The sequence below is a fragment of the Nannocystis exedens genome, assembly GCF_002343915.1.
GTDB classification, from domain to species: Bacteria; Myxococcota_A; Polyangia; order Nannocystales; family Nannocystaceae; genus Nannocystis; species Nannocystis exedens.
Genome location: NZ_NETK01000001.1, coordinates 4,371,497 through 4,486,839, shown reverse-complemented (window position 1 = coordinate 4,486,839; position 115,343 = coordinate 4,371,497). Strand labels below are relative to the sequence as shown.

Sequence of the window (115,343 nt, the reverse complement as noted above, 5' to 3'; positions counted from 1 at the left end):
ATGTCGCGAGCGACCGAGCGGCAGGCGCTCGCGTCGCTCGCGGTGCGCGATCAGAGCGCGGCGCTGCCGGCGAAGGTCGGCTGGTCGCTGGTCTCGCGGTGCAGCCATTCGATCGCCTGGGCCTCGTCGGTGAACATCAGCACCGGCAGCGGGCCGGGGTTCATCGACATGTAGTAGCGGCCGAACTGGTGGCCGCCCGGCGTGGCGACCAGGAGGGCGACGGCGGAGCACCACTTGGCGAGCTCGGGGTCGGCGTAGTGCTCGCGGACGCCGGCCTGGAGGGCGCGGATGATGCGGATGTCGATCAGGACGCGACGCGGGTGACCGCCGGCGATCCTCACGAACGCGGAGGTGTTCTCCCGCGCGTCGGTGATGGTCTGGGTGCGGGTGGTCAGCAGCCGCTGGACGATCACGCCGTCGGCGCGCTCCTCGTAGCGCGAAGTGCTGGTCGTGATAGACCGAAGAATGGCGGCCATGTTCATCGTTCTGTCTCGGTTGGGGGGCATAATCCACAATGCCGTGGTGACCGGCAACCGCGGAGCGCGTGCGCCTGCCTCTCCGCTCGGTGACCGGACTCGCATGCGCGATGGCGGCGAGAGCGCGAGGGCGCGCGCGTTGACTCGCCCGGGGCTTCGGCAACACACTGCGCGCCCATGAAGCTCGGCATCGAAACGCTGCGCGACCCGACCCGCGTCCTCGACATGTGGAAGAGCCTGTCCGCAAAGACATTCGGCAAGCAGCTGTTCGCGCGCGCCATCTCGCTGGCGGTCCCGTACACCGGCAGCATCTCGCCGCTGGTGCTGGAGCTCGAGGCCGGCCGCGCCAAGGTGCAGATGCGCGACCGCTGGGGCGTGCGCAACCACCTTCGCTGCGTCCACGCGGTCGCCCTGATGAACCTCGGCGAGGCCGTGACCGGGCTGGCCGTCATGAGCCTGCTCCCGCCCGGCGCGCGGGGGATCGTCCGCGAGCTGGCGATGGAGTACGTGAAGAAGGCCCGCGGCACGATCACCGGCGACGCGCAGGTCCAGATCCCGGAAGGCCCCGGGACGCACGAATTCGAGGTCACCGGCGAGCTCCGCAACAGCATCGGCGAGGTCGTGGCCCGCGTGCGGGCCCGCTGGCGCATCGACGTCCCCGAAGCCGGTGTCGCCAATGCCGAGACCGGCGCCGCAGCCGCGTCCTGAGGCGCGGCGAACCGCGGCACGAGATCCCAGAGCCGTGCCCTCGTGAAGGTGCGGCTCGAGCTCACGGAGCCGACGCACGAATTTTTAAGAAATGAGGCCGTCGCGGCGGTGATGCGGTGAAGCACACGAGCGAGGCGGCGAGGCGATCTCGCAGGGGCAGGTCGCCTCACGCCGCGTCCGCGCGAGCGACCTCGACGGCTCGCGGCCGTCGAAATGAGGCCGTCGCGGCGGTGATGCGGTGAAGCACACGAGCGAGGCGGCGAGGCGATCTCGCAGGGGCAGGTCGCCTCACGCCGCGTCCGCGCGAGCGACCTCGACGGCTCGCGGCCGTCGTGCGGCGGATCGGAGGACATGTCCTCGGGGACATGTCCTTGCGCTCGCGTGCGGTCGGGGTGGGCGGGCGACCGCGACCGCGACGGCGGCGCAGCAGAGGACATGTCCTCGGGGACATGAAGGCGCAGCGGGCGGGTGAAGGCCTGCCCGGTCGCGCTCGGGTCGGCGGTGACGGGTCGCCAGACGGGCGAGAGCACGCTGGTCTGGCGGCGGTTCACGCCGCCTGCGACGACAACGGGGCGTCGAGGCACGAGGGCTCGCATCAGGGGAATCGGTGGGGTCGCTCGTGCTCGCGGTGCCGGAGTCGGTGGCGCCGGTGGTCGGGCTGACCTCGTTCGGGTCGATGCCCATCGAGCAGGGCTCGTACTCTTCCGGGGTCAGGACGATGTCGACGCGATCATGACAGTCCCCGCCGGCGGGCGGGGAGGGGCCGGACGTCGTCGCCGAGGCCGTGCCGTCGGTCGGCGCGCAGCCTGCCACCAGCGCCGAGCGGGCTGCGCCACGGTGCGCGGGGGAGTGCGTGAGCGTAGGCCGCGACGCCCCGCAACAGCGGCGACCGGGTTCAAGCTGCCGTCCGGCGGGCGGGTGCGCGGAAGCGCGTGGGCGCCGACCTCGATCGCCCGGCGGCAGCGCCGGCCGGCAGGCGCAGTCGCGCGCGCACCCCGGCCGCGCGGGCCTGGTAGGCTCGGCGCGCATGACCGCGAGCGCCTCGACCTTCCCCCCGCTGCTCGTCACGCCGCCGGCCGGCGGCTTCGATCGCGCCGCCGCGCGCGACCTGGTCAAAGAGTCAGGTCTGGCGACCGCCTTGCACAAGCTGGTGCGCGCGCCGTTCGGGCACACGGTGCTGAGCCTGCGGGCGCTCGACGCGGCGATCGAGGCGGCCGACCTGGCGCTGCAGGCCGGCGAGGCGCTGCACGCGGCGCTGCTCGAGGACATCGCCCGCGCCGGGTCGCTGGCGCTGCCGGAGCCGACCCGCGACCAGCGGATGTTCGTCGGCGCGTTCACGCTGACGGTCCTGGGCGACGCGACGGCGCCGCGGCTGGCCCTGGTCGCGCCGACCCCGGAGGTCCACGGCGAGCTCGAGTCGGATGGCCTCGAGGACCTGCTCGTTCGGCCAGCCAGGGAGGCGGTCAAGAGCGCGCTGGCGATGGCCGGCAAGTACCTCGAGGTCCAGGCCCAGCGGCAGCCGGGGGCGACGTCGCCGCGGCTCGACGAGCGCGAGGTGTGGGCGGTGACGACGCTGCACGCGTTCGTGCTGCAGCTCGCGGGGGCGCTGCGGCGGCTGACCCACGCCGGGCGCCTGCGGCCGTTCGGCGTGGCCCTGGCCCAGCGCAAGGTGGTGGTCGGCGAGCTGCGCTACGAGGGCTTTCAGGCCCGCGGCGCCGAGGGCCCGGCCAGCGACCTCAAGCCGGTCAAGCTGCAGGACATCGTCGGCAACCAGGAGTACCTGCAGGCCGGGCTCAAGCTGGCGCGCGACGTCGCCGCGTATGACCTCAAGGCCAGGCGCGGGCCCAAGCAGCTCAACCCGGTGCTGTTCGGCCTCGGCCGGCCCGGCTGCGGCAAGACGATCACCGCCCACGCGATCGGCAACTACTTCCTCGACTTCTGCGAGCAGCGCGACGTCCCGGCCCGCTTCAAGGTCATCCGCCGCACCGACTGGGCCTCGTCGTACCAGAACGCCAGCGCGGCGACGCTGGTGAAGATCTTCAAGGAGGAGGTCTACGGGTTCGAGGGCGTGTGCGGGGTCTACTGGCCCGACATCGACACCGCGTTCGCCTCGCGCGGGTCGGGCGACCTGCGCTCGGAGGAGAAGAACAACCTCGGCGCGGTGTTCGGGATCTTCGACGGCACGCTGATCCCGAAGGACGGCAAGTGGTTCATGATCTGCGACGCCAACTACATGCAGATGGACGAGGCGACGCGCTCGCGGATCGCCCAGAACCCGTTCACCGTGCGCGGGCCGACCACCGAAGGCGACTACGTCCACCTGCTGCGCGACGTGCTGCTCGGCGACCTGCGCCCGTTCGTCGCCCACGGCGAGGATGCAGGCTGGGCCGAGGTCGGCGCCGACCTGGTCAAGGCCGACCTCAGCGGCCGCTCGGTCGAGAGCGTCGCCAACAACATCCGCGCCTACGTCCAGGACTTCGAGTACCCCGACGAGTACTTCCGCGCCGACTACGACCGCAGGAAGCAGCTCATCCACCAGCTGTCGCGCCGCGTCGACATCGCGGGGGTGCGGCGGGAGATCGCCGACTACGTCCGCTTCCACCGCGAGGCCGAGGAGCGCGAGGCCAAGGAGCGGTTCGAGCGCGAGGTCGAGGCGATGGTCCAGCAGCTCAACGCCGGGCGGGCCGCGACCGCCCGGGCGGCCGCGGCCGCGGCGCGGGAGATCGTCGGCGAGTGAGCGTGGTCTTGGAGACATTGTCGAAGGGGCATGTTCTGGAGGGCATGTCCCTGGGAGCATGCCCCGAGGTGTGGGTGATCGACGCGACGGCGCTGCTGTTCCGCGCGTACTACGGGATGCCGGCGCGGCTGTCGCCGGCGGGCGAGCACGTGGGGGCGGTGCTGGGGCTCGGGCACCTGCTGCGCGGGCTGCTGCGGCGGGCGCCGGAGCGGGTGGTGCTGGTGTTCGACGCCGGGCGGCTCACGTTCCGCAACCGCATCGACCCGCGCTACAAGGCCAACCGCGGCGAGCCGCCGCCCGACCTGGCGCCGCAGTTCGAGCTCGCGCGGCGATTCGGGGCGGCTGCCGGGTTCGTGTCGCTGAGCGTGCCCGACTACGAGGCCGACGACCTGATGGCCACGCTCGCCCGCAGCGCGGCGGCCGCGGGTCTGCGCACGCGGCTGCTGAGCGTCGACAAGGACCTGTGTCAGCTCGTGCGCGACGAGCCGCCGGGGGTGGTGCTCGAGGACCCGCGCACGCAGGCGACCTGCGACGCGGCCGGGGTGCTGCAGCGGATGGGCGTGCGGCCGTCGCAGGTGGTCGACTACCTGGCGCTGGTCGGCGATACCAGCGACAACGTGCCCGGGGTCCCGGGGGTCGGGCCGAAGGCGGCGCAGGCCCTCATCGCCGCGTTCGGCGACCTCGACGCGCTCTACGACTCGCTCGGGCGGGTCGCCGCGCTGCCGCTGCGCGGGGCCAAGGGACTGGCGGCCAAGCTCGAGGCGGGGCGCGAGGCGGCCTTCCTCGCGCGCGCGCTGGTGCGGCTGCACGACGCCGTCCCGCTCGGCGCGCTCGACCTACACGCGCACACGCGCTGGTGCGGGCCGCGGGACGACGCCGACGAATTCTTCGCCGCGCTCGGCAGCCCGGGCGCGCTCCGCGGGCTGCGATCGATCGCGGCGCAGGCGGGTGCGTGAGGGACAAGCGCGCGCCGACGCGGTAGGCTCGCGCGGCCCTCGATGACGACCGCCGCCGCACTCGCGTCACCGCCCGAAGCGCCGCCGTCGGGCCACGCGCGCGCGCTGGCGACGGTGTGGTTCACGCTGTTCCTCGACCTGGTGTCGTTCGGGATCGTCATCCCGGTGCTGCCCTTCTACGCCAAGAGCACGGGGGCGTCGGAGGGCCTGATCGCGTTGTTGGCGACGGCGTACTCGGCGGCCCAGTTCGTGATGTCGCCGGTGCTCGGCCGCCTCAGCGACCGCCACGGCCGCCGCCCGGTGATGCTGATCTCGATCGCCGGCAGCACGATGGCGATGCTGACCCTCGGGTTCGCGCAGTCGCTGTGGATGCTGTTCCTGTCGCGCACGATCAGCGGGGTGTGCAACGCCAACGTCTCGACCGCGCACGCGTACGTGGCCGACCGCGTGCCGCCGCACCAGCGCGCCCGCTACATGGGGATGATGGGCACCGCCGTCGGCCTCGGCTTCATCGTCGGCCCGTCGCTCGGCGGCCTGCTGGCGCGCGCCGACTGGCCGCAGTTCCCGTTCATCGTCGGCGCGGCGCTCAGCCTGCTCAACTTCCTGATGGCGCTGCTGTGGCTGCCGGAGAGCCACCGCCCGCGCGCGGCGGCGGCCGCCGGACCGCCGCCGCCGCGCCCGTCGCTGCTGGCGGTGGCCCGCGACCGGGCGTTCTGGCGCAGCCAGATCGGGGTGATGGTCGCGGTCTACTTCAGCTTCTTCTGCGCCTTCGCGGCGATGGAGGCGACCTTCGCCCTGTTCGCCGAGGCGAGCTTCGGCTGGGGCGAGCGGGAGAACGGCCGCTACTTCGCGTTCATCGGCACGGTCATCGTCCTGTTCCAGGGCTTCATCGTCGGCCGCGCGGTGGCGACGATCGGCGAGCGCCGCTCGCTGGCCCTCGGCCTGACGCTGAGCACCACCGGCTTCCTGCTGCTGTGCGTGTCGCCGTCGTGGCTGTTCGTGGTCCTCGGCGGGTTCTTCATCGCCGGCGGCAACGGCCTCATCATGCCGAGCATGTCGGCGCTGGTGTCGCGCAACAGCACCAGCGAAAATCAGGGCATCAACGCCGGCTTCGCCCAGTCGGCCGGCGCGCTCGGGCGGATCGCCGGCCCCGTGATCGCCGGCGTGCTGTTCGAGGTGGTCGGGCCGCGCGCGCCGATGGGGTCGTCGGCGACGCTGGTGGTGCTGGTGTGCCTCATGGTGCTGGCGCGGGTCCATGAGTCGCGCCCCGAGGCCGGGCGCTGAGGCGCCTGATCGCCACCTGGTCCTTCGGTCAGCTCGAACGAAACACCGCGCCGAGGTCGAGGTCGCGCTCAGCGATCGCGCTGCGGGCGGCCGTCGGGGTCCCAGCGGAGGGTGCGATAGGCGAGGAGACCGCTGCTCGACTGCGCGTGGTCGGGCTGGACGGCGCGCACGTGGACGTGCTGCGACGGACCCCAGCCGAAGCCGAGCGAGACCCTGCCGATCGTCAGCGCCTCGGCGGCGGCGCCGTGGAGCCGCAGCCGCGCGTCGCCGCGGCTGACGCCGGCGAAGTAGCCCTCCTGGGCCTGGAGCACCGTGTGGACCAGGTGCGCCGGAGCGTCACCGCGCCGGCGGGCGCGCGTCCACGCGAGCTCGGCGAGCTCGTCGAGCCGGTCGTAGCGGACGACCGCGTAGGAGGCGACGCGGCAGACGAAGGTGTCGTCGCCGGCGAACACCACCTCGGCCTCGACCTCGACGGGCACGCGCACGCCGTCGGGGCCGACCACGAATTCGTCGCCGCGCGTCGATTCACGCCGCAGCTCGGCGCCGGCCGAGAAGTCGGAGGGTCCCACGGGGGTGACGATCGTCGGCCAGTCGCGCAGATCCGCGCCCCAGCGGTCGAGGTGATGGTGCGCCACGAAGCGCTCGTGGTCGAAACTGCCGACGTCGCCGAGGCGGACGTCGGCGAAGAACGGCGGCCACGCCCCGAAGCCCAGCTCCATGACGCGGCTCGTGTGACGATTCCAGGCGCTGATCAGACTCATCGATCCCTCGAACGAGGCATAGCAATCGCCAGCTTCGTCGATTGTATCGCTCGAGTTTTTTTTCGCGGCGTTTACCCTCGGTATACATGACCGACCTCGTCGAACTCGCGGCTCGCGCCGCCGCCGCCGTGCGCTCGGCGGACGCCCTCATGATCTGCGCAGGCGCCGGCATGGGCGTCGATTCCGGCCTGCCCGACTTCCGCGGGCCCGAAGGCTTTTGGCGCGCATATCCGGCGGCCCGTCGGCTCGGGCTCCAGTTCCACGACCTCGCCGATCCGCGGTGGTTCTTCAGCGACCCGCCGCTCGCCTGGGGTTTTTACGGGCATCGCCTCAACCTCTATCGCGCGACCGCGCCGCACGCCGGATTCGCGCTGCTCCAGCGCTGGGCCGCGCGCACGCCCGCGGGCGCGTTCGTGTTCACGTCGAACGTGGACGGCCAGTTCCAGCGCGCGGGTGTTCCTGAAGCGCGCGTGGAGGAGTGCCACGGATCGATCTTGCACCTGCAATGTCTGAACGGCTGCGACCTGCCGCCGTGGTCGGCGGCGGAGACGGCGGTGTCGGTCGATGTCGAGACGCTGCGCGCCGCCCAGCCGCTGCCGGCGTGCCCGCGCTGCGGCAAACTGGCCCGGCCCAACATCCTGATGTTCGGCGATTTCGCTTGGGACTCGAGCCGCGCCAACGAGCAACGCGATCGCCTGGCAGCGTGGCTGCAGGAGCTCGAGCAGCGCCGCGCCCGCGTGGTCGTGTTCTGCCTCGGCGCCGGTACGGCCATCCCTTCGGTGCGCCTCCACGCCGAGCGCACCGCGCGTCGCCTCGGCGGGACGCTGATCCGCATCAACCCGCGCGACTCGTGGGTGCCGGACGGGCAGATCTGCCTGCCGACCGGGGCGCTCGCGGGTCTGGCGGCGATCGACGCCGCGCTCGCGCAGGCGTGAGGGTCGATCGTTGGACATGTCCTACGGGACATGTGCTTGGCGCCGGCGGGGATGTGCCGGAGGAACATGTCCCGATGGACATGTAATCGAACTATCATGGATGCCGGCGTCGAGGTGGTGCGATGGACGCCTCTCGGCGGCAGGGCGGAGCCGCGGATGGGGATGAACATGACCTGGAGGACAGGTTCGTTCACGCTGCGCCGGCGCGGCGGTTCGGGGCGAACGCGGTGACGAAGGCCGGGTGGCGGGCGATGAGGTCGAGGGCGCGGGCGAGGAGGGTGCGGCCGGGTTCGACGCGGTGCCAGGTCGAGGCGCCGCTCGGGTGCGGCAGGCAGATCGCGTCGGCCTCGACGCCGTGCCAGCGGATCCGGCGGGCCTCGCCGATCACCTCGACCAGCGGACCTTTGTGCCCGAGGACCTGCTCGATCGCCACGCCGCCGACCGGGATCACCAGGCGCGGCTGCAGGATGTCGACCTCGCCGGCCAGGAATTGTTGGCAGCGCGCCATCTCGTCGCGGTCGGGCTTGCGGTCGCCGCCGCCGCCCGCCTTGCCCGGGAAGCAGCGGGCCACCGCCGACATGTACACGCTGTCGCGGAATTCCTGCTCGCTCACGCCGGCCGCGGCCTCGAACCAGCGGAACAGGGTCTTGCCGGCCGTCCACGCGAACGGCTTGCCGAACCCGCCCTCGCGCGGCCCGGGCGCCTGACCGACGAGCAGCACGGGGGTGACGATCGGCGGGCCGTGGACGACGGGGCCGATCATCGACGGACAGGCCTTGCACGCCTCGAGGCGCCGGTGCAGCACGGTCAGTCGCGTTCGCGGGTCCATCGTGGAGCGCTCTCGCGGCAGTCTGCGCGACGGGGCGCGGATGCGCCAGCGCAGGGCGCGAGGACTCACGCGCGAGCGGGGCCGCCGCCGCGAACGACGAGGGCGAGGGCGGCCGAAGTCGGGAGGCGACGAGGTCGTCGGCTGGCGAGGGCTTGTCGGTGGCGTCGAGAGGCGGGCTGCGAGAGCGACCTCCGAGGTTGCGATGAGCGCCGCACGTCGGTGAAAACGCGATCTACGAGGTCGGCGCGAGAGGAGGAGGGATGCCCGCAGGCGTATCGAGGGGGGCTGCAGGGGCGAGTTCCGAGGTTGGTGCGAGAGGAGGAGGGATGCCCGCAGTCGTGTCGCGCTGCGGGACCTCCGAGGGTGGTCGCGAGAGCAGGGGCGATGCCTGCCCGAGGAGGGTTGCGGGGCGAGCTCCGAGGTTGTCGCGCGTGCGACGCGGGAGGGCTCGCGGGTGATGTCGAGGAGGGCCGCGATGGCCGCCGTCGAAGTGTCATGATTCGGCGAGGTCCGCGGGAGACATCTCCCGCGATCTCAATCGCTTCATGGAAGTCACACCGGAATAGCGACAGCTACCCGGGGCCGCTTGAGTTGAGCCAGTCCTTTTCGTGACGGGATTGTCGGGCCGGACGCGACCTGGCGGCGCGCCGGCGGAGCGATGCTCGCAAAGTTGCGAGCGCTCGAAAATGCCGACAGGAGCGATCACTCGGGCGCGAACGGCCACCACGGGTCCGCCACGAACAGCCGGCCCGGGGCGCGCTGGAACAGCCAGGCGCCGTAGAGCTGGACGGCGGCGGAGACGAGCACGAGGGGCATGAACCACCGGCTGCGCGCGCCGCCGCCGGCGACCAGCAGGACCAGCAAGAACGGTAAAAAATCGAGGGCGAAGCGGTAGGAGAACTGGACCTGGCCGCTGTTTTGATAGAGGAGCGCGGGCGCGGCGACGGCGAGCGCGGCGAGCACGAGGCCGCGGCGCTGCGGCAGCGGATCGCGGGCGCCCAGCAGGCACAGCAGCCACGGCGAGGCGAGCAGCAGGCCCATGCCGTGGATCGACCAGCGCACCTGCAGCGGCGAGAGCTGCACCTGCGGCCACAGCCACAGCATGCACTCGAGGTTGCGCCACAAGTAGTGCAGGCCGAACATCCCGTGGGTCTGGATCCGCTCTTGCCAGCGGATCTCGAGGTAGCGGTGGCCGAACTCGAAGATGTCGTCGAAGCGGACCCAGTTGAACAGCGCCAGCGCGGCGCCGATCAGCGCCAGCGGGGCGACGAATCGCAGGAGCGCGGCGGGCCGGCGATCGTCGCGCCACCACTCGAGCAGAAAGAACGGGGCCGCGAACGCGATCTGCGGGCGACAGGCGGTGGCCAGCCCGAGCCACAGGCCGGCGCCGACCGGTCGGGCCGCGTTCCAGGCGGCGCCGATGTGCAGCACGAGGAACAGGTCGGCGAGGACCTGCGCGGTGAACCACACGCTGCCGTGGGCGGCGACGAAGCAGGCGGGGCTGGCGAACGCCCAGGCGACGCAGGCCAGCAGGTGCTCGCGCGGGCGGCCGGGGCGGACGCGCTCGAACAGGGGCAGCAGCAGGGCGGGGATCAGCGCGCCGACGAGGACGGTGAGCAGGATGTCGGGGAAGCCGAGGCCCCACAGCGCGACGCCCGGGAGCATGACCAGCGCCGGGCCCGGCGGAAAGGTGACGTACCAGGCGCCGCCGCGGGCGGCGACCTGCGCGAGCGGGACGTCGTGGACGCGGCCGTCGGTGGCGCGGAAGGTCTCGACGCGCTCGCGCCGGCGCCTGTCGACGCAGGCCTGGGTGCGGCAGGGGAAGCCGCGCAGGACGGTGCCGTCCTTGAGGGTGAGGGTGTGGACGCGGCCCCAGTCGTCGTGCGCGCGCGGGTAGCCGGGCGGGTCGCCCGGGAGCGCGAGCCGGCCCTCGAGCCAGCCCTGGGCCATGTGCGAGAAGTGATTGTTGGCGCTCGGCTGCAGCAGGTCCTTGCCGGCGAGCACCGCGAGCGCCGCGAAGACGACGGCGAAGACGGCGATGGCGCGGAGCCGGGTCACGGGCGCGCGGAGCATAGCAAGCCGCGGCCCCGCCGGGTGCGCGGTCGTCGTCTCAGCGGCCCGGGTTCACGGTCACGGATTCGGCGGCAGGGTTGACGGGCGCCGGCACCGGTGCGTCTTGCGAGCGACTGAGCTTGCACGCGCCGCCGAGCAGCGCCCCGATCATCGTGGCCGCGACGGCGCAGCGGAGGTACGCGGCGCGGAGGTGCCCGCGCTCGGCGAACACCTCGGCGATGAGGCCGTGCTGGATCCGCTTCAGCTCGGTGAGGAACCGCTGCGCCGGCCGCGGGCCGCGGACGGTGCGGTCGCGGACGAAGCTCTCGGGCCGGCCGCGGACCATCGCGCGGAGGATGACCAGCATCAGCTCGTCGCGCCAGAACGGCTCGCGGATGCTCTTGCAGCGGTTGCCGTAGTTGTCGCGCCGCGACAGGCTGACGCGGTCGAGGCGGCATGGTTGGTCCTGCAACGACCCGACCAGGTGGCTGAGCGCGTCGACCTGATCGTGGCGGCCGGTGAGGATGTAATAAAAGATCGCGCCGAGGGCGTAGACGTCGTGGGCCTCGCCGAGCGGGCGCACGATCTCGAGGTGCCGGCCGTGGGTGTGCGGCTGCATGCCGTTGTACGTGGCGTAGCGGTGGCCGGGCTGGCCGTCGATCTTGACGATGACGATGTCGCGCTCGTGGAGGTAATCGTGGGGGTCGGCGATCAGGTCCTGCTCGTGGATCGAGGCGGCCGATTGCTCGAGGCTGTCGGGCACGCGGAAGCGGCTCTGCGGGGCGTCGAAGTCGAGCTGGCAGCCGATCGCCTGCCGGCGGTGGCGGGCCTCGGGCGACAGATAGGGCAGCTTGGTGGTCGCCATGCTGGTGTCGGCGTCCTCGTACCACGAGCGCGTCAGGGTCTCCTTGTCGGACAGGCCGAAATCGATGACGCAGATCTCGGTGCAGAGGTTGGCGGCCAGGTCGAGCTGACGCGTCACCGGCTCGTCGGCGAAGGCGGCGTTGCGCTGGTCGCAGGGGGCGTGGCGGATCATGATGTTGTCGGGCGCGAGGTCCTTGTGGACGACCTTCTTCTCGCCGTGCAGCCAGGCGACGGCCTCGGCGATCTGGACCATCAAATGGACCTTCTCGAGCAGGCGCACCTTCTGCTCGATCATCCGCTGGCGCGAGCGCGGCGGCAGCAGGCCGAAGTAGTGCAGCGCCCGCTCGCCGGCGTTCAGCGGGGCCCCGCGCTGCTTCTCGCGGTAGGCCGCGTAGTCGCCGAGGCTCACCTCGAGCGACTCCATCACCATCGCCTCGCGCAGGACGAAGTTGACGATCGTGCCGACGCTGGCGCAGGCGTCGTCGTCGTTGGTGCAGCACGGCTTGGCCCGCGGGCCGTGGAGCTCGTGCCCGCGCTGGTGGACGAACTCGGCGCTGAGCTCGTACTCGCAGCGGCTGCAGCGGAGCGACGGGAACTCGCGGGTGGGCGGGTCGAAGCGCTGCAGCGGCAGGCCGCAGCCCCGCGGGCAGCGCGGGTGGTAGAGCGTGCCGCAGCCGCACATCACCAGGGGACCCAGGTGGATGACGTCGAGGATCGGGGCGACCCCCTGCAGCGGGCCGCTGGCGAACTCGCGGTTGAGCGCGACCTCCTGGCTGAAGAGCAGCTCGGCCCGGCGGTCGGCGTGGTCGTGCAGCACCTTGATGGCGACGCTGCGCGACTCTCGGCCGACGATCGTCTGCTGGGCGGCGAACACCTTGGCGAAGCGGCCGGAGCCGAGCAGGCTGGGCCGATGACCGGCGCCGCTGCCCGGCGGGACGCGCACCAGATCGTAGGCGACCTGCGACGGGAGGGTGAGGCGAGATCGCTGGAGCGTGATGACGGGGCTGACGGCTGGCTGGTTCATGAGGACCTCGGTGCTCCCGAGCCGGAGGGTCGGGGCGCCGAATGCACGGAGGATGGATCGGGGCGACGAACGGGCAATCGCTCACCGCGGACCACGTTCGATGCAGATGCACTCGAGGTGGTACGCGCGCGTCATTTCGTGATGCGCGACCAGGACGACGAGCATGTGCGCGTCACGCGGGGCGAGCACGGTGAGCGCGGGGCGGGAGATCTGGGCGACCCATCGATCGCCCTGGCGGCGGCCGACGACCGGCTCGACGCGCTGGACTTGATAGCGCCGGTGACCGACGTCGAAGGGGTGCGGCAGCGAGCCGTCGTCGATGAGCACTCGCTCGAGCCGCGAGCTCGGTTGACGCGCGTCGACGTAGAGCGAGGCGCGCGTCGACGGATCGACGGCCCCCTCGCAATGAATGCAGAGAGCGCCGCCTGCGCAAGTCGCGAGCAGCGGCGCCGGCAGCAGGCCCTCGATCGTCGACAGCGCGAGCCGACGCGGGCCGCGGCCGGTCGCGGGCATCATGGTGGTGCGCAGCGTCCATCGCTCGCCCGTCGCCAGCGCTCGCTCGAGCTCGAGCGTGTGCGCGAGGTCGATGCGCGTGGGCTCGGAGGTGGCGACGGCGGCCGTCCGCGGGGGCGGCGGCGGGACGGCGCGCGGGCGCAGGTCGTCGCTCGGGCGCACCGGCGGCGGGGCGAGCGAGACGCCGCGCTCGTGGAAGTGACGCGCGACGGCCTCGGGGCCGCCGCAGCCGTGGCTGCGCGCGTAGGTCCACAGCGCCTCGCCGAGCGCGTCGATCGAGCGCGGGCGCGACTGCGGGTCGAGCGACAGGCAGACGCCGACGAGGTCGCCGAGCGCGGGCGGGGCCTCGGGGCACAGGCCGCGCAGCGGCGGCACGCTGGCGCGCCACTGTTCGCGGCGGAAGGGGTGGGTGCCGGTCGCCAATTCGAACAGGATCAGGGCGGCGGCGTAGACGTCGACGGTGCGGTCGAGCTCCTGGCCCGCGAGCTGCTCGGGGGCCATGTAGGCGATGTTGCCGCGGACGATCGCGGGGTCGGTGGCGACGCGGCGGACGTTGGCGCGGGCGATCCCGAAGTCGATGACGCGGACCCGGCCGCGCTCGTCGAGCATCAGGTTGGACAGCGAGACGTCGCGGTGGATCAGGTGGAGCGGGCGGCCGTCGCGCTGCAGCTCGTGGGCGGCGTGCAGGCCGTCGCAGGCCTGGGCCACCATCGCCGCCGCGACCGCCAGCGGCAGCCGGCGCGTGCCCGCGCGCTTGAGCAGGGTGGCGAGGTTGATGCCGTGGATCCGCTCGAGCGCGACGAACAGCCGGCCGTCGTGCTCGCCGACCTCGTACACGGTGACGACATTGGGGTGATTGACGAGCGCGGTCAGCTGCGCCTCGTCGAGCAGCATCAGCCGCAGCTCCTCGTCGAGCGGCTCCTCGACGCGGATCACCTTGAGCGCGACCTCGCGGCGGAAGCCGCCGGGGCCGGTCTGCTGGGCGAGATAGACCGAGCCCATGCCCCCCTGGCCGAGCAGGCCCGAAAGCTGGTACCGACCGAAAAACTGCGGCTCGTAAGCATCCGCCATGATCGCACAATATGCGGCGTATCGCCCCGGAGAGAAAGTTTGCACCGTTCGCAACGGTGTCCATCGAGGTTCGCGGCAGGGCCGCGACAATGGCGTCAGAAGCGACCGGACACGGTGAGGCCGGCGAAGCCGGGGGCGATGCGCAAATGCGGCGCTTCGGACTCGCCGGCCCGGGACCGCTTGTGATCGCGGGCACCGGCGACGGTCAGCGGGATGCCGATCGCCAGGCCCGCGAGGCCGCCGACGAGGCCGACGGCGAGCATCGCTTCGGCGCCGTCCCGCCGCTCGGCGAGCGCCGCCGAATAGGCAGGGTCGGTGGCGGGGTCGGCGGCCTGCGCGGCGTCGACCCGCGCGGCGAGGGCGGCCCCCGAGGCGATCAAGGCCACACCGGCGAGGCCCAGCCCGAGGAAGGCGCTGCCGGCGGCGAGCTCGGCGCGGCCGCGACGTTGCAGCTGCAATCGTTCGCGACGCTGTTCCGCGTGACGCCCGAGCTGGTCGGCGAGGTCGACGAGGCGGGGCACGGCGTCCGCGGGCAAAAGCGCCTGCTCGGGGGCCAGGGCCGCCTTCCGGGCTCTGTCCGCGAGGGCGACGGCGGCGTCGATGTGGCGGATTCTGGCCCGGCCGTCGGCGAGCTGGAGGTCGGCGGCGGCGAGGTAGAGGACGGGGTCGCCGAGCGCCTCGGCGGCGCCGCGCACCATCTCGGCGGCGTCGGTGGTGCGGCCGGCGGCGACCATCGAGGCGCTGACCGTCAACAGTTGATCGCGGCGGGCCGCGGCCTCGACGAGGCGCGGATCGATCGGCGGATTGCGCTTGCCCCGGGACGGACGCCTGTCACAGCGGCCTTTCTTGTCCGCGCACCGCCGTTTGGGGCGGGGATGCGCGGCCGCGGGGGCCGGGTCGGCCGGGGTGGCGGTCTCCACCGCGGCCGGGGCGGCGGATGGCGGGGCCGAGCGCGACGGAGGGCGCGGCCAGTCGTCGGAGCCGGCGGGGGCGAGGCAGAGGAGCAGCGAGAGCAGGACGGACATGACTGGTTCTCCTGTGGTGGAAGGACGGGGGCCGACCGATCACCCGGGATCGACGTTGTCGGGGCACTCGCGGGTGCTGCCGAGGTTGAGGAGGCAGGCCGCGGCGGCGAAGCCGTTCTCGAAGGCGTCGCGGCGGACGGTGCTGCGGTCGAGGCCGACGAAACCGTCGAGGCGGCTCAGGTTCTTGAGCAGCTCGGCCTCGGTGATGCCGAACTCGGCGGCGGCGCGGCGGAGGTCGACGTCGAGCTCGAAGGCGATGTGGGCGGCCATGACGGGCTCGTAGCCGCCGACCCGCCCGGCCGAGCCGGTCTGCGCCAGGCTGGCGGCGAAGGTCTCGATGTCGCGCTGCTGCTCCCGATCGAAGTCCTCCTGCGGGGCGTAGAGCTTGGCGACCTGCTCCTGGGCGAGGTCGTCGAACAGGGTGTTCTTCTCGACGTAGCCGCGGACCTCGTCGGTGGCGCGCCGCATGCCCTCGCTGTGGCAGCTCATGCAGGATAGGCCGTTGATGACCTCGGGCTCTTGCGGGACCTCGCTGTCCTGGACGATGGCGATCGGGGCGCGGTCGATGCGGTCGCCCGCGCCGTCGACGATCATGTAGCCCTGCAGTCCGTTGGGCAGGGTGAAGATGATCTCGCCGCCGTCCTCGACGAAGTCGAGCGGGCGGTTGAGGATGTCCTTGTCGCCCTCGTTGTCGGCGAAGTCGTAGCTGAGCCAATAGGCGCGGTAATCGGCGGTCGGGATCTGGTGGCGCTCGATCACCCGGTTGGCCTTCGAGACCTTCGAGTCGCGGAAGCCGGCGCGCAGCACCTCGTCGCGGTCCTGGACGATCTCGGCGGCGATGTTGGCGTCGACATCGACGCCGAGTTCGAGCTCGAGCTCGGCGCGAGTGCCGGGGATGCCGAGGACGGTGTGGTAGAGCGGCGGCTGCGAGGCGGCCTCGATGAACCAGTCGCCCTTGACCGAGAACAGCTCGACCTGGGCGGCCTGCTGGATCTTGCGGGCATCGTCGGAGCGGAAGCCGATGGCGTAGGGGTCGGCGGCGGTGATGGCGGCCCAGGTGTCGCTGGACCAGCCGTAGTCGACGAGGTCGATGCGGTAGATCGTGCGCGCGTCGTCGATCGCCTCGGGCACGTGGATCGCCGGGGCCAGCGAGAGATGGTTGATGAGCTTGGCGAAGGCGTGGCGATAACCCTCGAGCTGCTCCTCGCAGAAGCCGGCGCTGTGGAGGTGGGCGAAGGTGACGTAGCGAGTGGTCTGCTGGCGCACCGAGTCGAGCAGCGAGAGGTCGCGGAGGATCGCGGCGAGCACGTCGTCGTGGTCGACGAACGCGTTATCGAGGCAGCCGGGCCGCCGCGTGAGGTCGACGTCTTCGGCGGCCTCCTCGGCGACGGTGCAGACGTCGATCCAGCGCTCGATGGTGGCCTGCTCGTCGTCCGGCAAGGGGGCGCCGCCGGCCGGCATCTCGCCGCTGGCGATCCGCTGGAACAGCAGCGAGTCGGCCGCGGCGCCGCGCACGACGTAGCCGCCGGCGATCAGGCCGTCGAGGTCGCTGACGCCGCCGAACTTGCCCCGGGTCTCGCCGTTGTCGTGACAGGCGGCGCACTTGGCCCGCAGGATGCCCTCGGTGGCGGCGCGGGTCTCGATGCACTCGGGGGTGACGGGGCCGGGGTCGGCGGTGCCCGCGGTGTCGCCTCCGCCGGCGGCGGGCGGCGGCGGCAGGCTGCAGGCGGCGACGAGGAGCAGCAGCGAAGAGGCGGGGGCGATCGGGCGGAACATGGAAAACTCCTTCGGGACAGGAATGAAGGGACAGGTCATGGCGCGGCCAGCGAGCTGTCCTGCGCAGGAAAGAAGGACAAGCCAGGCGGGGGTGGAGCCGTCAGCAGGCGTTCGGGACAGGAAAGAAAGGACAGGTTGCGGTGGGGGGAGCGGTCGGCAGGCGTTCGGGACAGGCGAGGGCGGGGAGGTGGAGCCAGGATGGCCTTCTCAACATGAATGAAAAGACATGTCAGGAGGCCGGGGCGGGGTGAGCGGCCAGCCACTCGTCGATGACGCGGACGCGGGCCGGGTGGCCGCGGCGGTCGTCGAGGGCGCGCCGGCGGGCCTCGAGGGCGCTGGCGCGGGCGGCCGCGGGATCGCGCGGCCAGCGGGCGCGGGCGAGGAGGAAGTGGCCGCGCACGAGCAGGGCGGCCGGGGCGGGCATCGAGGCGACGACGGCGAGGGCGTCGACGAAGCTGCGCTCGGCGGCGTCGCGCTGGCCGAGCAGGAGGTGGGCCTCGCCGCGGGCCATCAGCACCAGCGCGAGCCCGGGCCCGGCCTCGCCGCTGCAGCGCTCGAAGATCAGCAGCGCCCGCTCGAGGTGGGCCAGCGCCTCGGCGGCCCGCCGCTGCCGCAGCAGCACCGAGCCGTGGCTGGTGAGGGTGGTGGCGACGCTGGCGTGGGCCCAGCCGAGGACGCGGACCTTGATCGCCAGGGCGCCGACGAAGCAGCTCTCCGCCTCCTGCAGCTGACCGCGGCGGCGGGCGATGAAGCCGAGGTTGTGCAGCAGGGTCGCGTCCTCGACGCCGAGGCTCGGCCGCAGCGCGCGCGCGAGCTCGAGGCCGAGCTCGAACAGGGCCTTGGCGTGGTCGAGATCGCCGCGGTAGACGGCGACCACGCCGAGCCGCCCGAAGGCCTGCGGCAGGCCGAGGCGGGCCACGCCGCCGCAGCGCTGGCGCAGCTGCAGGGCGCGGCGGAAGTGCTGCTCGGCGGCGACGAGGTCGCGGTTGCCGAGGGCGACCTGACCGCGCCGCTCCTCGGCCGCGAGGTCGTCGGCGTCACGCTCGTCGACCGGCGACTCGGGGCCGGCCACGGGCGCGGAGACGGGGGAGAAGAAGAGGGTCGGAGAGGCGTCGTCGGCGGCGTCCTCGGCGTAGAAGTGGAGCATCGGTTCCTCGCGCCCATCCCAGGGAGCAATCGATGCGCCGCGGACTCATCTCATTGAAAATCAACGGGTTGCCGGCGGCGTGGGGCCCGGGTTCCGGGGACTTCAGGCCGCTTTGCGGACTGCAGGGCGCGCAAGGCGGGGTGTTTGACAGCTCGCGGCGGGCCGTGCGATCGGTGCGAAAATGGAGGAGGACGACACCCCGACTCGTGCGGTCGCCCGCGGCGGCGGCGGCTACGAGCGCCTGGGCCGCATCAGCCTCAAGGTGGTCCGCGGGCCGGCCGCGGGCCGGGTGGTGCAGGTCCCGATCAGCCGGGGGCAGCCGATCCGCGGCGGCCGCAGCGAGACCTGCGACGTGGTCCTGCGCGACGACGACCAGATCAGCGGGGTCCACTTCTCGCTGCACTTCGAGCCGGCCGGGGCGGTGCTGCGCGACCTCGGCAGCACCAACGGGGTGTACGTCCACGAGGTGCGCGTCCGCGAGGCGATCATCGAGCTCGACACGGTGTTCCGCGTCGGTGAGACGGAGCTGCAGCTGACGGCCGCCGAGCGGGTGGTGGTGCCGCTGTCGGCGAAGGACCACTTCGGCGAGCTGTACGGCTGGTGCCCGGAGATGCGCGAGCTGTTCGACGAGCTCGAGCGCGTGGCGGCGATGCCGTCGAGCGCGCTGCGGGTGCTGATCACCGGGGAGACGGGCACCGGCAAGGAGCTGGTCGCCCGCGGGCTGCACGACCGTTCGGAGCGGGCGCAGCAGCCGTTCGTGGTGCTCGACTGCAGCACGGTGCCGCGCGAGCTGGCGGAGGCGATCGTGCTCGGCTACGGCCGCGGGGCGTTCACCCACGCGGCGCCGGAGCAGCCGGGGGTGTTCGAGCAGGCGCACCGCGGCACGCTGTTCCTCGACGAGCTCGGCGAGCTGCCGCTCGACCTGCAGCCGAAGCTGCTGCGGGTGCTCGAGCGCGGCGAGGTGACGCGCTTCAACGAGCGCAACAAGGTGCGCAAGGTCGACGTGCGGGTGATCTGCGCGACCAACCGCGACCTGCAGCAGATGGTCAGCGACGGCCGGTTCCGCAGCGACCTCTACTTCCGCGTGTACGGCAAGCACATCGCGCTGCCGAGCCTGCGCGAACGCGGCGACGACGTGGTGCTGCTGGCGGACCGGTTCCTGCGGGCGATGGGCCAGTCGCTCGGGGTGCCGCCGAAGCAATTGACGGCCGCGGCGCGCGACGCCCTGCGCGCGGCGCAGTGGCCGGGCAACGTCCGCCAGCTCAAGCTGGTGATCGAGTGCGCGGCCCAGCTGACGCCGGGGCCGACGATCGACGTGCGCGACCTCCACCTCGGCCCGAGCGAGGCGGCCCGGCGCGACCGCCTCGACGCCTCGCCGCTGCTGTCGCTGCGCTGGGACGAGGCGCAGGTCGGGTTCCAGCGCGAGTACTTCAAGGCGCTGATGCAGCGGGTCGGGACCCGGCGCGGGTGGATCAACCGCGCGGCCGAGCTCGCGGGCATGGACCGCAGCGGGTTCGTCAAGGCGCTGAAGCGCCTGGGCCTCTATCGCAATGCGATGGAGGACGCGGCCGACGATGCTTGAACACGGGGCGCGTCCGCGCGGGCCGGCGGGCGCGATTCGTGCGTCGCGTACTGTTGACAATCGCGGCGAGTCGTTCTATACCTCTTTTCACCATGCAGGCGACCCGACAGCTCGACCCCCGCCCGCGGCCCCGCGCCGCGCGCCAGGTGGCGATGGCGCTGTCCCTGCTCCCGGCGCTGTTTATGTAGCCAGGTCGGATCCGGGCCCCGGAGCCGCCCTGGCGTGCGCTCCGGCCTGTCCCCGGCTCGTTCCCGCCTGCCGGCGGCCGCGAGCCGTGCAGGCCGTCGCAGCGGTGCGTATCAGCGCCCAGAAAGCTAACCGGGTGGAAGCACTCCGCTGAAGACGGAGAGGGGTTGGTTCGAGTCCAACTCTGGGCATTGGCTTGCGAATGCACATTGTGCCGCCGCGAACGCGGCCGAGAGTATGTGCATTCGTGAACGCGGCGCGGAGGGTCCGCGCCGCCGGGCAGTCACGTCTCATGGGCTGACGTGGCCCGCGTCGCCGGCCAGGAGCGACGCGAGCCACGTGGTCAGCGGCACACCGGCGACCTCCGTCGCATAGAAATCGGGGCTGGAGAGGATCGTGTGGGCGGTGCCGGGGACGAAGTAGCTGCCCCACACGGGGCCCTCGCCGAGGATCTCGTCGCGCAGCTCGTAGAGGCCGGCCTCGAAGGCCTCGCCGGTGTAGCTGCCGCCGCCGCAGTCCTCGAGGCCGTAGCCGAAGAAGGTGCGGATGACGCCGTCGCGCTCGCTCGAGAACAGGGCGAGGCGCTGGTCGCTCCACTTCTCGCCGAGGTAGGTGGCGAGGTTGGAGATCCCTCCGCCCTCGTCGCCGAAGCAGTCGGCGCAGTCGGCCGGCAAGGTGGCGTCGAAGTTGAAAAGGTCGCGCCAGAGCTGCTGCAGACACACCGGCATGTACTGGTCGGACATCGGCGGGCCGGAGTCGTCGAGCAGGGTGACGGCGCTGTCCGGGAAGGCGCCGGCGATCCGGTCGTAGTTGAGCGCGGCCCCGAAGCCGCCGGCGCTGCTGCCGGTGACGAGCACGTGGCCGGCGTCGGCGAAGGTCGGGACGATCCGCTCGAGGTAGGCGGCGACGTTGCGGTAGCCGACGAACTGCTGGGCCCCGAGCACGCCGTCGATGCCGACGTCCTCGCGAGCGCCGGCGTGGACGTCACCGGTGCAGTAGGGGACGTAGATGAAGCTCCAGTCGCGCACCGGGTTCTGCGGGTCGTCGTCGAAGATGCCGGCCTTTCCGATGCCCAGCGCCCACGCGTCGAACTTGAACTCGCCGAAATTTTTCCACAGCTCGTTGAGGGCGCAGGTGTCGGAGTTGAAGCAGGCGCCGCCGCCCTCGAAGTAGATGACGAGGTCGTCGCCGACCCCGTAGCGCACGCCGATGCCGGTGGTCGAACCGTCGCGGCACATCGAGTCGGGGAAGGGAACCCAGGACCAACTTCCCGGCGGCTCGAGCGGCAAGGGCTCGCCGTCCCACGGCGAGGGCTCGTCGCCGGTGGTGCCGGTGGTCTCGGAATCCGCGCCCGTGGTGTCGAGGGAGCCCGAGGTCGAGGGGGTGCCCGCGGTCGAGGTGGCGCCCGCGGTCGGGTCGCCGGTGGCGGACTCGCTGCCCGCCGAGGTGGTGGGCTCCGTCGTCGGTTCGTTGGCTCCAGTCGTGCCCGTGGGTTCGGCGGTGCTGCTGACCTCGCTCGCGGAGGTCACCGGGTCACCGGGATCCCCGCAGGCTGCGATCAGCAAAAAGATGGCGATCGTGGGCGGATGAGTGCGCAACATCGCCCAGGACTGTACCTGGGTCCAAGAGGTGCGAGAGGAGCCGGGGCTTGTGACCTAGATCTGCCGACTTCCGCATCGGGGTGAGGATGAGAGGGCGAGCGCCGTGCCGGAGACGTGGCCGCGAGCGGCAAGGCGGCCGCGGGTTCAGGCGAGCGCCGCCGTGATGCCGAGCCGGAGAAGTTGCCGCATTCGGCATTGCGGTCGCGCGTTCAGGAGCGAGCGTTGCCGGGCGGGGAACTCGAGGGGGGCAGCCGCAATCGGCGAGGCGGCCGCGGCTCAGGGACGGGCGATGCCGCGCAGGAAGGCTTCGGCGCTCTTATCGAATCGGTCGGGCTCGGTGATCGGGGTCGAGCAGGCGGTGTCGGTGCAGAGGTAGGCGGCCGGCTTTTTCAGGTCGGGGTAACGGGTGCCGGGGGCGCTGAGGCTGATGTTGCGCGCGGCTCGTCGTAGGCGAGGGCGGCTCGCAGGAGCGCCTGCGCGGCCGGGTCGTCGGGGCGGCCGACCACGGTGATGTCGATCGGGGTGGCGGTGAGCTCGGCGAGCGCGAGCAGGTAGTCGCCGACCTGGCGCATCTGCGCCTTCACGGCCTCGGGCTGGGAGATCGCCCGGATCGCCAGCTCCGCGGCCCTGGCGTAGGGGAGGTCGTCGGCGTCGTGGTCGAGGCCGCGGTGCAGCTCGAGGAGGAAGCGGGCCATCCGCGCGTTGTCGTCGAACGGCTTGCGCCGCTCGGCGAAGGCGCCGGTGGCCGCGGGGTCGACGGTGTGGGCGTAAAAACCTCCGGCCGGGTCGGCGAGCTCGCGCAGGGCGAAGTCGGCGACGCCACGCGCGAGCTGCTGCCACTTCGGGTCGCCGGTGCTGCGCCAGAGCGCGAGCAGGCCGCGGCCGACCTCGACCTGGTCGCCGAGGTGCAGCAGGCCGCGGTCGTCGGCGGCGTGGCGGAAGCCGCCGCGGTCGTCGCGGTGGGTCCGGACCAGCCGCTCGCCGGCCTGCAGCGCGGCGGCCCGCACGGCCTCGTCGGGGGCGACGGCGTCGAGCGAGAGGAGGCCGCGGATGATCGCGCCGTTGCGGTCGGCGTAGACGTGGGTGTCGATGACGGGGATGCCGAGAGCCCGGCGGGCGGCGTCGTCCCTGGCGTAGTACTCGTCCCCGAGGACAGGTTCTTTGCGACCTGTCGGATGGCGCAGGTCGGCGTCCTGGCTGGTGTAGAAGCCGCCGTCGGGGTCGCGCCAGAATTGTAAAAGATAGCGGGCGATGTCGCCGGCGGCGGCCCGCCACTTGGGGTCGCGGGTGCGGCGGTAGGCGAGGGCGTAGCTCTCGAGCGCGCCGGCCTGGATCGGGGCGATCTTCTCGAAGTGCGGGTCGGTCCACACGCCGTGGACGCTGTACTGGTACATGCCGCCCCACACGGGGTCGATGAGGTTCAACTGGCGGTCGAGGACGAGGAGCCCGCGCTCCTGCCAGGCTGTCTCTTGGTACAGGTAGGCGCGCAGCAGGCTGTACTCGTTGTTGGCGGCCAGCGGGTACTTCTGCTTGCGACCCCAGCCGGCCTGGGCGTCGTCCCAGGTGCGGTCGAGCTGGTCGCTGGCGATCTTCCGCAGGTCGACGAGGTCGCCGCCGCGCGGCGGAGGGGCGGGCAGCGAGACGCGACCGGTCAGCTTGCCGGCCTTCTGATCGGCGACCAGCCGGCGCAGCAGGGCGGCGAACTCGCGCGGGTCCTGATAGCCGCGCAGCTCGAGCACGGGGCGGGCGTCGCTGGTGAGGATCGCGGTCGCGGGCCAGCCCCAGTCGGCGTAGCGCTCGGCGACGTCGGGGCGGGCGTCGCTGTCGACGCGGATGGCGACGAAGTGCTCGGCCAGCAGCGCGGCGACCTCGGGGTCGGCGTAGGTCTCCTCGTCCATGACGTGACACCAGTGACACCAGCTGGCGATCACGTCGACGAGGATGATCTTTTGCTCGGCCCGGGCGGCGGCGAAGGAGGCCGGCTCCCAGCCGCGCCAGGCGGTCTCGGCGTGGGCGGCCGGCCCGGCGGTCGGCGGGGCGGCGGGCTTCTTGTCGCAAGATGTCCCGAAGGACAGGAGGCTGACGGCGAGCGCGACGGCGAGGCGAGCGGGCACGGGCGACGTTACGCGGGGCACGTGGGGGCGGATCAACGCCGCCAGGATCGGCGAATCGCGGGCGCGGCGCGAGAGGGCGGGGGCGTCGTGGCTCGCAGGTTCGAGCCGATGGTGGAGGGGGAGCGCAGGCGCGCGGGCCGGCGAGCGCAGAGGCGCGAGCCGGACGCGTGCCGCCGCTCGGGCTCAGGCGGGGGGCGGGACCGGCAGGTTCTCGCCCGGGGGCGGGACGGGGGAGGTCTCGGTCGGCGTGGTGGCGGGCGGCGGCGCGGCCGGGGGCGAATTTTCGGGCGTGGGGGTCTCGACGGGCGTCGGCGGGGGCGTGGCGGGCTGCGGCGGGGTCTCGGGCGGGGCCTGGACCGGCGCGGCGGGGGCCGGCGGGGGGCTGGCGTTCGGGCCAGGTTGCGCCGGCGCCGGATAGGACGAGGCGGGCGGCGGGTTGTACTGCGCCGGCGGCGAGGGCTGCGACGGCTGGGCCTGGCGGCGGCCGCCGAGGCCGAACACGAGGCCGGCGCGGAAGCCCCAGGTGAAGCTGCAGGCGTAGTCGGTGATCGGGTCGAGGTAGTTGTAGGCGTCCTGGCAGCGGTCCTTGGTGAAGCGCATGCCGAGGCCGAGGCCGAGGTCGAGCCACAGCGAGCCGCCGGCGCGGATCATGACGCCCGGGCCGACGGTCCACTGGCCCAGCACGCCGCGCTGCTTGTTGAGGAACACGGGACCGACGCCGAAGGAGAGGTACGGGGCGGCCCGCTCGCCGCGGTAGATGACCCACAAGAGGCTGGGCGTGAGGCTGAACTCGTTGGTGGGGATCTTGGCGAAGATGTCGGGGCCGACCTGCTCCTTGAAATACTGCGAGTAAAAGGTGGTGACGTTGCGCAGGTGCAGGCCGACGGCGAAACCACCGGCGACGAAGTAGCTGGCGCCGGCGCCGACGAGCAAGGAGCCGCCGTAGTTGCGCGAGAAGGAGCCGCCGAGGGAGAAGCTCGGCAAGATGGTGCCGCGGCGGAAGGGGCGATCGTCGTCGTCGGCCCGGGCGGCCTGGACCGGCATGGCGAGGGCGACGAGGGCGGTGAGGACGACGGTTCGGCGCACGGAACCTCCGGCGAGGACGCTTGGAGATGGTCGCGTAAACCGCGGCGCGACGCAAAGGCCGACCTCGCGGCCCGAGAAGGCTATCACCCGCTGCACGCGAGGCCAGCCCGCCTCGCAGGGACGCGGCCGGCCGGCCCGCGGCCGGGCCCGGCACGATCGCGCACGCCCGCTCTCACGCGCGGCGCAGCGGCAGCTCGAGGCGGCCATACGGGCGAGCACCCGGCGGTCACCCCTGCGAGACGCGCGGGGGACCGCGGCGCTCCAGTTCGCAGGAGCCAGGCGGTCGGGGCCGGCAGCAGGTTCTGGAGGAGGACGAGAAGGACCTGTCCTTCAGGCCAGGCGGGAGGCTGTGGCCCCGATCACGCGGTCGGGGCGTGAGGTCGCGGAGCGCGACAACGGGGCGGGCGAACGCAGGCGCGCAGGGCCCCGGCCGGAGCGAGGGTTGGAACAGGGGCTCGCCGAGACGGGCCTGCCGTCGTCGCGCGCTCGGCGGTGACGACGGTGATTCGTATGGCTATACAAACATGTTCGAAAGGGCAGGTGGTGATGGAGCCCGAGCGGCTCTCCGCTCATTCGCCGCGGTGCGTCACTTGCCGACCCCGAGCAGCGCGGCGACGGTGTACTCCACGGCGTCGAACGGCTCGGGGCGGACCTGCTCGGGCGGCTGAGCGGTGAGCACCACGAGGTAGCCCTCGGGCTGCCAGCGGAGCACGGTGAGGGTCTGCTGGTCGGGGTCGGCGATCCAGTAGTGGGGGACGCCGGCGCGGTGGTAGAGCCGGAGCTTGCGGACCGTGTCGCGCGACGGGTTCGAGGGCGAGACGATCTCGCAGATCCAGTCCGGACGGATCTTCACCGGGAAGCCCTCCGGGGGCTCGGGGACGTGATCGATGCGCCAGCCGACGATGTCGGGGACGACGACGTCGGGCGCGAGCTCGACGTGGACTTCGGTGCCGATCCACCAGCCGCCGGGCTCGCCTTCGGCGGCGTCGTCTCCGAAGTGGTCGATGAGTCGCCCGGCGAGACGAGGCTGCAGCCGTCCATGGCGGAAGAGAGGGGCGAACTTGCGAACCAGCTCGCCGTCGAGCAGCTCGTAATAGGGCTTCTCGTCGGCGACGGCGAGCAGGTCGGCGAGCGTGGCGCCGTGGGCGACGGGCCGCATGATCGCAGCTTAGCGGAAGTCGGCGGGGTGCGCGAGGCCGAGCGGAGCGACGGGCGCGCAGGGGCCCCGCGGCGTGGAGGCTACCGGCTTGCTCGTTCTCAGCCCGCCGCGCGCGTCGCTCGAGGCTACTGCATTGCTGACCTCGCGCTCGTGGCCTCGACTCGCTTGCTGGCCCTCATACTTTTGCTCGACCGGGGGCCGTGCTCGACGCGACACCTTCTCAGGGTTCGGTGAGGGCGATGTCGAAGCCGAACCTCGGCGGGGCTTCGCCGGACGGGGTGATCCGGACGGCGAGGTCGGCGGCGCGCTGCATGTCCTCGGGGACAGGAATTCGCGGGCGCTGGCGGTCGGGGCGGTGGGCGGCCGTGAAGTCGGCGAGCGGCGTCCAGGCGGCGCTGCCGGGGGCCCGTGCGTCGATCTGGACGCGGTAGGAGCCGCGGCGGCGCTGCTTCGCGTCGTCGTCGTCGAGCGCGAACCAGGCGTCGAGCGCGGGGCCCGGGGCGACATCTTCAAGGATGACCTCCGAGGGGCGGCGCGGGTCGGCGAGGACGGCCGGGAAGATCAGCATGTCGGTCTTGAGCGGACCGCTGCGCGCGTGCGTGCCGGCGGCGCGGCCGTCGGCGAGGCGGGCGCTGGCCAGCGGGCGCTCGCGCTCGGCGGCGGCGCGCCAGCGCAGGCCGGCGAACAGGACGGCGGCGGCGGCGACGGCGACGAGCACGACCGGGTGGGCGAGGCGGCGGGCCAGCGGGCGCAGGCGGTCGACGAGGCGCGGCGACCTGACCAAAGAGACACACGCGAGCAGGGCGGCGAGGCTGGCCAGCAGGCCGGCGGCGTCGAACCAGCGCCAGCGGGCGTAGCGGAGCTCGAACACGCCGTCGCGCGCGGGCGCGGCGATCAGCGTCGGCTCGCTGCCGTCGTCGCCGAGCGCCTTGCCGCCGCGCAGCTCGCCGCGCAGGCGCTGCTCCGGCGTGGCGCTCGGGCCGTCGCCGACCACGGGGACCTCGATCCACGGCACGGTCTCGGCGGGCGCGCCATCACCTGCCCGGAAGGACAGGTCCCAGCGCGGATAGCCGGCGACGTGGAACACCAGGCGCGAGTCGGGCGCCGTGCCGGCGACGCGGACGCGGACGCGGCCGGCCTGCAGGTCGGCGGCCTCGACGAGCAGCTCGCCCGGGCCGTCGATGCGGGCGATGCCGGCGGCGTTCGGCCGCTCGAACACGCGGAGCGGGCCGAAGCTGGCCACCTGCGCGCTGCCGCTGCCACCCTGGGTGAGGAGGTAGCGGGCCTGGGCGAGGTCGAGGACGCGGGCGGACCCGGACTCGGGCTTGTGGACGAAGTTGTCGCCGGGGGTGAAGCCGATCTTGTAGATCGGCGTGCCGGTGTAGACCGGGCTGTCCATGAACCAGTGGGCGTTGCGGTCGGTGCGGACCGCGATCCGCCAGTCCGCGGGCCGGCCGTGGCGGGCGCCGGCGGCCCACTGCAGGAACTGCTCGTAGGCCGCGGCGAAGGCCGGGTCGCCGGGTACGCGCTCGACCTGGACGAGGCCGACGCCGTGGCGCCGGGCGAGGTTCGTCGCGTCGCGGGCGAGCCAGACGAGCAGGGCGGCGGCGCTCGCGGCTGTCACGAGGGCCATGGCCTTTGCAGCAGGTCGCTTGGACCATGTCCTGAGGGTCAGGACGGCCAGGCCGCCGACGACGGCGCCGGCCAGCAGGAACAGGCCCGGCTTGGCGGCCGTCAGGAAGCGCTGGTACTGGATGTGCGAGAAGCCGCCGCTGAGGCGGTCGAGGCGCAGGGTCCAGAACACGTCGGTGCTGGCGAGCAGCCAGTGGACCAGCGCGAGCAGGGCGAGGAAGCGGAGGAAGCCGGAGCCGCGGACCGCGGCGAAGAGGAGCCCGAGCAGGGCGGTGAAGCCGGCCGCGGGCGCCATGAGCTGGGTCCACTGGCCCGCCTGCAGCATGCGCAGCATGGCGTCGAGCGGCGCGTACAGCCAGCCGTAGCTCGCCATGTAGCCGCGGTGGGCGGTCATCGGCCACAGCCACCAGGCCGCGAGGCCGAGGCCGAGGGCGAGCGCGAGCGCGAGGTCGAGCGCGGCGCCAGCGAGCCGCTCGCGGCGAGCGAGGGGGCAGGGCGGCGGGAGCTCCGCGCGGGCAGAGCCGCCGGCGCCCGTGAGGGCGGGGGAGGTGTCCGCGGGGACAGGTGAGAGGGCGGGCGGAGGGATGTCCGCGGGGACAGGTTGTGAGGCGCCGGCGGTCGCGGACGCGGAGGCGACCGCTGCGGCCGGCAGGCCGAGCGGTGTGGCGGCTCGCGGGGTGTCCAGGAGGACAGGTTGTTCGGCGTCGGCGGCCGCGCCAGGAGGAACCGACGGACCGGCGTCGTCGGCACCGAGGGGCGCGGAGGTGTCCCCGGAGACAGGTTGAGCCGTGCCGGCGGCCGGGGGGGCGACCCGCGGTGCCGCCTGGCCGGTGACCGGGGCAGGAGCGGCGGAGTTGCCGGGGGCCCGCGGCGCGGTCGAGCCGGCGGCCGGGTTGGCGGACGCAGCCCCCGGCCCGGCGCCGCGCAGACCGACGGTGATCAGCCACAGCGGGGCGGCCAGCGCCAGCATCGGCAGGCTCATCGGGTGGGCCAGCAGCGCGGCGGCGGCGGCCAGGGCGGCGAGGGCGAGGTGACGATGATGTGTCCCCGGGGACATGCCCTCGCGGACACGTGCGGCCAGCGCCAGCTCGGCGAGGGCCCAGTAGGCGAGGCTGGTCGACAGCGCCTGCGGCCACACGCCATAGGTGACGGTGTAGATCCACCCGCCCTCGCGGTAGGCGCCGGCGTCGAGCAGGGCCAGCGCGGCCGCGACCACCCCGGCGAGCGGGCCGAGGCCGAGGGCCCGGCCGCAGCGCAGCAGCGCCCAGCCCTGCAGCAGGAACACGAGGGTGAACGCCAGCGCGTAGGCCTGGGCCCAGTCGAGCAGGCCGAGCGTGAGCACGCGGACGGCGAGGACCAGCAGGTCGCCGAGCGGCGGATAGAGCTCGCCGAGCGGGAAGCCGAAGAACCAGAACGGGCTCCAGCCGACCAGGTGGCCGCTCGCCAGTTGCTGGCCGTAGAGCCAGGCGCGCGCGAGGTGGACGGTGTGGTCGGCCGACAGCGGCATCACGCCCGCGGGCACCGGCCACAGCAGCCACAGGCCGAGGGCGGTGACCAACGCGAAGGGCCATGTCCGAACGGCCAGGCGCACCAGCGGGCTGCGCGGGCGCGCGGCGGTCATGGCGACCCCTCGGCGGCGGCTGGGTCCGGCGGCGGAGCGGCCGCTCCTGTCCTCGAGGTCAGGTCGATCGTGCGCGCGGGTCGTGGCTCGGCTCGGCTCGCCGGGCCGCGCCGTCCATGCTCAGCGCGGCTCACCGAGGATCACCGTCCAGGGCAGGGGCCGGCGCACCTCGACCACGCGCAGGCGGGTCTCGGCCAGGCGCAGCAAAGCCCGCCGCGAGAAGTGCTGGATGTGCCCGGGGGTGTTGCCGAGCGTGCGCACGTAGCGGCCGCGGGCGAGGTTGAGGAGGCGCCACACGGGCTCCCACGGGGTGCTGATCAGCACGGCGCGGCGGGCGACGCGGGCCAGCTCGCGCAGGCCGGCGGCGGGGTCCTCGAGGTGCTCCAGGACCTCGCAGGCGAGCACGAGGTCGACGCTGCGGTCGGCGTGCGGGAGCTGGTAGATCGAGGCTGTCTGAAAGGTCAGGTCGGGGTGAAGGTCGGGCGCGAGCCGCGAGAGGTCGACGTCGCAGGCCTCGAAGCGGGCCGGGCGGCGCAGGCGGATCAGGCTGTCGGCCAGGAGGCCCTCGCCGCAGCCGACCTCGAGCACGCTCTCGGGACATGTTCGCAGGTACAGGTCGCCGACGGCCCGCTTGAAGCCGGCGACCAGGCGGCGAGCGATCGGGTTCGGGTGGTCGTACTTCGCCTCGGCGTTGCCGACGACGTTGCCGACGTCGACCTTCATGCCCGCTCCTCCGGCCGCCACGGCGCGGCGGCGGTGCGGCGGTGGCCGGCGATCGTCGGCGCGGCCTGCTGGGCGGCGAGCGCCGCCGACAGGCCGCGCACCTGCGCCAGCACCTGCTCGGTCAGCCGCCGGTTGGCCGCGCTGAGGTCGCCGAGGAAGGCCATCAGCGCGACCAGAAAGGCCAGCACCACCGCGCCGACGCCGACCAGCAGCGACTCGGTGTGGCCGCTCTCTTCTGGCCAACGGGACAGGTAGTAATAAGTGAAGCGGCCGCCGAGGGCGAGGCCGAAGGCGAGCAGCAGCAGGGCGATCACGCCGAAGGTCTGGACGGGCCAGTACATGCCGTAGGAGCGGACGATGACGGCGCCGTTGCGGCGGACGTAGCTGCCCATCGAGCGGAACAGGCGCGAGCGCCGGGTCTCCGGGTTGGTGGTGATCGGGACGTCGACGATCGTCAGCCCGGCCGCCCCGGCCTGGATGATCGACTCGAGGGTGTAGGTGAAGCGGTTGTGCACGAACAGCGCGGCGGCGGCCCGGCGGTTCATGGCCCGAAAGCCGCTCGTCGAGTCGCGCACCGTGGTGCCCGAGGCCCGCCGGACCACCCGCGAGCCCCAGCGCTGCAGCAGCCGCTTGAGCGGGCCGAAGTGCTCGATCGTGTCGGTCTGACGGTCGCCCACCACCAGGTCGGCGCGTCCGGCGAGGATCGGCGCGCACAGCCGAGCGATGTCGGCGCCGGGGTACTGGTTGTCGGCGTCGGTGTTGACGATGATGTCGGCGCCGAGCGCGAGGCAGGCGTCGACGCCGGCCTGGAACGCGGCGGCGAGCCCGCGGTGACCCGGGAAGCGCAGCACGTGATGCACGCCGATCTGCTCGGCCACCGCGGCGGTGTCGTCGGTGCTGCCGTCGTCGATGACCAGCACCTCGATGCTGTCGACCCCCGGCAGCGCGCGCGGGAGGTCGGCGAAGGTCGCCGGCAGGTGCTCCCGCTCGTTGAGGCAGGGGATCTGGATGATGAGCTTCACAGGGCCGCGCGGCGCACCTTATACCACGGCGCGACGGACCCGCGCGTTTTCGCCGGAAGGCCGCCTCCGCGGCCGAATTCGGGCGCTCAGATCTCGAGCTCGTCCAGCCAGGCCAGCCCCTCGGCCTCGGTCGTGAACAGGCGCAGGTTCGGCGCCTGGCCGGTCAGCCGCATCATCATGTTGATCGCGGCGCGGACGATCGGGCTGGTGACGACGACGGCGATCGCGCCGTACTTGGGCTGCAGGCTCGGGAAGTACTTGCGCGCCCCCGCCGAGTACTCGGTGCCCTTCTCGACGATCGAGAGGATCCGCCAGCGATGGTTGGGCGCGCCGACCTCGATGCGCGCGCCGAGCCCCTCGGCGTCGGCGAGCGTGACTTCGTCGCGGGCGAGGATCCGCAGCAGCGGCCTGTTTTGCGGGGTCGTGGCCTCTTCGTAGAAAAACGGCATGCGCGGTGGCTCCTACGTGGAAGGCAGGTCGAGCTGGCCCTTCTCGGCGAGCACCAGGGCCAGCGCGTCGGACAGTTGCGCGAGCGCGCGGACGTGAATGTCGGCGCCGCCGAGCGCGACGATCTGCGGCGCGACCTCGGCGCGGATGCCGGTGAGCAGGCACTGCGCGCCGAGCAGGCCGATCGCGCGGACCATGCGGAGCAGCGCCGGCATGGTGGCGCCGGCGATCGCGGCGACGCCGGTGAGGTCGAGGATGACGTGGCTGGCCCGCTCGGCGGCGACGCGCTCCAGCAGCACGGCGGTGATGGTGGCGGCCCGCGCGTCGTCGATGCGGCCGACCAGCGGCAGCGCCAGCACGCCCGGCCACACGGCGATCACCGGGGTCGACAGCGCCTGCACCAGCTCCTCCTGCTGGCGCGCCAGCAGCCGCGCGCGCGTCAGCAGCTCCTCCTCCTGGGCCTCGTTCTGGTCGCGGCGGTCGACCAGATCGTCGAGCAGGTAGTTGATGCCGATCTCGACGTCGAGCAGGGCGTCGTCGTTCTCCTCGAGCCGGACCCGCACGTCGTAGTCGCCGCTGCCGGCGGCGACGAGCACGTTCAAGAGCTCCTGGATCCGCGCCTGCGAGACCGTCAGCGACACCTCACGCCTCCTGGTCGTCGAGCCAGGCCATCGCCTCGAATTCGTCGGCGAACACGCGGTACTTGCCGGTGTTCGCGAACCGCGTCATCAGGTTGATCGCCGCCCGCACCAGCGCGCTGGTCGTCACCGTCGCGTGCGGGCCGGCGTCGCTCATCGACAGCAGGTGCTTGCGCGCCTTGGCCGAGTACTCGGTGCCGCTGGCGACCACCGACAGGACGTGCCGGCCGCGATACGGCCCGAGGAACCGGGTCACGTACTCCTCGGCGTCGCCGAGGCTGATGTCGCCCGACACGTGGACCCGCACGTACGGCCGGCCCCTGGGGGTCACGAGCTCCTCGTAGCGGAACGGCATGGTCAGCCCCGGAGCGCGCCTTTCTGGGCCAGGACGTGCGCGAGCGCGTCGCTGAGCTGGGCCAAGGCGCGCACGGGGGCGCCGCCCTCGGCCCCGAGCGCGACGATCTGCTGCGCGACCGCGGGGCTGATGCCGGTGAGCAGACAGCCGGCGCCGAGCAGGCCGATCGCGCGGACCATGCGGAGCAGCGCGGGCATGGTGGTGCCGGCGATCGTGCCGACGCCGGTCAGGTCGATGATGACGTGGGTGGCCCGCTCGGCGGCGACCCGCTCGAGCAAGACGGCGGTGATCTGCGCGGCCCGCTCGTCGTCGACGCGGCCGACCAGCGGCAGCGCGAGGACGCCGGGCCACACGGCGATCACGGGGGTCGACAGCGCCTGCACCAGCTCGCTCTGCTGGTGCGCGAGCTCCTCGGCGCGCGCCTCGAGCTGCTGGCGCTGGCTGTCGCTCTTGGCCTTGCCGAGCGCCAGCTCCTCCAGCAAGTAGTTGACCCCGAGCTCGACCTCGAGGAACTCGTCGTCGTCCTCCTCGACCAGAGGGACCCGCAACTCGTAGTCGCCCGTCGCCGCCGCCACGATGATGCGCAGGAGTTGATCGACGCGCTCGCCCTCGATCGTGACCGACACTGCCAGACAATTTAGAGAAGCCCGCGCGAACGTGTCAACGCTCTCCCGCGGTGAGCGCCGCGCGCCTTGACCCGCCGCGACGCGCCTCGTAGGGTGACAGCGATGGTCGCGCGAGTGATGCATGTGCATGTCCGCAGGAGCGACACGCGCTCCGCGGACGGCCCACACGCGAGCGCGATCGCGCGCGCAAAGTTGCTCGGCGCGAAGGAGACGAGGTGACGTCGACGTCGCGTCGCACGTGGCTGCGCGGCGGGCTCGGGCTCGGCCTCGGCGCGCTGTGCCTGCCCTCGCTGCTGCCGCGCGGCGCGCGAGCCCAGGCGGAGGCGCCGGTGCGCCGCCTGCTCATCGTGATGACGGAGCACGGCGCGGTGTACCCGCGCTGGCGCATGCGCCCCGGCGAGCTGCCCGAAGACGCGGACTGGGAGGTGCCGCTGTCGCCGCTCGGCGAAGCGGAGTTCAGCGAGGTCTTGCAACCCCTCCACCGCCACCGCGCGCGACTGTCGATCCTCGACGGGCTCGGCAACGCGGTCGGCCTGACGACCGCGCTCAACGAGCACAAGGAAGGCCACGCGACGGCGCTGACGGGGACGCAGGCGGTGGAGCTCGAGGACGGGCCGGCGCACGCGCAGGGGCCGTCGATCGACCAGATCGTGGCGTCGGCGATCGCCGAGCCGGGCCAGATCGCGTCGCTGCAGGTGTCTCACGGCAGCTGGCCGTATTCGTACGACGCGAGCGGGAAGACGCTGCCGTACATCTACGAGCCGGCCGAGCTGTACACGCGGCTGTTCCCCGACGGGCCCGGCGGCGCGCCGCCGTCGACGGACATGGCGGCGATCCGCGCCCGCCAGCGCCAGGTGGTCGAGCTGGCGCGCGCGCAGTTCTCCGCGGTCGCGCCCCGCCTCGGCGCCGCCGACCGCCTCAAGGTCGAGCAACACCGCGACCTGCTGCGCGCGCTCGAGCTGCAGCTCGAGGCGCTGTCCCAAAAGACATGTGACGTGCCGGCCCCGCCCGGCGAGGTCGCGCCCTGGGAAGAACCCGAGTGGTACGACCAGCGGACTGAGCTGTTCACGACGCTGACCGCGCTGGCGCTGTCGTGCGATCTCACCCGCGTCGGCTTGCTGGCGCTGTGGGGCCTCCGCAACGAGCAGGTCGGCGCGCCGCCGGGTGACATCCACAACGACTTCGCCCACGCGGTGTCGTCCGACCCGGTCGCGGCCCAGGTGATGACGAACTTCGGCCGCTACCACGCGGAGGACGTGGCCAGGCTGCTGGATGTCCTCGAGGACATCCCGAGCGCCGGCGGGACGCTGCTCGACGATACGCTGGTGGTGTGGGCGAGCGAGCTCGGGACGCCGGAGCACCAGCTGCACCACCTGCCCGTGGTCCTCGCCGGCGGCACCGGATATTTTGACAAGGCGGGGCGCTATATTTATTGGCGACAGACGCACGCGGTGCCCGGGCTGCTCGGCGACGAGCTGCAAGGCCCGCCGCACAACCGCCTGCTGGTGTCGATCGCCCGGGCGATGGGGGTCGACCGCGACGCGGTGGGGGTGACGTCGGTGCCGCTCAAAAACGGCGTGACGCTCGACTGCACCGGCGAGCTCGACCGCCTGCGCTGAGCTGCGGACTTCATCGGCCGAGCAGGGCGCCGCGCTTCATGATGGCGAGGTCGATCGCCGAAGCCACCTCGAGCGCGAGCTTCTCGTCGCGGGCGCGGAACGCCTTCTGCTCGGCGGCGCCGGTGGTCAGGACGACCTCGGTATACTTGCCGAAGACGGCATGGAGGACGCCGAGGACGATCGCCTCGGTCGAACGGGTCAAAGCCAAGAGCAGGCCGAGGAGGACGATGAAGGCGCCGTAAACGCGGCAGGTCGTGTCCGTCGCCGCCTTCACCGAGGTGATGTTGGCGACGGCATCGGTGGTGCCGCCGCTGACCACGCGAGCCGGGGTGATCTTGACGGCTCCATGCTCGAACAATACTTCTTCCGCCGTGCGACGAGGCTGCATCGCCGCTCGTGGTGTCGTCGATGCGAAGCGAACCGCGGGTGAGCGTGTGCACCGGTCACCGCGCGGAACGATTTTCGGCGTGACGACGCGCACCGGTTTGGCGAATGTTGGACCAGAAGTCGCCGTAGGCGTGGTCGTCCCAGTGGATCTGCAGGGCCACGTCGCTGCTGCACACCGGGATCTCGTGATCGGGGCACTCGAAGGGCTCGGACACGTCGGCGCCCGTCTCGCGGACCTGCTTGATGCACTTGGCCGCGCCACCGGCCTCCCACACCGCCTCGGTGGAGAAGCCAGGGAAGGACATGTCATTGATCCCCCAGCGGTCCTTCATCGTGACCTCGTTACCGATGTCCGTGTGCGACACGCCGTCGCCGCAGTAGTCGGCGCGGACCATTCGCGTCGCCGTCTCGAACGCCGGAAGCGGGATGCTCGTCCGGCTCGGGCTGTCGGGCGCGTAGCCCCACAGCGCGGCCTTGCCGACAGCACCCGAGATGCACCCGAGGTACAGGGTATTCGCCCGCGCGGTGATGTCGCCGCTCTCGTGGTCGACGACGAAGCCGCCGAAGATCACCGTGCGCGCGCCGCCGACGGCGTCGTTCTCGCAGGTGGGGACAGGGTCGATGCCGTCGAGCCAGACGAAGGTGTAGACGAGGCGCTCGGGGTCGAGCCGGCTCAGGTCGGGGACGTGCAGCCCGGCCGCGTCGGCGTCCTCCACCGCGGTCAGCTCCGCTTGCAGCACGCTGCCGTCGAGCGTGAAGGTCCAGCGCGAGCCTTCGAACTGGGCTCCGGTGAAGATGAGGCCGTTGATCTCGGCCTGCAACGTGCCGCGGTCGACGGTGAGGGTGCCGGGGTCGATCGAGTCGTAGAGCCCGGGCCCGTTGTTGATCTCGACGTCGACGAGTACGACGCCGTCGAGCTCGGCGCCGAGCGTGTCGACGGCCGAGATGCTGGAGGTGCCGATCTTCCAGGTGTTCGTCGGGGGGCCGTTCGTGCCGCCCCGCCGCGGCGAGGCGTCGATGGCCTCCGACTCCGGGTCCATCTCGTCGCAGGCGGGCGAGACGGTGAGGGCGAGGGCGGCGAGGGTCGAAAGAGCGCGGGATCGGGCGAGCATGTTCGGCTGTCTCCTGAGGTTTCGTGGCGGAGGTAGAGCCGGCGACATTTTCAATTCACCGTGAGGCGAGCTTTTTCGCGGCGGCTACAATCCCGTCCATGGATGCGGACCTCGACCTCCTTCGCGCCTGGCAGGCCGGCGACTCCGGGGCCGGAGAACGGCTGTTCCGCCGCCACTACAAGCTCGTCCTCCGCTTCTTCCACAACAAGGCCGGCGCGCAGGCGCACGACCTGGTCCAGCGGACCTTCCTCGGCTGCCTCGAGGCGCGCGCGCGGATCCGCGGCGAGGTTTCGTTCCGCGCGTTCCTGTTCGGGATCGCGCGCAACGTCCTGTTCGATCACTACCGCCTGGCCCGGCGCGACCAGGAGCACCTCGACTTCACCACCGCGACGGCCGAGGACCTGCGGCCGACGCCGTCCTCGCTGCTCGGACACGCGCGCGAGGTCGAGCTGCTGCTGCGAGCGCTGCGGCAGATCCCGCTCGAGGCGCAGATCATCCTCGAGATGTACTACTGGGAGGGCATGCGCGCCCACGAGATCGGCGAGGCGCTCGAGATGCCCGAGCCGACGGTGCGGACGAAGATCCGGCGGGCCCGTCTGCGCCTCGAGCAGGTGATCCAGGCCAGGCAGACAGTGCCCGCGCTGCGCCAGAGCACCGTCGAGGGCCTCGAGACCTGGGCCCGCCGGATCCGGGATGAGATCGGGGCCTGAAGATGCAGCGGGTGAATTGAAGGCGTCGCTTGCTCGACCTGACGCGGTCGAGGACGCGACGATGCCGCGAAATTACACGGAGGCGCTCGGAAGCGTCGAGACGATCGCGCGCGAGCTCGCCGACACGACGTCCCCGCGGCTGGCCTTCCCCGGCCTCGACGGGCCCGACGAGCAGCGGATGGAAGATCTGCTGGTTGCGCGGCTGTTCCCGCGAGAGGCGGCGCCGCTGCGGATCGGTCGCTACTCGTTGCTCGACCGGATCGGCCAGGGTGGCATGGGGATGGTGTATTCGGCGTACGACCCGGAGCTCGACCGGCGGGTGGCGATCAAGCTGCTGGGCGCGGCGCTGTCGGCCGGCGCGGAGGAGCGGCTGGTCCGCGAGGCGCAGGCGATGGCGCGGGTGGTCCACGCCAACGTGGTGTCGGTGATCGAGGTCGGTCGCGACCGCGGTCAGGCCTACGTGGTGATGGAGTACCTGCGCGGGGTCAGCCTCGACCGCTGGGCCGAGCGCCGGCCGGGCTGGCGGGCGACGCTGGGCGTGTACGTGCAAGCCGGTCGCGGCCTGGCGGCGGCGCACCGGGCCGGGGTGATCCACCGCGACTTCAAGCCGCACAACGCGATGCTCGTCGAGGGCGGCGTCGACGACGGCCGCGTCAAGGTGCTCGACTTCGGCCTCGCGCGCGCGGCGGCCCTGGCGTCGCCGGTCGACGGGGTCGGTGAGCCGATCGGCGGGGCGCTGGCGACCCCGTTGACGCGCACCGGGGCGCTGATGGGCACGCCGGCGTACATGGCCCCGGAGCAGCTCGAGGGCGAGCCGGCCAGCGAGCGCAGCGATCAATTCAGCTTCGCGGTGTCGCTGTACGAGGCGCTCTACGGCCAGCTGCCGTTCGACGCCCGCTCGCTGGCGGCGCTGACGCAGGCGCTGCGGGCCGGGGCGGTGCGACCGCCGCCGGCGGGCACCGACGTGCCGACGTGGGTGCTGCGCGTGGTGCTGCGGGGGCTGTCCCGCGACCCGGCGCAGCGCCACCCGTCGATGGCGGCGATGTGCGACGCGCTCGAGCACGAACCGGGGGCGCGGCGGCGGACGGTCCTCCTGTCGCTCGGCCTGAGCGCGGCGGTCGGCGCCTCGGTGTGGGGCGCGACGCAGGGGCCGGCGACCTCGCCGTGCAGCGGGCCCGCGTTCGAGCTGCACGACCTGTGGAACGAGGCGCGGCGGGCCGAGATGGAGGCGGCGTTCGTCGCCACCGGCTCGAGCTACGCGGCCGAGGCCGCCCGTCGCGTGCAGCCGATCGTCGCAGACTATGCAGATGCATGGAGCTCGATGCGCAAGGACGCCTGCGAGGCGCACCGGCGCGGCGAACAATCGCCGCAATTGCTCGACCTGCGCATGACCTGCCTCGATCGCCGGCGCGCCGGCTTCGCCTCACTCACCGACCTGCTGACCCACGCCGACGCGACGGTGGTGGAGCGCGCGGTCGAGGCGGCGCTGCAATTGCCGGGGCTCGATGGTTGCGGCGACGTCGAGGCGCTGCTCGACGAGACGCCGCTGCCGGACGAGCCCGAGCGCGCGCGGGCGGTCGAGGCCGCGCGGGGCAGGCTCGCGGAGCTCGAGGCGCTGGCCGGCGCCGGACGCTTCGCCGAGGCCGCGGCCGGCGCCGAGGAGGTGCTCGCGCGGGCGGAGGCGCTCGGGTTCTCGCCGCTCGTCGCCGAGTCCAGCCTCGCGCTGGGAAAGTTCGAGCTCGATCGCCGGCGCGGCGAGCAGGCCGAGCGGGCGTTCACTCGCGCGGTGCAGGCGGGGATCGAGGGCCGGGCCGACCGGGTGGTCGCGGAGGCGGTCAGCCGGCGCCTGTTCGTCCGCGGAGTCTTCTTCGGCACGCCGGAGCGGGCCGCCGACGACGGCGAGTGGGCCGCCGCGCTCGCGGCCCGCTTCCCGCGGGAGGGCACGCTGCAGTGGCTCGCGGCCATGAATCGCGGGGCGGTGGCCTACACCGCGCACGACTTCGCCGCCGCGCGGCGGTTGTACGAGCAAGCGCTGGCGGTGACCGAGGGTCCGACGCCGCTCGACCTGGCGCGCACCCGCATCAACCTCGGGCTCTTGGCCCACGACGTCCGCGACGTCCGGACCGCGCTCGCCTGGTACACCGCCGCGACCGCCCAGGCCGAGGAGACGCTGGGCGCGGCGCATCCGCTGGTCGCCCAGCTCGGGATCTACGAGGCCAAGACGCTCATGGGGCTCGGCCGCAAGCGGGCCGCGCGGGCCCGGCTCGAGGCCGCGCTCGCCCACGGCGGCGAGCCCGGCGCGGGCGACATCTGGCCGCTGCTGCACCTCTCGCTGCTCGACATTCAGCTGCGCCGATTCGCGGCCGCGCGGGAGCGAGCCAGCCGCGCGCTGGCCCTGACCGACAGCGCCGACGTGCTGACGTGGGTCAACGGGATGCTGTACCTCGCGACGGCGACCGTCGATCCGGCCGAGGCGCGCGTGCTCCACGAGCGCACCGTGCAGCGGGTCAGGGCCACCTACGGCGAGGGCCACCAGTTCCTGGCGTCGTTCCTGTATTTGGCGGCCGCCGACCTGCTCCGGCGCGGGCGCGCGGGCGAGGCGTTGCCGTGGCTGCGGGAGGCGCTGGCGATCAGCGAGGAGGTCGACGGCGTCGACGCGACCCCGACCGCGGAGATCCGCAGCGTCACCGCCGATGCCCTGCTCGCGCTGGGCGAGCGCGACGAGGCGCTGACGGCCGCGAAGGCCGCCGTGGCCGCGCTGTCGGCCATTCCCGGCGAGCCCACCCTCGACCTGGCGGCCGCGCAGCGCTCGCTCGGGCGGGTCCACCTCGCGCGCGACGAGGCGCCGCTCGCGGTCGAGGCGCTGCGGGCCGCGCTCGCGCTGTTCGAGCGCCACGTCGACGAAGACGACCCCGACCTCGCCGCCGCGCGGGTCGACCTGGCGCGAGGATCGCTCGCGCTCTCGCCATCGTGCGGCCCGGAGGTGCGACGCTTGCTCGTCCAGGCCCGCGACGTCTACGCCGGCCACGGGGAGCCGTTCGCGCCCGAATCGGCCGAAGTCCTGCGCCTGCTCGCCGATTGCCGGAAATGATGGGAGCGGCCCGGTATGGCCATTCAGGGGATCATGCGGGATCGCCGGCAGCTCGCGCCGCCTGGCTTCGCGCTCCGCGTTGCCGAGGCTGTCCCCGAGGGCAGGTAGCCATTCGGTGGCCTCGCTCGCCGCCGGTCATGACAGCCAGGCGACGATCAAGGAGGCGAGCGTCGCGGCGGCGCCGGCCTCGTCGAGGCGGCCGCGGAACAGCTCGCGGCCGAGAGCCTCGGCGGCGCCGATGATGGCGACGCAGCGGCGCTGCAGCTCGCGCGGCGGCAGCCCGGAGAACGGGGCGAGGGCGTTGCGGTAGATCGTGACGTAGCGGTCCTGCAGCTCCTGCGCGACCGCTTCGGACTCGCTGTCGCCTTGCAGGGCGGCGAGGATCGCCAGCCACTCCGGGCCGACGGTGACGTAGCAGTGCATGTAGGCGCTGCTGATCACGCGGGCGACCTCGGGCAGGCGCTGGCGCGTGCGCCCCAGGGCCTCGTGCAGCGCCTCGATGTGGCGGTCGTCGAGCTCGCGGGCGAGCGCGACCAGCAGGCCCGAGCGGGTCTGGAAGTGGCCGTAGGCGATCGGCTTGCTGACGCCGGCGCGCTCGGCGAGGTGGCCGAGCGTCAGCGCGTCGGTCCCCTCCTCGCGCACGATCTGCTGCGCAGTCTCGAGCAACTGGGTGCGCCGCTCGGCCTTCGGCAGCCGCTTGGTGGTGGTCTCCGTCATGGGTTCGGGCCTGGCGGGTCGCGCGAGGGTTTCTGCGCGGACGTCCTTGACAGTAGCACTGGCGGGGCATATTACCATCAGTAACTTACTAAGAGTAAGTTACGGCGCCGGCGAGGCGTCACGAGCGAACCGCGGCGGTCCGGCTGCCGCGCGAGAGGAGTTTTTTGTCATGTCCACCGGTACGAGAGCACCTGTCCTCATCGTCGGCGGATCGGGGGTCGTCGGCTCGATCGCCGCGCAGACCCTTCGTCGCCTCCAGCCCGACCTGCCGATCACGATCGGCGGGCGCGACCTCGACAAGGCGCGCGCCGTGGCCGACGCGCTCGGCGAGGCCGACGCGGTCATCGTCGACCTGGCGCGCGCCGACCTCGGGCAGCCCGAGGGGCGGGCCTACAGCGCCGTGGTGATGTTCGTGAAGGACGACACGATGCACTCGCTGGCGTTCGCGCAGGCGCGGGGCGTGCCGTACCTCGAGATCTCGACGGCCCCGTTCGAGCTCGGGCCGGCGGTCGGGCTGTACGTGGCCCGGCCGCAGCGCGCGCCGATCCTCCTCGACTGCACCTGGCTGGCCGGCGCGGCCATGCTGGCGGCGCTGCAGGCGGCCCGCGAGTTCCGCAGCGTCGAGTCGATCGAGCTCGCGGCCGTGCTCGACGAGCAGGACATCGGCGGTCCTGCCGCCTACGTCGACCTCGAGCGGCAGACGAAGGCCGTCTCGAGCGCGCTGCAGCGGGTCGACGGCCAGTGGAAGTGGATCACCGGCGAGGCCGCGTCACGCGTGTTCAGGGCCGTCGACGGGCGCGAGGTGACCGGGCAGGGCTACTCGCTGCTCGACGTCCTCGGCCTCGCGACCGCCACCGGGGCGAGATCGATCCGCAGCGTCGTCGCCATCGGCGAGTCGTCGACCCGCCGGCGCGGCGAGCCGTTCTCCACCGAGATCATCCTCGAGATCACCGGCACCCGCGGCGACGGCACCACCGCCACGGTGCGCCACGAGCTGGTGCATCCCCAGGGTCAGGCGCCGATCACCGCGGTCGGCGTGGCCGTCGGCGTCGAGCGCCTCCTCGGCCTCGCGGGCGGGCCGCCGGTGCCGCCGGGGCTGTACCTGCCGCACGTGATCATCGAGCCCGAGCACCTGCTCGGCCGGCTCGTGGAGTTCGGCACCCAGATCCGCCGCGCCTGAGACCGTCACCCGCGAGTGAATGAGAGGAGTTCATCCGTATGTCCGCATCCATGAAGAATCCGGTTTTGTTGCTCGGCGGCTCCGGCGTGGTCGGTAGCCGCGTCGCCAGGACGCTGCGCCGCCTGCAGCCGGAGCTGCCGATCGTCATCGCCGCGCGCAACGCCGAGAAGGCGGCCGCCGTGGCCGCGAAGATCGGCGGGCCGACGACCGCGGCGACCGTCGACCTGTCGCGCGAAGACCTCGGCCTCGACGCGGGCGCGGCCTTCAGCGCGATCGTAGCGCTGCTCAAGGACCCGTGGCTGAGCTCGCTGAAGTACGCGCAGGCGCAGCAGACCCCGTATGTGTCGTTCGCCAGCTTCGCGTTCGAGATCGGGCCGGAGATCGCGCATTACGTGCAGCGGCCGCAGAGCGCGCCGATCGTCGTGCTCGGGCACGTGTTCGGCGGGGTCGGCACGCTCGCGGCGCTGCACCTCGCGAGCGAGAATTTCAAGAAGGTGGAGTCGGTCGCGCTGGCGGGGGTGGTCGACGCCGACGACCAGGGCGGGCCGGCCTCGCAGGCCGACTTCGAACGGCTGACGCAGGAGTGCCCGAGCGCGCTGATCCGTCGCGACGGACTGTGGCGGTGGGTCGAAGGGCAGGATGCCGTGCGCGAGGTGGTCGACGTCACCGGCGCGCCGCGCCGGGGGCAGGCGCTGCCGCTGCTCGACGTCGTCAGCCTCGCGGCGGCGCTCGACGCGAATTCGCTGCGCGTCGACCTCGCGGGGCGCGAGAGGACGGGCGGACAGGATCCCTCGACCGAGCTGATCGTGGAGATCGCCGGCGAGGGTCCGGATGGGGCGCCGGCGCGGCGGCGCTATGAATTGGTCGACGCCGACGTCTACGCGAACCTCAGCGCGCACGGGGCCGCGCTCGCCACGGAGCGGCTGCTCGGGCTCGCGGGCGGGCAGGCGCCGGCCCCGGGGCTGTATCACCCGGAGAGCCTGCTCGAGCCGGGGTACGTGATGCGTCGCCTGCAAGAGCTCGGGGTGAGCGTCCGCCGGGCTTGAAGCGAAGGGGGGGTGGTGCCGCGAACGGGTCGATCGGTTCCCGGCCCGCACGCGCGCAGCAGGACTGGCGAGAAGATGCTGCCCCCGAGATGATCCTCCTCGCGCCCTTGTCAGGAGGGTGGCGCTCGCAATGGCGGCGCGAATCCTCCGGTAACAGCAATGGGTAGGTGGGCTCGAGCGAATGGGCGGAAAGCCGCATGGTCGAGCTCGCCGAGCGCTCGCAGCGTAGTTCGTGATTCGGGCGCGGCCCCCGGGAACGCGCGGTGCCCATTTTTTGCTGGCGGCGATGCGACAACGGGTCGCCGCTCCTGTCATCCCCGCAGAAGGGCTCGCAAGGGCTCCCCGAACCGAACTCGACCGTGAGGAGGAAATCCATGATGAAGAAGATGTTGGCCGGACTGTGCGGGGTGGTGTTTTCGCCGGCGATCGGCGGCTGCGACGAGGCGAGCCTCGCCGCCGAGGAGGAGGCGTTGGTGAACGCCGAGGCGCGGGCCGTCGCGGAGGACGCGGAGGACGAGGGGGCCGAGCGGCAGGTCTCCGTCGACGAGGAGCTCGAGGACCTCGCGGCGCCGGTCGAACCGGCCGCCGATCCCTGCAGCGACCAGTACATGGAATACAGCCACGCCTTCCACGCCTGTGGAACTTGCCCGAACGGGCGGGTCAACAACATCATGAAGCGGACGTGCTGGGGGACCGGGGCCTGGTGCCCGAAAGAATGTACGGGGTGGGAGGCGCACTACTCGCCGTGCGTGCCGTGCGACTGAGCTGCACGACGCCTGCGGCCGCCCGTCGCGAAGGTCCGCGGCCTCAGCCGGCTGCTCGCGGGGACACCCTGGGACCGGACGTCGCCGGCGCCCGCCCTACCTCCGCGCCGGCGCCCGCCCTACCTTCGCGCCGGCGCTGCCTCCGACGATGTTCGCCGCCCCCGCCTTCTCGCGCACGGCTCGACGGCAGCCGGTCGTCACGGGGCTGCGACTGCTCCTGGCCGCACGCGCGCGCGGCGGCCTGCAGCCGAAGCAAGGAGGGGGCGTGCATCCCTCCGCCGCCGTCGCGTCCTTGCTTCTCTCGCTTTTCGCTTCGCCGGTCGCCGCAGAGAGCGCCCCGGCGCCTGCTCCGCCTGCGAGTGTCGGCGATTTCTTCGATAGCCTCCAGGCGCCCATCACGCTGGAGAACCTCCGTGCGGACGCGGAGGACGGCTATCTCGAGATCAGCTACGACCTGCGGGGGGTCGGTGCTGTCTCGGTCGCGGTGTATTCGGAAGACGAGGACTCCGGCCGAGGCCACGTGACGGTCGGCGAGGCTGTCATGGTCGAAGTCGGGTTCGTCGACGGCGCCCTCGCCTGGGAGTGGGCCGATTTCGCGGGCCTCGGGGCCACTCAGGCGCATGACGTGGCAGCCAGCGTCGTCCAGGTCTGGCAAGAGGATATGCTCACGGACGCGCTCGGTGCTGCATCGCGCGACGGAAAATGCGATGTAGCCGGCAAGATCGCGGGCGCCAGCACGGCCACCTTGGTGGGGGCAGGTGCTTGCTGTTGATCAAAAGAAATGGTGCGTCGGCGCCGGCTCGTTCGTCTATAAAAAAGTGTCCGGATGGATCACCGGAAAATGCGACGGAGCGCAGAACGGGTGAGGGGCCGAGAAGATGCGAGGAGCAGGGCCGCTCAAACCATTGCCGTCCCAGAAATGGGGATTCTGGGCAACCAATGAATTCTGGGTCTTCGCATCCCTGACTCCGATCTCGTTGCTCTTCTGGGCCGCCGTGCCCTGCTTCTTCGTGCTCATCGAAGCCCTGGGCTTCGCCTGGTGGCAGAGCGCGCTCGCTTTCTGGGTGTTCTTCGGAGTGTGGGGCGGACTCATCGAGCGCTGGTCCCGGCGATACCTGGCGGGCCGCCGGCCGATGTGTGGGCCCGCGCTCGCCGACGAGCGCTCGGCCGCGTTGGCGGCTCCGGCTCGCTCGGAGGAGGCGCAACTCGTAGGGCCGGCCGCGCCGGCTTCCGCGCCGCGAGTGCCGACGATGGAGGACTGGAACGAATTTTACGAGCGGGTGTTCGGGCGCTTGGCAGGTGTCGCGTCCGTCGCGTCGGACCTGGTGTTCTTTCTGCTGTTCTTCCACCCGGGATGGGCGTCGAAGCTCGTGGCGGTCCTGCTGATGATCGCGTCGTTCGTGATCGTGCGAGGATGCACGAGGCGGTGGCGGGGCGCCTCGCTGCCTCCCGGGGCGCCCGTCGCGAGTCCAGCGCAGCTCTCCGCCGGCGCATCGGCGACAGGTGACGTGACCCGACCGGCCGAAGGTGGCACGCGTCGCGCTGCCCGGGACCCTAGGGCGCGAGCTCCGCGGCGATGCTCACCGTTTTGAAGTGAATCTCGACCACGTCGTCGAGCTCCTTGGCGTAGCCGCCGGCCATCGAGATGGCTGCCGGGACATGTACTTCACGCAATGTCCCCAAGACCAGGCGGTCGCGCCGCTCCAGCCCGTCTTTCGTGAGGGCGAGGCGGCCGAGGCGGTCGCCCTCGTAGGGGTCGGCGCCGGCGAGGTAGATGGCGAGGTCGGGGCGGGCGCGGGCGAGGGCCTCGGCGAGGCCTCGCTCGAGGGCAGCGAGGTAGTCGGCGTCGCCGGTGCGGTCGGGCAGGTGGATGTCGAGGTCGCTCTCCTGCTTTTTGAAGGGGTAGTTCTTGGCGCCGTGGATCGAGAAGGTGAAGATGGTGTCGTCGCCGGCGAGGATGCTGGCGGTGCCGTCGCCCTGATGGACGTCGCAGTCGACGACGAGGACGCGGTCGGCGCGGCGCTCGGCCTGCATCACGCGGGCCGCGACGGCGCTGTCGTTGAAGACGCAGTAGCCGTCGCCGCGGTCGCGGAAGGCGTGGTGGGTGCCGCCGGCGAGGTTGACGGCGAAGCTGCGGTGGGCGAGCGCGGCCCGGCAGGCGCCGATGGTGGCGCCGGTCGACCGCAGCGAGCGCTCGACCATGGCCTCGGACCAGGGGAAGCCGATCTCGCGCTGCTCGCGGGCGCTGAGCTCGCCGCGGCAGACGCGATCGACGTAGCCCGGGTCGTGCGCCAGCGCGAGCTGGTCCCGGGTGGCGCGCTCGGGCACGTGCATGTCGGCCGGGTCGACCAGCCCGCTGGCGGCCACGCGCGCGCGCAGGGCGGCGTACTTGGCCATCGGGAAGCGGTGACCGGGCGGGAGCGGCAGCACGAACTGGTCGGAATAAAACACGTGCATGCGCCCTGACGATGCCACGGGCCGGCTGCGCCTGCATCGGACGGGGAGCACTGGCGAGGGGGCCTCGCCTCGCGCTATACCCGGCGCCATGGCCGCGATCGACTCGCTGCTCAAGATCCTCGACGCCCAGAAGGCCGACGGCCTGGTCCTCGCCTCCGAACGCGTCCCCTCGCTCAAACGCGCCGGCGCCGACGTGCCGCTGTCGATGCCGAAGGTCAGCCACGAGATGGTGGCGATGTTCTTCGAGGACCTCGTCACCCCGGAGCAGCGCTCCGAACTCGACGCCCGCAAGTCGGTCAAGGTCGAGCACACCTTCGAGGGCCAGCGCTTCTCCGGGGAGATCAAGGTCGACGGCGGCCGCTACCACCTGAGCCTGGCCAAGGCGCGGGTGGCCGCAGGGACAGGTGCTGCGAGACCTGTCCCCCAGGACAGCCACCCGGTGCCCGACCTGCCGCCGGTGCGCGCGGCCGCGCCGCCGCCTCCGGCCCGGCCAACCCCGGTGCGAGCCGCGGCGGCGCCGGCGGCCGCGGCGGCGCCGGTGGTGCAAGAACCTGTCGTGGAGGACATGTCCGAAGAGCCCGACGAGGAGGCGCTGCGGGCGGCCGACGAGCTGCGCGGGGTGCTGCAGCGGGCCCACTGGGAGGGGGCGGCCGACGTGATCTTCTCGGCCGGGCTGGCGCCGCGAGTGCGCACGGCGGGCGACCTGCGCGAGCTGGGCACGCCGGCCTCGGAGGCGGCGATCGCGGCGCTGTTCGCGAGCGTGCTGGGGCCGGAGCAGCGGGCCCGGCTGCGCGGGGCGGGCAGCGTCGACACGGCGCTCGACCTCGGCGGGCTGCGCTTCCGCGCCAACCTGTTCCGCCAGCAGCGCGGGCTGTCGGCGGCGCTCCGGCCGGTGCGCGACAAGGCGCCGACGCTGGCCGAGCTCGGCCTGCCGGACGACTTCACGGCGCTGGTCGGCTACCCGGCGGGGCTGGTGCTGTTCACCGGGCCGACCGGCTCGGGCAAGTCGACGACGCTGGCGGCGCTGGTGGAGCACGTCAACCGCACGGCGGCGAAGCACGTGGTGACGCTCGAGGACCCGATCGAGCACGTGTTCACCAGCAAGAAGTCGCTGATCCACCAGCGCGAGGTCGGGCGCGACGTGGCGAGCTTCGCCGAGGGGCTGCGGGCGTCGCTGCGCGAGGCGCCCGACATCATCCTGCTCGGCGAGATGCGCGACCCGGAGACGATCTCGGCGGCGCTGACCGCCGCAGAGACGGGCCACCTGGTGCTGTCGACGCTGCACGCGGCCGGCGCGGCGATGGCGGTCGACCGCATCATCGACGGCTTCTCCGGCCACCAGCAGACGCAGGTGCGCCTGCAGCTGGCAGGCACGCTGAAGGCGATCGTGACCCAGGTGCTGGTGCCGGTGTCGCGGAACGAGCGCGCGGTGGCCTTTGAAAAGATGCTGGTGACGGCGGCGGTGGCGGCGCAGATCCGCGAGGGCCGCGGGCACCAGATCGCCACGGCCATCCAGACCGGCCGGGCCGACGGGATGGTGTCGCTCGAGCAGTCGCTGGCGGCGCTGGTGCGCGCGCGCAAGGTGTCGCTCGAGGCGGCGATGAGCGCGGCGCAAGACCCCGAGGCGCTGCGTCGGTCGCTGTGATGCCGGCAGGGCGCGGGCAAAAGAGCGCCGTCGCGCTGGCGGTCGCGACCGCGGCGGCGCTGCTGCTGCACGCGCGCGCGTGGCGGTTCGTCTGCGACGACGCGTACATCTCCTTCCGCTACGCGTGGAACCTCGCCCAGCACGGGGCGCTCGAGTACAACCTCGGCGAGCGCGTCGAGGGGTATACGAATTTTTTGTGGGTGGTCGTGCTGGCCCTCGGGACATGTCTCGGCGCGCTGCCCGAGGCGCTGGCGCCGTGGCTGACGCAGCTCGGGGCGCTGGCGGGGGCTGCCGCGACGGTCGTGCTGGTGCGCGCGCTGCGAGGGGCGAGCGGGTGGACGCCGGCGGACCTGATCCCGGCGATGTTGCTGGCGGCGGCGCCGGAGTACGTGGTGTGGGCCCACGGCGGGCTCGAGACGTCGTGGGCTGCGGCGTCGACGATCGCGGCGATGGCGGCGACGGCGAGCGGGCGCTGGCGGGCGGCGGGGCTCGCCACGGCGCTGGCCGGGCTGACCCGACCCGACGCGGTGCTCCCGATCGGCGTGTTTGTTGCGACATGGTCGATCGGTCATGTCCTCGGGGGCAGGCGAGATCGGTTGCCGTCGCTGCGCGAGGCGGCGATGGCGGCGGCGCTGGCGGGCGGGCCGCTGCTCGGGCACCTGCTGTGGCGGTGGACGTACTACGGGGAGTGGCTGCCGAACACGTGGGCGATCAAGCAGCACGGGCGACTGTTGCGCGACACGTTCGGGGTCGCGTACGTGACGGCGTGGGCGAGCGCGCTGCGGCTGGTGTGGCTGGCGCCGCTGGCGTTGCTGCTGCGGGCCCGGCACGCGGCGCTGGCGCTGCCGATCGCGGCGGTGCTCGCTTATGCGTGGTCGGTCGGCGGCGACTTCATGGCCTACGGGCGTTTTTTGATGGTGGCGACCGCGCTGACGGCGGGGGCGGTCGGATGGCTGCTGGTCGAGGCGGGCGAGCGGCTGCTCGGGCCGCGTGGGCCGGCGACGGCGACCGGGGTCGGGATCGCGCTGGCGGCTGTCCTCGGGGTCATGTCCCGTGAACGGCTTTTAAAAGATCGAGCGACGCCGACCGGGTGGCTCGACGGGCGCTGGGAGGGCGTGACGGCGATGGACCGGTTCGCGCGCGAGCGCGTGGCCGCAGGGACATGGTTCAAAGAGCATGTCCCGGAAGACATCGTGATCAGCGTCGGGGCGGCGGGGGCGTTGCCGTACGCGTCGCGGCTGCGGGCGGTCGACGTGTACGGGCTGGTCGACCGCTGGCCGCGCGAGGTCGAGGTGCGGCCGCAGGTGAAGGCGCGGCCGGGGCACCAGCTCATGGCGCCGCAGGCGGTGATCCTGGCGCGTGACCCCGATCTCTTTTGTCATGTGGGGCACGTCGGGCCGAAGCGGCCGTCGCCGGCCGCGGCGCAGGGTCGCGGGTTCGGGCGCGACATGGTGTGGGCGTGCGCCGAGCCGGGGGCGGTGGCCGATCCGCGCGAGCCAGGCGGGGTGCTCGAGGTCGGCTATTACTGTTGCCTGCGCCGGCGCGGCCGGCCGGTCGGGCCCTTCGTCGACGAGGTGGCGCCGTGAGCGAATGGGCGGCGCGCCTGCGGGCGCTGGTGGTCGGGCTGGCGATCGCGTGGGCGGTCGTGATCGCGGCGGTGTTCGCGAGCCGGATCGGCTTCCCGCTCGAGCTCGAATGGATGGAGGGCGGCAGCCTGCACACGGCGCTGCGGCTGCAGCAGGGGCAGGCCATCTACCCCGAGCCTTCGGCGGAGTTCGTGCCGTTCCTTTACACGCCGCTGTATCCGGCGGTGCTGGCGGTGCTCGGGTGGGTGCTGCCGCTCGGGTACGTGCTCGGGCGGGCGGTCAGCATCGCGGCGATCGGGGCGGTGGCCGCCGGGCTGTGGCGGCTGGTGCGATTCGAGGGCAAGCCGCGGGCGCACGCGGCGGCGGCGGTCGGGCTGTTCTTGTCGGGGTACGTCTTCACGTTCCGCTGGTACGACGTGGCCCGCGCCGACAGTCTGTTCCTGGCGCTGTTGCTGTGGGGGTTGATCCTGCTGCGCGAGAGCGCGGGCACGCGGCGGCGGGCGGTGACGGCGGGGGTGTTGGTGGCCGCGGCGTTCTGGGCCAAGCAGACCGCCGCGGTGTTCGTGCTGGCGAGCGGGGTCGGCGGGCTCATCGTGGCGCCGCGGCTTGTATGGCTCTACGCGGCGACGATCGCGGCGATCGACGGCGGCGGGGTGCTGCTCGGGCAGTGGCTGACCGAGGGCCAGCTGTGGACATATATTTACAAGTTGCATCAATCGCACGCGTTCAACGCGGTGCGGTTCTGGCGCAAGACGTGGGGGATGTTCCTGCATGCGGCGCCGTTCCTGGTGGTGCTGGCGGGGCTGGTCGCCGGGCGGTGGGTGTCTGAAAGGGAATGGCGGAAAGAGCATGTCCGAGAGGGCAGGTGGCGTGGGCCGGCGTACTGGGGGGTGATGGCGGCGGCCGGGCTGCTGGTGTCGGCGCTCGGCTATTCGACGCAGTGGGCCGAGCCGAACGCGTTCATGCCGGGGGTGTGCTTCGCGGCGGCGTGGCTGGCGGTGGTGCTGCCGGTCGGGCGCGGCGAGGCGCCGGCGCTGGGGCTGGTGGCGGCGCAGCTGGTGTTCGCGCTGGTGATCGAGCCGACGTACCAGCCGATCCAGGACCGCGGGCTGGCGGGTCTTCGGGACAGCTACGTGCGGCAAGACCCGTGGCGGACGATCCCACCGGCCGGGCTGCGCGAGCGGGCGGCCGGGCTGCGCGCCGAGCTCGAGGGCGAGCCGCGGGCGATCCTGGCGCTGCACCGGCCGTGGTGGAGCGTGCTCGCGGGCGGCCCGGGGCACGTGGGGTCGATGGGGATCCACGATGTCCCGAAGGACAGGCAGAGGCAGATCGAGGCGGACCTGGCGGCGGCGGTGAGCCGCGGGGACTTTGCGGCGATCTGGATCGACGGCGACGTCCCGGGGTGGCTGCGCGGGCCGCTGCGGCGGCGCTACGCGGCCGGGCGCCAGCTCGCGGGCGAGGAGCGGGTGCTGCCGATGACGGGGTACATGTCGGCGGCCGGGATGGTGACGCCGTGGACCGGGGTGCAGCACGAGTACGTGCGCAAGCGCGAGTGAACGCTCCGAGGTCGCGGCGGAGCACCCGGACCGCCGCGACCTCCGTACGCCGGCGGGAGCGGGTGGACGCTCCGAGTATCGTGCTCGCGGTGAGGTCCCCGGCGGTCGCGGCCCCTCTGGCCGCGGACGACGAGTCCTGTGAAACTTCCAATTTCCCGCAGGCGTAGCTCGAGCCTGTGTTCGTCGCGGGCGAGCGCGGGCGAGTTCGGGCGAGCGGGGCGCGATCGCGCGTGCTGCACCGCCCGGGCGCCGTCCATCCGGCGGGGCCGCGGTGATAAGCTCGACGCGTGTTGCACTTGCGCCCGCTCGAGCTCGACGACGCGGGCTGGCTGGCTCGCGCAGGCGCTGGTGAGCCGCCGGTCGGCGACGGCGTCCCGCGGCCGGACGCCGGCGCCGAGGCGTGGGTGCGCGAGCAGCTGCGGCGGCGCGGGGCGGGTGAGGCGTTCGTGTTCGTCGCCGTGGCGGCGGGCGTGCCGGTGGGCACCACGCGGCTGGCCCGCTTCTCGGCGGACCGGCGCTCGGCGCAGGTCAGCTACTGGACGGCTCCGGCCGCGCGCGGGCGCGGCCACGCGACGGCGGCGGCCAGCTTGACGCTGGCGTTCGCCCGCGACTCGCTGGCGCTGGCGCGCGTGCACAGCTACGTCGCGCGCGCCAACGTCGCCTCGCGGGTTGTGCTGGAGCGGAACGCGTTCGTGCGGACGGCGGCGGGGCGCGAGCGCGGCCGCCTCGAGGTGGTGGACCGCTACGAGCGCGGCTGGACGGGCGGAGGCGCATGGAGATAAGCGACGACGACTTCGTGGTCGACGAGGACAGCCCCGACGACGACGGCGACTGCATCGGGGAGGGCGACGGCGACGACGAGGTCGTCGACGACGAGGTCGGCGGCTCGGAGAAAGAGGAGGAGTTCGTCGACCCGTTCGAGACGCTTTCGGACGAGGGCGCGCCGTGGCTCGTGCCGCTGCCGCAGATCGAGGTCCCCCGGCTGGACAGCGGGCGGAGCGTCCACGACCCGCAGTGGACGAAGTCGGTGCTCACGATCGACCTGTCGCGCACGATCGACCTGGGCGTCGCCACGTGGAACATCAACCACATGAACAAGACCAAGCCCAAGTACTTCTCGAAGAAGTGCAGCATCGGGCGGCTGTTCAACAAGAACGCGTGGCTGGACGTGCTGGTGCTGCAGGAGATCAATCAGGTCTCGCTGAAGTCGCTGCCGCAGGACATCGCGGGCCACAACCTCGAGCTGATGCTCGGCCCGCACATGATCTCGGTCGGGCCCAAGGGCGGGAAGGGTCAGCACGAGTACTACCCGATCGTCTACCGCGGCGATCGGCTGGCGTGCGATCGCTGCTGGGCGCTGCACCGCGGGCGCTGGGTCGCCTGCGGGCCCGACACCACGATCTACTGGACCAAGCCGCAGCACAAGCGGAAGAACAAGAAGCTGCGGATGTACGCCTCGTACCGGCCGATCGTCGTCTATCGGCTGTTCACCAGCAACGGCGGCTACGTGTACGTGGCCAACGTGCATACCACGCCCAAGGGCAGCGGCCTCAGCCGCAAGCACGAGTTCGACCAGATCCGCTTCATCCTCGAGGTGGCGAGGGCGCGCCAGGCGGTGGGCGAGCACTGGATCGTGGTGGGCGACTACTACCTCGACCCGGAGTCCTCGATCATGGATCGCGGGCACGACCTCGGGCGAGCGGGACGGTTCGAGCAGGCGGTGAGCAGCCGCGGGCTCGAGCTGGTCATCCCGCTGTCGGCGACCAACCAGACCGGGCTGTCGTCGATCAGCGAGCAGTACGGGATCCAGATCGATTCGGACGACGAGGACGAGCAGGACGGCGACGCCAAGGCGGAGAAGAAGCTGCTGTTCGCCAAGCTGCAGGAGGCGGTCGAGAGCAGGGTGTTCGACAGCCCGAGCCCGGTGCCGGCGCTGGAGAAGTTCCTGCTGCAGCAGAAGCGCAAGCCGAAGAGCAAGGGGGCGTCGGACAACTACCTGGCCGACCGCGTGGTGCTGTTCTCGAGCGAGGGCGGCAAGCGCATCAAGGTGGTGCTCAACAAGCGGGCCGACTTCTTCATCTGCACGCGGGGGCTGGTGCGCCGCTTCTGCGGTCTGGTGTCGCCGGTGAGCGGGATCCTCCACGTCGACCCCAATCACAACGCGCTCAACTGGTGGTGCACGGTCAGCGATCACGCGCCGATCGGCGCGATCTTCTGCAGCCAGGAGTACTCGCCGAAGCTGACGGACTACGAGAACGAGTTCAAGCAGACGTACTGCGAGGAGCTCGACGACTCGAAGCTGCAGCTGGAGAAGATCCGCGCGCGCGTCAAGTTCGAGGCGCTGCAAGTGCTCGAGGGGCTGCTCTTCAAGCTCGCGACCTACCCGCAGCCGGACTACGTCTACCACCTGTCGCGGCGGGTCTGCGTGTACTTGACCTGCATGCTGCGGCTCGTCGCGGTCGATCTGAGCGCCGTCAGCTGGCCGATCCCCGGCGACATCGGCGATCAGGTGGTGAGCAACCAGGCGCTCCTCGAGTTCATCGAGGTCCACGCGTTCACGAAGGACGCGCCCCGCTGGTCGCCGGAGCAGGACAGCCTCGTCACCGTGGTCTACGAGGCCGCGCGCGCGGCCCGTCGCTGTCGGCAGATCACCGGCTATGTGGTCGCCGACTTCGACTTCATCGACGAGACCGACGTCTACGACGACCGGTTCACCGAGGACCTCTGAGTCTCCGCCGGCTGGCGAGCGGGGCGGGTCAGGAGCCGTGGCGGGCGACGAGTCGGGCGCGCGTGGCGTCGTCGACCGCGCCGGTGACGGGGAGCCGGGCGGCGGCCTGGAACTGGCGGAGGGCGGCCGCGAGCTCGGCGGGCGGGGCGTCGATGGCGGCGAGGAAGCCGAGGCTGCACAGGCGGGCGCGCACGCCCCGTTCCTCGCTGGCGGGCTCGAGGCGACCGACGGCGAGCTCGTACACCTCGCCGGTGGCGAGGGTCAGGCGGCCGGTGCGGACGGTCGTGGCGATCCAGTGCTCGATCTGCCCGGACGGCGATGTCACGCCCTTCAGCTCCAGCCCGCCGATCGCCAGCGTGTAGGCGACGCCGGCGCAGGGCTGTCCGTCTCGCAGCAGCCGCACGTGGATCTGCGCCGGCACGCCGCGGCGCTTGAACACGCTGCGGGCGTCGGTGGGAGCGTCGGCTTGTTTTTCGCGTGGAGACGGGATGAAGACCGCGTCGCCGGGGACGAGGGGGGTCGCGCGGGCCCGCGTGCGCCGCAGCTCGGCGTTCTCGGGGGCGTTCCACAGGGTGTCGGGGAAGAAGCCGAAGCGGTCCGCGACGCTGAGCAGGCACTCGCCGGGTTCGACGGTGTGGACGTGACCCATCGACGTCAGTGTGCCGCCATCGCAAGGGCGCGGGCAAGCGGGGCGGCGTGCTCGCGGAACGCAGGTCGCGGAGCTCGGACGGGCGAGGGGTCGGCGGTAGCGAGGGCGTCAGAGCGCTCCGGCGGCCCGTGGGCGAGCGCGCGCGCACGAAGCGGTGCGGGGCGCGGGCCGTCGTGCGCCGCGTTCTCTGCAAGCTGGCCCATGCAACATGTTTTCAGAGACATAGGTTGCGCGGACGCGAGCGGGTCACTTGCTGCCTGAATAGAGGCTGGTCAGCGGGACATCGTCGAGGGTGACGACGTCGAGCGGGGCGCTACTATCAAAATGGTTCCAGAGGTCGACCTCGTTGGAGAGCATGTGGCGCTCGTGGAACAGCAGGCCGGCGCGGGCGCGCGACAGCGGGGCGGCGGCGAGGCCGGGGGGCCAGCGGCCCTCGCGTTCGTACTGCAGGCGGGCGAGCTCGTGGAGGTCGTGAAGGTAGAGCGGACCAGGCCGCTGGGACATGTCCTCGAAAAGCGGCAGCACCGAGCTGCCCCAGAAGCCGCGCAGGAGGCCGAGGTCGGCGGCCCCGCGGGCGCCGCCGGCGAGCGGGGCGTACTGCGAGAGGTTGTGGGGGTGACCGTGGATCGTGCTCCACAGCGCGGGCACCAGCAGCAGCGGCAGCAGGGCGGCGGGCAGGTGGCGGGCGCGGCCGCTCGGGGCCAGGGCGCGCCACAGGGTGACGTAGGCGAAGGCGGCGGCGAGGGCGAGGAAGGGGTAGGCGGTCAGCCAGTGCTTGGTGCCGCCGAAGATCGGGATCGTCGGCAGGCTGATGAGGACCAGCGGGAACAGGCCGAACAGCGCCCACAGCAGGCCGTCGCGGGCGGGGTGGCCGCGCAGGGGGGCGGTGAAGCGGGCCGGCGGGAGATCGGCGGATGGCCGCGAGGACAGGTCCCCGCGGACAGCCAGGACCAGGCCGATCGCGGCGAGCAGGAGCAGGGCGGTCGGGACGGTGGCCCAGGTGAGGACGAACGGGTAGCTCCACGGCAGCGGCGGCTGGTTGTAATTGATGTGGAGGTACTCGGTGTTGTAGTAGGCGTGGAGGCGGTGGAACTCGAAGTACTCGCCGAGGCGCACCAGCGGGTCGCTCCATAGCCACGGCCACAGGGCGAGGACGGTCGGCGGGGCCAGGACGGCCATGCTGAGGAACGGCAGCGGCAGCAGCTGGCCCAGGCTGGGCCGGCGCCGGGCCAGCGCGAGGCAGGCGAGGTAGTGGACGCCGAGCAGGACGGGGATGAAGAGGGCGTTGTGCTTGACGCTGATCGCCACGCCGAGGAGCGGGCCGAGCAGCAGCGACCAGCGCCAGGAGGCGAGCGCCCGCCGGTAGCACAGGACGACGGCGAGGGTCAGGACCGCGACCGGGACGTCGAAGCAGTGCAAACCGGCGTGGACCCACACGTGCGGCAGGCCGACGAACCACAGGGCGGCCAGGGCGGCGGGGATCAGCGGCGAGAGGGGGGGGGGTTCGGAGGACAGGTCGGGCGGGCGGCTGTCCCCGAGGACATGTGTTCGGGGGCGGGCGAGGCCGGCCCCGGCGAGGCCCAGGAGGGCGACGCCGAGGCCGGCGAGCAGCTGGGCGGGCAGGCGCATGGCGGCGCCCTCGGGCATGAGCGGGAGCAGGCCGGCCTGGGCGCGGGCCTCGGGCGGCTGTCCTTCGGGACCTGGCGCGGAGAACAGGCGCGCGGACAGGCCGCCGGCGAGCTTCATCAGGGCCGGGTGCTCGTGGTTGACGGCGAAGGCGCGGTCGCGGGCGGGGCGGTCGAACAGCGTCGAGGGCGACTGCAGGCCGCGCACGGCCCAGTCGGCGTAGGCGCGGCTGGCGTGGAAGTAGATGCCCTCGTCGCGGACGTAGCCGACGTCGCGGTGGCCGCGGGCGAGCAGGAGGACGACCCCCAGGCCGAGGGCGACGGCGAGGAGCGCGGGGAGGCGACGGGTCACGCGGGCTCCTGGCAGGGACAGGGGTCGTGGCGAGGGAGAGGAGAGGTCGCGCAAACACCCTGTGCGAGGGCCCCGGACAGGGGGGGAGGGGTCGCGCGGGCTCGTCGCGCACGCGCAGCGACGCGGGGAGGCGGGCGCGAGCGTGGGTCGCGGGTCACGCGGGCTCCGTCAGGGCGCGCAGGTCGAGGCAGGGGACGCGGCGCGTGTCGGGGTCGTAGCCGGCGGGGGTGAAGCTGCCGGCGAGCAGGGTGGTGACGCGGACGGTGAGCTCGGCGGGGCCGGGGGTGGTGGCGAGCTCGAAGGCGGCCCAGCCCTGGTTGTCGCCGACGAGCCAGCGCGCCCGCGGGACGCCGTCGAGCTCGAGCTCGACGACGGCCGGGGCGTCGTTGCGCAGGCGGCCGTTGAAGTCGGAGAAGCCGAGGTGGCCGCGCAGGCGCGCGCCGAGCTCGACGCGGCCGCGCAGCTCGAAGGCGGCGCCGTCGCTCATGTCGATGGCGAGGCAGCGGCGCGGGCGGTAGGCGACCTCGGCGTAGCGGACGGTGGCGCGGCCGTGCTTGCAGGCCCAGGTGCGCTGGGCCTTGCGGCACGCGCCGGCGCGATCGGCGGCGAGCAGGGCGGGCGCATCGAGGATGTCCCACAGGACATGTCCCGAAGGCGCGGCGAAGTGGTGGAGCGCGAGCCCGCCGAGTTCTTCGACGCCGAGCGGCTCGGGGGTGAGGTCGCCGAGGTCGGCGCGGAGGTCGGGGGTGAGCGGCTCGCCGAGCGCGAGGACGTGGAAGCGCGGGGCGCCGTGGAGATCGGGGCGGCCGAGGGAGCGCTGCAGCGGGGCGAGGTGCCGGCGGGCGACGGGGCCGAGCCAGTCGTCGGCGAGCACGACGGGCTCGTCGGCCGGGAGCGCGGCGATGGCCGCCGCGGCGGCCTCCCAGTCGGCCGGGCCGAGCCGCGAGCGATAGGCGCGCGCGGCCGCGACCCACTCGACGGCGGCGACGAGGCCGACGAGGCCGAGCAAGACCGCCGCGCGGCGTCGGGTCGCGTCGAGAGGCACGGGGCGCAGTGTAGCGAACGGGAGGCGCGAGCGGGAGCGGCCGCGCATGGACCCAGCGGCGAGCGAGGAGGGCCCGCAGGCCGAAGCACGGCGAGGACGCCGCGAGCGCCGATCTCTTGCTTCGGCGGGGGGTTTGGGCGTAACTCCGCCCGCCGTGCCCGGACTGGTTCGCGTCGTCGCTGCTCTCGCCGCTCTCGCCTCCGTCCCGGGACCGTCGGGGTGCTCCGGGGCGGGGCGCGACAGCGCGACGGTGGCCCAGCCGACAGCGCCGACGGTGGCGCCGGTGCCTGTCCCGGAGGACAGGAATCGGGCGGAGCCGCGGCGCACGGAGGAGCCTGTCCCGGAGGACAGCAAGACGGAAGGGCGCGAGGAGGCGAGGCAGGAGCCCGCGGCGCCGACGGTGGCGGCAGCGCGCGAGCCGCTCGAGATCACCTTCGTCGGCGACATCATCTTCGGCCGCTACCGGACGGCGGGGTTCGACCCGATCGTCGGCGAGGGTGAGCGTCCGTTCGACGAGATCCTGCCGACCATGCGCAGCGACCTGCTGATCGGCAACCTCGAGACGCCGCTGGTGTACGAGCTGCCGGCGAAGAGCCCGATCGGGGCCAAGTTCGCGTTCGGGGCGTCGAAGGCGATGGCGCAGCACCTGGTCGACGGCGGCTTCGCGGCGGTCAGCCTGGCCAACAACCACTCGTTCGATCAGCGGGCGGAGGGGCTGCTGCAGTCGCCCAAGATCCTCGAGGAGCTCGGGATCGTGCCGCTCGGGGCGTCGCGCAGCGAGCCGCCCGTGTTCCGCGTCGAGACGCTCGAGCGCCGCGGGTGGAAGATCGGGCTGCTCGCGGTGACGTCGCGCCGCAACGCGCCACAGTTCCCGAACACGCCCGAGCTGCCGTTCCTGTCGACGAACGACCTCGAAAATACGCTCGGGCCGCTGATCGACGCCGCGCGGGCGACCCACGATTTGATCATCGTGTTCGTCCACTGGGGCGAGGAGTACGCCGACGCGCCGGGCGCCCATCAGCAGCGGCAGGCGCGGGCGCTGCTCGACCGCGGGGCCGACCTGGTGGTCGGGCACCACCCGCACGTGCTGCAGGCGATCGAGCAATACGGCAAGAAGGCGATCGCGTACTCGCTGGGGAATTTTTTGTTCGAGAACACCCACGAGATTCCGCGCCTCACCGGGGTGCTGCGGGCGCGCTTCACCGGAAAGTCGTGCCTCGAGGCGCTGACGTTCCACCCTGCCTACATCAAGAGGACGCCGAGCAAGCACCCGGTGCCGGCGACGAAGGGGATGGGGAAGACGGTCCGCGCGCGCATGCTGTCGCTCAGCGAGGCGCAGGGGACGAAGCTCGAGGCGAGCGGCGAGGACCTGGTGCTGCGGGGCGACTGCGGCTCGGGCTCGTAATTCCGAGGCTGCCGAGGCGCCGTGCGGTCGCGCGACAAGACAGGAACCGGCGCGCTCGCGGGGCGCTGATCGGCGGCCTGGTCGAGGATTCGCGGTAGCTCGAGGGCGTCTCGACCGCGCAAGGCTTCTTGTTCGGACGCCGTCATCTCGCGTTCTTGCAGCGCGACGGGGGGCGCGTCTTCACGGGGTGAGACCCGCCGTAAGGGCGGGAAAGCGTCTATTCGGCGGCCGGCCCCGGCCGTCGAACAGGCGGGACGAGCTGCTCCGAGGGACAGATTGTCATCGGAGCCGAGAGCGGCGAGGTCCGGGACGAGCTGCTCCGAGGGACAGATGTCATCGGAGCCGAGAGCGGCGAGGTCCGGGAACGATGCGGGCGTTCGTGAGCTGCGGGCTTCGAACGCGGTCCATCGCCGGGAGCGATCTGCGAGCCGACGGTGAGCGGGCGCGAGTGGATCGGAAGGCCAGGTCCGATCGGGCATGGCGCTTCGAACATCAAGAAGGCGTCAGGAGGCTTCGCGCGGCGCGCCGGCTGCGACGGGAGTGACTCGAGTTCGGGAGCGCGCTTGACAGGTCCGGCGGACCGTTTCATGAAAAGTGCGAAGACGCGAGGCGAGGAATGCTCATCTGGACGGTCAGCTTCTTGACGCTCGCGCTCCTCGCAGGGGCGCTGGGGTTCTCGGGTTATACGAGCACCGCCCCGAAGGTCACGGCGAAGACGGCCGCCGGGATGGCGCGCATGCTGTTCCTGGTGTTCCTGTTCGCCGCCCTCGTCACGCTGGTCCTCGGGTTCGTGCGAGGCTGGTGACAGCGCTTTCTCCTGCGCGACGTCGCGTCCGCGCGGCGCCGCCGTCGTGGCTTCCCTTCGTTCGTACAAGCAGACGCAGCACCCCCGCGCAGGCAGGACTCGACAAACGGCCTGCGCGGGGTTTTTTATGGCGTCAGGCGTCGGCCATGCCGGCGAGGTGCTCGGCGATCGGCGGCCAGGCGGCGGCGGTCTTGGTCGCGTGGAAGTGCGGCTCGAAGCGGGCGTCGAGCTGAGCGGCCAGGCGCAGCCATTGTTTGACGCGGGCCACCGCCCGGCCCGGCTCCAGCCCGTCGTCGCGCATCGCGGCGTGGTAGTCGCGCAAGATGTCGGCCAGCTCGGCGAGCGGCAGCGGCCGGTCCTGGCGCGCGCCGCGGATGACGGCGAACAGGTCGGGGCGGGCCATCGCCGCCCGACCGATCATGAAGGCGTGGCAGCAGCTCTGGGCTGCACAATGAGACAGGTCCTCGGGGACACGCAGGTCGCCGTTGGCGACCACGGGGATCGGGATCGACGCGCGGGCGCGGGCGAGGTCGGGCCAGCGCACGGGCGGCTGGTAGAGCTGGGTGCGGGTGCGGGCGTGGACGGTGAGCCAGGCGGCGCCGCCGCTGGCCGCGGCGACGGCGATCTCCTCGAGGCCGTCGCTCGAGTCCCAGCCGACGCGGACCTTGGCGGTGACGGGGATGTGCTCGGGGACGCGGTCGCGGACGCGGGCGACGATCGCCCGGATCCGCTGCGGCGCGCGCAGCAGGCTGGCGCCGCCGTCGTGGTTGTTGACGGTCTTGGCCGGGCAGCCGAAGTTGAGGTCGATGCCGGGGGCGCCGAGCTCGGCGGCGCGGCGGGCCGTCTCGGCCAGCGGCTCGGGGTCGCCGCCGAGCAATTGCACGTACACGGGGACGCCGGCGCGGGTGTGGCCGCCGTGCGCGAGCTCGGGGACGTCCCGCAGCAGCACCGCGGCGGGCACCGGGTCCCGCGTGACCCGCACGAACTCGGAGACGCACAGGCTGATGCCGCTCCGGCCGCCGAACTGGTCGGTCAGCAGGCGGCGGTAGACGGCGTCGGTGATGCCGTCCATCGGCGCGAGCGCGAGGTAGAGGCCGGGCTCGCCGGGGCGGGCGGCGACGCGGTGGCGCTCGCCCCAGGTGGCGGCCCAGCGGGCGGCGCTGTCACGCCGCATGTCCTCGAGGACAGCTTCGGCGACGCGCTGGCCGGGGTCGGCGACGAAGCGCTCGCAGGCACCGAGAGTCATCGCGGGGGGTCGTCTTCGTCGTCGACCTCGGCCTCGTCGCTGGCGAGGTCGAGGTCGAGCTGGTGGTCGAGCTCGCTCGACCACGGGGCCAGCAGCAGCTCGTAGCAGCGGGTCTGCACGATCTCCCCGAAGGGGTCGCGGCGGCGCAGCTGGCGGCACAGAAAGCCGCTCGGCGTCAGGCGACGGGCGCCGAGCAGGGCCCAGATCGCCTGCTCGACCGCCTCGGGCGTGTAGCCGCGGCCGACCAGCGCGTCGACCAGCTGACCCATCGCCACGCCGCGGGTACCGGCACCGTCCGCGTGCTCGAGGATCGCCTGACTGATTCCGTCCATGGGAGGCGGGAGGATGGCGCGGCTTGCGTCGGGCCGCAACCAAGATCGCGCGTCCGCCCCACGACGGCGGGCGAGCGCTCAGGCGTCGCCGAAACTGATGCCAAGGCCGCGGGCGTGGGCGACGAGCTGGCCTTGCGGGTCGACGGCCCGCATCTTCTTGACGGCGAGCTCGAGCGGCACGGTGCGGATGTCGGGCGGCTGCGACGAGACGAGCACGCTCCGCTCGCCCCGCAAGGCGGCCTCCACGGCCTCGACGCCGAGGCGGCTGGCGAGCAGGCGATCGTAGGCGGTCGGCGTGCCGCCGCGCTGGATGTGACCCAGCGCGGTGACGCGGAGCTCGAGCTCGGGGACGATGGCGGCGATCTCCTCGGCCACGCGCTGGCCGGCGCCGCCGAGGATCGTCGACGGGCCGAGGCGGCCGGAGGCGACCGGCCGCTGCGTGACCTCGCCGCCGACGCAGGTGCAGCCCTCGGCGACGACGACGAGGGCGAAGTGACGGCCGCCGGCGAGGGTGCGCTGGAGGTCGCGGGCGACGTGGGCCGGGGTGTAGGGGAGCTCGGGGATCAGGATGACGTCGGCGCCGCCGGCGATCCCGCTGTGGAGGGCGATCCACCCGGCGTGGCGGCCCATGACCTCGAGGATCATCGTGCGGTCGTGCGACTCGGCGGTGGTGCGCAGGCGGTCGAGCGCGTCGGTCACGACCTGCACGGCGGTCCCGAAGCCGAACGTCTCGACGGTCGCGTCGAGGTCGTTGTCGATCGTCTTCGGCACGCCGATCACCGCCAGGCCGCGGCGCTCCAGCTCGAGCGAGATCGCCTGCGAGCCGTCGCCGCCGACGTTGATCAGCACGTCGATGCCGAGCTCGCGGGCCCGCGCGAGCAGCTCGTCGCCGCGGTCGCGCGGGAGGCCGTCGGGGTCGCGCCAGGCGAACGGGCTGCAGCGGTTGGTGGTGCCGAGCACGGTGCCGCCGCGGCCGAGGATCGGCGCGACCTCGACGGGGGTCAGCGCGCGCACGGTGGCACCTGTCCCTTCGAGCAGGCCGTTGAGGCCGTCCTCGACGCCGAGCACCTCGAGGCCGGCGGCGTGGGCCCGCAGGACGACGGCGCGGATCACCGCGTTGAGGCCGGGGCAGTCGCCGCCGCCGGTCGCGATCGCCAGCTTGCGCGGAGGTGTCGTCATCTGTCTTTCAAGGCAGGTTGCCGGGGGCCTGCAGGGTGGGGTCGACGGCGGGGAACCAGCGGGCGGCGATCCGCACCGCGTTGGTGGCGGCGCCGAGGCGGAGGTTGTCGGCGGCGACGGTGAAGCAGACGGTGGTCGGGTCGTGCGGGACGACGCGGACGCGGCCGACCAGGGCCAGGTCGCGCTCGTGCACGCAGGCGAGCGCGGACAGGCCGGCGCCGTCGGCCGTGGGGACGACGCGGAGGAAGGCGCCCTCGGCCCAGGCGGAGGCGACGGCGTCGAGGGTGACGGGCCGCTCGCAGGTCAGCCAGACCTGCTCGTAGTGGCCGACGGCGACGGCGACGCGGCAGGCCTGGGCGGAGATCGGCAGGTCGGGGAAGCCGAGGATCTTGCTGCTCTCGGTCATGAGCTTGCGCTCCTCGGCCGAGAAGCCGGTGTCGTCGGTCTTGCCGTTGTGCGGGACGGTGTTGCCTGCGTACCCCGAGGGCGAGAAGGCGGCACCCAGGCGGTTCTGCGCGGCGTAGCCGACCTGGGCGTCGAGCAGGAACTGGTCGAGGGCCGCGATGCCGGCCCCGCTGATCGCCTGATACGTGCTGACGGCGAGGCCGCGGATGCCGACGTGGCGCCGCAACGGGGCGAGCGCGAGCGTCAGCGGGATGGTGGTGCAGTTGGGGTTGGCGACCAGCCGGACCTCTTCGCCGACCAGGCCGTCGTTGACGCCGGCGGCCACCAGCGGGACCGCAGGGTCGCCGCGGTAGGCGTTGCTCTTGTCGATGACGCGGTAGCCGAGGTCCAGGAGCCGCGGGACGTAGCGGGCGCTGTGCTCGTCGTCGAGCGCGACGAACGCCAGCTCGCCGCCGGCGGCGTCGACCGCGTCGAGGTGGTGCGCCGCCTTGACCTCGAAGCGGCGGCCGTCGACCTCGAGCTCCTGGTCGCGGCTGGCGTAGAGGGCGAGCTGCGCGCCCGGCCAGGCGCGTGGGATGAGGTGGAGCAGCTCGCGGCCGACGAGGCCGGTGGCGCCGAGGATGCAGACCCGCATTGTGCGCGGGAGTGTAACACGGGTCGCCCGCTCGCGCGCGGCCCGCGGGAATCGGCCCGGCGAGGCCGTGCGGACGGTCGTCGGACAGGTGACGCGAAAGACATGTCGTAAAGGACATGTCATGGGCGCCCGCCCGGCGCCCGCCCAGCGGCTTCGACTTTCGGGGGGTCGCGCGTGGCGGGCATACTCGCCGGGTGAGCGAGCGGGTCAGCGACACCGCCGAGGCCCGCCTGGCCGCGGGAGAGCCGTCGCGGATCAGCCAGGCCGATACGCTGACGAGCGAGGGCTCGGCGAAGCCGGGCCACGCGACGCACGACGAGCTGCCCGCCGACATCCGCCTCGGTCGCTTCACGCTGCTGCGCGTGCTCGGCCGCGGCGGCATGGGCGTGGTCTACACCGCCTACGACGAGCTGCTCGACCGCATCGTCGCCATCAAGATGGTCCGCAGCGACCGCGACGACGACAACCTGCTGGCGCGAGTGCTGCGCGAGGCCAAGGCGCTGGCCAAGCTGTCGCACCCCAACGTGGTCCAGATCCACGACGTCAGCGAGAGCGACGGCCAGGTCTTCATCGCCATGGAGTACGTCGACGGGCCGACGCTGCGCGCGTGGATCGAGGCGCGGCGCGAGGCCGGGGCGCGCTGGCACGAGCTGCTGCCGGCGCTGCTCGAGGCCGGCCGCGGGCTGCAGGCGGCGCACTCGGCCGGGCTGGTCCACCGCGACTTCAAGCCCGACAACGTGCTGGTCGGCGCCGACGGCCGCGCGCGCGTGCTCGACTTCGGGCTGGTGGCGGCGCGCGGCGAGCCGCCGGCGCCGCGACCAGGGACGCCGCTCAGCAGCACCGAGCAGTTATTGACGCGCACGGGGGCGATCCTCGGCACGCCGGCGTACATGTCGCCCGAGCAGTGGCTGGGCCGCCAGGCCGACGCGCGCTCCGATCAGTACAGCTTCTGCGCGGCGGTCTACGAGGCGCTGCACGGGGTGCGGCCGTTCTCCGGCGGGCACGCGACCGAGGTGCTGGCGGCCATCTCGCACGCGCGGCTCGAGTCGAGCCCGCGCGCGCCGGCGGTCCCGGCCCCGATCACCGCGGCGCTGCGGCGCGGCCTGTCCTTTCGGCCAGAAGCGCGGTTCCCCGACATGGCGGCGCTGCTGGCCGCGCTCGACCACGACCCGGGGGCGACGCGGCGGCGCCGGCTCCGGGTCGCCGCGGTCGCGCTGGTGACGGCGGTGATCGTGATCGCGGCGGTGCTGCTGGCGCAAGGGCTGCAGCAGCGCTGGCGCCGCGAGCAGCGCGAGGAGGACGCCGCGGCGGCGCTGGCCGAGCTCGAGGCGCGGATCGCCGAGGCGCGGGCGGACCACGACCGGGCGGCGGCCGAGCGGCTGCTGGCCGGCTTCCTCGAGGAGCCCGTCCACAAGGACACGCGGGCGATCGCCCGCGCATGGCTGGCCGAGGCGGGCCGCCGCGGCGAGGACGGCGACCCGCGGGCGGCGATCTCGGCGCTGGCGCGCGCGTACACGCTGGCACATGACCCGAAGGACAGCCGCGAGGCGCTGCTCGGGCTGGTCGCGCTGTTCCGCGCCGAGCTGGCGTGGGACGGGCTGGCGCAGGTGCTGGCGCTGCTCGACCAGCGCCACCCGGAGGCGGCGACCGACCTGACGCTGGCGCCGGTGCGCGGCGAGGTGGCGCTCGCCCGCCGCGACTTCGCCGAGGCGGCGCGCCGGCTGGTCGGGCCCAGGCGCGCGCTGGCAGCCGCGCTGACGCCGGCCCACCGCACCGGGTACGCCGACGTGAACCAGGTCTACGGGCGCGTGGGCGACGAGGTGTGGCTGCTCGCGCAGGGGCTCGACGCGCCGGTGCTGCACGCGGCGACCGCCGACGCAGCGCTGACGCCGACGTGGAAGCACGCGTTCCCGGCCGGGACGGTCCGCGTCGAGGTGGTCGACCCGCTCGCCGGCCGCGCGATCGCCCGGGAGGAGGACGGGCTGGCGCTGTACGCCGCGAAGGCGGGCGGCGGGCTCGAGCGGATCTTCACCTGGCCCGACGCGCAGATGTTCGCGGCGGCCGCGGCCGACCTCGACGGCGACGGCGCTCGCGAGCTGTACGTCGGGACAGGCACTTCGTGCCAGATCGTGGCGATCGTCCCCGACGGCGCCGGCGGGTTCGCCCGGCGGGTGGTGTACGACGTCGGCGACAGCGTCGAGTCGGTGGTGGGCTCGATGCTGGTCACCGACCTCGACGGCGACGGCCGCGAGGAATTGGTGGCGGCGTTCGGCGGCTGGCGAGCGTACGACGTGCGCGTGCTCCGGCTGGCGCCGGGGACCGGCGAGCTGGTGGCGGTGGCCCGCGACAAGCTCGGCCAGGTCTTCGGGCTGGGAGCGCTGCGCTCGGCCGAGGGCGAGGCGCGGGTGGTCGCCGAGGTGTTCCACCGCGAGCCCAACCCGCTGGTGTTCCCGGCCGATCAACCGTACGGGGCGGCGCCGGGGACGTACCTGCTGGCGCTGACCGGCGACGGGCTCCACCGCCGCGCGCACGTGCCGTTCGTCCGCGGCCACGAGGGCGCGCAGGCCGACGGGGCCCACCATCAGCCGCTGGCCGGCGACGTCGACGGCGATGGGCGCGACGACTTCGTCAACCACTATGACGAGCGAGGGCAGCTCCACTCGGTGATCCAGCTGCAGGACGAGCGCGGCGGGTTCGTGCCGGCGGTGCTCGACGGGATCGAGGTGCTGCGGCTGGTGCAGCTCGACGAGGACCGCGGCGAGGAGCTGCTGGCGAAGGTCCACGCGCCGACCGGGGCGGTCGAGCTGTGGCTGCTCGGGGCGGGCGACGAGCGGCTGCCGCATCATCAACCTGTCTTCGAAGACATGGCCGATCGGTCCGGCGTGACGGACGCGGCGCTGCAGCGGGCGTTCGCCGGGGCCGACGACCTGCGCCGGCTGGGGCTGCTGGCCGAGGCGGCCGACGCGTACGAGGAGCTGGCGCGTCGCAGCCCGCCCGGCGAGCTGCGCGGCGGGGCGCTGCTCGACGCGGCGAGCCTGCGCGAGCGCCTGGGAGACGACGGGGCGGCGCTGGCGCTGTACCGCGCGGCGGGCGACGAGGCGGAGGCGACGGCGGCGCTGCAGGGGGCGTTCCGCTCGCACCTGCGCCTCGGCGAGTACGACCGGGCGCTGCGCGCGCTCGAGTCGCTGAGGGCCCGGCCGGGGCTGGCGCCGGGCGAAGCGGCGGACCTGCTCGCGCAGCGCGAGCGGCTGGTGCGAGCGACCTACGAGCACCCGCCGATCGACATCGGGTTCGACCGGCCGCTGGCGCCGGCGTGGACGGTCGGCGACCCGCTGGCGCTGCGCCGGCGACCGCTCGAGCAGGCGCTCGAGGTCCGCACGGCCAGCGCTGGGGTGCTGGCCGAGCTGCCGCTCGAGTGGGACGGCGAGACGATCGACCTGAGCTTCGACTTCACGGTCGAGCACAGCGAGTGGAGCGCGAGCCTGGTGCTCGAGCTGGTAGCCGAGGCGGAGCCGGACCGGCCGGTGCTGCGGCTCGGGGTGATGACCCACGGGACCAGCCGCGGCGGGCTGCCGACGCTGCGCGAGTACCAGTGTCAGGCCGACGGGCGGGTGTTCTACGTCAATCACTCGCCGGCGCTGCTGCCGACGGATCCGGCAGTGCGCTCGCGGGCGCGGCTGCGGGCGTTCGCGGTCGCGCCGCTGGGCGAGATCGGCTGCGCGCTGACCGACCGCGAGCGCGACGAGTCGCGGACGCTGCGGGAGCGCCTGGCGACGCGGCTCGGGCCGCCGGGGCGCTATCGGCTGGTCTTGCGGGCAGGTGGTGACGTGCCGGCGTGGTTGTCGGCGCAGGTGCATCACCTCGCGATCCGCGGGGCGCGGATCGTCGAGCCGGCGGAGATCGATCGACGCCGCGCGGCGGTGCTGGCGGCGGCGGTCGAGGGCGACGCGGGGGCGACGCTGGCGGCCCTGGCCGAGGCCGGGCCGGCGGGGCCGCGCGAGCAGGCGCTGCAGGCGTGGCTGCTGATCCGCACCGGCCGCGCCGATGTGGCGGCGCCGCTATGGCAGGCGCTGCTGGACAACGACGATGCGGCGGCCCGCGGGGCGCTGCACACGCTGCTGCGCGGACACCACGCGGAGGTCGGACCTGTCCTGAGGGCCATGTCGGAGCCGCGCTACCTCGACGTGCTGGCGGAGGCGTGGCGCAACACGGCGGTCAATCACCTCGCAGACCTGCGGGTGGCGCCTGGCTTTTTGGACATGTTGTCGGGGCTGGTGGCGGAGCGCCTGGCGCCCGCCGGCAGCGGCGCAACGGCGATGCTCCGCGCGGCCGACCTGCTGACCTGGCGCGCTCGCCTGCAACGCCGCGCGGGCCGGCCGACGGCGGCGCGCGACGACCTCTCCCGCGCGCTCGAGCTGTGCCGCCGCGGCGACCAGGCAGTGTCGCTGCGCGCGAGCATGCTGCTGCTCGAGCTGGCGTCGCTGGCGGCGGAGGACGGCGACCGCCAGGCCGCGGCCGAGCACGTCGAGGCCGCGCGGGCGGCGGCGAACATGCCGCTGCTGGTCGACGACATCGTCCGCGCCCGACCCGAGCTGGCCGCGCTCGCCGGACCGTGAGGGGCTAAAGTAGCCTGTCCGGAAAGACATGAACATGAATTGCCGGATCCGCCCCGCTCACCCGGCCGAGATCGAGACGATCCGCGGCATCGAACGCGCCTCGGCCCGTCGCTTCGTCGGCGTCATCGACGAGCTCGTGGACGATGAGCCCTCGCCGGCGGCCGTACTGGCGGCGCGCATGGCGGGCGGCGGGCTTTGGGTCGCCGAGTGCGAGGGCGCTCCGGTCGCGTTCGTGATGTTCCGTCCCGTCGAGGACGGCCTCTATATCGAGCAGATCGACGTCCTGCCGGCCTTCGAGCGCCGGCGGATCGGGGCGGCGCTGCTGGACGCGGCCGCCGAGCGGGCGCGGGCGGCCGGTTTGGCTCGTCTGACGCTCTCGACGTTCCGCGACGTGCTGTGGAACGCGCCGTACTACCGCCGCCTGGGGTTCGTCGACATCGCCGACGAGGCGCTCACCGCCGGGCTGGCGCAGATCCGTCAAGAGCACGTGGCTCGCGGGCTCGACGAGAGCCGGCGGACCTTCATGGCCCGGCCGCTCTGATCGACGCGGCCTTCGGGTCGCGTCGCCCGTCCGCGGCTCGTGCCCGGCGATGACGTCGGGTATGCTGGCAGCCTATGCGCTTACGCCTGGTTTGGATCGTGATGCCGCTGATCGGGCTCGGGCTGGCGATCTTCTTCGCCGGCGGGCTGCCGTCGACCGCCGACGGCTCGACGACCGAGGGGGCGGGACCGCGAGCGGACGGCGAGTCGCGCGCGGACAACGGCACCATGACGGAGGCGGGGGAGGCGTCGACTACTGTATTGAATCGGCGGCTGGCGGGCTTCACCGAGGGGCTCGTCGAGCTGCTGTCGCAGGTGCCGCAGCCGCCGAGCCACGAGCAGGCGCAGGCGGCGGCGCAGGTGATCGCGCTGTTCAACGAGTTCGACCTCGACGCCGCGGCGGGCCTGTTCGAAAAGCCGTCGATCGGCCACGAAGAATGGGTGCAGTGGTTGCGAGCGCGGGTGGGCGAGTGCGGGGCCGGCGAGCCGATGCTGGTGAAGGACGAGGCGGTGCGGTACCGCTACGAGTGCGAGCACGGACAGCTCGAGGCGCAGTTCTCGCTGTCGCCGGAGACCGGCAAGATCCCCGGCCTCCTGATGGCCGCGCGGGGCGTCGAGCTCGCCGAGCCGGTGCGCGAGGCGGCGGAGACGGTGATGCGGCTGTACGATCAATGGGACCCGGCGCTGTTTCGCCGCAGCTTCAGCGAGAAGTTCGAGGAGGAGAAGATCCGCCGGTTCCTGCTCGACGTGCGCTCGAAGCACGGCGACTGCTCGCTCGGCGAGCCCGACCTCGTCAGCGTGCGCGGGGCGTTCATTCACCTGCAGTGCGAGCGGTCGGTGCGGCTGATGAAGATCGAGCTGATGCAGGAGGACGACCGGATCAAGATCCTGTCGATCCGCGACCCGCGGCCGAACTGACGCCGGCTCAGGGCGGGTCGACGGGCAGGCCGCGGTTCGGCGCGAGGATCGAGCGGACGAAGCCGGCGCGGGAGATCTCCCCGCCCGAGCCGAGGTCGGCGATGTCGGGCCCGAGCTCGGCGTAGACGGCGGCGGCGAGCGCCCGCGGGTCGCGAGTGGCGAGCCGCTCGGCGGCCTCGTGGATCCGCTCGGCCTCGCGGTCGATCCAGTCGGCCATGTCCGAAAGGACACGTGCGCCGTCGGGCTTGATCCGGCCGTGCGTCGGCAGCACGACGAGGTCGGGAGCGCGGGCGGCGACGCGGCGCAGCGAGGCGACCATGTCGTCGGCGGCCGACTCGAACCAGCCCTCGAGCGGGCGCGAGGTGTAGAGGTCGCCGGTGAGCGCGTAGCTGGCGGCGCCGTCGCGGGCGACGAAGGTGATGTGGTGCGGGGTGTGGCCGGGGGTGAGGACGGCCTCGAGCGCGACGGAGCTGTCCTCGAAGACAGCTCCTGGATCGTAGGGCTCGACGGGGCCGCTGGGCTCGGGGTGGCCCCAGTAGACGGCGCGGTACTCGGGGATCCGCGCGGTCGTGGTGACGATCGGGACGTGCTGGCGCGGGACGTACACCGGCAGGTCGCCGAAGGCGCGGCGGATCGCGGCGATGTTGCCGACGTGATCTTCGTGCTGGTGGGTGCAGACGATCCGCCGCGGCGGTCGCTCGCGCAGGAGGGCGAGCAGCTCCGCCGTCGCGACCGTGCCGCCGGCGTCGATCAGAGTGTCGCCCAGGCGGTAGACCGAGTGCTGACTGCGACCGGTCGGGGTGCCGAAGGCGAACGACAGCCGCTCGAAGGGTCCGTGTCGGGTGCGCTCGACCTCCACGCGCCCGCGGTTGTAACACGGAGGGCCGCGCGGCCGGCCGCGGGTACACGCGACGACCGTCACGCTGCGGTGCGGAAGTCGCAAGGCGCGCAGATGTGTGGCGGGGGTGCGGCGAGATCCGTGAGGCCTGGGGTCGTCGTGCGCTCGATGCCGGCCTGCGCCAACAGCAGCGAGCCCTGCGCTCCCATGTCTCGCCGTGACGTGGCGGCTCCGGGCCGAACATGCCTCCGAGGTGGCCGGCACCCGCACAGGTCGCGGAGATCGAGAGGTCACGGAGATCGGGAGGTCGCGGACTTCGCGAGATCGCGGGCTTCGCGAGATCGCGGGCTTGGCGAGGTCGCGACTTCGAGAGGTCGCGGGCTGTAGCGAGGTCGCCGACGCGTGCGGAGGGGCACGCGACAGGTTGTGCGCGCGAGGGCGGCGCGGGGGACGAATTGACGAGAGGCGTGCGCGACGAATTGTCAGCGGGCCCGAGCGGTGCGTGGATCCGACGCGCGGGGGGAATGGTGCGGCGTGCCGGCGGGAGGCCGAGGACGGGGCGGGGCGGCGAGTGACACGATGTCTCGCGCCGAGCCGGAGCAGCGGGTCACGGTGACGTCTTGTCGCCGGCCGAGCGCGCGAGGTGCTGGCCCGCGGATTGCTGTGGGGCGGGCCGGAGGTGCGCATGGAGTTGAGAGACGCGATCGTCGGTTGCTTGCTCGGCGGTGCGGTGGGGGACGCGATCGGCCTGCCGTGGGAAGGACTGACGCGAGCGCGGATCGGCGCGGCGGTCGGGGCGGCGCCGCTGCGGCACGCGCTGATCGGCGCGCGCGGGATGATCAGCGACGACACCGAGCACGCGTGCATGACCGGGCAGGCGCTGCTGGCCGCGCCCGACGACTCCCGCGCGTTCGCCCGCTCGCTCGCGTGGCGGCTGCGCGGGTGGCTGCTCGGCCTGCCCGCGAGCGTCGGCTGGGGCACGCTGCGGGCGCTGGTGCGGCTGTGGCTCGGGTGGTCGCCGGAGCGCAGCGGCATCGACTCGGCCGGCAACGGGCCGGCGATGCGGGCTGCGATCCTCGGCGTGTGCGTGGGCGACGATCCGGTGCGGCTCGAGGCGTTCGTGGCCCGCTCGACGCGGATGACCCACGCCGATCCGCGGGCGCTGGCGGGGGCGCTGGCGGTCGCGCGCGCGGCGGCGGCGATCGTGTACGACTGCGCGGCCGAGGAGCCGGCGGAGTTACTGGCGGCGCTGGCCGAGGCGACCGACGACGGCGAGCTGGCGACGGCGCTGACGTTGGCGGCGGCGCACCTGCGGCGCGGCGAGTCGGCCGAGACATTTGCCTGCGCTTTGGGACAAGTTCAGGGCGTGTCGGGCTACATCCACCACACCGTGCCGGTGGCGCTGTACTGCTGGGCCAGCGCGCCGCACGACGTCGGCGCGGCGGTCGAGCTGGCGGTGCGCCTCGGCGGCGACACCGATACGGTGGCGGCGATCGCCGGCGGGCTGGCGGGCGCAACCGGCGGTCCGAGGTCGATCCCGGCGCCGTGGCTGACGGGCCTTCACGAGGCGCCGCGCTCGGTCGCGTGGATCACCCGGCTCGGCGACCGCCTGGCCCGCTGCTTCGGCCAGCGCCCGGCCCGCAGCGACGAGGGCCCGCTGCCGATCTCCTGGCCGGCCCTGCTGCTGCGCAACCTGAAGTTCACGGCGATCGTGCTGGCCCACGGGATCGGCCGCGTGCTGCGACCGCGCGTGGGGTGAGGGCGGCTCGAGGGCATGTTGGACATGTTTTTAAACATGTCCTCGGGAACACGTAGGAATGGTGCGGCTCGCCGGGTCGCTGTCGTCGACCGGTGCTCGGAGGCGCAGGGCCAGTGCGGGCGGGTCGCCGGTGGCGCGAAGGGCGCGGCCCCTTTTTTGAAATTTTTGAGGGTTGATGTCGATCGGGCCGGTCCGGCTTCGACGTGGAGGTGACGGACAGGAGAACGGGCATGGAAAACCACGGAATGTCACGAATCACCAGGTCGGGCCCGCTCGCGGCGGTGTTGCGGCGCGTCGGGCCGGTGCTGGCCGGGCTGGTGGCCACGGTGGTGCTGTCGGTGGCGACCGACGCGTTCATGCACGCGAGCGGGATCTTCCCGCCGCTCGGGCAGCCGATGCGCGACGCGCTGTTCCTGCTGGCGCTGGCCTACCGCTCGGCCTTCGGGGTGGTCGGCGGGTTCGTGACGGGCCGGCTGGCCCGTCGCCGGCCGATGCGCCACGTGGCGGTGCTGGCGACCATCGGGGTGGTGCTCAGCGCGCTGGGGGCGATCGCCACCTGGGACGCCGGACCGGAATTCGGGCCGAAGTGGTACCCGCTCGCGGTCCTGATCACCGCGTTTCCGACGACCTGGTGGGGCGGCCTGCTCGGCGCTCGCCGCGAGTGAGACATTGATCTTCCGCGGATGACCGAGAGGGCATGTTCCAAGGGACATTCCCGAAGGAGCATGCCCTGAGGGACATGCCTCTTGAAAAAACTTCACGAGGCGCGCTGGAGCGTGACGACGAAGACGGCGCCGGGGCCGTCGTCGGCGGCGACGACCACGGAGCCGCCGTAGGCGTGGGCGATCTCGCGGGCGATCGTGAGGCCGAGGCCGGTGCCGCCGTCGTTGGCGCCGCGCTCGCGGGTGCCGCGATAAAATGCCTCGAAGATCTGCTCGCGCTCGGACGGGGGGACGCCGGGGCCCTCGTCGCGCACGCGCAGCTCGACGCGGGCGGGGCCCGGGCGGCAGCGGACGCTGACCGTGCCGCCCGGCGGGGTGTGGCGGACGGCGTTCTCGAGCAGGTTGCGGAGCAGCCGCACGAGGTCGTGGGCGCGGCCGACGACGAGGGCGCCGGGGCCGTCCCATTCGATGGTGACGCCCTTGGCGGCGCTCTCGTGGCTGACCATGGCGATCGCTTCGCGGCCGAGCTCGGCGATGTCGACCGGCTCGCCGACCTCGTCGCCGGCGGCGCCCATGCGGGCCACGGCCAGCAGGTCCTCGGTGAGGCGGCGCAGGCGCGAGGTGCTCTCGAGCGCCTCGCGGATGGCCCGCTCGTACTCGCTGGCGTCGCGCGAGCGGCGGAGCGCGTGCGACAGCTCGCCGTAGAGGGTGGTGAGCGGCGAGCGCAGCTCGTGGGCGGCGTTGGCGACGAAGCGCTGCTGCAGGCCGAGCAGGAGGCCGAGGCGCTCGATCATCGCGTCGATGTCGCGGGCGAGCTGGACGATCTCGCGGTCGCCGTGCTGGAGGTCGATGCGGGCGGCGAGGTCGCCGGCGGCGACGCGGCGGGCGACCTCGGCGATCGTGCGGTGGTCGCGGGTGAGGCGGTGGACGACGGCGAGGGCGACGAGGACGGTCCACACCAGGGCGACGGCGAAGCCGGTGCCCATGGCGCGCTCGAGGAAGCGGGCGTCGCCGTCGAGGTCGGCGCGCGGAGCGGCGAGCAGCAGCGAGCTGCCGGCGTGCGAGGGCAGGTCGACGTGGACGGCGCGCAGGTGCTCGTGCGCCGACCACAGGTCGAAGCAGGTGCCGTCGGGCGGGGGCAGCTCGGACAGCGGCGGCGGGTCGCGCTGCCACGAGGGGGTCTGGGCGATGATGCGGTCGCCGGGGCCGTAGATGACGGCGTACTTGGTGAGCGGGCCGACGTCGTTGGCGAACGGGCCGGGGCGGTTGGAGATGGCGAGCTCGTCGCCGCCGAGCTTGTCGGCCTCGGCGGCCTCCTCGCGGGCCTCACGGACGAGGGCGAGGTCGAGCTGGTGCTCCTGGCTGGCGTTGACGGCGAGGGTGACGGCGATCGACGCGGCGCCGAGCGTGACCAGGGTGATGGCCGAGGTCGCGACGACGTAGCGGACGCGGAGGCTCATGGCGGATCGCGCCGCAGACGGTAGCCCTTGCCGCGCACGGTGTCGATCATCCACGCGTGGTCGCCGAGCTTGTCACGCAGCCGGCTGATCTGGACGTCGATGAGGTTCGAGCCGGGGTCGAAGTGCGTGGCCCACACCTGGGTCAGCAGCTCCGAGCGGGCGACCACGCGGCCCTCCTGGCCGGCCAGGCACAGCAGCAGCGCGTACTCGCGGCCGGTCAGGTCGACCGGCTTGCCCTCGAGGGTGACGACGCGGCGCAGCCGATCGATCTCGAGGACGCCGACCTGCAGCCGGCCGAAGCCCTGGGTGCGCCGCAGCAGCGCGCCGATCCGCGCCAGCAGCTCGTCGATCTCGAACGGCTTGACGACGTAGTCGTCGGCCCCGGCCTCGAGCCCGAGCACGCGCTCCGAGACCTCGCCGCGCGCGGTCAGCATGATGATCGGCGCGACCGAGCCGGCCCGCCGCAGCTCGCGGCAGACGGCCAGGCCGTCGATGTCCGGCAGCATCCAGTCGAGCAGGATGACGTCGTACTCGACCGAGCGAGCCTGGCGCACCGCGTCGGCGCCGTGGGTGCACTGGTCGGTGACCCAGCCCTCCTCGGAGAGGACGCGGGCGATGAACAGCGCCACCTTGACGTCGTCCTCGACGATGAGCGCCTTCATCGGTCTGGAAGCATACACGCCGGTCTTTTGTTCTGACATTACAGGTGCGTCATGTTCTCGCCGGCCCGGCGCTCGCGGCGAAGCACGAGCCGCAGCAGCGCGGGCAGCAGGAAGAGGGTGAGGATCGTCGAGGCGCCGATACCGAACACGACCGTCGTCGCCAGCGGCCTCTGCACTTCGGAGCCGGCGCCGGTGGCGAGGGCCATCGGCAAGAAGCCCAGCGCCGCGACCGCGCCGGTGGTGAGGACGGCCCGCATCGTGTGCGAGGAGCCCTTGAGCAGCGCCTCGTCGAAGCGGTGGCCCTCGTCGAGCGCGGCGCGGACCTCGGAGGCGAGGACGACGCCGTTGAGGACGGCGACGCCGGCGAGGGCGATGAAGCCGACGGCCGCGGGGATGCTGAAGGACATGTCGCGGAGGATGAGGCCGGCGAGCCCGCCGATCAGGGCGAACGGGACCAGCGCGAACACGGCGGCGGCGTAGCGGACGTCGCGGAAGTTCCAGAGCAGCATGCCGAAGATCAGCGTCAGGCAGATCGGCACGACCACGGCGAGGCGCTGGCTGGCGCGCTGGAAGTTCTCGAACTGACCGCTCCAGGTGATTTTGTACGGCGGCGTCAGCGGCACGTTCTGCTCGACGGCCACCATCGCGTCGCCCACCCACGAGACGAGGTCGCGGCCGCGCAGGTTGACCTCGACGCGGACGACGCGGACGCGGTCCTGACGGCGGATCTGCGCCGGACCCTCGGTCTCCTCGATCGACGCGACCTCGGACAGCGGCACGCGGTGGCCGTCGACGGTCTCGACGAACAGGTCGCCGAGCGCCTCGGGCCGGGGCTCGCGCGGCGGCACCAGCAGGCGGGCGTCGAAGCGGCGCTGGCCCTCGTAGACCAGGCCGATCGGCAGGCCGACGCGCGCGGCCTCGACGGCGAGCAGGGCGTCCTCGAGGGCGACGCCGTAGCGGGCCAGGCGGGCGCGGTCGGGCTTGACGGTCAGCTCGGGCATGCCGAGCACCTGCTCGACGCGGAGGTCGCCGGTGCCCTCGACCGGGCGGATGGCGGCGGCGATCGAGTCGGCGATCCGCTTGAGCTCGAGCAGGTCGGGCCCCAGCACCATGATCTGGATGTCGGCGCGCGAGCCGGAGATGATCTCGTTGTTGCGGTCCTCGATCGGCTGCGAGATCGACACGAAGGTGCTCGGGACCTGCGACTCGATCTTGTCCTTGAACACGACGCTGAGCGCGTCGAGGTCGTGGGCGGTGACCCACTCCTCCTTGGGCTTCAGCGGGACGACGATGTCGGTCTTGTCCTTGCCGGCGGGGTCGATCGCGACCTCGGCGCGGCCGGTGAACGCGAGCGTGCCCTCGACCTCGGGGAAGCCGAGCAGGATCTTCTGCACCTCGAGGTCGAGCCGCTTGGCCTCGGTGAGGTTGATCGACGGCGGCCGCCGCAGGCTGACCACCATGTCGCCCTCGTCGATGCGCGGGACGAAGTCGGCGCCCTTGCCGGCGAAGACCCCGCCGGTGATGACGAGGGCGGCGGCGGCCCCGGCGAGCAGCGGCCAGCGCATCTTCAGCGCCCACGGCAAGGCGCGCTCGTAGCCGCGGGTGAGGACGCGCAGCCAGCCGCTGGTGCCGTGCTTGGCCGGCGGGACGAACAGCGCCAGCAGGGCCGGCAGGAACGCGACCGAGTAGACCAGCGCGCCGAACAGCGCGAACGCCATGGTGGTGGCCATCGGCTTGAACAGCCGGCCCTCGACGCCCTCGAGGCTGAGCAGCGGGATGTACACCAGCATGATGATCGCCACCGCGAAGGCGACCGGGCGGACCACGCGGGCGAGCGCGGCGGCGTAGGCGTCGGCGCGCTCGCGCGAGGTCAGCTGCTGGCCGGCGAAGGCGGCGATCAACGCCTCGAGCAAGACGATCGGGCCGTCGACGAGGAAGCCGAAGTCGATCGCGCCGAGCGACATCAGGTCGCCGGCGACCCCGGCCCAGTGCATGCCGAACAGCGCCACCGACATCGAGGCCGGGATGCCGAGCACGCACACGAGCGCGCCGCGGACGCTGCCGAGCAGGACGATCAGCACGAGGAACACCACCGCGGCGCCCTCGAGGATGTTCTTCACCACCGTCGACAGGGTGCGCTCGACGAACTCGGCGCGGTCGTACACCGCCTCGATGACGACGCCGGCCGGCAGCTCGGCCTGGACCTCGGCGACGCGGTCCTTGACGGCGTAGATGACGTCGCGGCTGTTCGAGCCGAGCAGCATCATGATGACGCCGGCGACCGCCTCGTCCTCGCCCATGTAGGTGACGATGCCGTGGCGCAGGGCGGCGCCGTCGCGCACGGTGGCGACGTGCTTGACGAGCACCGGGGTGCCGTCGGGCGCGACCTTGAGGACGACGCTCTCGAGGTCCTCGACGCCGGTGTAGGTGCCGACGGCGCGCAGGGTGAAGGACTCGGCGGTGCGGTCGATGTAGCCGCCGGAGACGATCGCGCTGGCCGAGGACAGCGTCTCGCTGAGCTCGCGCAGGGTGAGGCCGTAGGCGGCCAGGCGGTCGGGCTGGACGATCACCTGGTACTGCTTGAGCTCGCCGCCCTGGGTGTTGACCTCGATGACGCCGGGCACGCCGCGCAGGCGCGGCACGATCTCCCAGTCGAGCAGCGTCCGCAGCTGCTTGCGCGAGTGCACCGGCGAGCGGACCACGAACTGATAGATCTCTCCGAGGCCGGTGCTGAGCGGGGCGATCTGCGGCGTCGGCACGCTCTCGGGCAGGTCGCCGCGCGCCTGCAGCATGCGCTCGAACACCAGCTGGCGCGCGAACCACGGGTCGGTGCCGTCGCGGAACACCACCGTGATCGCGCTGAGGTCGGCGCGGGAGACCGAGCGCAGCTCCTCGAGCCCGGGCACGCCGTTGAGCGCGTTCTCCATCGGGAACGTCACGTTGCGCTCGACCTCCGGCGCCGACAGGCCCGGCGCCTCGGTCAGCACGCTGACCTGGATGGTCGAGATGTCGGGCAGCGCGTCGATCGGCAGGTTGCGGGCCGCGAGGCCGCCGCCGACCAGGAGCGTGAGCAGGAGACCCAGCATCAGCAGGCGGAGCTGGATCGATTGATGAATGAGCCAACCGAGCATCGGGGCGAGACGCGGACGAGGCTGTTCGTCCGCGTAGCCCAGCGATTAGCCGCGACGGCGTTTTCGGGTCGATTAACCGCGGATTACATCTCTGACAGGCGCGCCTGGGCCGCGGGCTCGAGCGGCGCTTCGGGGCGGATCCACGATGCGGGAAGCAGGCTTCGCTCGACCTTCATGAGGTCGACGTCGGGGTCGATGAGGAACTGGGGCTCGCGGCCGTTGAGCGAGACGGGGGCGAGGACGCGGATCTCGACATCGGGGACGCCCTCGGCGCGCAGTTGCTCGCCGAGGTGATGCGCGAGCTGCAGGATCATCTCCGGCCGACCTGTCATTTCGGACAGCTGCCACTTCTTGACCTTGCCGCGCAGGTCGATCCGCCACGACTCGCCGGTCGACGGGTCGGTCGCGTGGAAGGACACGGTGCCGGCCTTGTCGCGCAGCTTCATGCGCCACGAGAACTTGTGGCCCTCCTCGGTCCACGCGACGTCGCCGGGGTAGAGCCAGTGCCGCAGCGGGAACAGCAGCTGCCAGGCGGTGTAGACGCCGAGGAACGCGAGCAGGCACTTCTGCGCGCCGGTCGCCCGCGTCGGCAGCGGCAGCGGCGGCGGGGTCGGCCTGGGCTCGGCGGCCGGGAGGCGCAGCAGTCGGCCGAGGAAGTCGCGGAAGCGCCGCGGCCAGTCGGGCGGGAAGTACATCAACGTCGCCGCCGCCATCACCCACGGGAAGATGCCGATGGTGAAGATGTTGCCGTTGATGAAGTGGAACACGAGCGCCGCGACGAACGCGTACGGCCGGGTCCGCCGCCACAACATCGCCGGGACGATCAGCAGGTCGAACAGCAGGCCGCCGTAGCTGAAGAAGTAGACGACCCACTCCTTCGTCATCAGCGGGCCGATGAGCGGCCGGTCGGCCCGCTCGGCCAGCCACATGCGCATCGGCTCGCCGCGCAGCCAGTCGTGGTTGATCTTGGCCAGGCCGCCGAAGAAGTAGGGGATGCCGATCTGCAGCTGCACCAGCCGCAGCGCCCACGCGGGTACGGTGTCGCTGCGCAGCTTGGGCCGCAGCCAGGCGTCGACCGAGAAGGCCCGGTGCGCCGGCACGAAGATCATGATGAAGGCGATCAGGCACAGCAGATAGATGTGGTTCAGGTACCGCGCCTGCTCGAGCAGGAACATGTAGCTGAAGCCGAGGAAGAACACCGCGGCGGCGAAGCGGTAACACAGGCCGATGGTGACGCACAGCGCGGCCAGGCCGATCACGCCGAAGTGGACGTACATCCAGTCGCCCGGCCACGGCTGGACCCATTCGAAGCCGTAGTAGGTGAAGTGGATCGGCGGGTCGATGTAGTAGCGCTCGATCCGCGGGATGTAGCGCAGGACCTCGACCATCATCAGCACGCCGAACGCGACGCGGAAGCAGACCAGCGAGGCGATGTCGACCGGACCGAACAGCCGCGCCCACAGCGGCGGGCGTGGAGCAGGAGGCTCGTGGTGTTGGCGATCTTCCATGTCCGTTGCGATAGCGCCGATCCCCAGCGTTAGAATGTTCGTTGGGCCACACCCTCGGCGGCCGCCACGCTCGCCCGCACGGACACAGTTTTATCAGCTCTCCGCGGCCGCGTGCGTCGACTTGCGTCGACGACATGCTGTGGGCGGCGTGGTCACCCGCGGCGAACCTTCGCGATGTGACGCGCGGGTGACGAGGGGCAGGAGAAATCATCGTTCGGCCGGTGTTCGCCGTGCTGGTGCTCGTGGTGGACGCCACACCGCGCGCGGGCGAGCGCGGGCCGGGGTGGATGTCACATGGCTTTTGAGACATGTTCCTCCGGGGGGCCCCGGGGCGGCTCCAGGCGGGTCGTCTGGGATCGAGGGACGGCGAGATCGGTTCCCTGGTAGGAGCGCCTGTGCCGGCGCGCGCTCCTCCCCGGCTCGATGCTGATGTTGTCCTCGGTTGTCGCGGTCCGTCGTCGGCGCCGGAGCCGCCGGCGCCGACCGCACCTGCGACGCCCTCCGACGCGCGCTCGCCGGTCGCAGCCGCCTTCGTCGTCTACACGCTCGACGACGACGGCGAGCCGAGCAAGTGGCGTGCCCTACACACGAACCGATGCACGGGGGACGGCGCGGGCGCGGCGAGTCCGCGGGCTTCTGCACGACAGACGAGCGCGATGACGTCCCGTGGGAGCTGCCGGCCGACTTCGAGGCTGATGCGCGCGAGCGCGGCCAGCGTGGCGAGCGAGGCCCGCGCGCCGGGCTGGTCGCCGCTGCCGCTGCGCTGGCCGACGCCGACAGCGCTGCCGTTTCCGTCGCTGGCGCCGCGCGACCAGGGCTTCAAGGACCGGCGCGGCGGCCGTGATCGGGGCAACCGCTGCTTCGCCCACTTCAAAACCGGTCCGGACGACGCCGCCGAGGCCGCGTGCATGCAGGGCCTCGCGGTCGCGACCGACGACGTCGTCCGCGGCGCCATCTACCACTCGCTGGGCCGGATCGCCGAGGAGCGCGGCAACGACGAGGCGGCCGCGATCTACTACCGCACCTCGCTGGCGCTGCGCGACGACGAAGCGACGGCCGAGCGGTTCGCCCGCGCGCTGCGGTCTCCTGCCGCGCGTGAACATTGATGTCTTAGGGGACATGCTTTGAGGGGCATGTCCTCAAGTTTCAATCGCCTGACGCCAGCGCCTCGCGGCCGCAGGCGTCGACGAGCTCGAGCGTCGCGTCGACGTCCGCGATCGTCGTGGCCGGGTTGATGAACAGCAGGCGGAAGCAGTTCGGCCCGCCGTCGACCGGCTGAAAGCCGAGCATCGCCTCGCCGCGGCGCAGCATGGCGGCCTTGAGCCGCGGGGCCAGGGCGTGCAGCGTCGCGTCGACCTCGGGGGTGCGGCCGGCGAAGGGCCGCAGGTCCGGGGGGATCCACCAAAAACACACGTTGACCCACGAGGGCGGGGCGGCCAGGTAAAACCGCGGGTCGCCGGCGATCCGCGCGGCGCAGTGGTCGGCGAGGCCGACGGCGTGGTCGATGCGCGCGGCGAAGCCGGCCTCGCCGCGGAACTTCCAGACGAGCCAGGCCTTGAGCGCGTCGACCCGCCGGGCGCACTGAAAGGTGGCGTCGCCGCTGTCGAGCTCGGCGTGCGGCTTGTCGGGCTGGAACAGGTAGCTGGCGCCGGTGGCGAACGCGGCCCGCAAGGCACCTGTCCCTCGGACCAGGAAGGCTGCGCACTGCTGGGTGACCCCGAGCATCTTATGGAGGTTCCACGCCAGCGAGTCGGCCCGGGCGACGCCGGCCATGAGCTGCGCCTGCCCCGAGGAGAACAGCGCCGAGGCGCCGAAGCTGCCGTCGACGTGCAGCCACAGGCGGTGGCGCTCGGCGAGATCGGCGAGCGCGGGCAACGGGTCGAAGCCGCCGAGCACGGTGGTGCCGGCGGTGGCGCCGACGAAGAACGGCCGCTGCCCGCGAGCGAGGGCGGCGTCGATGGCGGCGGCCAGAGCGTCGGGGCGCATGCGGCCGCGCTCGTCGCATGCGACTTTGATCAGAGCACGCCGGCCGAGGCCGAGCAGCACGACCGATTTTTCGAAGGAGTAGTGGGCGTGCGTCGAGGCGAAGGCGACCAGCGGGACGCCGTCGTGCCCGCGCTCGCGCGCCTCGGGGTCGACCCGCAGGCGCGCGAGCTGCAGCGCGTAGAGGTTGGAGACCGAGCCGCCGGGCACGAACACGCCCTCGTGCGCGGGCCAGCCGGCCAGCGCGGCCAGGCGCGCCAGCACCTCGCGCTCGATCAGGGTGAACACCGGCGCGGCCTCGTAGGTGGCCATGGTGGTGTTGAGCGCGGCGCCGAGAAAATCACCGACGACGGCGACCGGGTCGGCGCCGGCGAAGTTCTGGTTGAAGAAGCGCGGGTGCAGCGTCCGCACCGAGCGGGCGATGACCGCCTCGATCGCCCGCGTCAGGGTCGTGAGATCGAGCGGTGCGTCACCTGGCCCGAGAGACAGGGGAGCGCCGATGGCGGCGAAGGCGTCGGCGTGGGCCTCGGGGCCCGCGAGGTCGGTGATCCGGACGTCGCGCTGGTCGGCCCGCCGCAGGAGATCGAGGATCGGTCGCACGAGCGCGTCGAGGTCCACGCGAGGCACTTTTGCGGGCGAGGCCGGCGCGGTCAAGCGCGGCCCCGGCCCCACGAGCGCCATGCTGCTGGCATGCACGTCATCGTGAGGTCCTCCTCCTGTTCGCTGGCACGGCCTGCAGCCACGCGGCGAGGTCGGGGTCGACGGCGACACCGGGGCGGTGATCGTCGACGAGGACGAGGGCGCGGGCGATCGAGCCCCGGCGGCCTCCCGTGAAGCGCCGTCAGGGCCGCGAATTCGGGGCTTGACGGGGTTATCCATTTTGCTGAAGACTGTTTCAGAATGACAGATGCACTCCGGGACGCGGTCGAGCTCCACGGCGATTGGCTGCGCGTGCCGCTGGGCGGCGGGCACACCGCGGACTTTCACTACCGCTGGCTGCGCCACAACTGCGACCGCGAGCGTCACCCGCACACGCGCGAGCGGACGCGCTGCTCGTCCGAGCTGCCCGACGACGTGCGCCCGCGGGTGGCGGCGCTGGCCGGCGACGCGCTGCTGGTGGTGTGGGAGCCCGACGGGCACGAGAGCCTGTACCCGCTGGCGTGGCTCGACGCGCACGCCTACGCGCGCGACCGCGTCGACGTACCGCCGCCGGCCGCCGATCTGGCCGCGCTCGAGGTGTCCGCCGTCGACCTCCCGCTCGGGCCCCGGATCGCCGCGGCGCTGGCCCGCGTGCGCGAGCGCGGCGCGGCCGTCGTGCGACATGACCCTTCGGACAGCACGCCCCCCGAGGCGCAGACCGAGGCGCTCGTGACCGCCTTCGAGGCCGCGGGGCTGCGCGCGGTGGCGACTCACTTCGGGCGCATCGAGGACCTGCGCACCGACAACACCACCAACCAGAACACCGACCAGCTCGGCTACACCGACGCGCCGATCCACCTCCACACCGACCAGCCGTTCCTCGACCGCCCGCCGCGCTACCAGGTGCTGCAGTGCATCCGCGCGGCCGACCAGGGCGGCGACAACCTGCTGGCCGACGCTCGCGCGGCCTTCCGTCACCTCGAGGCCCACGACGCCCGCGCCGCCGACCTGCTGGCGACCGTGCCGGTCCGCTTCGACCGCAAGCAGCAGAACTTCGCCCGCGTGGTCGACTCGCCGATCGTCGCCCGCCGCGGCGACCACGACTTCCTCGTCCGCTGCTCCTACTTCACGCTCGCGCCGCACCGCCTGCCGTTCGCGCAGATGAGCGAGTTCTACCGCGCGCACGACCGCTTCATCCGCCTGGTCCGCGACCCGCGGCACCACGTGCGGGTCGGGCTGCAGCCGGGCGACTGGCTGGTCTACGACAACCACCGCACGCTGCACGCGCGGACCGGCTTCACCGGCCCGCGCTGGCTACGGGGCATCTACTTCGATCCTGCCGATCATTCCGAAGCGGCCTCGGCATGCGTGTAGAGGTCGTTGACGAACGCGACGATCGCGGCCTCGCGGGCCGCCGGCGGCAGGGCGTCGAGCAGACCGTTGATGGTCGCCATCTTCTCGGGCAGGCGGCCGCCCTGGACCCCGGCGAGCGCGAGCGCCTGCATGAATGCCTCTTCGGACATGTTCGAAAAGTCCAGCGAGGCGGCGGCCTGCAGCAGCAGGCCGAGGCCCGGGTCGGGCGGGGCGCTGCGGACCTCGGCGACCGCCGCGCGCAGGTCGGCGAGGAAGCGGTCCTTGACCGCGAGGTGGCCGGCGCTGATCGTGAGGTGCAGGTTGGCCGGCGAGCCGAAGCCGGAGAACTGGGGCTGGATCAGCCAGCCGCGGGCCTTCATCGCGTCGGCGAGGGCGAACAGCGGGAACCCGGGCGCTTCCCCGGTGAAGGCGACCAGGCTCATCTCCGGCTCGCCGAGCACGCGCAGGCCGTCGATCTCGCGCAGCGCCCCCACGATCGCGCGCGTGGCCTCGAGTGTCCTTCGGGCCAGGTCGAGGTAGCCCTGATCGCCGACGGCGCGCAGCAGGGCCCACGCGGCCGCCAGCGGCCCGCCCGACTTGGTGCTCTGCACGGTGGGGTTCACCACCGTATAGCCGGTCCAGCCGGCGCAGGCGTACATCTGGTGCCGGCGCAGCGCCTTGTCGCGGTACACGATCACCGACGCGCCCTTCGGCGCGTACGCGTACTTGTGAAAATCCATCGACACCGACGTGACCCCGGGGACCGCCAGGTCGAACGCCGGGACCTTGGCGCCGAGGCGGCGGAAGTACGGCAGGAGGAACCCGCCGATGCAGCCGTCGACGTGGAACAGCAGCTCGTGCTGAAGTGCCAGCTGGCCGATCTCGGCGATCGGGTCGACCACCCCGTGGGCGTAGCTGGCGGCCGAGGCGGTGAGGAGGATCGTGTTCGGTGTGATCGCGGCCGCGATCGCGGCCACGTCGGCGCGGAAGCTGACCGGGTCGATCGCCGTCGGCACCAGCTTGACCCCGAGGTAGTGGGCCGCCTTGTGCAGCGCCGCGTGGGCGGTCGCCGGCACGATCATCTCCGGCGCCGTGATCTCGGGCCGGTGCTCGCGGGCCCACTCGCGCGCGGTCTTGACCGCGAGCATCAGGCTCTCGGTGCCGCCGCTGGTGAACGAGCCGGCCGCCTCGGGCCCGCCGCCGAGGTGCCGGACGGCGAAGCCGACGACCTCGTTCTCGAGCCGCAACAGGCTGGGGAAGGCCGTCGGGTCGAGGCCGTTGGTGGCGAGGAACAGGCGGTACGCCTCGGCCGCCAGCTCGCTCGCGGCGCGCTCGCCCGAGTCGTAGACGTAGGCGAAGGCGGCACCGCCTTCGGTCGGCAAGTCACCTGCACGCAATTCGGCGAGGGCGGTGAAGATCTGGTCGCGGGTCCATCCGGTCTCGGGCAGCTTCATGGTCAGGTCGCTCGGTTCCTGGCAGATTCGACGTGGTGAAACAGCAAGGGGAGACTGAGCAGGGCGCACACGGCCGGGACCACCGCGGTGGCCACGAGCACGCCGACGAGCGCCGCCTCGGGCTGGGTCACGAGCTCGCCGGCGCGCCGCTCGACGAACCCCGTCGCGGCGAGCACCTGGCTCACGAGCCATGCCCCGAGGGTCAGGCCGCCCTTCTCGCCGACGAACCACAGCCCGGTGAAGATGCCCTCGCGGCGCTGGCCGGTGGCGGCCGCGTCGTCGTCGATGAGGTCGGGCAGCATGGCGAACGGGAACACCTGCAGGCCGGCGAAGCCGACCCCGAGCAGCCCGACCTGCGCGGCCACCAGGGCCAGGCGGCCCGGAGCCGCGACGAGCAGGCTGAGCGCGAACGCGGCGAACACCGCCACCGCGAGGATGTAGCCGACGCGCTTGCCGAATCGCCGCGACACCGCCAGCCACAGCGGCATGGCGACGATCGCCGGGCCGACCAGCGACACGAACAGCGCCGTGACCGCCGCCTCGCCGCCGCGCAGCGTGTAGTGGCAGAAGTAGGGCACCGCGGCCAGGATGGCGCCGACGCCGATGTTCTGCACGGCGAAGCCGACCAGCAGCCGGCGGTACGGCCGATGCGACAGGGCCACGCGGATCTGCTCGCGCAACCCGCTCGTCTCGACCGGCGCGGGCAGCTGCGGTGCGTCGCGGGTGCCGAAGAAGGCGACCAGCATGGCGACCGCGGCGATGATCGCCAGCGCCACCGCCATGACCTGATAGCCGGCCGGGCCGCCGCTGTTGGCCTTGATCAGCATCGGCGCCAGCGCGCCGCCGGCGAGGATGCCGATCGGCAGGAAGGCCATGCGATGGGCGACGACCCGCGTGCGTTCGTGGTAATCGGCCGTCATCTCGGCCGGCATCGAGGCGTAGGGGATCTGGAACAGCGTGAAGGCGCCGGTGGCCCAGATGAAGGCCAGCAGCACCCACGCGAAGCTGAGCGACGGGTCGCCGACCGGGGCCGAGAACAGGGCGATGAAGCCCGGCGGCAGCAGCAGCGCGCCGGCCAGCAGGAACGGCCGGCGCCGGCCCCAGCGCGAGCGCGTGCGGTCGGACCAGGCGCCGACCAGCGGGTCGGTGGCGATGTCCCAGATCCGCGGCAGCAGGATCGCCAGGCCGGCGAGGCTGGCGGCCACGCCGAGCGTGTCGGTGAGGTAGAACAGCAGCAGCAGGCCCGGCACGGTGCTGAACAGCCCCGAGCCGATCGAGCCCGCGGCGTAGGCCAGGAGCAGGGAGCGCTTCAAGGGCGAGCTCGACACGCGCCGACCTTACCACAGCGAGCCCGCGCGTCACCTGTCTTCGGGGACATATATGCAATGTGCCTCCGCCGGCTGCCCGCGCTGCTGGCCGCGTTCGTCGCGTGCGCGACCCTGACGCACGCGCCGGTCGCCGAGGCGCGCAAGGAGCGGGTCAAAAAGCCGAAGAAGCCGAAAGGGCCGCCGAAGCCGGAGCGCATCGAGGTCGGCGCGCTGCCGGCCCTCAGCTACGACACCGACCTCGGGCTCGGCTTCGGCGTCATCGCCAGCGTGGCTCGCTTCTCGCCCGGCTATCGCCCCTACCGCTGGCGCCTCGAATTGCTGCTGTCGGCCAACGCCAAGCGCGCCCCGGGCAAGGGCATCGAGGTGCCGTTCCACGACGATTACCTCAACATGGACTTCCCCGGCCTCGCCGGCGATCGCCTGCGGATCACCGCCCGCGTCGGCTTCCGCAAGTTCGCGAACACCGGCTATTACGGGTTCGGCAACGACTCGGTGGCCACCGAGCCGTGGGAGGGCATCGACCCCGACCAGGACTTGATGGCCTATCAGGCCGCCCGTCGCCACCACCGCTTCGACCACATCTATCCGCTGCTGCTGTTCAACGCCCGCATCAAGGTGTGGGACCGCTCGACGGTATTGCAGCGGCGCCGCATCGAGGCGCTGGTCGGGCTCAACTCGACCTACAACATCGTCCGCCCGTACCCCGGCAGCCTGCTCGAGCAGGACATCGCCCTCAAGGCGACGGACACGCCCGACGGCGAGGCGCTGGGCAACCTGCTCCAGGGGACAGATCCGCACGCGCTCGTGGTCCTCAGCGCCGGCGCGCTGTTCGACACCCGCGACCACGAGTACACGCCGACCCGCGGGACCTTCACGGAGCTGACGGTGCGCGCCTCGCCGGGGGTCCAGCAGGGCCTGCGCTACGCCGCGTTCACGCTCAACAGCGCGTGGTACAAGTCGTTCATCGGCGAGTACCTGTCGTTCGCGGTCCGCGGGGTCGCCGACGTGATCGCCGGCGACGCGCCGTTCTACGAGCTGACGCGCTTCGGCGCGCTGATGCCCCGCGACGGCCCGGGCGGCGGCTGGTCGCTGCGCGGGGTGCCTCGCCAGCGCTACGCCGGCAAGATCAAGCTGATCCAGAACCTCGAGGTGCGCAGCATGTTCGTGAAGTTCACGATCAAGAACAACCACTTCGCCGTCGGCGCGGTCGCGTTCCTCGACGCCGCGCGGATCTGGGCCGACTTCGGGCGGACCGAGCTCGGCGGCCGGAGCATCGACGGCGGCAGCTTCAAGCTCGGCACCGGCGGCGGCCTGCGCGTGCGCTGGGGCGAGACCTTCCTGGTCCGCTTCGACGGCGCCTACTCGCCGACCGACAGGTCCCAGGGCTTCTACGTCGACGTCGGCCACGTGTTCTGAAGGCCAGGCGCTCAGCGCTTCAGCGCGGGGTCGGCGACCATGGCGATCTTGGCGACGCCCGCGGCCTTGGCCCGGTCCATGACCTCGATGACGCGGGCGTACTCGACGCTCGTGTCGGCCTTGACGTGGAGCGAGAGGTCGGGCCGGGCGACGAGGCGCTCGCGCAGCAGGGCCTGGAAGCGGTCGAGGTCGACGGTCTCGTCGCCGACGCGCAGGCCGTCGGCGGTGACCTCGACGACGATGTTCGCCGCGGCGCCGGCCGGCGGCTGCGGCGGGGGCTGGCGGAGCCGCTCGTCCTCGAGGAGCTTCACGCGCGCCGTCAGGGCCGCGGCCTCCGCCTCGACGCGCTGTAACCTGCCCTCGAGCGCCTGGATGTGGGCCGTCTGCGCCTCGACGGCTTTGGAGTCGCAGGCGAGGAGCGGGAGCCAGAGGCCGAGGAGCAGGGCGCGCGGGCGAGGCATCCCCGCGAGCATCGCACGGCCGGGCGCCTGGCGGTACCGTCTTTCAGGACAGGCTCAGCCGGCCTCGTGGATCTCCACCACCGGGGCCACCAGCAGCTTGTCGCCGACGATGGCCTTGAGCTCCTGGTAGCGCTCGGCGGTCGACTCCCACAGCGTGAAGCCGTGGACGTTGTAGCGCACGGCGCGGAGCCAGCGGTCGATGTGGCGGTCGGTCTCGAGGCCCCAGCTCGGCAGGCCATGGCACAGGCGGTCGAAGATCTGCACGTCCTCGTTGTGCAGCGCGACCACGCGGGCGAAGGCCGACTCGATCGGCAGCGACGAGCGCTCGCCGAGGATCAGCACGAGGTTCAGCCAGCGCTGGTCGATGTCCTTGGCGAGGCCGCCGAGGTCGTTGCCGAGGCCGACCAGGCGCGAGGCCAGCCGCTTGAGCTCGACCACCACCGGGTGCTCGTGGAACGACGCCGGCAGCTCGGCGCCCTCGGCGTGCTCGATCAGGTGGAAGGTCGGATACATGCCGATGCTGACGGTCCGGCAGTCGAAGGCCGCGACGAACTCGGGGCAGCTGCCGCGCTTGAACGCGCGCGCCAGGCCGGTCTCGAGCTTGGCGTTCTCCATCCACTGGCGCATCGTCGCGCCCAGCCGCTGCAACCATTCGGCGCTCCGGGCCCTCCGCAGCCGCCGGCCGATGTCGGCCCAGGCCGCGACGTAGCGCGACGTGGTGGCCGGCGCCGCGTCGTCGGTCAAGGCGCGGACGACCTCGCCGATGTCCCAGCCGAGCTCCTCCTCGACCAGCATGTCGTCCCAGAACAGCCACAGGCAGATGAATTGCGTGACGAGCAGGGCCGACTCGAAGTCGGCCACGGGGAGCGAATATCCGCCGTACATCGCGCAGTTGAACTTGCGTAGCTTCTCCCGCTCGTCGGCGTCGCGGCCGATGCCGTAGGTCTGCAGCCACGCGAGCGTGCGCCGCTCGATGCGGTCGGCGTGGGGATTGAGCAGCTGCCGCGGACGCCACCGCTGCGGGAACCTGAGCTGGAACGCGGCCGGCACGTCCGGCGCGCGATCGTGGAGGCGAGCGGCGGGGATCAGCTCGACGCGCTCGGCGACATTCGGGTAGTCGTAAGCAATCATGGTAGTGCCTCGAGCCTCCGGCCTCGCCGACTCGCGGCTCGGTCGTCCGGTGCTCGAGGACATCAGTGCCCCTCGGGGGTGAGATCAATTGCGCGGACGTCGGCGAGGTCCACGTCCGAAGAGTCACGAACGCGAACGGGCGCGACGGAGGCCGTCGCGCCCGTGCTTCGAGCTGCGCCGTGGGCTCAGCGGATCCGCGCGTCGATCCACGCGACGATGTCGGCCAGCACCCCCTCCTTGCCGTAATCGGCGAGCAGGTCGTGGTAGTGGCCCTCGTACAGCTTGAGCGTCTTGTCCTTCGAGCCGGCGTGGTCGTAAAAGCGCTGGCTGCCGCGCGCCAGGGTCACGCGGTCCTCGGTGCCGTGGAGGATGAGCACCGGCAGGGTGATCAGCGAGAACTCGCGCTTGAGGCGCTCGTCGGCGCGGACCATCTCGGCGACCGTGTATGCGGGGTAGCCCTTGCGCTCGACCAGCGGGTCGTTCTTCATCGCCTCGACCACCGCTGGGTCGCGCGAGAAGCCCTCGTCCTCGAGCTTGAGCACGTGGGCGTGCGGGGTGATGTGGCTGAGGCCCTTGAGCACCGCGAGCACGAAGTCGGGGGCCGGCACCTCGTGGGCGAAGCTCTCGCAGATGAAGCCCGCGAGCTCGTCCTGGTGCTCGAGCGCGTAGATGCTGGAGATCACGCCGCCGGCGCTGTGGCCGAACAGGAACACCTGCAGGCCCGGGTTGCGCGCCTTGGCCAGCTTCACCAGGGTGTGGACGTCGTCGGTGTAGTCGCCGAACTTGCCGACCTCGAGCCGGTCGCCCTCCGACACCCCGTGCCCGCGCAGGTCGAGCGCGTAGACGGCGAACCCCTGCTCGGCGAACCGGCCGCCGGCCCACTCGTACAGGCCGCCGTGGGCCTTGAACCCGTGGACGATCACCAGGACCGCGCGCGGCTCCGGCCGCCCGGTGGTGTTCAGCCACGGCTGGCCGCTGACGGCCGACGCGTGGGAGGACCAGATGGTGTTCCTCGCGGCCCACGGCTTTCGCTGCATCGCCCACGACCGCCGCGGCCACGGCCGCTCGAGCCAGCCGTACGACGGCAACGAGATGGACACCTACGCCGACGATTCTGGCGCAGCTGATCGAGCACCTCGACCTCGAGCAAGCGACGCTCGTCGGCCACTCGACCGGCGGCGGCGAGGTCACCCGCTACGTCGGTCGCCACGGCACGAAGCGCGTCGCCCAGCTCGTGCTCGTCGGGGCGGTGCCGCCGTTGATGCTGAAGACCGAGGCCAACCCCGGCGGCCTCCCGCTCGCGGTGTTCGACGGCATCCGCGCCTCGGTCGAGGCGGACCGCTCGCAGTTCTTCAAGGACCTGCCGACGCCGTTCTACGGCGCCAATCGCCCCGGCGGCAAGCTGTCCGACGGCGTGCGCGACAGCTTCTGGCTGCAGGGCATGCAGGCGGGCCTCAAGAACGCGCTCGACTGCATCAAGGCGTTCTCCGAGACCGACTTCACCGAGGACCTGAAGAAGATCGACGTGCCGACGCTGTTCATCCACGGCGACGACGACCAGATCGTGCCGATCGGCGCCAGCGCGCAGGCGGCCCACACGCTGGTCAAGGGCTCGCAGCTCAAGGTCTACGCGGGCGGCGACCACGGCCTGCCGACGTCGCAAAAGGACCGCGTCAACGCCGATCTGCTGGCGTTCCTGCAGAGCCGCGCGGCGTCGTGATGGAGCTGAGGTACCTCGGCACCGCGAACGCTGGCGATCGTCGTCGGCGAGACGCGGCTCCTGACCGACCCGGTGTTCGACGCGAAGGGCAGCACCCACGACTTCGGGCCGTGGTGTACGCCGCGCTCATGGTTCGCCAGGGAGAAGCGCTACGAGACGCCGGCCAGCCCGGCGTCGCTCGGCCGCTTCGACGCGGTGCTGCTCAGTCACGACCATCACGCCGACGCGAGGCGTGGTACGCTCGGCCATGCAGATCGGTCACGGCCCCCCCTCGCGTCGTCAGGCAATGTTCGGCGGTCACGGCGAGGTGCTCGTCTGGGATTTGCTCGCCGGACAGCCCGCGCCGCCGTTCACGTCGGTGCTCTCGTGCGTGCTCGAGGCGGGCGGCCACGTCGGCCGTCACGTCCAGCAGCGCGACTCGGAGATCGTCATCGGCCTGACCGGCTGCGGCGAGGCCACGGTCGACGGCCGCGCGCAGCCGTTCGGCCCCGGGACGGTAGTGTTCCTGCCGTTCCGCTCGACGCTCGAGCTGCGCAACGAGCGGGTCGACGCCCCGCTGCGCTACCTGATCGTCAAGGCGACGCCCGCTCCGGCCGAGCCGACGCCGGCGCCAGGCTCGTGACGCGTGGAAGAGGAAGAGAAGTGGAAGTCCGCGCCCGGAGAGTTGAACTCCGAAGGGCTCGCTCATCAGACGAGGTGTGGCACCGTCCACTGACGCGGAAACGAGCCTCGAGCCGCAGCATGACTCTGCGGTCCGGGCCCGGCATTGGTCGGAGACCGGGGCGTCGCACCCCGCCTACGTGTTCCCGAAACACGCCTCGCACTCCGCGATTCGTCTCCGTCGATGAATGTTCCTATCAATCGAGGTGGTGCGAGTCGAACGCACAACCTCATGCTCCCCGAGCATGCGGCTTACCAGCAAGCCTTCACCTCGTCGAATGACCCTGCGGAGTGACGATCTCCGATCTCCGCGTCGAGAGCGCGGAATTCTGCCGTTGAACTACAGGGCCGATTGTTGTGTTGAAACATGCCCACGGAGGGTGTCGAGCCCCCGACCTGCGATGTGCAAGAACGCCGCTCTCCCGTCGAGCTACGCGGGCTTGCAAGACGACCGACGATGGCGCGCATCCGGGCGCGAGTGGGCTAGAGGGTTCCGCCCCCTCACCTGTGCTGTCACAGAGCACCGCTCTTCTCACGAGCTTTAGCCCAACAGGGGAGCCGGGACTCGAACCCGGTTCGCAGGATTTGGAGTCCCGCATGTCACCATCAACACCTCTCCCCTGAATGATGATTTCGTCCAGAGCGCTCGCGGCAGGAATCGAACCTGCGTCCCTTGGTTTAGAAGACCAACGCTCATCCGGCTGAGCTACGCGAGCTCGGCGCCCGGTCTGCCTCGACCGCCGCCTGTGTCGAGGCCGCGAGCTGCCCGTCGAGCCGAGCGACGCGAGCGTGGCAGCCCCGCCGGGAGTCGCACCCGGTCCTCGACCTTCGGACGGTCGTGTGCAATCTGATACACTTCGAGGCCATGCATCGTTCGAAGTACTCTCGGGTGGAATTGCACCACCGTCTCAGGCTCCGTAGACCTGGGCCCTATCTTCTAGACCACGAGAGCGAGCAGGGATCGAACATCGAGGAATAGTACTCTCGGATGGAATTGCACCACCGTCACAGGTTCCGTAGACCTGGGCCCTATCTTCTAGACCACGAGAGCAGAACTGACGTATATTCCGATTGGCCCATCGAGGAATCGAACCTCGTACCTCCTGCGCGTCATGCAGGCGCTCGACCGGGGAGCTCCTGGACCGGAGCGAGGAGAGCCCCTCCCGGGGATCGAACCCGGCGATTCCGCGCTACGAGGGCGGCGCATCACCATTGATGCTTGGGGGGCAAGGGTCCACGAGGGACGGCGGCGGAGCCCTCGCCGGGTAACGCTCCCGGACTGCGCTACATACCAAGCAGCGCCCTCCCTTGGAGCAAGGGCAATGATTCACGATAGAGCAGCTCCCCGGGGTCGCACCGGGCCCTCGTGGAAGGCAACCACGCGTCTCACTGACAAGACCTGAGCTGCAGAGTTCGAACCAACGCGGCGGGGACGCGCGAGAGCCGATGGCGGGAATCAAACCCGCGTCTTCACCTTGGAAGGGTGACGCCCGGTCACTGGGCCACACCGGCGAACGAGCCGTGATTCGCATACGATTCGAGACGGCGGAAGATTCACGAGTCATAAGGGGCGGAGAGGCTCGAACTCTCCTGGCGAGGTTCAAAGCCTCGCGTAGCACGCCGCGCGCGCCCCTGCGTGCGTCCCGACGCAAACGCCACCGGCGGGGTTCGAACCCGCGATCTCCTCGCTGACAACGAGGCGGGGACTCCAGCTCCCCTACGGCGGCAATACGGCCCCGAGACGGCGAGGCCACCGAAATACGTAGATCGTAAGATATGAGCTCCCCGAGAGTCGAACTCGGTCGAGCGCACGCGCTCGGCATGCGGATTAAAAGTCCGCCCCATTCCCGTCCTGGCCGGAGCCCAGGGTGGCTCAAAAATGCGATACGAGCCGAGTTGGTAACGATCCAACCTGAAGCGGGGTAAGAATCCGCCGGACATCCATCTGTCCCATCGGCCCAGGCGCGGAAGCGGCAAGAATCGAACTTGCGCAGGCAGATTAACAATCTGCTGTCCTGCCATTAGACGACGCTCCCAGATGCCGGTGCGAGCACGGCCCCGGCCGCCGTGTGTGTTGCTGAACGCTCGCTGTGACGTAACAGGCGCCGTTACGCCGCCAGTGGACCGCTCGGGTACCGCCCCCGATGTAAACACGAACCTTGCAAGGGTTCGCCAGCGCCTTCGCTCGCAGCCCGAATTCTGTCTATAGGGATGGTGCCGGCAGGTAACGACCCTGCGTACGGCGCCTTATGAGAGCGCTGCCTGTCACTCGGCCACGGCACCCCGATGTCGCGGCCTCGACGAGACGTCGCGGCGGCGGCATGAATTGCGCCGGCTGGTGTCGATCCAGCAAGCCTCGGGTCAGAGCCGAGGGTCGGGGCCGCCCGACGACGCAATCTTCTCTTCCTCTTCCACGATTCCGTTGTAAAACAGCGCGCGTCGAAGACGCGAACCCGGCCGGTGTGGCCGATGCCGGCGCCTTCAGACGCCGACCCGAGGCGGGGCCCCGGACTTCCGCACCCGGAAGCGAGGGCGACCTGGAAGAAGCCCGCGGACGAGACGATGGACCGGCGCGCCGCGAACTGAGCGTCTGGCGGCGGTTCGTTTTGCCGCCAGTTGGACGCTCGCCGACTTCGTGGCCGCGGACGATTGCAGTGCTCTGCTTCAGCACCCGCGACCACGTCGCCACGGCCTCATACGCTTACCCATCGCGTCTCGCGCGACGGGCTGTTGCGTATCTTTCGTGGTGACGGCGATCGGTGCCATGACGCAGGTCCTTGCACCCACTTGAGCACGCGGCAGGCCAGGAGTCAACCCGGGAGGCAAAGCGCGTGATTTCAAGAGGTTGACCGCGAGGGGGCGGGGAGCGCCGGGGCAAACTCCTATCTTATCGAATCAGAATGTATCGATTGGTATCGCCGGCACTCGGACTGGGGCACGGCAAGGTCGGACCCGCTCCATAGGGGCCCCCAGGAATGCACGAATGAGGACGAGCAGGGCGAACATGAGCCCTGCGCGGCCAATGGCAAGGGCAGGGCGAGGCCGACCGCGGAACATCGCCCACCGCCGAAGTCGAGCGTCGCTGAGGTCGCTCTGCCGGTCGATGGCCGGCTTCGTGCGCGTGCTGGCGGTGCAGCTCCGGAGGGCCTCTGCGTAGGCGGAGTCATGTCGTCGGCTGGCGACTCGGAGCAGCCACTCGGGTGCGCCCTCGAGCGGTTGAATGAGCGCGAGGAGGGTGAGCATGGACGCGGATGCCTTCCGAAGACCCGTCGGACCAATCCGCTCGGATCAGCGCGAAGAGCAGGCGCTTTCGCACTTTGCCAGGAAGAGCGTCTTGGCGATGTTGCTCAAGAGCTCGTAGTAGAGCTCGGCGTGCTTCAGCCGCTCCACAACCGGCATCCCGAGCGCATCCTGTGCAAAGCGCCTGAGCTGGAGGCGAGCTCGGTCGAGACCGCCTGCTATCCGGACCGGTACGCCCGTCCCGACGGTCGGCTTGCCGGCGTGACGGAGTAGGCCCATTTCCGCAAAATTGGCCAGCACTGATTGGTGACCTCCCCTGGGTTTCCCGAGACCAGGAGTCCCTCCTCCCATGCGACGGCCTCGAGGTCGGCGAAAGGGCCGTTACCCTTGTCTCCGAGTACTTCACGGGACAGGTAGATCTTCTCCAGTTCGACCCGGAAGGAGTTCGTCGCCTCGCGCAACTCTGCCAGGGATGGACCGCGAAACAGCGAGGAGCCGAGCGCGGCGACGGGCGGGCGAAGAGCTTGAACGAGCTCCCGCAGGGACGCCAGGCTCTTCGCGCCGCTCTCCTTCGTCAGCTGGAGTTCGACTGCGTGCTCCGACGCCGAACAGCCGATGACGCTGGTTCCGAGCTGGGCGCGCCGTTCGTGGGCGCCCTGGCGCCCGAGGGCGCGGGGCGGATCCAGCAACACCTCGATCGGTGTGAGGTCGGGCGGAGGATCGCCGGCGCACTCGCCTCTATCACGCTCGATGTCCGAGAGCGACTTGAACTCCACCGGCATCGATTCCCTGCGGACCACGAGTGCTCGCTTGATGCGCCACCCACGAGCCGTGTGGAAGCCGAGGACTCTTCGCATGTGACGATCGAAGTCGTCGTCCGCGAGGAGGGTGATGACCGGGTAGAATTCTCCTTGCCGTCTCATTGCGCTCCTATGGGCCGTCTCGGCGTGCATCCCGTAAATAAGTCCTGAGCTGACGTTGGCTCGGCCGCCACGCGCTGGCGACCTTGCCAGCCTGCGGCCCGTCCCGGAAGAAATGCACCACGATGTATTTGCCGTCGATCCTGGCGAGGTGAGCAATCGTGGCGGATGCTCCGGAGTGGGAGAAGAACGTGAGCCCGCTGCGCCGCGCGCGGTCGAGGATGGACACGAAAGCCGAGCGATGGACGTGCGACGCCATCGTGCCCCCGAGGAGCTCCCCGGCGTGGCGGCTCCAGGCGTGCTCGATGTCGAGGTCATCCAGGGGACGTGTCTGCCGGATCTTCTTGTCGCACTTGTGTAAGCCCAGCGGATCGAAGGCGCTCAGGGGATCGGGGACGTAAGCGTAGAAGGCGAGGCCGGCGGCGAGGCCGAGCGGGTCCTGGCTGATGTACTGGCCGGCTTCGGGGTCGTAGTAGCGGAAGCGGTTGTAGTAGAGGCCGGTCTCGGCGTCCTCGTACTGACCGGGGTAGCGGAAGGGACAGAAGCGGCGGTCGCCGGCGAGGTCGCGGATCCGGCCGTGGACGTCGAGTTCGGCGGACCAGACCGGGCGGCCTGCGCCGTCGAAGGCCGCGATCGGGGTGCCGAGGTGATCGGCGACGAGGCTGGCGGCCTCGCGCTCGCGCGAGGACAGGCGCGCGACGGGCGTGAAGGTGTCGGGCTCGAAGATCCACGTGAGCAGCTCGGGCTCGTCGGCACACGGAAAGCGGCGCTCCACGGGCTCACGCGAGGCCAGGTCGGTCGCGCGCTGGCAGGGCGGCAATTCGGGAGCGTCCGGCGCGAGCGTCCACTCGTGGAGCGGGACGTCCCCGTCCCACAGCCACCGCGTGCGCCCATTCTTGGTGGTCTTGCTGACGCGGCGGCCGAGGGCGTCGTACGTGAAGGTGACGCGCTCGCCGTCGGGGCGGCGCACTTCGGCGAGGTTGCCGCTGCCGGTCCAGCGGTAGCGCCAGGTGCCATCGCCGTCGATTGTCTGGATGAGATTGCCCTCGCGGTCGTACTCGAAGTGCTTGCCGTCGGCCGCCAGGAGCTGGCCGGCAGGACCGTAGGTGCGGCCGCGCCGCTCGTAGTCGCGGAAGAGGTTGCCGGCGGGTTCGGGGAGGCGCAGCTCGACCTGTCCCTGGGGATAGGTCGCGGAGACGAGGTAGCCGCGCTCGTCGTGCTCGTATTCGATGCGGCCGCGGTAGAGGTCGTCGACGCGGCCGAGGCGCGCGCCGGGGGCCCAGGAGTGGCGGCGCTGATGATGCGCGAAGGTGTGCGAGCGGGCGCCGAGCCGCGCAGGTGTGACGCGCTCGATGGTGTGCTCGGTGGGCAAGCCGCGCGGGTCGTGCTGCCACCGCGTGCGGATGTCGCCGGGGAGGTCGCGGCGGGCTTCGAGCCCGCCCGGCTCGCGGTGAATTTCGGCCCACCACGCCCGCTCGCCGGCGTCGATGCGCAGGACGGACCCCATCACGTCGCGCGAGAGCTGCACCCGCGCGCCGAGGGACGAGCGCAGGCGCGAACGCAGGCCGTCGGGGCCGAGGAGCTGCGCGACCCAGTGTTCGCCCTGCGACTCACGGACCACGCGACCGAGGGCGTCGCGCTCGAAGCGGAGGACGACCGGCTCGGCGTCGGGCTCGACGTGCACGGCCTCGAGCATGGCACCGTCGATGCGGTAGGTGAAGGCGTCGCTGCTGCCGTCGGAGTGGAAGACGCCGGTGAGCTGACCGGCGGCGTCGCGGGCGTACGCCGTGCGGAGGCCGCCGGGGCGGAAGACCTCGGTGACGCGGCCTGCCAGGTCGCGCCGGTAGATCCGCCGCAGCCCGTCGAAGCCGTGCTCGGCCTTGATGTCGCCGGCCGGGTCGAGCTCGAAGCGGTACACGGCGCCGGCCTCGTTGGTGATCGCGGTGAGGCGCTCCTCGGTGTCGTAGGTGTAGCGCACGGTGGCGCCGGCCTCGGTGCGGGCGACGAGGCAGCCCATGCCGGCGTAGGTCATGTGGACGTCTCGGTGGGCGTCGCTGAACTTGAGGACATGTCCCTCGGGATCGTAGGCGTAGGTGCGGCGGTCGCCGTCGGCGAGCTCGACGGCGACGAGGCGATCGAGCAGGTCGTAACGGCGGCGCTCGAGGTTGCCGCGCACGTCGGTCCAGGCGATCGGTCGTCCGCGGCGATCGTGGGCCCACGCCTCGGCGGTACCGTCGGGGAACTGCACGCGGACGAGGTCGCCCGCGGGGTCGTGAAAGAAGCGCGCGGCACGGCCTGCGGGATCGATCACGGCGGCGAGATGCGGGCCTTCGTACATGTAGGTGGTCGTCTGCCCGAGCGGGTCGGTGCGCGCGGCGAGGCGGCCGAGGTGGTCGTGGGTGTAGCGCCAGCGGCCGCCCAGCGCGTCGATCGCGGCGAGCGGGAGCCCGGTCGAGCCGTACTCGACGCGGAGCTCGGCGCCGTCGGGGCCGACGAGGCGGGTGCAATTGCCCCGGGCGTCGTACTCGTAGCGGGTGACGCGGCCGAGCGGGTCGACGTCGGCGGTCTTGCGCAGGTGCTCGTCGTACTCGAAGCGGGTGACGCCGCCGCGCGGGTCGGTGATCTGCACGACCTCGCCGCGGCCGCCGGCGGCGTAGACGGTCGGCTCGCCGCACGAGTTGGTGACGACGGTGACGCGCCGCTGTTTGTCGTAGACGAGGGTATGATCATAAATGCCGCCGTCGCCCCAGGTACGAACGCAGGCGGCACCGGGCTCGGGGCCGTCGTATTCGAAGTGGAAGCTGAGACCGGTGCGCAGGGTGTGGCGGACGAGGCGGTGGCGGTGATAGGCGTACCGGGTGGTCTGACCGAGGGCGTCGACGACCTCGGTGAGGTCGCCCTCGGGTGAATAGCGGTACTCGACGTGGCGGACGAGGCCCTCCCGGTCGGGGTGCGGGGCGAAGACGCGGTGCAGGCGCGAGCGGCGATCGTAGGTGAGGCGGTACTCGCGGCCGGCGCTGTCACGGACGCGATGCAGGCGGGCGCGCGCGTCGTAGTCGCAGGCGATCGTGTGACCGGCGCGGGCGCGGACGGCGACGAGGCGGGCGTTGCCGCGCTCGGGTGATGTGTCCCCGGGGACAGGTGCGAAGTCGTGCAGGCGGCCGGCGGCGTCCTCGATGGTGTAGCGGCCGTCGCCGTCGCCGGTGAGGGTCAGGCGGTTGCGCGGGTCGAACAGTCGCAGCGGTCGGTCGAGGCGCGCGCCGGGAGGGAGCTCGAAGCAGAGCTCGCGGCCGTCCTCGGCGCGATGGACGAGCTGCCGGTGCTCGACCCAGACGGCCTGATCGAGGCTGTGCGACCAGCCGTGGCCGACGACGGAGTCGCGGGCGCTCCAGGTGGAGCTGTAGTTGCGCTCGAAGCCGAAGCGGAGCGGGCCGGAAAGCTCGAGGTCGACGTCGTCGGTGATGACGCGGCCGGCGATGACGTCGACGGGATGACCGGTGAGGAAGCAGAAGCGCTTGGGCAGGGCGTTGTCGATCCGCCCGGGCTTGAAGTTGCCGCGCGCGCGGGCGTGCAGCCCGTCGGCGAGGTCGTGACGGCGCGGCCTCGACTTGAGGCCGCGCGCGAGCTTTCCCAGGGCGCCGATCGTGACGCGCCAGGGCGGCATGGGAAAGCCGCCGATCTGCACGTCGGAGGCGCCGGTGATCAGCGCGCCGAAGCACGGCGGGGTGCCGGGATCCTTGCCCATGAGGAGGCGCGCCGCGAGGGCGACGGCGTCGACGGCGGTCTGGGCGGCCTGCATGGTCGCGCCGAGCGCCTGACCGGCGCTGACCTCGGCCATCGCCGCGGCCATGGTGGTGTCGCCCATGGCGGCGTACTCGCGGCTCTCTCGCTCGCTCTCGCGCGATTGCTGGCGCTGCAGGACCGCAGACGCGGCGCCGAGGGCCAGCGGGAGGCTGGCCAGCGCGCCGGCGGCCACCTTGGCGGCAGCGCCGGCGGGCGGCAACGGGGTCTGACAATGGCGAGTGATGTCGAGGGAGCGCGCGGCCCGGCTGCCGCCGATGAACACCTTGCTCGAGCCCGTCATCACCTGAAACGGCGGCGCCAGCGAGCCGCAGGTGATCGAGACGCCGAGGTCGCCGGCGCGGGCCGCCGGGAGGCCGCCGATCAGGACGGAGGTGCAACCGCCGAGCGCGACCGGGCCGAAGCTCGGCAAGGGGATCGGCATGGCCGGCGGGTGCGAGTGCAGGTGCGGGATGCCGAGGTGCAGCGAGGCGAGGGTGGCGGCGGGCAGCGGGGGGGCGGCGGCGCCCAGCGGGGCGGTGAGGAGGGCGAAGCCGGTGCCGAGGAGCTCGACGGGGACGTTGAGCCAGGCGAGGCTGCCGCCGATCAAGCGGGTGGCGGTGGCGAGCGCGGTCTCGGCGTCGCGGCGCTGCTGCTCGGCCGCCGAGCGCGGGGCGATGAACGGCGCGGCCCGGGCGTCGACGACCTCGTAGAGGGCGCTCATGAGGATCCCGGACGTCTCGTCGCTCGAGACGGTGGTGTCCGCGGCGGGGCGGATCTGGCCGCCGACGATCAGCACGACCGGGCCTCCTTCAGGCGAGCGGCGAGGGCGGCCTGTTCTTCGAGACAGGTGCGCTGGCGGGCGCGATCGCGGGGCTCGTGATGGGCGGCGAGGCGGCCGAGGAGGCTGTGGAGGCGCTGCGGGTAGTCGATGACGCGACAGAGCTCGGCGGCCTCCTCCCACGCGCGGGCGGCCTCGTCGCCGGCGCCGCGGGCCAGGCGACACACGCCGAGCGACTCCTGCACGTCGGCGCGGGTGTGCGGGCGCAGCAGCTTGCCGGCGAGCAAGTCGGCCAATTGATAGTAGGCCTCGGCGTCGGCGTGCTGCGCGAGCGCGAGGCAGGTGTCGGCCAGGGCGAGGACGACCTGCAAGGTCACCGGAAACGCCGGGGTCGCGGCGGCTTCGAGCAGGGCCGATTCGTAGGTCCGGCGGGCGGCGACGAAATCACCGCGGGCGCGCTGGACGTCGCCGACGCCGGCGAGGGCGAGGGCGGCCAGCGCAGGGTTCCCGGCGCGGGCGTGGAACTCGGCGCAGCCGGAGAACTTCTGCGCGGCGTCGGCGAGGCGGCCGTGGCCGAGGTCGAGGTAGGCGAGCTCCATGAGCGCCTGAATCCGCGCGGCCGCCGGACGCTCGGGGTCGCGGGCGGCGGCGACCGCGGCCGCGACGGCGTCCGCGGGCGCGAGGTCGAGGCTGTATGCAAGGACATGTTCATCGGGACATGCCTCCGCGGACGTGAAGTGATCCGGGCGAGCCCGATCGTCGCGCAGCACCAGGCGGAGGCGAGGGTGTTGCGGGCGGCGCAGCAGCGGTCCGGCGAGCTCGCCGGAGAAGTCGGCCGGGAGCCGGGAGGGAACGACGGCGAGGACGAGCCGGTGATCGCCCGCGGGGAGGAGGTCGAGCAGGTGATGGACCAGCGCTGCGAGGCGGTCGGCCGGGGGGCGGGAGGTGTCGCGCGCGAGGGCAGGCAGAGCGGGCAGCGCAGTCGCCGGACCGAGCAGCTCGGCGAGGTTGGCCTGCTGCAGCGCGAGGTTGTCGGCGAGGGCGTCGACGAGCGCGGCGGCGGTCGGCGCGGCGTCGGTGAAGGTCAGGAAGAGGTCGGACTCGGAGCGCTCGTCGAGGCGCGCGAGGACCTGGGCGAGGTACAGGGTCTCGACGTCGCTGCAGGCGACGACGAGGGCGCCCGGGAGGTCGCGCTCGACCAGCCCGGCGAGCACGGACTCGAGCTCGGCGAGGACGGCTTGCATGAAATCACCTCAGTTGATCTTGATGAGCGCGCCGGTGATCTCGTGGATGCCGACGGCGGCGCTGGTGATCCGCGGGGCGGAGACGGTGACGCCGGCGGGGTCGAGGGTGATGCTGGTGGCGCCGACGCTGAGGACGAGCTTCTCCAGGGCGGCGAGCCGGATCGTGCCGCCGCTGATGTCGACGACCTGGGGGCTGGTCACGCACACCTCGTTCGGCGCGGAGACCTCGACCCGGGTGGTCTGCGAGCTCAGGGCGACGTCGGTGTGGCCCCTCAGGGTGAGAGCAGCGGTCCAGGCGATCAGCTCGGCCTGCGTCTCGCCGATGAGGGACAGCTGGGACTCCTTCGAGGCGAGCGCCATCCGCTCGCGGCTGTTGAGGAGCATCCGGCCGTCGCGCGAGGTCATGGTCACGTCCAGCTCGGCGGTCGTGGAATGACCGCCGCGGTACACCTTCAAGGAGTCATCGCCCCGCTCGACGACGACGGAGCGCCCGTCGTGGACGGTGGTCGTGCTCTTGCCGGTGACGACGTGGGTGATCAGGTCGCCCTCGCCGACGGTGACCACGCGATCGCCGTGGATCTCGATCGTCTGGTCGCGGCCGACCCAGAGGCGCTGTTCGCCGGCGACCTCGAGGATCTGATCGTGGCCGACCGAACACGTGTTGTCGTGCAGGACGACCTCTCGCAGGTCGCGCTGGGCGTGGACGAAGATCTCCTCGCGGCCGCGGGCGTCCTCGACGCGGAGCTCGTTGAAGCCGCCGCCGCCGGGCGAGCTCTCGGATCTGAAGGTGCTGCGCGTCTTGTGGTCGGGGAGCGCGTGCGGCGGCGGGTTGAGGCTGTTGTAGACGCAACCGGTGACGAGGGGACGGTCGGGGTCGCCGTCGATGAACTCGACCAGGACCTCCATGCCGACGCGCGGGATGAACATGGCGCCCCACCCGGGACCGGCGGCGGCCTGGGCGACGCGGATCCAGCAAGAGGCAGTGTCGTCGGGGGGCGAGCGGCGGTCCCAGTGGAAGCGGACCTTGATCCGGCCGTGCTCGTCGGTGTGGATCTCCTCGCGCGGCGGGCCGACGACGATCGCCGTGTGCGGGCCGTACACGCGCGGGCGCGGCGGAGCGTGGGGCGGGCGGTAGGGGCGGTCGGCGCGGACGCACTCGAAGGTGTTGAGGTAGCGCGGCTCCGCGGGGCCGGCGGCGAACTGGTCCTCCTCGGGAGCGTCGCCGCGGTGATGGACGCGCACGAGGAGGTAGTCGCCGTCGAGGTCGGGGCGCGGGAGACCGCGCAGGGTGACGGTGTGGCCGGGGAGCAGCTCGAGGACGTCGCTCTCGCCGAGGCCGAGCTCGGCGCCGGCGCGGTGCGCCTCGAGCTCGCGCCGGGCGCGGGCGAGGCCGTCGTCGCGCTCGAGGCGGCGCTCGTCGTGGTGATGGCGGGTGCGGACGCGTCCGCGCGCGTCACGAGCGTCGACGTGGCGGTGATACGGGGCGGACTCGACGTCTCGCCAGTTCCAGTCGCGCTGCTCGACGGCGGTGGTCGTGAGCCGACCGTGCCAGTCGAAGCTCGAGACGGACTGACAACGCGCGGCGCCGGTGCTCTGTGCCACGTACGGGACGGCGCCCAGCGGGTGGTCGAGCTCCTGGGCGCGCGCGGTGCTGTCGAGGATGACGAGGGTCTCGCCGGCTCTGTCGGCGGCGTGGGTGAAGAACCACACCAGGCCCTCCTCGTGCATCAACCGCGCGGCGAAGTCGAGGTCGGTCTCGCGATACTGGACGCAATACTCGCGGGGGAGGTGCGCGGCCTCCTCGATGCGCATGTCGAGCGCGGCGCCGAGGTCGCGCAGGGCGGGCTGGAGCACTTCGCGGAGGATCTGCGGGGCCGTGCGGTCCTGCCAAAATCTAGTGTCTGTCTGTTGGGACAGGAGCGAGACGGCGGGCGCGACCTCGACGCGCACGGCCAGGCGGCCGGAGAAGACGCCGAGGGTGCGGACCTGGGTGACGAGGCCGTGAACGAGGCGACCGTCGACGCCTCGGCAGATCTCGAGGGTGCAGCGGGCGCCGAGGAGCGCGGCGACGTCGACGCCGAGGCTGGCAGTGAGGAGGTCGACGGCGAGGGAATAGGGCTCGCAGAGGGCCTCGCGGAGGGTGAAGCGGCGGACATGCCATTCGGCGGCCGGGGCCTCTTCGCAGGTGAAATAGAACTCGGCCGGTGCGAGCGACGTGGGGCCGAGTGTCGACGGGGGAGCGGGATCCAGCAAAAGCATGAGCGTGGCGGGCGATCCCGCGCGGGATCGGCCGAGGCCACGCTCGTGCAAGGTCGAGGCCGAGAAATTTGAAGGGCTCCTCGCGGCGATTTGTCGCCGAGGGCGGCAGAGCGGGTTGGGGGGACCAACGGCGGTTGGGACGTCGAGTTGGGTTCCCGAGGGTCAGACGCCGTTGTCGAAGATGTCGATGCCGTGGAAGGCGATGTCGGCGACGATCGTGTTGCGATCGATCGTCACCTTGAAGAAGTAAGGCTGCTGGGACATCGTGTGGTCGGTGATGTCGAGGTCGACGTAGTTGTTGCCGTTGCTGCCGCTGTTGGAGGAGAGGACGCTGTCGATCGGCGACACGCTGCCGGCGGTCGGACCGCGGGTGAAGAGCTGGGCCGTGACCTGGTGATAGACCCCGCTGCCGTCGAGATCGCGGTAATACAGGCGGAACCCGTCGATCACCTGATCCTCGGCGGAGGCGTGGTCGAAGAAGGGGTGCGTGACGGGACAGTAGAAGGTCATCGGATTGGTGCTGGTTCCCGAGTACGCCCACGAACCGTCGACCAGGGCGACGTGGGGGGCGCTGGCTTGATCGGGTTGACAGGCCGAAGCGGGGATCGAATGGTGGAAGAAGGACGCCGCGTCGGCGCGGCCGCCGCTGAAGAAGGAACAAAGCGCGGCCAGACCGCCGAGCAGATGGACAGGGCGCATGTCAGACTCCTCGTTGTCGAGAGAAACAGAGAGCGTCGAGCGCTCGGCGCCTCGCTCAGCAATTCGCGTGCCGCCCGGAGCCCGCCGGAGATGCAATGGTGTCTTGAGGTCTGTACGCGGGGCCTTCGGAGCAGCCCCTGGGGTCAAGACATCGACCCCAGGGGCTGTTCGGCGCTTCACATCGGGACGGCGCAGATCGTGGCGTCGATGCGGCAGTTCGACTGCACGGTGTGACGCTCGGCGTGGAAGACGTCGAGAAGGTAGGGCGCACAGCACGAATTGGCTCGTAGCGTCGCGCACCGTCAAGGGCTCGCAGCGAGCGCCTCCTTGGGGCTCTTGGTGCGCGCGGGCCCCCTGTGCCGGGGGCCGAGCCCAGCCAGAGGTAAGCTGCCAACCCCTGCCGTCGTGGTCGATGACGACAGGGGAGGCTGGCCGCGCCGATGGCTGGGTCTGGCCCGGCGATCTTCGTCCACCTCCGGGGCGGAACGTGAGCGGGCGGGCCGCCCTTCCGAAGATCATCGACACGATCGCGGGACGGTCGGACAGCAGGTCCTCGCCGACCTTGCAGTCGAGCGCGGGGTGCAGCGCTTGCGGAGAGACAGCGGGCGTGACATCGTTGGCAGATGGGATGGAAGTCCATGCGGTCGCGGCGATGGGTTGTGGCGGGCTTGCTCGGCGCCTGCGGGCCGCTTTCGCCAGGACAGGACACGGCGAGCTCGGGCTCGACCACGAGCACGAGCACGAGCAGCGCGTCGATGGGCGAGATGCCGACGAGCGAGGCACCGACGAGCGAGACGCCGACGAGCGAGGCGACGATCGCTAGTACGACGGAGCCGGGGACGAGCACGACTGGCGGGAGCGCCTGCGAGGGGCCGCTGGACTGCGGCGAGTGCGAGCTATGCATCTTCGGGCGGTGCTTGGAGGATGACGCGTGTTGCGAGCGCGAGAGTCGGGGGGAGCGCTGCAGGCCGCCCGAGTTCGAATGTTCGGACGACGGCGACTGTCCCGCGGGCCAGGTGTGCGAGCCCGCCGAGCAGGCGTGCGTGCCGGGCGGACCGGCGAAGGTGCCGGCCTGTCCGGCGCCGGCCCGAGAGGTCTCGCAGTCCGGTCTCAGCCACGCGCCCAGCGCCTTCGTGTTGGCCGACCTCGACGGCGACGGCGACCTCGATCTGCTGGCGGCGCAGCCCTCGGCGGGCCAGATCGAGCTGGCGTGGAACGACGGCACCGGGACGTTCGTCGCCGACGGCGAGATCGACCTCGGCTCGCCGGGGACCGACGTGCGGATCGCCGCCGCCGACCTCGACGGCGACGGGTCGCCCGACCTGGCGGTGCTGCGCGACGAGGTGCTCGGCGTGTGGTTCGGCCAAGGCGGGGTGTTCACGCCGGGGCCGGTCTTCATGCCGAACAGCAAACCGAGGCTGGTCCACGTCGTCGACGGCGACGGCGACGGCGCGAACGACTTGCTGACGATCAATGAGTATTGGCCCGGTATGTGGCTCTGGCGCGGCGACGGCCTCGGAGGCTTCACTCTGGTGGAGGAGGCCAACTACGACGAGATCGGGCTCGGGACGGGACTGGCGGACCTGGACGGCGACGGGCGACCCGACGTGATGTCGCCGCCCGGCAGCAACTCGCATCAGATCAAGATCTTGCTCGGCCAGGCGTCGGGCGTGTGGGATCTGCACGAGCTCATCCAGGTGGCGCCGACGACGTGGACGCGTCTGCTCGGCGGCGACCTCGACGGTCAGGGGGCGCCGGCGCTGGTAGGGACGCGGCAGCAACGCGGAGAGGGACTCGCGCGCGTATGGCCCGCGACGGCGCCGGCGGAGTGGAGCGCGGAGGTCGTCGACTTTCACGTCGGTCAGCCGCTGTTCGGCGCCGAGGTGATCGACGTGACCGGCGACGGCCTGCTCGACCTGGTATCGGCGACACAGGCGCCGGTGATCAGCGTGCTGGTCGGCGATGGGGCCGGCGGCTTTGTGTGCGAGCAGCTCTACACCGCGCCGGCCGCGACCGCGCCTGAGGTGCTGCGAATCGCCGACGTCGACGGGGACGGCAACGTCGACCTGATCGCGGGCAGCCGTGCTGCGACCACGGTGCTGACGATCCGCGCCCTGTGAGCGCCGCGGCCTTCACGGCACTGTTTGAGGCCGGCCGAGGTTCAAGCAGGCTTCTACATCGTTGCGCACCACCTCGCCGCCTGTGGGAGAACGCCCTCCGGAAGTCCGCCTGGATCCGCAACTCAGACGCCGACTCGGACGCCATGCAGATCTTTATCAGAAGGAGGAGCTTGGCCCACCCGAAGCGGCGCGGCTTTGACGAGCTTCGGCCCCCGCCAGCGCCGTCGTTCGCGGCGTCGCCGAGGTCGAGTTCGAGCTGCTGATCGCGGGGATGGACGGCGGAATGATGCGAGCGCGGCGTACCGGCTTTACTCGAGATACATACGGCTTGAGGGCGACAGATTGTCTTCGTCTTCAGCGATCTGCTACGCCCCCGACTCCGATGCGCCGGACTTTCAGCAGTTTGGAGCTCGCCGAGGTTGCCAGCCGCCGATGTGAGCCAATGACCATTCCGTGGACTCCGACAGTCGGACCGGGGTAACAAGCGAAGCGGGCGAACAGGCACCTGCCACAGCGACGCGTCGGGGCCGGCAAGGTCCCCGGAGGGCGAGGAGCGCTGCGGACCCGCATGGGCGCGAACGACATCGGCCGACCCGCGCGGCGCGGCCGCGTGCGCGCGATGTCCGAGGTCGTGACGAATCGGATATATCGTCGCGGAGCTCCCGCTCCACGTCCACCTCGCATGCGCGCGAATCGATAGCTCCAAATCGGCGCTGTCATTCGTACTCCCCGCGATCGGCGATTCAGCGGTGCTCGTCTGCTACGGTGGAGGTCCTTCGCGCCTCGGAGCTTCGCTGACAGGGCGCTCGGCGGGGCCCTCCGGCGCCATGCGGAGTGTGCGGTGTGCAGGTTACAATGTCATACATATGATATCACGGCGGCCCTTGCGAAGCGCACCGTCCCGTGATCTATAATCCCTGGACGCGCTCGCCGATGCGTTTCCTCCAGATGGAAGTGTTCCAGTATGAAGCCTGCCGCCCTCTTGTTCTCGTCGTTCGTGCTGACCAGCTTTGCCGGTTGCGATCCAATGGTGGATGAGGCCGAGCTGCGGTGCCTAAGCGAAGACGAGCTCGCGCCCAGCCGCTACCTCACGATCGACGGGATTCAGATCGCGGTGTACGAGAGCTCCGGCAAGAAGGAGCCGGGCCTTCTCCTGGTCCACGGCAACACGTCCTCGGCGAACTCGTTCCGGAAGCTCCTGAAGTCCGCCCGGGCCAAGAAGCGGCGCGTCGTGGCGATCGATCTGCCCGGGTACGGGAATTCGGACGACGCCGAGTACAGCATCGCCACCTTCACCAAGATCATCTCCCAGGCCGCGATCGAGCTGGGCGTCGACGACGGCGTGATGGTGGGCTGGAGCCTGGGCGGCGACCTCTTGCTACAAACCGCTCACCTCCTGCCGAACGTGAAGGGCTACTTCCTGTTCGGCACGGCCCCTGTCGGCGGCGGGCCCGACGCTCCGTCTCCGTTCCTCACGCCCGCCGAGAGCTACGCCGGGCAGGCCACCACGTACGGCTTCATCCCCACGCTGACGCCGACGCAGATCGACGAGTACGTCGAGGCCTTCTTCCGGCCCGGCTGGCCGCACGTCCCCTCGTTCTTCTACGAGGACGGCTACCGGACCGATCCGGGGACGCGCCAGGCCGTCCTGGAGGCCGCGTCGGGGCTCGATCCGGACTTTCTCCCGGAGGTGCCGGTCGCTCAGGGGCTGACGGTCCCGATCGCCCTCGTGCATGCAGGGCACGACGCGTTCGTTCGGCTCGCCTATCTCGAGGCAATCTCGCCGAGCATCCCGAAGCTGTGGAAAAAGAAGGTCGTCGTCGTGCCAGGGTCGGGTCACGCGATTCAATGGGAAGCGCCGGCCGCGCTCGACGACCTCCTGGGCGATTTTTTGGACGATCTTTGATACGTCACTGACGTCTCGGCGGCGGCAGGCCGCGCTCATGCCCTCCGCGCTCCGGCCCGCTGAACAGCGCGGCCCGCGGGCGCGGAGAGCTCGCGCAACGCATGCACGACCGCGGCCTTCAGCGTCGCCGCCGTGGTCATCGACCCGAGTTCGGCGCCTCGTTCGACCAGCGTCCCCGCGATCTCCGGGGACAGGCCGGTGACGAGCGCCCGCGCCCCGAGCAGCCGGAGGGCGCTCGCTGTCGCCGTCAGCATGTCGGCGACCTCGATGTCGACCATCTTCATGCCGGTCACGTCGAGGATGACGACGTCGACCCGGTGCGAGCCGACCGCGGAGAGCGCCGCCTCGAGCACCTGCCGGCCGCGCGGCGCGTCCATCGTACCGATCAGCGGAATGACGATGATCTGGTCCGTAATCGGCAGGATGGGCGTGGAGAGCTCGGCGAGCCGCTCCTCTTGCATGCGGACGATCTGCTCGTGCAGCGCGCTCATCGCCTTCTCGGCCCGCTCGCGCTCGGCCAGCTCGAGCGCGAGCTGGGCGTTCGTCGCGCGCAGGTCCTCGGTGCGGCGCGAAACCTCGCTCTCCAGCGATTCGTTGGCGCGAAGCAGGGCCTGCGTCACTTCGTCGACCCGCGTATAGAGGAGCGCGTTCTCCACGGCCGCGGCCGCGAGCGACGCGAGCAGGCACGAGAGGTCGGTGCGCGCGCGGGTGAAGGCAGAGCCGGCGGCGTTGTTCTCGAGGTAGAGGATCCCCGTGAGCCGCTCGTTCTGGGTCATGGCGAGGCAGAGGATCGAGCGCGGGCGGCGGCGGGTGAGGTACGGGTCGGCAGCGAAGCGGTGATCGTGCCTCGCGTCGTCGAGGATCACCGGCTCGCCGGTCCGAGCCACGTATCGCACGATCGTGCCGGCGACATCCGCCGTCTGTTCGAGGGGGAGCGGCGGACCCACCTCGATGCGCTCCTGGTCGAGCCGAGCGGTGACGAGGAGCTGGTGGTCCCGCGCGAGGAGCAGCACGCCGCGCTGGGCGCCGGAGCTCTCGACCACGAGCCGCATGAGGCGCTCGATGACCCGATCCAGCACGACCTCGCCGACGAGCGCCTGCGCGGCGCGGACCAGCGCCGTGGCATCGAGGAGCCCGGAGGCGTCCAACCGCGTCGTGGTGGTGACGAGCGCGGCGCTCTTCTGGGGCGCCGCGACCGGGGCCGGCAGGAGGTCGGCGAATCGCTCGGAGAGCGCGGCCGTCTTGGCCGTGGCGCCCCACCGGGCGTAGCCGGCGTAGGCTTCGGCCATATACACGCGCGCGATCAGGGTCCGGCCCTTCTCGCGGTGGAACAGCGCGCAGCGCTCGAGCGCGATGACCTCGTCACGCGCGAACCCCTCCGCGCCCGCGGCCTCGATGGCGCGATCGAAGGCGTCCGTCGCCTCGTCGTGCCTGCCGCCGAGGCGCGCCAACTCGGCCTGCACGAGCAGGTGCTTGTGTTGGTAATTGACGGGGCAATGCGTCGCCCACTGCGCGAGCTTCTCGCCGTGACGCGCCAATAGCTCGTCGCAGCGGCGCGCCTCGTCCGGAGCGGCCGACGGCCGGCGCGCCGCCGCCGCGAGGCAGGCGAAGAACGACAGCTCGGTCGGGAAGTACTGGCCGGTCGCACTGAGCACCAGCTCCTGGGCGCGTGCTGCCGCCTGCAGCGCGCCCTCGTAGTCGCCGTGCAGGAAGAGGACCATGAGCCTCGCCACGTGGAACCAGCACGCGACGGGGTAGAGACCTGCGCGCACCATGGACTCCGCGAACCCCGCCTCCTCGAAGGAGTCGCTGCTCAGGGTGAGGCGGTTCTTCGTGCGGCCCAGGAGGTTGTCGACGAGCCCCGCCGCCACCGACAGATACGCGATCGACAGGGCATCCTGGGTCCGTTGCATGAGCGCGGAGAGGCGCGTCACGTCGTCGCGGAGCTCGGAGAGCTCCATGCCCAGCGCGAACTTGTAGGGGATGGAGTTGTCGGCGGCGTAGGAGAGAAAGGCGAAGTCGCCGAGCTCGAGGCCCACGCTGCACGCCCGCTCCAGGTGGGCGAGCGCGACCCGGACCGGCTTGCACGAGTGGGCGAACGTGCCGAACATGTGGTGGAGCTTGCACTCCGTCTGCGGATTCGGGTACTTGCTCTGGAGCGCCAGGGCGAGCTCGCCGAAGGCTTCGGCGCGCCGGTGCTGGCCGAGCAGCGCGGTGAGGACGAACGCGTATGCCATGTAGGCGACCGGGCTGTACGGCGAATGGCCGTGCTGCAAGGACAGGATGACCAGCTCGATCGCGGGGAGAGCGTAGGCGGTGGGGCTGACGTAGTATCCGGCGCCGCACAGGATCATCAGGAGGTCCTGCAGCGTCTCGACCTCGAGGTTCGCCAGCGTCTTCTCGTGGAGGAGCCCCTCCACCGGCCGGTCGCCGACGATGGCGTCGATCTCGGCGAGCTGCCGCACGAGGACCACGCCGCGCGCCTCCTCGCTGTCCGGGATGTGAATTCCGAGCTGGCCGACGACGGCAAGACCGATCTCGACCGCCTCCGCGAAGCGACCGAGAGTGGCGCGCAGCTCCATGCGGCGGCGCTCGACGACGATCCGCTCCGTGAGCGATCGGGCGCGCGCGAGGAGCGCCTGAGACAGGGCCTCGGCGGCCTCGAAGCGGCCGCACAGGTATGCACATTCCGCCTGCTCGGCGTGGATCGCGAATGTCCGCTCGTGCTCCCGCTCCCAGGTCGTCCCGTCGAGGAGCGCCACGGCGTGGTCGAAGTAATCACTCGCCGCGGCGAAGGCTGTCGCGGCCTTGGCCCTCCTGGCAGCGGCCACGTTGAGCCGGACGAGGTCGAGCCGCTCCTCGGGGTCGCGGATGAGGGCGGCGCCGAGGTTCTCGTGGTGGACGACCGCGAAGAGCTCGTCGTCGCGGGAATCAGCGCCGAGCCGGGCGCGGAGTAGGCGGCCGATCCGGAGGTGCACCCCCCTGCGCTGTTCCTCGCCGATCAGCGCGTAGGCGGCCTGCTGGATGCGATCGTGGAGGAATCGATGGACGCGCGGGCGCGGCGGAGCGGGCGCGGGCGGCTCCTCACGGAACCGCGTGGCGCGAGGCGGAGGGCCGTCCGGCTCGACCGGCGAGACGAAGCCTGCGTGCATCGCTTCCTCCAGCGCCCGTGTCACGTCGGCGGGGGTCTGCCCGAGCAGGGCCGAGAGCGTCTCGAGGTCGAACCGGTGGCCGACGCAAGCCGCCAGCTCGAGGGCGCGCTGCGCGCTCGGCGAGAGCGCCCGCAGCTTGTCCGTGACGAACGCGACCACGTCGTCGTCGGTCGACGCGCGAATGGCATCGAGGTCCCATGAGAGCGTGCCGCGGCTCGCGTCGAATGTGATGAGCCCGTCGCGGAACAGCCCGCGGAGGAGCTGACCGACGAAGAACGGGTTGCCGCCTGTCTTCTCGGACAGGAGCGCGGCGAGCGGCTCGACCTGCGCGGCCCCGCAGCCGAGCGTGTCCGCGATGAACGCGGCGACCTCGGCCTCGCCGAGCGGCGCGAGCGGCACCACGGAGACGGGGACCCCGCTCCTGCGGAGCTGGGCCAGGGCGAGCGCGAGCGGGTGGGTATCATCGACCTCGCCGTCGCGGTAGGCCGAGAGCACGAGCAGGTGCGCGCTCTCCGGGTCGGTCATGAGGGCCCCGAGGAGCTTGAGCGTGGCCGGATCGGCCCATTGCAGGTCGTCGAGGAAAAGCGTGAAGGGGCGGTCGGGCGCGGTGAAGGCGGCGAGGAAGCGCTGAAAGACCAGGTTGAAGCGGTTCTGCGATTCGGTCGGGCCGAGCTCCGGCACGGGGGGCTGAGCGCCGATGATGTGCTCGACGTCGGGGACGAGGTCGGCGACAATCCTTCCGTTGGGGCCGAGGGCCTGGACGAGCCGCGCCCGGATGACCTCGAGCACCTCGGAGGGCTCGGTCAGCACGCGCCGGACGAGCTCGCGGAAGGCGTGCTCGAGCGGCGCGTAAGGCGAGCTGTGGTTGAGCTGGTCGAATTTGCCGGCGACGAAGTAGCCGCCCCGACGCAGGATGTCGGCGCGGAGCTCCTCGACGAGGACCGACTTCCCGACGCCTGCGGGACCGGCCAGGAGCAGGAGCTCGCGCGCCCCCCGGCCGGCGCGCTCCCACGCGGCGAGCACGGCGCGGCGCTCGACGTCGCGTCCGTAGAGGCGATCCGACAGCCGCAGATCGGCGCACTGCTCGCGCCGCCCGAGCGAGAACGGCTCGATGTAGCCGGCCTCGCTCAGGCGAGCGAGGCACGCCTCGAGGTCGGCTTGCAGGCCGAAGGCGGTGCGATAGCGCTCCTCGGACGACTTGGACAGGAGCTTCAGGACGATGTCCGAGACGACACGGGGAATGCTCGGATCGCGTTCGTGCGGCGGCGCCGGCATCCGGGCGACGTGGCTATGCACGAGCTCGACGGGGTCGGTCGAGGTGAACGGCAAGGCGCCGAGCAGAAGCTCGTAGAGCGTGACGCCGAGGGAGTAGAGATCGGCGCGGTGATCGACGCGCCGGTTCATGCGCCCCGTCTGCTCGGGGGCGACGTACGCGAGGGTCCCTTCGACGACACCGGGGAGCTCCTGCGCGTCTTGCGACAGGTGTGCGGCGGCGCCGAGGTCGACGAGCGAGGCCTCGCCCACATCCAGGCGGACGAGGATGTTCTGCGGCTTCACGTCCTTGTGGACGACGCCGGAGAGGTGGAGCCTCCCGAGCACGCCGGACAGGGAGGCGCCGATCCGCAAGACAGCTGGGAGGTCGAGCCGCTGAGATCGGAGCACGTCGTCGAGCGGGCGCCCGGGCAGCTCCTCCATGGCCAGGGCCAACCTCCCGCCGTGTTTTTCCAGGCCGAGGGCCCTCGGGATGCCCGGGACGTCGACGCTCTTGAGCAGCGCGTGTTCGCGGCTGAGGCGCTCGATCTCCGCGGGGCTCGGGTAGTCGTTCTTCAGGATCTTGAGCGCCACCCTCGCGCCATCTTCCTTCCGCCGGCCGCGGTACACGACGGTCGCCAAGCCTTCGTAGATCTTCTCGGTAAGAGCATACTTCTCGAGGCTCAACATGTGTCCCAGGCAATCGAACATCGCGCCGGCCGTCAACTCCTCGGCTGCAGGGGCGGACTCCTGGCGAGTCGCGGTCGTGCGACGATCGACGAGTCCAGCGCCGGGCCCGCAGGTCATCTCTGGCAGGTCGCTGACGAAAAGCCTTGCATGCTCGGATCTGAGCCGCTCGTCGCGTCCGGAACACCTGTCCAAGAGGGCCTCTTGCATGGCTCCCGCCGGTGCGCTGGTCGGACGCGCCGCCGGACCTGCTGGTCGAGGCCCAGCGGGCGGCGCTCGAGGAGTTGGTCGCGCTGACGGCCAGAAGACCGAGCGGACGACGGTCGCGGGCCTTCGGCGGATCGCGTGAGCGAGCGCGGAACAGGCTGCCGAACGGGTGAGATTGGAGCTCGCTCGATGGAACGAGTCGGCACCGGTGAGCAAGTATTTATACCCAGTCTGCGAGCCGCAGTCGTCGGCCCTTGCCATCTCTTCGGCAGCAACCCGCGCGCTCTCCTCCCTGGCGGCCTGGATGTCGATGCAATAATCGAAGGTCTGGGGCGCCGGCGTCGGCGCCACCGAGCTTGAGCTCCTTGTCGCCAAAGTCTTACTCGTCGAAGGGCGCGGCCCCCGTAGAAGACGGCGACGCGATCAAAAAAACGAAGAGCCCCCGTAGGGCGCGCCGTTCGACGCGCTGGATCGAATGCTCGGGTGATGAGCAGTGGCCATTCCACATGATCTCAGCCGCCCACGGGTATTCCCACCGTCCGAACTCAGCCCAGGCCCGCGCCGAGATGTCCTCACGGTACCGTGGTATTTCCCTGGTCCGCGAGCGCGGGCTCGGTTCGCTATTCATTACCGACGAGGACAGTCACCGCCTGCAGCAAAAGGCCGGGTTCGGTCATTGGTCCTCGTGCGGCGAGCTGCGTTCCCGGCCGAGCCGCGGTTCGGCTACACCTCGGTCGCGTGCACCCCGAACGACACGCGGCGGAAGACGTTGGTGGCGAGCCCCTGCTTCGGGTGACATCCATCCGTCCACTGGGCCGCACGTGCAAATGACGCCGAGTCGGCGCGTGCCGGGGTCCGATGGGGGCGGCAGCCCCGGGGCGTCGGACTCGCACGAATCTTGCGAGCTCGAGCTCGCAAGCATTTGTCCTGGAGGATCGCCGCGGGTCGAGCTGCGACGGCCGCGCACTTTTACCAATGGCGCCGACCATGAATGTGGTGTCGGCAGCCGGCCCGCGTCCGTACGTCGTCCGGGCAATCACGAGGGCCGGCCGAGGTGAGCGGGTTCATCCTGTTCGCAGGCGAGGTGGCGGCGATGAGCGGTCAGCGAATGGCGTCGGTGTGGATCGCGGGAGCGATGTTGGCCTGCGATGTGGACGAGGCCCCCCGAGCGGTCGACGATCTCGACGAGGTCGGCGCGCGAGAGCTCGAGGCCAACGGGTTCCGCCTCAACGGGACCCGCTTCAACGGGTTTCGCCTCAACGGATTCCGCCTCAACGGATTCCGCCTCGACGGCGACGAGAACAGCGGTAATTACGTCGACCTCGAGTCGTTCACGTTGGGGCAGGGCGGCCCGGTGACGCACGCCTGGCTCGCCGGCAGCGAGCTGCGGGCCAAGAACGGGAGCGGGACGGTCTTCGGCGGCGCGCAGCTCGTCGGGGCCGTACTGAGCTTCGGGCTCGTCGACAACGGGGACAACGTGTACCGGAATCGCAGGCTGCGGATCGCCAACGTCACGCGGCTCGCCCCCGGATCGGAGGTGTGGCTATATGATCTCGAGGTCAAGGACGCCGTGGGTGTGTGGCAACCGTTGTGCGACGGGCCGAACGGCCCGACGCAGGCGATCCTGGTCGGC

The 115,343-nt window shown here is 72.1% G+C and carries 81 protein-coding genes, 13 tRNA genes and 1 pseudogene (1 of these 95 cut by a window edge); 35 read left to right on the top strand and 60 right to left on the bottom strand.

The features are described 5' to 3' along the window. Nucleotides 1–50 precede the first annotated feature (50 nt). Complete coding sequence (locus tag NAEX_RS17650; RefSeq protein WP_143141105.1) at nt 51–476, bottom strand: DUF7793 family protein; 426 nt, start codon at nt 474–476, stop codon at nt 51–53. 177 nt (nt 477–653) lie between these two features. Between NAEX_RS17650 and NAEX_RS17645 the strand changes: the two genes are divergently transcribed. From NAEX_RS17645 to NAEX_RS17630, 4 genes are all read left to right on the top strand, one after another. Next, on the top strand, nt 654–1,184 hold the full coding sequence (locus NAEX_RS17645; RefSeq protein WP_096328654.1) for a DUF4442 domain-containing protein: 531 nt from the start codon (nt 654–656) through the stop codon (nt 1,182–1,184). Nucleotides 1,185–2,211: 1,027 nt separating this feature from the next. Continuing rightward, entirely contained in the window at nt 2,212–3,921 is a 1,710-nt protein-coding gene (locus NAEX_RS17640; RefSeq protein ID WP_096328653.1) for an AAA family ATPase, read from the top strand. Between the two features lie 44 nt (nt 3,922–3,965). Further along, nucleotides 3,966–4,877, top strand: a complete 912-nt coding sequence (locus tag NAEX_RS17635; RefSeq protein WP_096328652.1) for a 5'-3' exonuclease — start codon at nt 3,966–3,968, stop codon at nt 4,875–4,877. 42 nt (nt 4,878–4,919) lie between these two features. Next, entirely contained in the window at nt 4,920–6,161 is a 1,242-nt protein-coding gene (locus tag NAEX_RS17630; protein ID WP_096328651.1) for an MFS transporter, read from the top strand. 68 nt (nt 6,162–6,229) lie between these two features. Here NAEX_RS17630 and NAEX_RS17625 read toward each other — a convergent pair whose 3' ends face one another. After that, nucleotides 6,230–6,922, bottom strand: coding sequence for a hypothetical protein (locus tag NAEX_RS17625; protein ID WP_143141106.1), 693 nt, complete (start codon nt 6,920–6,922; stop codon nt 6,230–6,232). Between the two features lie 86 nt (nt 6,923–7,008). Between NAEX_RS17625 and NAEX_RS17620 the strand changes: the two genes are divergently transcribed. Then, on the top strand, nt 7,009–7,857 hold the full coding sequence (locus NAEX_RS17620) for an SIR2 family NAD-dependent protein deacylase (RefSeq protein WP_096328649.1): 849 nt from the start codon (nt 7,009–7,011) through the stop codon (nt 7,855–7,857). A gap of 190 nt (nt 7,858–8,047) precedes the next feature. On the opposite strand, the gene NAEX_RS17615 is transcribed toward NAEX_RS17620, so the two are convergent. The 7 genes from NAEX_RS17615 to NAEX_RS17585 form a co-directional block, all read right to left on the bottom strand. Then, on the bottom strand, nt 8,048–8,686 hold the full coding sequence (locus NAEX_RS17615) for a uracil-DNA glycosylase family protein (RefSeq protein ID WP_096328648.1): 639 nt from the start codon (nt 8,684–8,686) through the stop codon (nt 8,048–8,050). A 702-nt stretch (nt 8,687–9,388) separates the two neighbouring features. After that, nucleotides 9,389–10,744, bottom strand: a complete 1,356-nt coding sequence (locus NAEX_RS17610; protein WP_143141107.1) for a hypothetical protein — start codon at nt 10,742–10,744, stop codon at nt 9,389–9,391. A gap of 52 nt (nt 10,745–10,796) precedes the next feature. Continuing rightward, entirely contained in the window at nt 10,797–12,626 is a 1,830-nt protein-coding gene (locus NAEX_RS17605) for a protein kinase (protein ID WP_096328646.1), read from the bottom strand. Between the two features lie 81 nt (nt 12,627–12,707). Further along, nucleotides 12,708–14,210 carry a serine/threonine-protein kinase gene (locus NAEX_RS17600; protein WP_096328645.1) on the bottom strand — a complete coding sequence of 501 codons (1,503 nt, stop codon included), beginning with the start codon at nt 14,208–14,210 and terminating at the stop codon, nt 12,708–12,710. Between the two features lie 95 nt (nt 14,211–14,305). Beyond that, nucleotides 14,306–15,235: a hypothetical protein gene (locus NAEX_RS17595; RefSeq protein ID WP_096328644.1), complete on the bottom strand. Its 930-nt coding sequence runs from the start codon at nt 15,233–15,235 to the stop codon at nt 14,306–14,308. Nucleotides 15,236–15,274: 39 nt separating this feature from the next. Beyond that, nucleotides 15,275–17,011, bottom strand: a complete 1,737-nt coding sequence (locus NAEX_RS17590) for a hypothetical protein (protein ID WP_143141108.1) — start codon at nt 17,009–17,011, stop codon at nt 15,275–15,277. Nucleotides 17,012–17,240: 229 nt separating this feature from the next. After that, nucleotides 17,241–18,158 (bottom strand): tetratricopeptide repeat protein, encoded by a 918-nt coding sequence (locus tag NAEX_RS17585; protein WP_096328642.1) that lies wholly within the window; start codon nt 18,156–18,158, stop codon nt 17,241–17,243. Nucleotides 18,159–18,339: 181 nt separating this feature from the next. Between NAEX_RS17585 and NAEX_RS17580 the strand changes: the two genes are divergently transcribed. Together NAEX_RS17580 and NAEX_RS17575 are read left to right on the top strand one after the other, a co-directional pair. Beyond that, entirely contained in the window at nt 18,340–19,740 is a 1,401-nt protein-coding gene (locus NAEX_RS17580) for a sigma 54-interacting transcriptional regulator (RefSeq protein ID WP_096328641.1), read from the top strand. 304 nt (nt 19,741–20,044) lie between these two features. After that, nucleotides 20,045–20,117, top strand: a tRNA-Phe gene (locus NAEX_RS17575). Between the two features lie 99 nt (nt 20,118–20,216). On the opposite strand, the gene NAEX_RS17570 is transcribed toward NAEX_RS17575, so the two are convergent. The 11 genes from NAEX_RS17570 to NAEX_RS17520 form a co-directional block, all read right to left on the bottom strand. Beyond that, nucleotides 20,217–21,527, bottom strand: coding sequence for a pectin acetylesterase-family hydrolase (locus NAEX_RS17570; protein ID WP_143141109.1), 1,311 nt, complete (start codon nt 21,525–21,527; stop codon nt 20,217–20,219). 389 nt (nt 21,528–21,916) lie between these two features. Further along, nucleotides 21,917–23,641, bottom strand: a complete 1,725-nt coding sequence (locus NAEX_RS17565; RefSeq protein ID WP_143141110.1) for a DUF255 domain-containing protein — start codon at nt 23,639–23,641, stop codon at nt 21,917–21,919. 183 nt (nt 23,642–23,824) lie between these two features. Then, on the bottom strand, nt 23,825–24,727 hold the full coding sequence (locus tag NAEX_RS17560) for a hypothetical protein (protein WP_096328638.1): 903 nt from the start codon (nt 24,725–24,727) through the stop codon (nt 23,825–23,827). 586 nt (nt 24,728–25,313) lie between these two features. Continuing rightward, entirely contained in the window at nt 25,314–25,886 is a 573-nt protein-coding gene (locus tag NAEX_RS17555) for a Uma2 family endonuclease (protein ID WP_096328637.1), read from the bottom strand. Between the two features lie 220 nt (nt 25,887–26,106). Continuing rightward, the gene (locus tag NAEX_RS17550; RefSeq protein ID WP_096328636.1) at nt 26,107–29,139 is read right to left on the bottom strand and encodes a hypothetical protein; all 3,033 of its coding nucleotides are present in this window, start codon (nt 29,137–29,139) and stop codon (nt 26,107–26,109) included. 120 nt (nt 29,140–29,259) lie between these two features. Next, the gene (locus tag NAEX_RS17545) at nt 29,260–29,862 is read right to left on the bottom strand and encodes a class I SAM-dependent methyltransferase (RefSeq protein ID WP_096328635.1); all 603 of its coding nucleotides are present in this window, start codon (nt 29,860–29,862) and stop codon (nt 29,260–29,262) included. Further along, entirely contained in the window at nt 29,859–30,884 is a 1,026-nt protein-coding gene (locus tag NAEX_RS17540) for a glycosyltransferase family 2 protein (RefSeq protein ID WP_096328634.1), read from the bottom strand. Before NAEX_RS17540 ends, NAEX_RS17545 begins: the two co-directional genes overlap by 4 nt. Before the next feature lie 86 nt (nt 30,885–30,970). Beyond that, the gene (locus tag NAEX_RS17535; RefSeq protein ID WP_096328633.1) at nt 30,971–31,333 is read right to left on the bottom strand and encodes a DUF7793 family protein; all 363 of its coding nucleotides are present in this window, start codon (nt 31,331–31,333) and stop codon (nt 30,971–30,973) included. 12 nt (nt 31,334–31,345) lie between these two features. Further along, complete coding sequence (locus NAEX_RS17530) at nt 31,346–31,972, bottom strand: STAS domain-containing protein (RefSeq protein WP_096328632.1); 627 nt, start codon at nt 31,970–31,972, stop codon at nt 31,346–31,348. A gap of 1 nt (nt 31,973) precedes the next feature. After that, nucleotides 31,974–32,324, bottom strand: coding sequence for an STAS/SEC14 domain-containing protein (locus NAEX_RS17525; RefSeq protein ID WP_096328631.1), 351 nt, complete (start codon nt 32,322–32,324; stop codon nt 31,974–31,976). Nucleotides 32,325–32,326: 2 nt separating this feature from the next. Continuing rightward, entirely contained in the window at nt 32,327–32,950 is a 624-nt protein-coding gene (locus NAEX_RS17520) for an STAS domain-containing protein (protein ID WP_170135800.1), read from the bottom strand. A 215-nt stretch (nt 32,951–33,165) separates the two neighbouring features. Here NAEX_RS17520 and NAEX_RS17515 point away from each other — a divergent pair, with 215 nt between their 5' ends. Next, nucleotides 33,166–34,569 carry a DUF1552 domain-containing protein gene (locus NAEX_RS17515; protein WP_096328629.1) on the top strand — a complete coding sequence of 468 codons (1,404 nt, stop codon included), beginning with the start codon at nt 33,166–33,168 and terminating at the stop codon, nt 34,567–34,569. Between the two features lie 10 nt (nt 34,570–34,579). On the opposite strand, the gene NAEX_RS17510 is transcribed toward NAEX_RS17515, so the two are convergent. Both NAEX_RS17510 and NAEX_RS17505 read right to left on the bottom strand, forming a co-directional pair. Continuing rightward, nucleotides 34,580–35,050 (bottom strand): DUF6232 family protein, encoded by a 471-nt coding sequence (locus NAEX_RS17510; RefSeq protein ID WP_143141111.1) that lies wholly within the window; start codon nt 35,048–35,050, stop codon nt 34,580–34,582. Next, on the bottom strand, nt 35,013–36,068 hold the full coding sequence (locus tag NAEX_RS17505; protein WP_100793332.1) for an ADYC domain-containing protein: 1,056 nt from the start codon (nt 36,066–36,068) through the stop codon (nt 35,013–35,015). The genes NAEX_RS17510 and NAEX_RS17505 overlap by 38 nt, the downstream gene beginning before the upstream one ends. Nucleotides 36,069–36,166: 98 nt before the next feature. Between NAEX_RS17505 and NAEX_RS17500 the strand changes: the two genes are divergently transcribed. Both NAEX_RS17500 and NAEX_RS17495 read left to right on the top strand, forming a co-directional pair. After that, complete coding sequence (locus NAEX_RS17500) at nt 36,167–36,778, top strand: RNA polymerase sigma factor (protein WP_096328626.1); 612 nt, start codon at nt 36,167–36,169, stop codon at nt 36,776–36,778. A 61-nt stretch (nt 36,779–36,839) separates the two neighbouring features. Next, nucleotides 36,840–39,869 carry a serine/threonine-protein kinase gene (locus NAEX_RS17495; protein ID WP_170135799.1) on the top strand — a complete coding sequence of 1,010 codons (3,030 nt, stop codon included), beginning with the start codon at nt 36,840–36,842 and terminating at the stop codon, nt 39,867–39,869. Between the two features lie 135 nt (nt 39,870–40,004). On the opposite strand, the gene NAEX_RS17490 is transcribed toward NAEX_RS17495, so the two are convergent. Beyond that, complete coding sequence (locus NAEX_RS17490) at nt 40,005–40,586, bottom strand: TetR/AcrR family transcriptional regulator (RefSeq protein WP_096328624.1); 582 nt, start codon at nt 40,584–40,586, stop codon at nt 40,005–40,007. A 169-nt stretch (nt 40,587–40,755) separates the two neighbouring features. On the opposite strand from NAEX_RS17490, the gene NAEX_RS17485 reads away from it, so the two are divergent. From NAEX_RS17485 to NAEX_RS17465, 5 genes are all read left to right on the top strand, one after another. After that, complete coding sequence (locus NAEX_RS17485; RefSeq protein WP_096328623.1) at nt 40,756–41,766, top strand: SDR family oxidoreductase; 1,011 nt, start codon at nt 40,756–40,758, stop codon at nt 41,764–41,766. A 50-nt stretch (nt 41,767–41,816) separates the two neighbouring features. After that, entirely contained in the window at nt 41,817–42,812 is a 996-nt protein-coding gene (locus NAEX_RS17480) for a hypothetical protein (protein WP_245913746.1), read from the top strand. Between the two features lie 374 nt (nt 42,813–43,186). After that, nucleotides 43,187–43,576, top strand: a complete 390-nt coding sequence (locus tag NAEX_RS17475) for a hypothetical protein (protein WP_096328622.1) — start codon at nt 43,187–43,189, stop codon at nt 43,574–43,576. Between the two features lie 148 nt (nt 43,577–43,724). Continuing rightward, nucleotides 43,725–44,348, top strand: coding sequence for a hypothetical protein (locus NAEX_RS17470; protein ID WP_096328621.1), 624 nt, complete (start codon nt 43,725–43,727; stop codon nt 44,346–44,348). A 223-nt stretch (nt 44,349–44,571) separates the two neighbouring features. Continuing rightward, nucleotides 44,572–45,168: a hypothetical protein gene (locus NAEX_RS17465; protein ID WP_143825585.1), complete on the top strand. Its 597-nt coding sequence runs from the start codon at nt 44,572–44,574 to the stop codon at nt 45,166–45,168. Here NAEX_RS17465 and NAEX_RS17460 read toward each other — a convergent pair. Then, nucleotides 45,131–46,033 carry a histone deacetylase family protein gene (locus NAEX_RS17460; RefSeq protein WP_096328619.1) on the bottom strand — a complete coding sequence of 301 codons (903 nt, stop codon included), beginning with the start codon at nt 46,031–46,033 and terminating at the stop codon, nt 45,131–45,133. The genes NAEX_RS17465 and NAEX_RS17460 overlap by 38 nt on opposite strands. A gap of 88 nt (nt 46,034–46,121) precedes the next feature. On the opposite strand from NAEX_RS17460, the gene NAEX_RS17455 reads away from it, so the two are divergent. The 5 genes from NAEX_RS17455 to NAEX_RS17435 all read left to right on the top strand — a co-directional run bounded on the left by NAEX_RS17455 (nt 46,122) and on the right by NAEX_RS17435 (nt 53,548). After that, nucleotides 46,122–47,678 carry a type IV pilus twitching motility protein PilT gene (locus NAEX_RS17455; RefSeq protein ID WP_211302424.1) on the top strand — a complete coding sequence of 519 codons (1,557 nt, stop codon included), beginning with the start codon at nt 46,122–46,124 and terminating at the stop codon, nt 47,676–47,678. Continuing rightward, nucleotides 47,678–49,264 (top strand): hypothetical protein, encoded by a 1,587-nt coding sequence (locus tag NAEX_RS17450; RefSeq protein ID WP_096328618.1) that lies wholly within the window; start codon nt 47,678–47,680, stop codon nt 49,262–49,264. Before NAEX_RS17455 ends, NAEX_RS17450 begins: the two co-directional genes overlap by 1 nt. Continuing rightward, nucleotides 49,261–50,820 carry a glycosyltransferase 87 family protein gene (locus tag NAEX_RS17445; RefSeq protein ID WP_096328617.1) on the top strand — a complete coding sequence of 520 codons (1,560 nt, stop codon included), beginning with the start codon at nt 49,261–49,263 and terminating at the stop codon, nt 50,818–50,820. Before NAEX_RS17450 ends, NAEX_RS17445 begins: the two co-directional genes overlap by 4 nt. Before the next feature lie 287 nt (nt 50,821–51,107). Next, nucleotides 51,108–51,602 (top strand): GNAT family N-acetyltransferase, encoded by a 495-nt coding sequence (locus NAEX_RS17440; RefSeq protein WP_096328616.1) that lies wholly within the window; start codon nt 51,108–51,110, stop codon nt 51,600–51,602. Next, nucleotides 51,593–53,548, top strand: a complete 1,956-nt coding sequence (locus NAEX_RS17435; protein ID WP_096328615.1) for an endonuclease/exonuclease/phosphatase family protein — start codon at nt 51,593–51,595, stop codon at nt 53,546–53,548. Before NAEX_RS17440 ends, NAEX_RS17435 begins: the two co-directional genes overlap by 10 nt. Nucleotides 53,549–53,576: 28 nt before the next feature. Here NAEX_RS17435 and NAEX_RS17430 read toward each other — a convergent pair whose 3' ends face one another. From NAEX_RS17430 to NAEX_RS17420, 3 genes are all read right to left on the bottom strand, one after another. Continuing rightward, nucleotides 53,577–54,197: a peptidoglycan-binding domain-containing protein gene (locus NAEX_RS17430; RefSeq protein WP_096328614.1), complete on the bottom strand. Its 621-nt coding sequence runs from the start codon at nt 54,195–54,197 to the stop codon at nt 53,577–53,579. Between the two features lie 246 nt (nt 54,198–54,443). Then, the gene (locus NAEX_RS17425) at nt 54,444–56,174 is read right to left on the bottom strand and encodes a hypothetical protein (protein WP_096328613.1); all 1,731 of its coding nucleotides are present in this window, start codon (nt 56,172–56,174) and stop codon (nt 54,444–54,446) included. A gap of 154 nt (nt 56,175–56,328) precedes the next feature. Next, nucleotides 56,329–57,219 carry a hypothetical protein gene (locus NAEX_RS17420; protein WP_143141112.1) on the bottom strand — a complete coding sequence of 297 codons (891 nt, stop codon included), beginning with the start codon at nt 57,217–57,219 and terminating at the stop codon, nt 56,329–56,331. Nucleotides 57,220–57,469: 250 nt separating this feature from the next. On the opposite strand from NAEX_RS17420, the gene NAEX_RS17415 reads away from it, so the two are divergent. Together NAEX_RS17415 and NAEX_RS17410 are read left to right on the top strand one after the other, a co-directional pair. Continuing rightward, nucleotides 57,470–58,624: a CapA family protein gene (locus NAEX_RS17415; protein WP_170135798.1), complete on the top strand. Its 1,155-nt coding sequence runs from the start codon at nt 57,470–57,472 to the stop codon at nt 58,622–58,624. Between the two features lie 616 nt (nt 58,625–59,240). Next, nucleotides 59,241–59,429 carry a DUF1328 family protein gene (locus NAEX_RS17410; protein WP_096328610.1) on the top strand — a complete coding sequence of 63 codons (189 nt, stop codon included), beginning with the start codon at nt 59,241–59,243 and terminating at the stop codon, nt 59,427–59,429. 133 nt (nt 59,430–59,562) lie between these two features. Here NAEX_RS17410 and NAEX_RS17405 read toward each other — a convergent pair whose 3' ends face one another. The 4 genes from NAEX_RS17405 to NAEX_RS17395 all read right to left on the bottom strand — a co-directional run bounded on the left by NAEX_RS17405 (nt 59,563) and on the right by NAEX_RS17395 (nt 63,225). After that, nucleotides 59,563–60,675 (bottom strand): tRNA dihydrouridine synthase, encoded by a 1,113-nt coding sequence (locus NAEX_RS17405; RefSeq protein ID WP_170135797.1) that lies wholly within the window; start codon nt 60,673–60,675, stop codon nt 59,563–59,565. Then, the gene (locus tag NAEX_RS50355; protein WP_170135796.1) at nt 60,672–61,007 is read right to left on the bottom strand and encodes a hypothetical protein; all 336 of its coding nucleotides are present in this window, start codon (nt 61,005–61,007) and stop codon (nt 60,672–60,674) included. The genes NAEX_RS17405 and NAEX_RS50355 overlap by 4 nt, the downstream gene beginning before the upstream one ends. A 78-nt stretch (nt 61,008–61,085) precedes the next feature. Continuing rightward, a complete protein-coding gene (locus NAEX_RS17400; protein WP_096328608.1) occupies nt 61,086–62,186 on the bottom strand; it encodes a 6-phosphofructokinase in 1,101 nt (366 codons plus the stop codon). Nucleotides 62,187–62,193: 7 nt separating this feature from the next. Next, nucleotides 62,194–63,225 (bottom strand): aspartate-semialdehyde dehydrogenase, encoded by a 1,032-nt coding sequence (locus NAEX_RS17395; RefSeq protein WP_096328607.1) that lies wholly within the window; start codon nt 63,223–63,225, stop codon nt 62,194–62,196. A gap of 194 nt (nt 63,226–63,419) precedes the next feature. Here NAEX_RS17395 and NAEX_RS17390 point away from each other — a divergent pair, with 194 nt between their 5' ends. The 3 genes from NAEX_RS17390 (at nt 63,420) to NAEX_RS17380 (ending at nt 69,299) form a co-directional block, all read left to right on the top strand. Then, nucleotides 63,420–67,841 (top strand): serine/threonine-protein kinase, encoded by a 4,422-nt coding sequence (locus NAEX_RS17390; protein ID WP_170135795.1) that lies wholly within the window; start codon nt 63,420–63,422, stop codon nt 67,839–67,841. 28 nt (nt 67,842–67,869) lie between these two features. After that, entirely contained in the window at nt 67,870–68,382 is a 513-nt protein-coding gene (locus NAEX_RS17385) for a GNAT family N-acetyltransferase (protein ID WP_211302423.1), read from the top strand. A gap of 74 nt (nt 68,383–68,456) precedes the next feature. Further along, a complete protein-coding gene (locus tag NAEX_RS17380) occupies nt 68,457–69,299 on the top strand; it encodes a hypothetical protein (RefSeq protein ID WP_096328605.1) in 843 nt (280 codons plus the stop codon). 7 nt (nt 69,300–69,306) lie between these two features. Here NAEX_RS17380 and NAEX_RS50350 read toward each other — a convergent pair whose 3' ends face one another. Then, a complete protein-coding gene (locus NAEX_RS50350; RefSeq protein WP_170135794.1) occupies nt 69,307–70,242 on the bottom strand; it encodes an MBL fold metallo-hydrolase in 936 nt (311 codons plus the stop codon). A 580-nt stretch (nt 70,243–70,822) separates the two neighbouring features. Between NAEX_RS50350 and NAEX_RS17370 the strand changes: the two genes are divergently transcribed. Together NAEX_RS17370 and NAEX_RS17365 are read left to right on the top strand one after the other, a co-directional pair. Further along, the gene (locus tag NAEX_RS17370) at nt 70,823–71,896 is read left to right on the top strand and encodes an ADP-ribosylglycohydrolase family protein (protein ID WP_096328603.1); all 1,074 of its coding nucleotides are present in this window, start codon (nt 70,823–70,825) and stop codon (nt 71,894–71,896) included. A 230-nt stretch (nt 71,897–72,126) separates the two neighbouring features. Continuing rightward, the gene (locus NAEX_RS17365; protein WP_211302422.1) at nt 72,127–72,561 is read left to right on the top strand and encodes a hypothetical protein; all 435 of its coding nucleotides are present in this window, start codon (nt 72,127–72,129) and stop codon (nt 72,559–72,561) included. A gap of 92 nt (nt 72,562–72,653) precedes the next feature. On the opposite strand, the gene NAEX_RS17360 is transcribed toward NAEX_RS17365, so the two are convergent. From NAEX_RS17360 to NAEX_RS17345, 4 genes are all read right to left on the bottom strand, one after another. After that, nucleotides 72,654–74,018, bottom strand: a complete 1,365-nt coding sequence (locus NAEX_RS17360; RefSeq protein WP_096328602.1) for a sensor histidine kinase — start codon at nt 74,016–74,018, stop codon at nt 72,654–72,656. Continuing rightward, the gene (locus NAEX_RS17355; RefSeq protein WP_096328601.1) at nt 74,015–74,680 is read right to left on the bottom strand and encodes a response regulator transcription factor; all 666 of its coding nucleotides are present in this window, start codon (nt 74,678–74,680) and stop codon (nt 74,015–74,017) included. The genes NAEX_RS17360 and NAEX_RS17355 overlap by 4 nt, the downstream gene beginning before the upstream one ends. A 38-nt stretch (nt 74,681–74,718) precedes the next feature. Next, complete coding sequence (locus NAEX_RS17350; protein WP_096328600.1) at nt 74,719–77,811, bottom strand: efflux RND transporter permease subunit; 3,093 nt, start codon at nt 77,809–77,811, stop codon at nt 74,719–74,721. 83 nt (nt 77,812–77,894) lie between these two features. Beyond that, nucleotides 77,895–79,319 (bottom strand): HTTM domain-containing protein, encoded by a 1,425-nt coding sequence (locus NAEX_RS17345; RefSeq protein ID WP_096328599.1) that lies wholly within the window; start codon nt 79,317–79,319, stop codon nt 77,895–77,897. A 695-nt stretch (nt 79,320–80,014) separates the two neighbouring features. Between NAEX_RS17345 and NAEX_RS50345 the strand changes: the two genes are divergently transcribed. Continuing rightward, on the top strand, nt 80,015–80,425 hold the full coding sequence (locus NAEX_RS50345; RefSeq protein ID WP_096328598.1) for a tetratricopeptide repeat protein: 411 nt from the start codon (nt 80,015–80,017) through the stop codon (nt 80,423–80,425). A gap of 40 nt (nt 80,426–80,465) precedes the next feature. Here NAEX_RS50345 and NAEX_RS17335 read toward each other — a convergent pair whose 3' ends face one another. Next, nucleotides 80,466–81,920, bottom strand: coding sequence for a pyridoxal phosphate-dependent decarboxylase family protein (locus tag NAEX_RS17335; protein WP_096328597.1), 1,455 nt, complete (start codon nt 81,918–81,920; stop codon nt 80,466–80,468). A 282-nt stretch (nt 81,921–82,202) separates the two neighbouring features. On the opposite strand from NAEX_RS17335, the gene NAEX_RS17330 reads away from it, so the two are divergent. Next, on the top strand, nt 82,203–83,315 hold the full coding sequence (locus NAEX_RS17330; protein WP_096328596.1) for a TauD/TfdA family dioxygenase: 1,113 nt from the start codon (nt 82,203–82,205) through the stop codon (nt 83,313–83,315). Here NAEX_RS17330 and NAEX_RS17325 read toward each other — a convergent pair. Both NAEX_RS17325 and NAEX_RS17320 read right to left on the bottom strand, forming a co-directional pair. Further along, nucleotides 83,285–84,748 carry a pyridoxal phosphate-dependent decarboxylase family protein gene (locus tag NAEX_RS17325; protein WP_096328595.1) on the bottom strand — a complete coding sequence of 488 codons (1,464 nt, stop codon included), beginning with the start codon at nt 84,746–84,748 and terminating at the stop codon, nt 83,285–83,287. The two genes, NAEX_RS17330 and NAEX_RS17325, sit on opposite strands and share 31 nt — an antisense overlap. Before the next feature lie 2 nt (nt 84,749–84,750). Further along, nucleotides 84,751–86,076 carry an MFS transporter gene (locus tag NAEX_RS17320; RefSeq protein ID WP_096328594.1) on the bottom strand — a complete coding sequence of 442 codons (1,326 nt, stop codon included), beginning with the start codon at nt 86,074–86,076 and terminating at the stop codon, nt 84,751–84,753. A 57-nt stretch (nt 86,077–86,133) separates the two neighbouring features. On the opposite strand from NAEX_RS17320, the gene omp85 reads away from it, so the two are divergent. Then, nucleotides 86,134–87,492 carry an Omp85 family outer membrane protein gene (gene omp85, locus NAEX_RS17315; protein ID WP_096328593.1) on the top strand — a complete coding sequence of 453 codons (1,359 nt, stop codon included), beginning with the start codon at nt 86,134–86,136 and terminating at the stop codon, nt 87,490–87,492. An 11-nt stretch (nt 87,493–87,503) separates the two neighbouring features. Here the strand turns inward: omp85 and NAEX_RS17310 are convergent, their stop codons facing one another. From NAEX_RS17310 to NAEX_RS17300, 3 genes are all read right to left on the bottom strand, one after another. Continuing rightward, nucleotides 87,504–87,953 (bottom strand): ExbD/TolR family protein, encoded by a 450-nt coding sequence (locus tag NAEX_RS17310; protein ID WP_170135793.1) that lies wholly within the window; start codon nt 87,951–87,953, stop codon nt 87,504–87,506. Nucleotides 87,954–88,007: 54 nt separating this feature from the next. Continuing rightward, on the bottom strand, nt 88,008–89,084 hold the full coding sequence (locus tag NAEX_RS17305; RefSeq protein ID WP_096328591.1) for a terpene synthase family protein: 1,077 nt from the start codon (nt 89,082–89,084) through the stop codon (nt 88,008–88,010). A gap of 185 nt (nt 89,085–89,269) precedes the next feature. After that, entirely contained in the window at nt 89,270–90,121 is an 852-nt protein-coding gene (locus NAEX_RS17300) for an alpha/beta hydrolase (protein WP_096328590.1), read from the bottom strand. Between NAEX_RS17300 and NAEX_RS17295 the strand changes: the two are divergent. Both NAEX_RS17295 and NAEX_RS17290 read left to right on the top strand, forming a co-directional pair. Next, a pseudogene (locus NAEX_RS17295) lies at nt 90,003–90,804 on the top strand (alpha/beta fold hydrolase). The gene NAEX_RS17300 and the pseudogene NAEX_RS17295 sit on opposite strands and share 119 nt — an antisense overlap. A 286-nt stretch (nt 90,805–91,090) precedes the next feature. Further along, nucleotides 91,091–91,426: a cupin domain-containing protein gene (locus NAEX_RS17290; RefSeq protein WP_096328589.1), complete on the top strand. Its 336-nt coding sequence runs from the start codon at nt 91,091–91,093 to the stop codon at nt 91,424–91,426. A gap of 239 nt (nt 91,427–91,665) precedes the next feature. Here the strand turns inward: NAEX_RS17290 and NAEX_RS50340 are convergent. The 17 genes from NAEX_RS50340 to NAEX_RS17230 all read right to left on the bottom strand — a co-directional run bounded on the left by NAEX_RS50340 (nt 91,666) and on the right by NAEX_RS17230 (nt 104,387). Beyond that, a tRNA-Pro gene (locus NAEX_RS50340) sits at nt 91,666–91,738 on the bottom strand. A gap of 5 nt (nt 91,739–91,743) precedes the next feature. After that, nucleotides 91,744–91,814: transfer RNA gene (locus tag NAEX_RS50335), tRNA-Glu, on the bottom strand. An 18-nt stretch (nt 91,815–91,832) separates the two neighbouring features. Then, nucleotides 91,833–91,904, bottom strand: a tRNA-Ala gene (locus NAEX_RS17285). A gap of 110 nt (nt 91,905–92,014) precedes the next feature. After that, nucleotides 92,015–92,086 (bottom strand) — tRNA-Trp (locus NAEX_RS17280). 21 nt (nt 92,087–92,107) lie between these two features. After that, nucleotides 92,108–92,180: transfer RNA gene (locus NAEX_RS17275), tRNA-Arg, on the bottom strand. A gap of 164 nt (nt 92,181–92,344) precedes the next feature. Next, nucleotides 92,345–92,416 (bottom strand) — tRNA-Arg (locus tag NAEX_RS50330). 120 nt (nt 92,417–92,536) lie between these two features. Further along, nucleotides 92,537–92,608: transfer RNA gene (locus tag NAEX_RS17270), tRNA-Val, on the bottom strand. A gap of 11 nt (nt 92,609–92,619) precedes the next feature. Continuing rightward, nucleotides 92,620–92,692 (bottom strand) — tRNA-Thr (locus NAEX_RS50325). A gap of 213 nt (nt 92,693–92,905) precedes the next feature. Beyond that, nucleotides 92,906–92,976 (bottom strand) — tRNA-Gly (locus NAEX_RS17265). Nucleotides 92,977–93,117: 141 nt separating this feature from the next. Next, nucleotides 93,118–93,191 (bottom strand) — tRNA-Asp (locus tag NAEX_RS17260). 238 nt (nt 93,192–93,429) lie between these two features. Next, nucleotides 93,430–93,500 (bottom strand) — tRNA-Asn (locus NAEX_RS17255). 176 nt (nt 93,501–93,676) lie between these two features. Continuing rightward, nucleotides 93,677–93,747, bottom strand: a tRNA-Ile gene (locus NAEX_RS50320). Nucleotides 93,748–94,922: 1,175 nt separating this feature from the next. Then, on the bottom strand, nt 94,923–95,657 hold the full coding sequence (locus NAEX_RS17250) for a hypothetical protein (RefSeq protein WP_096328588.1): 735 nt from the start codon (nt 95,655–95,657) through the stop codon (nt 94,923–94,925). Then, on the bottom strand, nt 95,635–100,203 hold the full coding sequence (locus NAEX_RS17245) for an RHS repeat-associated core domain-containing protein (protein ID WP_096328587.1): 4,569 nt from the start codon (nt 100,201–100,203) through the stop codon (nt 95,635–95,637). Before NAEX_RS17245 ends, NAEX_RS17250 begins: the two co-directional genes overlap by 23 nt. Further along, nucleotides 100,197–101,429: a hypothetical protein gene (locus tag NAEX_RS17240; RefSeq protein WP_096328586.1), complete on the bottom strand. Its 1,233-nt coding sequence runs from the start codon at nt 101,427–101,429 to the stop codon at nt 100,197–100,199. The genes NAEX_RS17245 and NAEX_RS17240 overlap by 7 nt, the downstream gene beginning before the upstream one ends. A gap of 9 nt (nt 101,430–101,438) precedes the next feature. Then, nucleotides 101,439–103,688 carry a type VI secretion system Vgr family protein gene (locus NAEX_RS17235; RefSeq protein ID WP_096328585.1) on the bottom strand — a complete coding sequence of 750 codons (2,250 nt, stop codon included), beginning with the start codon at nt 103,686–103,688 and terminating at the stop codon, nt 101,439–101,441. 162 nt (nt 103,689–103,850) lie between these two features. After that, complete coding sequence (locus tag NAEX_RS17230; protein WP_096328584.1) at nt 103,851–104,387, bottom strand: hypothetical protein; 537 nt, start codon at nt 104,385–104,387, stop codon at nt 103,851–103,853. Nucleotides 104,388–105,010: 623 nt separating this feature from the next. Between NAEX_RS17230 and NAEX_RS17225 the strand changes: the two genes are divergently transcribed. After that, entirely contained in the window at nt 105,011–106,507 is a 1,497-nt protein-coding gene (locus NAEX_RS17225) for an FG-GAP-like repeat-containing protein (protein ID WP_096328583.1), read from the top strand. A gap of 964 nt (nt 106,508–107,471) precedes the next feature. Then, nucleotides 107,472–108,413, top strand: a complete 942-nt coding sequence (locus tag NAEX_RS17220) for an alpha/beta fold hydrolase (protein WP_096328582.1) — start codon at nt 107,472–107,474, stop codon at nt 108,411–108,413. Between the two features lie 35 nt (nt 108,414–108,448). Here the strand turns inward: NAEX_RS17220 and NAEX_RS17215 are convergent, their stop codons facing one another. After that, nucleotides 108,449–113,506, bottom strand: a complete 5,058-nt coding sequence (locus tag NAEX_RS17215) for an AAA family ATPase (RefSeq protein WP_177326014.1) — start codon at nt 113,504–113,506, stop codon at nt 108,449–108,451. Nucleotides 113,507–114,845: 1,339 nt separating this feature from the next. Between NAEX_RS17215 and NAEX_RS17210 the strand changes: the two genes are divergently transcribed. Further along, nucleotides 114,846–115,343, top strand: partial view of an ADYC domain-containing protein gene (locus NAEX_RS17210; protein ID WP_170135790.1) — the 5' portion only. The gene runs 411 nt beyond the window's last position; the window shows 498 of its 909 coding nt (coding positions 1–498); its start codon is at nt 114,846–114,848; its stop codon lies off the right edge, out of view.

Coding starts and splice junctions, on each gene's coding strand:
- NAEX_RS17310 (WP_170135793.1), bottom strand. CDS start 87,953: ATGCCTCGCCCGCGCGCCCTGCTCCTCGGCCTCTGGCTCCCGCTCCTC.
- NAEX_RS17430 (WP_096328614.1), bottom strand. CDS start 54,197: ATGGGTCACGTCCACACCGTCGAACCCGGCGAGTGCCTGCTCAGCGTC.
- NAEX_RS17640 (WP_096328653.1), top strand. CDS start 2,212: ATGACCGCGAGCGCCTCGACCTTCCCCCCGCTGCTCGTCACGCCGCCG.
- NAEX_RS17490 (WP_096328624.1), bottom strand. CDS start 40,586: ATGACGGAGACCACCACCAAGCGGCTGCCGAAGGCCGAGCGGCGCACC.
- NAEX_RS17645 (WP_096328654.1), top strand. CDS start 654: ATGAAGCTCGGCATCGAAACGCTGCGCGACCCGACCCGCGTCCTCGAC.
- NAEX_RS17435 (WP_096328615.1), top strand. CDS start 51,593: ATGGAGATAAGCGACGACGACTTCGTGGTCGACGAGGACAGCCCCGAC.
- NAEX_RS17220 (WP_096328582.1), top strand. CDS start 107,472: ATGAAGCCTGCCGCCCTCTTGTTCTCGTCGTTCGTGCTGACCAGCTTT.
- NAEX_RS17590 (WP_143141108.1), bottom strand. CDS start 17,011: ATGTTCCGCCCGATCGCCCCCGCCTCTTCGCTGCTGCTCCTCGTCGCC.
- NAEX_RS17360 (WP_096328602.1), bottom strand. CDS start 74,018: ATGAGCCTCCGCGTCCGCTACGTCGTCGCGACCTCGGCCATCACCCTG.
- NAEX_RS17290 (WP_096328589.1), top strand. CDS start 91,091: ATGTTCGGCGGTCACGGCGAGGTGCTCGTCTGGGATTTGCTCGCCGGA.
- NAEX_RS17385 (WP_211302423.1), top strand. CDS start 67,870: ATGAACATGAATTGCCGGATCCGCCCCGCTCACCCGGCCGAGATCGAG.
- NAEX_RS17460 (WP_096328619.1), bottom strand. CDS start 46,033: ATGCACGTGTTTTATTCCGACCAGTTCGTGCTGCCGCTCCCGCCCGGT.
- NAEX_RS17475 (WP_096328622.1), top strand. CDS start 43,187: ATGATGAAGAAGATGTTGGCCGGACTGTGCGGGGTGGTGTTTTCGCCG.
- NAEX_RS17365 (WP_211302422.1), top strand. CDS start 72,127: ATGGAAAACCACGGAATGTCACGAATCACCAGGTCGGGCCCGCTCGCG.
- NAEX_RS17370 (WP_096328603.1), top strand. CDS start 70,823: ATGGAGTTGAGAGACGCGATCGTCGGTTGCTTGCTCGGCGGTGCGGTG.
- NAEX_RS17630 (WP_096328651.1), top strand. CDS start 4,920: ATGACGACCGCCGCCGCACTCGCGTCACCGCCCGAAGCGCCGCCGTCG.
- NAEX_RS17380 (WP_096328605.1), top strand. CDS start 68,457: ATGCGCTTACGCCTGGTTTGGATCGTGATGCCGCTGATCGGGCTCGGG.
- NAEX_RS17235 (WP_096328585.1), bottom strand. CDS start 103,688: ATGCTTTTGCTGGATCCCGCTCCCCCGTCGACACTCGGCCCCACGTCG.
- NAEX_RS17500 (WP_096328626.1), top strand. CDS start 36,167: ATGGATGCGGACCTCGACCTCCTTCGCGCCTGGCAGGCCGGCGACTCC.
- NAEX_RS17580 (WP_096328641.1), top strand. CDS start 18,340: ATGGAGGAGGACGACACCCCGACTCGTGCGGTCGCCCGCGGCGGCGGC.
- NAEX_RS17250 (WP_096328588.1), bottom strand. CDS start 95,657: ATGCACGCCGAGACGGCCCATAGGAGCGCAATGAGACGGCAAGGAGAA.
- NAEX_RS17585 (WP_096328642.1), bottom strand. CDS start 18,158: ATGCTCCACTTCTACGCCGAGGACGCCGCCGACGACGCCTCTCCGACC.
- NAEX_RS17525 (WP_096328631.1), bottom strand. CDS start 32,324: ATGCCGTTCCGCTACGAGGAGCTCGTGACCCCCAGGGGCCGGCCGTAC.
- NAEX_RS17535 (WP_096328633.1), bottom strand. CDS start 31,333: ATGCCGTTTTTCTACGAAGAGGCCACGACCCCGCAAAACAGGCCGCTG.
- NAEX_RS17230 (WP_096328584.1), bottom strand. CDS start 104,387: ATGCGCCCTGTCCATCTGCTCGGCGGTCTGGCCGCGCTTTGTTCCTTC.
- NAEX_RS17555 (WP_096328637.1), bottom strand. CDS start 25,886: ATGCGGCCCGTCGCCCACGGCGCCACGCTCGCCGACCTGCTCGCCGTC.
- NAEX_RS17615 (WP_096328648.1), bottom strand. CDS start 8,686: ATGGACCCGCGAACGCGACTGACCGTGCTGCACCGGCGCCTCGAGGCG.
- NAEX_RS50355 (WP_170135796.1), bottom strand. CDS start 61,007: ATGGACGGAATCAGTCAGGCGATCCTCGAGCACGCGGACGGTGCCGGT.
- NAEX_RS17455 (WP_211302424.1), top strand. CDS start 46,122: ATGGCCGCGATCGACTCGCTGCTCAAGATCCTCGACGCCCAGAAGGCC.
- NAEX_RS17600 (WP_096328645.1), bottom strand. CDS start 14,210: ATGGCGGATGCTTACGAGCCGCAGTTTTTCGGTCGGTACCAGCTTTCG.
- NAEX_RS17545 (WP_096328635.1), bottom strand. CDS start 29,862: ATGAAGGTCGACGTCGGCAACGTCGTCGGCAACGCCGAGGCGAAGTAC.
- omp85 (WP_096328593.1), top strand. CDS start 86,134: ATGTGCCTCCGCCGGCTGCCCGCGCTGCTGGCCGCGTTCGTCGCGTGC.
- NAEX_RS17345 (WP_096328599.1), bottom strand. CDS start 79,319: ATGGAAGATCGCCAACACCACGAGCCTCCTGCTCCACGCCCGCCGCTG.
- NAEX_RS17495 (WP_170135799.1), top strand. CDS start 36,840: ATGCCGCGAAATTACACGGAGGCGCTCGGAAGCGTCGAGACGATCGCG.
- NAEX_RS17215 (WP_177326014.1), bottom strand. CDS start 113,506: ATGTTGAGCCTCGAGAAGTATGCTCTTACCGAGAAGATCTACGAAGGC.
- NAEX_RS17330 (WP_096328596.1), top strand. CDS start 82,203: ATGACAGATGCACTCCGGGACGCGGTCGAGCTCCACGGCGATTGGCTG.
- NAEX_RS17550 (WP_096328636.1), bottom strand. CDS start 29,139: ATGACCGCCGCGCGCCCGCGCAGCCCGCTGGTGCGCCTGGCCGTTCGG.
- NAEX_RS17395 (WP_096328607.1), bottom strand. CDS start 63,225: ATGCGGGTCTGCATCCTCGGCGCCACCGGCCTCGTCGGCCGCGAGCTG.
- NAEX_RS17450 (WP_096328618.1), top strand. CDS start 47,678: ATGCCGGCAGGGCGCGGGCAAAAGAGCGCCGTCGCGCTGGCGGTCGCG.
- NAEX_RS17595 (WP_096328644.1), bottom strand. CDS start 15,235: ATGTCCGTCCTGCTCTCGCTGCTCCTCTGCCTCGCCCCCGCCGGCTCC.
- NAEX_RS17620 (WP_096328649.1), top strand. CDS start 7,009: ATGACCGACCTCGTCGAACTCGCGGCTCGCGCCGCCGCCGCCGTGCGC.
- NAEX_RS17305 (WP_096328591.1), bottom strand. CDS start 89,084: ATGATTGCTTACGACTACCCGAATGTCGCCGAGCGCGTCGAGCTGATC.
- NAEX_RS17240 (WP_096328586.1), bottom strand. CDS start 101,429: ATGCAAGCCGTCCTCGCCGAGCTCGAGTCCGTGCTCGCCGGGCTGGTC.
- NAEX_RS17405 (WP_170135797.1), bottom strand. CDS start 60,675: ATGACTCTCGGTGCCTGCGAGCGCTTCGTCGCCGACCCCGGCCAGCGC.
- NAEX_RS17505 (WP_100793332.1), bottom strand. CDS start 36,068: ATGCTCGCCCGATCCCGCGCTCTTTCGACCCTCGCCGCCCTCGCCCTC.
- NAEX_RS17650 (WP_143141105.1), bottom strand. CDS start 476: ATGGCCGCCATTCTTCGGTCTATCACGACCAGCACTTCGCGCTACGAG.
- NAEX_RS17485 (WP_096328623.1), top strand. CDS start 40,756: ATGTCCACCGGTACGAGAGCACCTGTCCTCATCGTCGGCGGATCGGGG.
- NAEX_RS17470 (WP_096328621.1), top strand. CDS start 43,725: ATGTTCGCCGCCCCCGCCTTCTCGCGCACGGCTCGACGGCAGCCGGTC.
- NAEX_RS17400 (WP_096328608.1), bottom strand. CDS start 62,186: ATGACGACACCTCCGCGCAAGCTGGCGATCGCGACCGGCGGCGGCGAC.
- NAEX_RS17325 (WP_096328595.1), bottom strand. CDS start 84,748: ATGAAGCTGCCCGAGACCGGATGGACCCGCGACCAGATCTTCACCGCC.
- NAEX_RS17480 (WP_245913746.1), top strand. CDS start 41,817: ATGAAGAATCCGGTTTTGTTGCTCGGCGGCTCCGGCGTGGTCGGTAGC.
- NAEX_RS17300 (WP_096328590.1), bottom strand. CDS start 90,121: ATGCAGCGAAAGCCGTGGGCCGCGAGGAACACCATCTGGTCCTCCCAC.
- NAEX_RS17410 (WP_096328610.1), top strand. CDS start 59,241: ATGCTCATCTGGACGGTCAGCTTCTTGACGCTCGCGCTCCTCGCAGGG.
- NAEX_RS17625 (WP_143141106.1), bottom strand. CDS start 6,922: ATGAGTCTGATCAGCGCCTGGAATCGTCACACGAGCCGCGTCATGGAG.
- NAEX_RS17355 (WP_096328601.1), bottom strand. CDS start 74,680: ATGAAGGCGCTCATCGTCGAGGACGACGTCAAGGTGGCGCTGTTCATC.
- NAEX_RS50345 (WP_096328598.1), top strand. CDS start 80,015: ATGCGCGCGAGCGCGGCCAGCGTGGCGAGCGAGGCCCGCGCGCCGGGC.
- NAEX_RS17605 (WP_096328646.1), bottom strand. CDS start 12,626: ATGAACCAGCCAGCCGTCAGCCCCGTCATCACGCTCCAGCGATCTCGC.
- NAEX_RS17350 (WP_096328600.1), bottom strand. CDS start 77,811: ATGCTCGGTTGGCTCATTCATCAATCGATCCAGCTCCGCCTGCTGATG.
- NAEX_RS17635 (WP_096328652.1), top strand. CDS start 3,966: ATGTCCCTGGGAGCATGCCCCGAGGTGTGGGTGATCGACGCGACGGCG.
- NAEX_RS17570 (WP_143141109.1), bottom strand. CDS start 21,527: ATGTTGCGCACTCATCCGCCCACGATCGCCATCTTTTTGCTGATCGCA.
- NAEX_RS17225 (WP_096328583.1), top strand. CDS start 105,011: ATGGGATGGAAGTCCATGCGGTCGCGGCGATGGGTTGTGGCGGGCTTG.